Annotated in this window: 67 protein-coding genes, 2 pseudogenes and 1 riboswitch (1 of these 70 cut by a window edge); of the genes and pseudogenes, 31 read left to right on the forward strand and 38 right to left on the reverse strand. The window is 70.1% G+C overall.

Annotated features, from left to right (window positions below; translation table 11 throughout):
• The 3 genes from WAT24_RS12235 to WAT24_RS12245 form a co-directional block, all read right to left on the reverse strand.
• Nucleotides 1-1,437: the 5' portion of a glycoside hydrolase family 99-like domain-containing protein gene (locus WAT24_RS12235; RefSeq protein WP_336808165.1), read on the reverse strand. 621 nt of this gene lie to the left of the window's left edge; only the first 1,437 of its 2,058 coding nucleotides appear in the window; the start codon lies at nt 1,435-1,437; its stop codon lies off the left edge, out of view.
• A 7-nt stretch (nt 1,438-1,444) separates the two neighbouring features.
• Nucleotides 1,445-3,316 (reverse strand): glycosyltransferase, encoded by a 1,872-nt coding sequence (locus tag WAT24_RS12240; protein WP_336808166.1) that lies wholly within the window; start codon nt 3,314-3,316, stop codon nt 1,445-1,447.
• Nucleotides 3,317-3,543: 227 nt separating this feature from the next.
• Nucleotides 3,544-5,145 (reverse strand): electron transfer flavoprotein-ubiquinone oxidoreductase, encoded by a 1,602-nt coding sequence (locus WAT24_RS12245; protein ID WP_336808168.1) that lies wholly within the window; start codon nt 5,143-5,145, stop codon nt 3,544-3,546.
• A gap of 153 nt (nt 5,146-5,298) precedes the next feature.
• Here WAT24_RS12245 and WAT24_RS12250 point away from each other — a divergent pair, with 153 nt between their 5' ends.
• From WAT24_RS12250 to WAT24_RS12275, 6 genes are all read left to right on the forward strand, one after another.
• Nucleotides 5,299-6,696: an amidase gene (locus WAT24_RS12250; protein WP_336808169.1), complete on the forward strand. Its 1,398-nt coding sequence runs from the start codon at nt 5,299-5,301 to the stop codon at nt 6,694-6,696.
• A 103-nt stretch (nt 6,697-6,799) separates the two neighbouring features.
• Nucleotides 6,800-7,408 (forward strand): alpha-ketoglutarate-dependent dioxygenase AlkB family protein, encoded by a 609-nt coding sequence (locus WAT24_RS12255; RefSeq protein WP_336808170.1) that lies wholly within the window; start codon nt 6,800-6,802, stop codon nt 7,406-7,408.
• Nucleotides 7,409-7,560: 152 nt separating this feature from the next.
• Complete coding sequence (gene gcvT, locus WAT24_RS12260; RefSeq protein WP_336808171.1) at nt 7,561-8,661, forward strand: glycine cleavage system aminomethyltransferase GcvT; 1,101 nt, start codon at nt 7,561-7,563, stop codon at nt 8,659-8,661.
• Between the two features lie 75 nt (nt 8,662-8,736).
• On the forward strand, nt 8,737-9,132 hold the full coding sequence (gene gcvH, locus WAT24_RS12265; RefSeq protein WP_336808172.1) for a glycine cleavage system protein GcvH: 396 nt from the start codon (nt 8,737-8,739) through the stop codon (nt 9,130-9,132).
• Between the two features lie 441 nt (nt 9,133-9,573).
• Nucleotides 9,574-10,113, forward strand: a complete 540-nt coding sequence (gene metJ, locus WAT24_RS12270) for a met regulon transcriptional regulator MetJ (protein WP_336808173.1) — start codon at nt 9,574-9,576, stop codon at nt 10,111-10,113.
• Between the two features lie 255 nt (nt 10,114-10,368).
• Nucleotides 10,369-11,367: an energy transducer TonB gene (locus WAT24_RS12275; RefSeq protein WP_336808174.1), complete on the forward strand. Its 999-nt coding sequence runs from the start codon at nt 10,369-10,371 to the stop codon at nt 11,365-11,367.
• A gap of 79 nt (nt 11,368-11,446) precedes the next feature.
• On the opposite strand, the gene WAT24_RS12280 is transcribed toward WAT24_RS12275, so the two are convergent.
• Entirely contained in the window at nt 11,447-12,730 is a 1,284-nt protein-coding gene (locus WAT24_RS12280; RefSeq protein WP_336808175.1) for a serine hydrolase domain-containing protein, read from the reverse strand.
• A gap of 214 nt (nt 12,731-12,944) precedes the next feature.
• Here WAT24_RS12280 and WAT24_RS12285 point away from each other — a divergent pair, with 214 nt between their 5' ends.
• On the forward strand, nt 12,945-14,213 hold the full coding sequence (locus tag WAT24_RS12285) for an NTP/NDP exchange transporter (protein ID WP_336808176.1): 1,269 nt from the start codon (nt 12,945-12,947) through the stop codon (nt 14,211-14,213).
• Between the two features lie 12 nt (nt 14,214-14,225).
• Here the strand turns inward: WAT24_RS12285 and WAT24_RS12290 are convergent, their stop codons facing one another.
• The 3 genes from WAT24_RS12290 to mtgA form a co-directional block, all read right to left on the reverse strand.
• On the reverse strand, nt 14,226-14,654 hold the full coding sequence (locus WAT24_RS12290) for a CBS domain-containing protein (RefSeq protein ID WP_336808177.1): 429 nt from the start codon (nt 14,652-14,654) through the stop codon (nt 14,226-14,228).
• A 92-nt stretch (nt 14,655-14,746) separates the two neighbouring features.
• The gene (locus WAT24_RS12295) at nt 14,747-15,694 is read right to left on the reverse strand and encodes a glycosyltransferase family 2 protein (protein ID WP_336808178.1); all 948 of its coding nucleotides are present in this window, start codon (nt 15,692-15,694) and stop codon (nt 14,747-14,749) included.
• Nucleotides 15,695-15,713: 19 nt separating this feature from the next.
• The gene (gene mtgA / locus WAT24_RS12300; protein WP_336808179.1) at nt 15,714-16,454 is read right to left on the reverse strand and encodes a monofunctional biosynthetic peptidoglycan transglycosylase; all 741 of its coding nucleotides are present in this window, start codon (nt 16,452-16,454) and stop codon (nt 15,714-15,716) included.
• A 120-nt stretch (nt 16,455-16,574) separates the two neighbouring features.
• On the opposite strand from mtgA, the gene hslO reads away from it, so the two are divergent.
• Nucleotides 16,575-17,474: an Hsp33 family molecular chaperone HslO gene (gene hslO / locus WAT24_RS12305; RefSeq protein WP_336808180.1), complete on the forward strand. Its 900-nt coding sequence runs from the start codon at nt 16,575-16,577 to the stop codon at nt 17,472-17,474.
• Between the two features lie 121 nt (nt 17,475-17,595).
• Here the strand turns inward: hslO and WAT24_RS12310 are convergent, their stop codons facing one another.
• Nucleotides 17,596-20,481, reverse strand: coding sequence for a bifunctional diguanylate cyclase/phosphodiesterase (locus WAT24_RS12310; RefSeq protein WP_336808181.1), 2,886 nt, complete (start codon nt 20,479-20,481; stop codon nt 17,596-17,598).
• A 260-nt stretch (nt 20,482-20,741) separates the two neighbouring features.
• Between WAT24_RS12310 and WAT24_RS12315 the strand changes: the two genes are divergently transcribed.
• Nucleotides 20,742-21,638 carry a hypothetical protein gene (locus tag WAT24_RS12315; protein WP_336808182.1) on the forward strand — a complete coding sequence of 299 codons (897 nt, stop codon included), beginning with the start codon at nt 20,742-20,744 and terminating at the stop codon, nt 21,636-21,638.
• A gap of 294 nt (nt 21,639-21,932) precedes the next feature.
• On the opposite strand, the gene WAT24_RS12320 is transcribed toward WAT24_RS12315, so the two are convergent.
• The 5 genes from WAT24_RS12320 to WAT24_RS12340 form a co-directional block, all read right to left on the reverse strand.
• The gene (locus WAT24_RS12320; RefSeq protein WP_336808183.1) at nt 21,933-22,841 is read right to left on the reverse strand and encodes a DUF4097 family beta strand repeat-containing protein; all 909 of its coding nucleotides are present in this window, start codon (nt 22,839-22,841) and stop codon (nt 21,933-21,935) included.
• Nucleotides 22,842-22,862: 21 nt separating this feature from the next.
• On the reverse strand, nt 22,863-23,285 hold the full coding sequence (locus WAT24_RS12325; RefSeq protein WP_336808184.1) for a hypothetical protein: 423 nt from the start codon (nt 23,283-23,285) through the stop codon (nt 22,863-22,865).
• The gene (locus WAT24_RS12330) at nt 23,282-23,836 is read right to left on the reverse strand and encodes an RNA polymerase sigma factor (RefSeq protein ID WP_336808185.1); all 555 of its coding nucleotides are present in this window, start codon (nt 23,834-23,836) and stop codon (nt 23,282-23,284) included. The genes WAT24_RS12325 and WAT24_RS12330 overlap by 4 nt, the downstream gene beginning before the upstream one ends.
• 276 nt (nt 23,837-24,112) lie before the next feature.
• A complete protein-coding gene (locus WAT24_RS12335; RefSeq protein WP_336808186.1) occupies nt 24,113-25,888 on the reverse strand; it encodes a phosphoenolpyruvate carboxykinase (GTP) in 1,776 nt (591 codons plus the stop codon).
• A 128-nt stretch (nt 25,889-26,016) separates the two neighbouring features.
• On the reverse strand, nt 26,017-26,595 hold the full coding sequence (locus WAT24_RS12340) for a TetR/AcrR family transcriptional regulator (RefSeq protein WP_336808187.1): 579 nt from the start codon (nt 26,593-26,595) through the stop codon (nt 26,017-26,019).
• A 204-nt stretch (nt 26,596-26,799) separates the two neighbouring features.
• On the opposite strand from WAT24_RS12340, the gene WAT24_RS12345 reads away from it, so the two are divergent.
• The 4 genes from WAT24_RS12345 (at nt 26,800) to WAT24_RS12360 (ending at nt 35,420) form a co-directional block, all read left to right on the forward strand.
• On the forward strand, nt 26,800-27,684 hold the full coding sequence (locus tag WAT24_RS12345; protein ID WP_336808189.1) for an alpha/beta fold hydrolase: 885 nt from the start codon (nt 26,800-26,802) through the stop codon (nt 27,682-27,684).
• Nucleotide 27,685: 1 nt separating this feature from the next.
• Entirely contained in the window at nt 27,686-30,169 is a 2,484-nt protein-coding gene (locus WAT24_RS12350; RefSeq protein WP_336808190.1) for an acyl-CoA dehydrogenase, read from the forward strand.
• Between the two features lie 442 nt (nt 30,170-30,611).
• On the forward strand, nt 30,612-33,794 hold the full coding sequence (locus WAT24_RS12355; RefSeq protein ID WP_425605300.1) for a TonB-dependent receptor: 3,183 nt from the start codon (nt 30,612-30,614) through the stop codon (nt 33,792-33,794).
• Between the two features lie 111 nt (nt 33,795-33,905).
• The gene (locus tag WAT24_RS12360; protein ID WP_336808191.1) at nt 33,906-35,420 is read left to right on the forward strand and encodes a tryptophan halogenase family protein; all 1,515 of its coding nucleotides are present in this window, start codon (nt 33,906-33,908) and stop codon (nt 35,418-35,420) included.
• A gap of 30 nt (nt 35,421-35,450) precedes the next feature.
• On the opposite strand, the gene WAT24_RS12365 is transcribed toward WAT24_RS12360, so the two are convergent.
• Nucleotides 35,451-36,350, reverse strand: a complete 900-nt coding sequence (locus tag WAT24_RS12365) for a CPBP family intramembrane glutamic endopeptidase (RefSeq protein ID WP_336808192.1) — start codon at nt 36,348-36,350, stop codon at nt 35,451-35,453.
• 209 nt (nt 36,351-36,559) lie between these two features.
• Complete coding sequence (locus WAT24_RS12370; protein WP_336808193.1) at nt 36,560-38,161, reverse strand: peptide chain release factor 3; 1,602 nt, start codon at nt 38,159-38,161, stop codon at nt 36,560-36,562.
• Between the two features lie 170 nt (nt 38,162-38,331).
• Between WAT24_RS12370 and WAT24_RS12375 the strand changes: the two genes are divergently transcribed.
• Nucleotides 38,332-38,769 (forward strand): hypothetical protein, encoded by a 438-nt coding sequence (locus tag WAT24_RS12375; RefSeq protein ID WP_336808194.1) that lies wholly within the window; start codon nt 38,332-38,334, stop codon nt 38,767-38,769.
• 62 nt (nt 38,770-38,831) lie between these two features.
• Here WAT24_RS12375 and WAT24_RS12380 read toward each other — a convergent pair whose 3' ends face one another.
• Together WAT24_RS12380 and WAT24_RS12385 are read right to left on the reverse strand one after the other, a co-directional pair.
• Nucleotides 38,832-39,485, reverse strand: a complete 654-nt coding sequence (locus tag WAT24_RS12380; protein WP_336808195.1) for a M24 family metallopeptidase — start codon at nt 39,483-39,485, stop codon at nt 38,832-38,834.
• Nucleotides 39,482-40,207, reverse strand: coding sequence for a 2OG-Fe dioxygenase family protein (locus tag WAT24_RS12385; protein WP_336808196.1), 726 nt, complete (start codon nt 40,205-40,207; stop codon nt 39,482-39,484). Before WAT24_RS12385 ends, WAT24_RS12380 begins: the two co-directional genes overlap by 4 nt.
• Nucleotides 40,208-40,481: 274 nt before the next feature.
• Nucleotides 40,482-40,598, forward strand: a riboswitch (SAM riboswitch).
• A 78-nt stretch (nt 40,599-40,676) separates the two neighbouring features.
• On the opposite strand from WAT24_RS12385, the gene metX reads away from it, so the two are divergent.
• Genes metX through WAT24_RS12400 form a run of 3 tightly spaced genes read left to right on the forward strand, consistent with a single transcriptional unit; the run spans nt 40,677 to nt 43,978 of the window.
• Entirely contained in the window at nt 40,677-41,684 is a 1,008-nt protein-coding gene (gene metX, locus WAT24_RS12390; RefSeq protein ID WP_336808197.1) for a homoserine O-succinyltransferase MetX, read from the forward strand.
• A gap of 24 nt (nt 41,685-41,708) precedes the next feature.
• Nucleotides 41,709-42,911 (forward strand): cystathionine gamma-synthase, encoded by a 1,203-nt coding sequence (gene metB / locus WAT24_RS12395; RefSeq protein ID WP_336808198.1) that lies wholly within the window; start codon nt 41,709-41,711, stop codon nt 42,909-42,911.
• Entirely contained in the window at nt 42,908-43,978 is a 1,071-nt protein-coding gene (locus WAT24_RS12400) for a homoserine dehydrogenase family protein (protein WP_336808199.1), read from the forward strand. Before metB ends, WAT24_RS12400 begins: the two co-directional genes overlap by 4 nt.
• Nucleotides 43,979-44,175: 197 nt before the next feature.
• Here the strand turns inward: WAT24_RS12400 and WAT24_RS12405 are convergent, their stop codons facing one another.
• The 3 genes from WAT24_RS12405 to WAT24_RS12415 form a co-directional block, all read right to left on the reverse strand.
• Nucleotides 44,176-45,840: an APC family permease gene (locus tag WAT24_RS12405; protein WP_336808200.1), complete on the reverse strand. Its 1,665-nt coding sequence runs from the start codon at nt 45,838-45,840 to the stop codon at nt 44,176-44,178.
• 186 nt (nt 45,841-46,026) lie between these two features.
• Nucleotides 46,027-46,458 carry a GNAT family N-acetyltransferase gene (locus WAT24_RS12410; protein WP_336808201.1) on the reverse strand — a complete coding sequence of 144 codons (432 nt, stop codon included), beginning with the start codon at nt 46,456-46,458 and terminating at the stop codon, nt 46,027-46,029.
• A gap of 2 nt (nt 46,459-46,460) precedes the next feature.
• Nucleotides 46,461-47,843, reverse strand: a complete 1,383-nt coding sequence (locus WAT24_RS12415) for an L-serine ammonia-lyase (RefSeq protein WP_336808202.1) — start codon at nt 47,841-47,843, stop codon at nt 46,461-46,463.
• A gap of 75 nt (nt 47,844-47,918) precedes the next feature.
• Between WAT24_RS12415 and WAT24_RS12420 the strand changes: the two genes are divergently transcribed.
• Nucleotides 47,919-48,149 carry a glutaredoxin family protein gene (locus WAT24_RS12420; RefSeq protein ID WP_336808203.1) on the forward strand — a complete coding sequence of 77 codons (231 nt, stop codon included), beginning with the start codon at nt 47,919-47,921 and terminating at the stop codon, nt 48,147-48,149.
• A 38-nt stretch (nt 48,150-48,187) separates the two neighbouring features.
• Here WAT24_RS12420 and WAT24_RS12425 read toward each other — a convergent pair whose 3' ends face one another.
• Genes WAT24_RS12425 through WAT24_RS12435 form a run of 3 tightly spaced genes read right to left on the reverse strand, consistent with a single transcriptional unit; the run spans nt 48,188 to nt 49,948 of the window.
• Complete coding sequence (locus tag WAT24_RS12425; protein ID WP_336808204.1) at nt 48,188-48,754, reverse strand: YceI family protein; 567 nt, start codon at nt 48,752-48,754, stop codon at nt 48,188-48,190.
• Nucleotides 48,751-49,326 (reverse strand): cytochrome b, encoded by a 576-nt coding sequence (locus WAT24_RS12430; RefSeq protein WP_336808205.1) that lies wholly within the window; start codon nt 49,324-49,326, stop codon nt 48,751-48,753. The genes WAT24_RS12425 and WAT24_RS12430 overlap by 4 nt, the downstream gene beginning before the upstream one ends.
• Entirely contained in the window at nt 49,310-49,948 is a 639-nt protein-coding gene (locus tag WAT24_RS12435) for a YceI family protein (protein WP_336808206.1), read from the reverse strand. Before WAT24_RS12435 ends, WAT24_RS12430 begins: the two co-directional genes overlap by 17 nt.
• Nucleotides 49,949-50,064: 116 nt before the next feature.
• Between WAT24_RS12435 and ku the strand changes: the two genes are divergently transcribed.
• Together ku and ligD are read left to right on the forward strand one after the other, a co-directional pair.
• Nucleotides 50,065-51,021 (forward strand): non-homologous end joining protein Ku, encoded by a 957-nt coding sequence (gene ku, locus WAT24_RS12440; RefSeq protein ID WP_336808207.1) that lies wholly within the window; start codon nt 50,065-50,067, stop codon nt 51,019-51,021.
• 76 nt (nt 51,022-51,097) lie between these two features.
• The gene (ligD, locus tag WAT24_RS12445; protein WP_336808208.1) at nt 51,098-52,024 is read left to right on the forward strand and encodes a non-homologous end-joining DNA ligase; all 927 of its coding nucleotides are present in this window, start codon (nt 51,098-51,100) and stop codon (nt 52,022-52,024) included.
• A gap of 121 nt (nt 52,025-52,145) precedes the next feature.
• On the opposite strand, the gene WAT24_RS12450 is transcribed toward ligD, so the two are convergent.
• The 9 genes and pseudogenes from WAT24_RS12450 to WAT24_RS12485 all read right to left on the reverse strand — a co-directional run bounded on the left by WAT24_RS12450 (nt 52,146) and on the right by WAT24_RS12485 (nt 65,473).
• Nucleotides 52,146-54,578 carry a GH92 family glycosyl hydrolase gene (locus tag WAT24_RS12450; RefSeq protein WP_336808209.1) on the reverse strand — a complete coding sequence of 811 codons (2,433 nt, stop codon included), beginning with the start codon at nt 54,576-54,578 and terminating at the stop codon, nt 52,146-52,148.
• Between the two features lie 88 nt (nt 54,579-54,666).
• On the reverse strand, nt 54,667-56,109 hold the full coding sequence (locus WAT24_RS12455; protein ID WP_336808210.1) for a glycoside hydrolase family 125 protein: 1,443 nt from the start codon (nt 56,107-56,109) through the stop codon (nt 54,667-54,669).
• A 3-nt stretch (nt 56,110-56,112) separates the two neighbouring features.
• Nucleotides 56,113-56,787, reverse strand: a complete 675-nt coding sequence (locus WAT24_RS16530; protein ID WP_425605302.1) for a glycoside hydrolase family 2 protein — start codon at nt 56,785-56,787, stop codon at nt 56,113-56,115.
• A 1,005-nt stretch (nt 56,788-57,792) separates the two neighbouring features.
• A pseudogene (locus WAT24_RS16535) lies at nt 57,793-58,854 on the reverse strand (glycosyl hydrolase 2 galactose-binding domain-containing protein); the annotation flags it as partial.
• A gap of 60 nt (nt 58,855-58,914) precedes the next feature.
• A complete protein-coding gene (locus tag WAT24_RS12465) occupies nt 58,915-60,879 on the reverse strand; it encodes a M1 family metallopeptidase (protein WP_336808212.1) in 1,965 nt (654 codons plus the stop codon).
• A 23-nt stretch (nt 60,880-60,902) separates the two neighbouring features.
• The gene (locus WAT24_RS12470; RefSeq protein WP_336808213.1) at nt 60,903-62,114 is read right to left on the reverse strand and encodes an AGE family epimerase/isomerase; all 1,212 of its coding nucleotides are present in this window, start codon (nt 62,112-62,114) and stop codon (nt 60,903-60,905) included.
• Nucleotides 62,111-63,079 (reverse strand): carbohydrate kinase family protein, encoded by a 969-nt coding sequence (locus tag WAT24_RS12475; RefSeq protein WP_336808214.1) that lies wholly within the window; start codon nt 63,077-63,079, stop codon nt 62,111-62,113. Before WAT24_RS12475 ends, WAT24_RS12470 begins: the two co-directional genes overlap by 4 nt.
• A gap of 9 nt (nt 63,080-63,088) precedes the next feature.
• The gene (locus WAT24_RS12480; protein ID WP_336808215.1) at nt 63,089-64,411 is read right to left on the reverse strand and encodes a sugar MFS transporter; all 1,323 of its coding nucleotides are present in this window, start codon (nt 64,409-64,411) and stop codon (nt 63,089-63,091) included.
• 12 nt (nt 64,412-64,423) lie between these two features.
• Entirely contained in the window at nt 64,424-65,473 is a 1,050-nt protein-coding gene (locus WAT24_RS12485) for a LacI family DNA-binding transcriptional regulator (protein WP_336808216.1), read from the reverse strand.
• 126 nt (nt 65,474-65,599) lie between these two features.
• Here WAT24_RS12485 and WAT24_RS12490 point away from each other — a divergent pair, with 126 nt between their 5' ends.
• From WAT24_RS12490 to WAT24_RS12505, 4 genes are all read left to right on the forward strand, one after another.
• Nucleotides 65,600-67,858 (forward strand): GH92 family glycosyl hydrolase, encoded by a 2,259-nt coding sequence (locus WAT24_RS12490; protein ID WP_336808217.1) that lies wholly within the window; start codon nt 65,600-65,602, stop codon nt 67,856-67,858.
• Between the two features lie 292 nt (nt 67,859-68,150).
• Nucleotides 68,151-69,926, forward strand: coding sequence for a sensor histidine kinase (locus tag WAT24_RS12495; RefSeq protein WP_425605303.1), 1,776 nt, complete (start codon nt 68,151-68,153; stop codon nt 69,924-69,926).
• Nucleotides 69,923-70,372: a response regulator gene (locus WAT24_RS12500; RefSeq protein WP_336808220.1), complete on the forward strand. Its 450-nt coding sequence runs from the start codon at nt 69,923-69,925 to the stop codon at nt 70,370-70,372. Before WAT24_RS12495 ends, WAT24_RS12500 begins: the two co-directional genes overlap by 4 nt.
• 36 nt (nt 70,373-70,408) lie before the next feature.
• Entirely contained in the window at nt 70,409-71,977 is a 1,569-nt protein-coding gene (locus tag WAT24_RS12505; protein ID WP_336808221.1) for a response regulator, read from the forward strand.
• Nucleotides 71,978-72,120: 143 nt separating this feature from the next.
• Here the strand turns inward: WAT24_RS12505 and WAT24_RS12510 are convergent, their stop codons facing one another.
• Nucleotides 72,121-73,548 (reverse strand): sigma-54-dependent transcriptional regulator, encoded by a 1,428-nt coding sequence (locus WAT24_RS12510; protein ID WP_336808222.1) that lies wholly within the window; start codon nt 73,546-73,548, stop codon nt 72,121-72,123.
• A gap of 95 nt (nt 73,549-73,643) precedes the next feature.
• Nucleotides 73,644-75,284, reverse strand: a complete 1,641-nt coding sequence (locus WAT24_RS12515) for a sensor histidine kinase (protein ID WP_425605301.1) — start codon at nt 75,282-75,284, stop codon at nt 73,644-73,646.
• 316 nt (nt 75,285-75,600) lie between these two features.
• Between WAT24_RS12515 and sucC the strand changes: the two genes are divergently transcribed.
• From sucC to WAT24_RS12530, 3 genes are all read left to right on the forward strand, one after another.
• The gene (gene sucC, locus WAT24_RS12520) at nt 75,601-76,761 is read left to right on the forward strand and encodes an ADP-forming succinate--CoA ligase subunit beta (protein ID WP_336808223.1); all 1,161 of its coding nucleotides are present in this window, start codon (nt 75,601-75,603) and stop codon (nt 76,759-76,761) included.
• 110 nt (nt 76,762-76,871) lie between these two features.
• The gene (gene sucD, locus WAT24_RS12525; RefSeq protein ID WP_336808224.1) at nt 76,872-77,744 is read left to right on the forward strand and encodes a succinate--CoA ligase subunit alpha; all 873 of its coding nucleotides are present in this window, start codon (nt 76,872-76,874) and stop codon (nt 77,742-77,744) included.
• Between the two features lie 151 nt (nt 77,745-77,895).
• Nucleotides 77,896-79,617, forward strand: coding sequence for an NAD+ synthase (locus WAT24_RS12530; RefSeq protein ID WP_336808225.1), 1,722 nt, complete (start codon nt 77,896-77,898; stop codon nt 79,615-79,617).
• 57 nt (nt 79,618-79,674) lie between these two features.
• On the opposite strand, the gene WAT24_RS12535 is transcribed toward WAT24_RS12530, so the two are convergent.
• Nucleotides 79,675-80,517 (reverse strand): outer membrane protein assembly factor BamD, encoded by an 843-nt coding sequence (locus WAT24_RS12535; protein WP_336808226.1) that lies wholly within the window; start codon nt 80,515-80,517, stop codon nt 79,675-79,677.
• Between the two features lie 54 nt (nt 80,518-80,571).
• Here WAT24_RS12535 and rluD point away from each other — a divergent pair, with 54 nt between their 5' ends.
• Nucleotides 80,572-81,540, forward strand: a complete 969-nt coding sequence (rluD, locus tag WAT24_RS12540; RefSeq protein WP_336808227.1) for a 23S rRNA pseudouridine(1911/1915/1917) synthase RluD — start codon at nt 80,572-80,574, stop codon at nt 81,538-81,540.
• 69 nt (nt 81,541-81,609) lie between these two features.
• On the forward strand, nt 81,610-82,353 hold the full coding sequence (gene pgeF, locus WAT24_RS12545; RefSeq protein WP_336808228.1) for a peptidoglycan editing factor PgeF: 744 nt from the start codon (nt 81,610-81,612) through the stop codon (nt 82,351-82,353).
• A 94-nt stretch (nt 82,354-82,447) separates the two neighbouring features.
• Here pgeF and WAT24_RS12550 read toward each other — a convergent pair whose 3' ends face one another.
• Both WAT24_RS12550 and WAT24_RS12555 read right to left on the reverse strand, forming a co-directional pair.
• Nucleotides 82,448-84,223: an acyl-CoA dehydrogenase C-terminal domain-containing protein gene (locus WAT24_RS12550; RefSeq protein WP_336808229.1), complete on the reverse strand. Its 1,776-nt coding sequence runs from the start codon at nt 84,221-84,223 to the stop codon at nt 82,448-82,450.
• A gap of 18 nt (nt 84,224-84,241) precedes the next feature.
• Complete coding sequence (locus tag WAT24_RS12555) at nt 84,242-84,721, reverse strand: hypothetical protein (RefSeq protein WP_336808235.1); 480 nt, start codon at nt 84,719-84,721, stop codon at nt 84,242-84,244.
• A gap of 156 nt (nt 84,722-84,877) precedes the next feature.
• Between WAT24_RS12555 and WAT24_RS12560 the strand changes: the two genes are divergently transcribed.
• Nucleotides 84,878-85,345 carry an SET domain-containing protein gene (locus tag WAT24_RS12560; RefSeq protein WP_336808231.1) on the forward strand — a complete coding sequence of 156 codons (468 nt, stop codon included), beginning with the start codon at nt 84,878-84,880 and terminating at the stop codon, nt 85,343-85,345.
• A gap of 104 nt (nt 85,346-85,449) precedes the next feature.
• The gene (locus WAT24_RS12565; RefSeq protein ID WP_336808232.1) at nt 85,450-85,995 is read left to right on the forward strand and encodes a type 1 glutamine amidotransferase domain-containing protein; all 546 of its coding nucleotides are present in this window, start codon (nt 85,450-85,452) and stop codon (nt 85,993-85,995) included.
• Here the strand turns inward: WAT24_RS12565 and WAT24_RS12570 are convergent.
• A pseudogene (locus tag WAT24_RS12570) lies at nt 85,992-86,095 on the reverse strand (IS481 family transposase); the annotation flags it as partial. The gene WAT24_RS12565 and the pseudogene WAT24_RS12570 overlap by 4 nt on opposite strands.

Here is an 86,095-nt window from a genome sequence, read left to right on the forward strand (position 1 = left end):
GACCGCAGCCGCCCGCTCGGGCGCGGTGGTGACCACGATGCGCCAGTCGATGCCGGTTGCCTGCAGCGCGACGAGGATCTCGTCCAGGACGTCCGTGTACCAAGCGTGCACGACGGCGCAGGGCCTGAACGCCTCGGCTGCGGGGGAGGGTTCACGCAACGCGTCGCGGGTGGCCTGCAACCAGGCGAGCCCCAGCCGGGTATCCGGCTCCAGCACGGCACCCTCGGCCCATTCGTTCCAGGCGTTGACAAACACCAGCGGTTGCTCGGGTTGCCGCCGCCGCGCGACCTCGATCGCGTGGCGCAACCAATCGCGATAGCCCCGCGGAGAGGCGTGAGCGTACACGCGTCCCTGGCCGCTGCGCCGCGGCTCGTTGTCCCAGCCAGGGTTGACGCCCGGGTAGCGCAGGTAAGGTGGGTCCGGCTGCGCCATGGCCCGACGTGCCAGATCGCGCCAGTCGTAGACGTCGCCGCGAAACTCCGGATTCAGAAGCCGCTGACGCGCCGTGATGGGTTCCAGCGTGGTGTTGTTGGGAGGGAACTCCACGGCGGCATCGAAGCCGATCTCGCGCGGGTCGACGCGATCGAAGCTCTGCACGTAGGCCAGGTGGATTTCGCCGATGTCCGCGTCCCGGCACCAGGTCCGCCAGCGCGCAGCGGTAGCCTTCGGGTCCGGAAGCAGACTGGGGCGATAGATGAGCAGCATCGGCCGGCCTTGCACCCGCAGGTAGCGCGGGTCGCGCAGGTAGCGCGCGACATAGGCGATGAAGGCCAGATCGTCCTCGGGGCTGTGCCGCTGGCCGATCAGGAGATCATCGGCGCGGCCGTCCCACCGGCGGGTCCAGCTCTCGTTGGCCCAGCACAGGCACATCGGCAGCTCCAGCGTGGGGTCTTCGAGCCACTGCAGCAGCGGCTGCTCGAGCAGGCGTTCTCCGCCGAACCAGTAGAAGTAGCTGCAGAAGGCGCCGATGCCGTACGCACGCGCAAGCTGCATTTGGCGACGCATCACGACGGGCAGGCGCAGGTCGTAGAAGCCCAGCGCACCCGGCAGGCGGGGCTGGGCATGGCCCTCGAACTGCGGCAGCGCACGCGCCACGTTGTGCCACTCGGTGAAGCCCTCCCCCCACCATGCGTCGTTCTGCGGGATCGGATGGAACTGGGGCAGGTAGAAGGCGACCAGCGTGGCAGGCAGCGGCGCGGGAAGAGGTTCCTCGCGCGGACCGACAAAACCGATCGCCCGGGTGGCGCTGTGCCGGCGCGGGCGGCGCAGGTCCGTCCGCGTCCCCGGATCCTGCCCGCGGGGGCCCGATGGGATCAGGTGCGGATGCCGCTCCAGGAAGCGCTGACGCAGGCGGTCGCGCGTCACTGCAGGGAGCGGCAACGCCCTGAAGCCGGAGCGCAACAGGAAGAAGAGGCAGCGTTTGGCGATGGACGACATGGCGGCGTCAACCCAGGACACGTTCGAGCGTGGCAGCCGCGGCTTCGGCCGAAAAGTGCCGTCTGACGTTGTCCAGGCCATGGACGGAAAGCCGTTCCCACAGCGACTCGTCGCGGCTCAGACGCGCGGCCGCTTCGGCGATCGCGGGGGCGTCGTCCGCCACCAGGACGTCCGTGCCGTCGGCCAGCTGCATTCCTTCCACGGCCACGGTCGTGGCGATGACCGGCAGGCCGTAGCTCATGGCCATGTTGATCTTGCCCTTGACCCCCGCGCCGAAGCGCAACGGCGCCAGGGAGGCCAGGCAGCCGTCGAGCCACGGCTCGAGGTCCGGCACGCGACCGTGCAGCTCCAGGCCCGGCCGGGCCAGTTCCGCGCGGACGGTTTCGGGCATGTCGCCCAGGACGTGCACGCGGATGCCGGGCATGGCCTCGCGCAACCGGGGCAGGATCTCGGCGGCGATCCAGCGGATCGCGTCGGCGTTGGGCGGGTGGCCCCAGCCACCGATGAAGACCAGGTCCCTGCGCTCGCCCGCGGGACAGCGGCAACCGTGCACCTGGTGGATGTTCGAGAGCAGTTCCACGCGCGCCTGCGGCACCAGTTCCGCCAGCAGCGCCCGTTCGTGCGCGCTCACGACGAAGGTGACGTCGCTTCGCGCGATCAGCTCCAGTTCGCTGCGCTGCGAGGCGGCGGCCTGTCGGGCGAGCGCGGGGTTGCCGGCGAGCTCGGCGGCGCGGCGCTCGCGCAGGAAGTGCAGGTCCACCGTGTCGAAAAGAAGTCGCGCCTGGGGCGCATGACGGCGCACCAGATCGGCGTACTGGCCGGCCACCGTGTGGCGGCAAAGGATCACCGCGTGCAGTTCCCGGCCGTGGCGGCGCAGCCACTGCGGCAGGTCCGGCGCGCTCGCATCGCCGAGCATTTCGCAGCCGAGCGCGCCCAGTTCCAGCATCTCCCGGCGGCCGGCCCGGCGGTCGTCAGGGAAGAAACACGCGCTCCAGCCCAGCCGGTCCAGCACTCGCAGGATGCCGCACAGGCGCAAGGAGCCGGAGTCCCGGGTCGGGTCCGGGGTGGTGGTGTCCACCACCAGTACGCGGCCGCGCGTACGCCAGCGCACCGCGCGTTCAAGCGGCGTGTCCGCAGGCGGCTGCGCGGCGAGCTGGTCGGCCCACTTGGCGACGAAGACGGCCTGGTTGAGCACCTGGTGCCGCTTGGTGCCCGCGGCCGGGTCCGTGCCGGCGGTGATCCCTTCGAAGTGGATCACCGTGCTGGCCGGCTCGTAATAGACGCTCAGGCCGAGCTGCCGCACGGCGAACGCGAGATCGGTGTCCTCGTAATACGCGGGCCGGTAGCGCGTGTCGAAGCCGCCCACGCGATCGAATGTCTCGCGCCGGATCATCAGTGCGGCGCCGGTGACGTAATCGGTGCGGCGCCGGTACTGGAAGGCGGGCGCGTCACGCGGCTCGAAGCGCCCCGTGTTCCAGCAACTGCCGTCCGCGAAGACCAGGCCGCCCGCCTCCTGCAGTCGTCCGTCCGGGTAGACCAGCCGCGCGCCGGCGATGCCGCAGTCCGGTCGCTCGGCGAAACAGGCGAGCAGGGCATCGAGCCAGCCGGCGGTGACCTGCGTGTCGTTGTTGAGGAAGACCAAGAACTCGCCGCCGGCCGCGGCGGCCCCCGCATTGCAGCTGTCGATGAAGCCGCGGTTGGACGGATGGCGCAGCAGCCGCAGGTTTTCGACCTGCGTGAGCACGCTGGCACTGTCGTCGGGCGACGCATCGTCGACGACGATGACCTCGAAGCTGGCGCCGGCGCCGTGCCGAGCCAGCGAACGCAGGCAGGCCAGTGTGTAGTCGAGCTTGCCGTGGACCGGGATGACGATCGACACCTGCGGCCGATCCGCGCGTGGAAGCGCGAAGGGTGCGAAGGGTTCGTCCAGCGGCAGCAACGCCAGGTCCTCGGCGACATCAGGGCGCGGGGTGAGCTCCTGGCGGACGCGCGCCAGCGTTCCCCGCCAGCCGCGCAGCGCGAAGCTGCCGCGGACGCGCTGCCACTGGTAGCCCAGGCGCTTGAGGCGCCATTGCAGGTTGACGATCAGAGAGCGCCCCCGGCGACTTACATGTTCTGATAATTCGGCCCCGACCCGCCCTCGGGCGGGACCCAGGTGATGATCTCGTAGGGATCCTTGATGTCGCAGGTCTTGCAGTGCACGCAGTTGGCGGCGTTGATCTGCAGGCGCTTGCCGGCCTCGTCCTCGACGATCTCGTAGACGCTCGCCGGGCAGAAGCGGGTGCAGGGGTTGCCGTACTCCACGCTGCAGCGCTCGATGCAGATGGTGGTGTCGGCCACGTGCAGGTGGACCGGCTGGTCCTCGTCGTGCTCGGTGGCGGCGAAATAGACGCCGGCCAGGCGGTCGCGCGGGGGCAGGTCGCGCTGCACGTAGTCGCGTTTGGGCTCCTCGTATTCGCCGATCTTTTCCAGCGAGCACCAGTCCGGCTTGTTCTTGAGGGTCCAGGGCGAGGCGCCGCGGGTGACCGTCTCCCAGGCGGCGTTGGCCATGCCGAACCACAGGCCCTTCTTGAAGCCGGGCTTGATGTTGCGCACCTGCTTCAGCTCGTCCATCACCGGCGAGGCGCGCAGCGCGGCGTCGAAGCCGGCGGGGTTCAGGCCGTTGGCGGCGAGGTGCTCGGCGGCCAGCATGCCGCTGCGGATCGCCTGGTGGGTGCCCTTGATCTTGGGCACGTTGAGCAGGCCGGCGGTGTCGCCGATCAGGACCGCGCCGGGCATCTCGACCTTCGGCAGCGACTGGTAGCCGCCGGTGACGATGGCGCGCGCGCCGGCGGAAAGAATGGTGCCGCCCTCGAGCAGGGGTTTCACGTGCGGGTGGTTCTTCCACTGCTGGAAGGCCTCCCATGGCTTGTACTCGGGATCGCGGTAGTCCAGGCCGCTGACGTAGCCCAGCGCGATGCGGTCGCCGTCCAGGTGATAGAGGAAGCTGCCGCCGTAGGTGGCGTTGTCGGCCGGCCAGCCGAAGCTGTGCACGATCTTGCCGGGGGTGACGCGGCCGGCAGGCACGTGCCACAGCTCCTTGATGCCGATCGAGTAGCCCTGCGGGTCGCTGTCCTTGTCCAGCGCGAAGCGCTTGATCAGCTGCTTGGTCAGGCTGCCGCGCGCGCCTTCGGCCAGCACGGTGACCTTCGCCTTGATGTCGATGCCCTGGGTGTAACCCGGCTTGTGGGTGCCGTCCTTGGCCACGCCCATGTCGCCGATGCGCACGCCGGCGACCGAGCCGTCGTCGTTATAGATGTTGTCCGCGGCGGCGAAGCCGGGGAACACGTCCACGCCCAGCGCCTCGGCCTGCGGCGCGAGCCAGGCGCACATGGAACCGAGCGACACGATGAAGTTGCCGTGGTTGTTCATGCCCGGCGGTACCGGCAGCTTGCGCCCGCCGGTCTTGGTCAGCAGCCAGAACTCGTCCTCGCCGGCGGGCACGCAGATCGGCGGCGGGTTGTCGCGCCAGCCGGGCAGCAACGCGTCCAGCGGGGCCGGCTCGATCACCGCGCCGGAGAGGATGTGCGCGCCCACGGTCGAGGCCTTCTCGATGACGCAGACGGTCGTTTCCGGCGCGAGCTGCTTGAGGCGGATCGCGAACGACAGGCCGGACGGGCCGGCGCCGACCACGACCACGTCGTATTCCATCGTCTCGCGCTCGCTCATGGCGGACTCCCGTGACTGCATGTGCATTTGGCCAAGAAACACATTGTCCGGGTTCGCGCGCCCGCCGGCAAACCGGGCTCTTCACTTCCGGCTGCTTGCAATCGCTTCGCACCCCGTGGCGATAATCGGTGAATGCATTCCTAAGGACGAGGCATGAACCCGAACGCGCCGATCGCCGACATCGACCTCCGACGCGCCAGCGTGTGCCAGTTGCTGCATTGGCTGGCGCTGGGCCGTGTCCAGCCAGAGGCGCTGGCCGATGCCTACCTGGCGGCGATCGAGCGGATCGACCCCCAGCTCAATGCCTACGTCGACCTGCGTCCCGGGCTGCTGCAGGAGCAGGCGCGCACCGCCGCCCATCGTCGCCGCGACGGCGTGCTCGGCCGGCTGGACGGCATCCCGATCGCGCTGAAGGACAACTTCGACATGGCCGGCTGGCCCACCCGCGCCGGCCTGCCGGGCCGCGACCAGCCGGTGCAGGGCGACGCCCACGTGGTTTCCCGCCTGCGCGCCTCCGGCGCCGTGCTGGTGGGCAAGACCAACATGGACGAGGGCGCGCTGGGCGCCGCCACCGACAACCCGCATGCCGGTCCCACGCACAATCCCTGGCGCCAGGGGTACAGCGCGGGCGGCTCCTCCGGCGGCGCGGCCGCCGCGGTGGCGGCCGGACTGGCGGCGGCGGCGGTGGGTTCGGACAGCCTGGGCTCGATCCGCATCCCTGCCAGCTATTGCGGCGTGTACGCGATCAAGCCCACGCATGGCGAGATCTCCACCCGCGGCATGCTGCCGGCGGCGCGCCGGCTCGATGCGGTCGGGCTGATCGCGCGCAGCGCGAACGACCTCACCGTGCTGCTGCAGGTGCTGGCCGGCTACGACGCGGACGACGCCCGCTCGCGCCGGCGCCGCGTCGCCTTCTCGCCGCCGGACTGGGAGCCGGGCAACCTGCGCACCGGCCTGCTGCCCGACCTGGCCGCCGTGGGCGTGGAGCCGGAGGTGGCCGAGCTGTTCGAGGCGGCGCTGGCCCGGCTGCCGCGCGAGCTGGGCGAGCGGCGTACGGTGGATTTCTCCGACTGGAACTTCGCCCGCACGCGCCGCGCCGGCCTGCTGCTGATGGAGGCGGAGATGCTCGGCACCTTCGCCCCCGACCTCGCCGACGAAGCCCGGCCGGTGTCGCCCGGTTTCCGCGCCATGCTCGGCTACGCCGCGCGCAAGAGCGCAGCCGACTACGCCGTGGCCGATCGCGTGCTCGATGCGGCCACGCTGAAGATGCGTCGCCTGTTCGCGCAGATCGACGTGCTGGTGCTGCCCACCACACCGCAGGCGGCCTTCCCGCTCGGCGGGCCGGCTCCGGATTCGGTGGCCGACCTGACCAGCTTCGCCAGCCTGGCCGGCTGCCCCGCGGTGAGCATCCCGATGGGCACGCTGTCCAACGGTCTCCCGGTCGGCCTGCAGCTGGTGGGGGCACGCGGCTCGGACCTGCGGCTGCTGGAACTGGCCGCGGTCTGCTCGTCGACGCTGGATGCCGAGCCGGCCTATCCGGCGATCCCCTGACGGGCGGGTAGGCGCGGGAGCTCGCGATGCCCTTCGCTTTGGCCGGGCATCAAGCCGGGCCACCGCGGCCAAGCTCGTTCCCACAGATGCCGGAGTCTCTCGAGTGTCGTCCTGGGAAACGATCGCCTTGCCGGATGCCGAGGTCTCGCTGTGCTCCCGGTGGCTGGAACCGGCAGAGGCCGACGCGCTGCTCGACACCCTGCTTGCGACGGTCGCATGGGAAACGCACGTGATCCGGATCTACGGCCGCGAGGTGGCGTCGCCGCGGCGGAGCTGCTGGATCGGCGACCCGGGTGCGAGCTACGTGTACTCGCGTACCCGTTTCGAGCCGCAGCCCTGGCCGGAGGCGCTGGCCGCCCTGCGCCCGCGCCTGGAGCAGGCGTGCGGGACGCCGTTCAACAGTGTGCTGGCGAACCTCTACCGCGATGGTCGCGACGCCATGGGCTGGCACAGCGACGACGAGCCGGAACTGGGGCCATCCCCGGTGATCGCCTCGCTGAGCCTGGGCGCTGAGCGCCGCTTCCTGTTCCGGCGCAAGGCGAAGGGGCAGCCACCCGCGCTGGAGCTGCGCCTGCCGCACGGCAGCCTGCTGCGCATGGCCGGCGCCACCCAGCGGCTCTACCAGCACGCGCTGCCACGCACGGCGCGGGTGCAGGCGCCACGCATCAACCTCACCTTCCGGTGGGTCCGGCCGTCGGCCACGCTTCCCTGACGCCCGCGTAGGAGCGAGCTTGCTCGCGATGCGCTGCCTGGAGCGGGGAGCGGCGCCACCGCGGGCAAGCTCGCCCCTGCCGGTCGGACGGCGGCTTGGATTGCATACGGGCCGCGGTGATAATTCCGGCTTTCCCCAAGATGGCCCGCGCGATGACCGAGAAGACCGTACTCAACGAGACCCACCGCGCGTCGGGCGCACGCATGGTCGACTTCGGCGGCTGGGACATGCCGATCAACTACGGCTCGCAGATCGAGGAGCACCACGCGGTACGCAAGGATGCGGGCATGTTCGACGTCTCGCACATGACGGTCATCGACCTGCACGGACCGCGCACCCGGGAGTTCCTGCGCTACCTGCTGGCCAACAGCGTCGACAAGCTCAAGGTGCAGGGCAAGGCCTTGTACTCGTGCATGCTCAACGAGCAGGGCGGGGTGATCGACGACCTGATCGTGTACTTCTTCGACGAGGCGCACTTTCGGCTGGTGGTCAACGCCGCCACCCGTGCCAAGGACCTGGCCTGGATCGGGCAGCAGGCCAAGCCGTTCGGCGTGGAAGTGAAGGAACGTCCCGACTTCGCCATGATCGCGGTGCAGGGGCCGAACGCGCGTGCCAGGGTGATCGGCCTGCTGCACCATATCGACCGCCCGCGCATCGAGAAGCTGGGGCGCTTCGCCGCCGCTGCCGCGCAGGGCCCGCACGGCATGCCGCTGTTCATCGCCCGCACCGGCTATACCGGCGAGGACGGCTTCGAGATCATGGTGCCGAACGAGCACGCCATCGCCCTGTGGCAGGCGCTGGCCGATGCAGGCGTGCGCCCGTGCGGACTGGGCGCGCGCGATACGCTGCGGCTGGAGGCGGGCATGAACCTCTACGGCCAGGACATGGATGAGACCGTCTCGCCGTGGGAGGCCAATCTGGGGTGGACCATCGCCCTGGACGAGGGCCGCGATTTCATCGGCCGCAAGGCGCTGGAGGCGCAGAAGGCCGCCGGCGTGCCGCGCGTGATGGTCGGCCTGGTGCTGGACGAGAAGGGCGTGCTGCGCCATGGGCAGAAGGTGCTCACCGCCAACGGCGAGGGCGAGATCCTGTCCGGCAGCTTCGCGCCGACGCTGGAGAAGGCGGTCGCCTTCGCGCGCATTCCGGCCGGCGAACCCGGCGACGTGCGGGTGGATATCCGCGGTCGCGAGGTGCCGGTGCGCGTGGTGAAGTACCCCTTCGTGCGCGACGGCAAGGCCCGCGAAGGCATCTGATCCGACGTCATTCGAGTTTCCGACGGAGCGGCTAGAATCGCCGCTCCCATTCCCACCGACGACTGGACCGACCCCATGAGCGAGATTCCCGGCGACCTGAAGTTCCTCAAATCCCACGAGTGGGCCCGCGTCGAAGACAACGGCCTGGTCCGCGTGGGCATCTCCGACCACGCGCAGGGCCAGTTGGGCGACCTGGTCTACGTCGAGCTGCCGGAAGTGGGCGCCAGCGTGCAGGCCGGCAACGGCGTGGCGGTGGTGGAATCGGTCAAGGCCGCTTCCGATATCTACTCGCCCGTGTCCGGCGAGATCGTCGAGGTCAACGAGCTGCTCAACGACAAGCCCGAGACCATCAACGAAGACGCCTTCGGCGAGGGCTGGATCTTCGCGGTGCGCATCTCCGATCGTTCCGAGCTGGACGAGTTGCTCGACGCCGACGCCTACGCAGAACTGATCGAGAACGAGGACCACTGACCGTCCCTCTCCCCGGACGCCGCGACACGGCGCCCGGGCCCCCGGACGGGCGACGGCGCGGATTTTTTTTGCCGCCCGCGCCATCGCCGATCGACCCGTCGGTCGCGTTCCGTTCATCCGTTCGTACCTCGCCTTCCCGTGTTGTCGCGTCCGGGCCGCCGTTCCGGCTGCGGCCGGCCGGCGCGTGCGGTAACGAGTGACGACTCCATGCAAAGCCTTGTGGCACAAGGGCTGGCGAGGATCCATGGTTTTACTTGGCTATTTTCGAAGAGACGTATAGACGTCCAAAAGAAAATCCAGACGGGACCCGGAAAAACCTTGCCCGATGCGGCCTGCGGCCCCGGTCGGGGGCTTTTCTGAGGGGGTCGTCCGGTGGCTAAAATCAATTGACAGTTGAAATCTTCAGGAATAGCTTTCGCTTCAGATAGGGGAACGGGCCACATGGCAGCATCGAAATACATCACGCCTTATGTCGATCACGGCGAGAAGGCCGGCGCGGTGCGCAAGATCACCGTGTCGATTCCGCTGCATGTCCTGCGTCTGCTTTCCGACGAGCGCACGCGCCGTCAGGTCAACAATCTCCGGCACGCCACCAACAGCGATCTGCTGGTGGAGGCGTTCCTGCACGCTTTTACTGGGCAACCACTGCCAACTGATGAGGAGCTGAGACGAACCATGGCCACTGCCAAGAAAACCGCTGCGAAGAAGCCGGCCGCCAAGAAGGCCGTCAAGAAGACCGCTGTGAAGAAGGCTGCCGCGAAGAAGCCGGTCGCCAAGAAGCCGGCTGCCAAGAAGGTCGCCGCCAAGAAGCCGGCCGCCAAGAAGGCTGCCGCCAAGAAGCCGGCCGCCGCCAAGAAGGCTGCCGTCAAGAAGGTCGCCGTGAAGAAGGTTGCCGCCAAGAAGGCGGCCCCGAAGAAGGCCGCTGCGCCGGCCAAGGTGGTGAAGGCCACCAAGACCGCCAAGGTCGCCAAGAAGAAGTAAGCCGCACAAGACCAACAAGCTGTATCGACATTTCTCTCCCTGCGGTGCCCAGCGCAGGGAGGGTACTTCGAAGAGCGATTCGTCCCGGCCCTGCCGGGACGCTTCGTTTTCAGGGGCCGGATTCGTCGGCCTCACCATTTGCCGCAACGCCCCATTGGGGGTAAGTTGTGCGCACTCGCGCCGTGTACGTCCAGGGGGACGGACGCTCCTACAGGGGGAAAAAGCGCGGTATCTCATGCCAACCGGTGAACGTCCATGGATACCCGTTCCAGTTCCAGGCGCGCGCATGCGCGCGGGGCCATCCGGCCCATCACACTCGCGGTACTGATCATCATCGGTCTGCTGGCCGCCGCCTCGTGGTTCCTCATCATCCAGCCGCACCAGGAACTGGTGATGCAGGACGCGGGCGGGCATCCGTCCACGCCGGTGTCCACCGACCAGGTGGCCGTGGCCCCGCCGGCCAACGTCGAGGCGATGGACGTGAACCAGCTGCTGGCCGAGGCCCGCAGGGCGATGAACGAGCACCGGGTGCTCGCTCCGGCGGGCAACAACGCCTTCGAGTTCTACCTCAAGGCGCTGGAGAAGCAGCCAGGCAATCCGGTCGCCACCGATGCGTTGCGCGAGACCTTCCCGTTCGCCGCCACCGGCGCCGAGCAGGCGATCAATGCACGCGACTTCAACGAGGCGCAGCGTGAGATCGAACTGCTGGCCAAGGCCGACCCCGCCAATTACACGCTGACCATCCTGCGGTCCAAGCTCGACGCCCAGCGCAAACTGCTGGACAAGGAACAGCAGCAGGCGCTCGAACAGCAGCGGCAGCAGCTGGCCGCCGAGAAGGCGGCCGCCGAGAAGGCGGCGGCCGAGAAGCTCGCCCAGCAGCAGGCCGCCCCGCAGTCCGCTGCGCAGCCGGCAGCGAAGACGGCCGCCTCCGAGAGCAAGAGCGAGGTCGCTGCCACGTCCGCGCCGGCGGCGGCCCCGGTCCTGACCGAGCCGGTGCTGATCAAGGCGGTGCAGCCGCGCTATCCGACCCTGGCGCGACGCTCCAACCAGGAGGGCTGGGTGATCGTGAGCTACAACATCGATACCGAGGGCAACGTCAACAACGTGAGGGTCGTGGACGCGCAGCCGCGCCACCTGTTCGACCGCGAGGCGACCGATGCGGTCGAGCGCTGGAAGTTCAAGCCGGCCACCCGCAACGGCGTTCCCGTGGAGGCCAGCCGTCAGCAGCGGATCGTGTTCAAGCTCAACCAGTGACCGAGCCTTCGGGCCCGAACAAAAAAAGGCGGCGCTCGTGCGCCGCCTTTCTTTTGTGCGATAGCGGTGGGCCGGTGCGCTAGCCCCGCCGGCGGTGCCGGACGGGCTTGCGGTGCGGCCGGGGTGCGGCGGGCTTGGGCGTGCTCTCCAGGCCGGCCCAATCCACGTGCGGCAGGCCGAGCAGGCTGTCGAACACCATCGGCATCAGCCCCGACGGCGCCGGCACGCCCGAGTTCCACATCGTCACGACGCCCGCGTGGTACTTGGGGAAGAAGCCGATCATCGTGCGGTAACCCTCCACCGCGCCCGCGTGGTAGATCAGCGTCTCGCCGCCGTAGGTGAAGACGCGCCAGCCCAGCGCGTAGTGCGCGCTGGTCAGGCGGCCGCTGCGCCAGGGGGAGGAGTGCAGCTCCACCGGCGTGGGCACGCCCGGCGTGTGCAGTACCGCCAGGGACGCGGGGGAGAGTACGTCCGGGCGTCCGCCCATCTGCGCGATCAGCCATTTCTCCATGTCGTGCAGGCTGGCGTTGACGCCAGCCGCAGGCGCGACGCGGTAATAGTTCTCCTTCGGCTCGAACGGGACCCAGCCGCGCCGGGTGCGCCGGTGCGGGCGTGCCCAGCTCTTGCTCGATTCGAGTCCGGCCCGGCCGTAGCTCGCCGTGGTCATGCCCAGCGGCAGGAAGATCCGCTTGTCGACCAGCTTGTAGAAGAAGCTGCCGGTCATGGCGTAGACCACGTCGCCGATCAGGCTGAAGGCGACGTTCTGGTAGCCGTAGCACTTGCCCACGCCGCAGGTCATGTCCACCTGGTCGAGCTTGCGCACCAGCTCTTCGTAGGGGACGTCGTCCTCGAGCATGTTGTCGTAGGTGTTGCGCGGCAGGCCCAGGCGCTGGCCGAGGATGTCGGCAACCGTGGCGCGCTGCGTGTCCGGCACGTTCTTGAGCTTGAAGAACGGCAGCACGTTCACCAGCCGGGTGTCCCAGGCGAGCTTGCCGTCCTGCACCAGGATCGCGGTGAGGCCGGTGGCGAACGCCTTGGACAGCGAGGCCAGGCGGAACACCGTGTCCGGCGTGACCGGCTCCTTGGCCTGCGCGTCCGCGTAGCCGATGGTGCCCTCGAACACCACTTTGTCGTCGACCACGACCGCGGTGGCCAGGCCGGCGACCGCGTCGCGCTGTTCGAGCTTGGCCAGCCACTGCCGGTACGCCTGCAGGGTGGCCTTCACGCGTTCGGCGGGCAGCGTGGCGGACTCGGCAGTGGCGGAGGCCGGCCTGGCGGAAGCAGGCGCGCCGTGGGCGACGGCGGGAAGGCTGACGGCGCCGAGCAGGCCGGCGATCAGCAGAGGAAGCGTACGGAGCTGCATGCCTGGAGAGGATCCGGCGGTAAGGCCATGGTCGTGAAAGGGAAGGGCATCGGCCGGGCGGCGCGAACCTGATCTGCCGATTGTCGTGCAGTTGAGCCGGGTCCACAACGGATGCGTTCGCCAAACGTGCACCCGGTTCAGCGAGGCAGACAGGCGCCAGTCTGCCGGCGATGCCCCATGCTAGGCTTTTCGCCCCACCCGAGGCTGGAACGCCGTGAGCCTGCGCCACAACGCCCGCGCCGACCAAGGCGCCGCGCTGCCCCTCGCCACGCTGGCCTTCTTCTTCGTGATGGCCGGGTACTACATCATCCGCCCGGTCCGCGACCAGCTCGGCGGCGCGCTCGGCTCGCAGTCACTGCCGCTGTTCTACACGATCGTGTTTCTGGCGATGATGCTGCTGACGCCGGTGTTCGGCTGGCTGGTGGCGCGCTTTCCCCGCCGGCGGCTGCTCGGCTGGAGCTACAGCTTCTTCATCCTCTGCCTGCTCGCCTTCGTGCCGGCCTTCCTGGCGCAGGAGCGGATCGGCGCGCGCACGCTGGGCACCGTGTTCTACGTGTGGGTCAGCATCTTCAACCTGTTCGTGGTGTCGCTGTTCTGGAGCTTCATGGCGGACATCTTCGCCAGCCAGCAGGCGCGGCGGGTGTTCCCGCTCATTGCGCTGGGCGGCATGGCGGGGGCGATCTTCGGCCCGTTGCTGACCAAGGTGCTGGTGCGATTGCTGGGTGTCGCGCCGTTGCTGGCGGTCTCCGCGGCGACGCTGGGGCTGGCGCTGCTGCTGCTGTTGCGGCTCTCCGCGCAGGACGAGCGCGGCGCCGCCGGCCAGGGCGCGCAGCCCATCGGTGGCGGACTCTGGGCGGGCGTGCGTGAGCTGTGGTCGCGCCCCTTCCTGCGCTACATGGCGCTGCTGATGCTGTTCGGCGACGGCATCGGCACGCTGGCCTACGCGCTGATGGCGGACTACGCCAAGGCACACTTCGCCGACAAGGTCACCCGCACGGCGTTCTACAACGACCTGGACCTGGCCGCGAACCTGCTGGGCGCGCTGTTGCAGCTGAGCCTGACCCCGTGGGTGCTGGTCCGCCTCGGGGCCGGCTGGGGGCTGGTGTTGCCGGCGCTGGTCAACATCGGCTTGCTGCTGGCGGTCGCCGCCTTCGGAGCCGGCGACGTGCACGTCCTCGGCCTGGCCGTGCCCTTGCTGGCCGTGATGATGGCGACCACCCGCGGCTTCGCCTACGGCATGACCAAGCCGGCGGTGGACGCGCTGTACACCCGCGTGCCGCGCGAGACGCGCTACAAGGGCAAGAACTTCGTCGAGACCGCCGTCTGGCGTTTCGGCGACGTGCTGGTGACCAGCGGCGTGAGCCTGCTGACGGCCGTCGGCGTGGGCGTGGGGGGACTCGGCCTGATCGGCGCCGGGGTGGCCACGGCGTCGGCGTGGGTGGCGCGCCGGGCCGGCCGGGCGCCGGACCTGGCGAAGGACTGACCGGCCACCGACTCAGCTGGTGATGTAGCGCTGCAGCTGCTCGATCTGCTCGGCCTGGGCGTCGATCACCGCCTTGACCAGGTCGCCGATGGAGATCACCCCGACCACCCGCGAGTCCTCTACCACCGGCAGGTGGCGCACGCGGCGCTCGGTGCACAGGCGCATGCAGTCGAACACGTCGGTGTCGGGCGCGATGGTCAGCGGCTCGCCGCTCATGATCTCCGCCACCGCCGTCTGCGCCGACGACCGCCCCTGCAGGATCACCTTGCGTGCGTAGTCGCGCTCGGAGACGATCCCCACCAGCTGGTCGCCCTTCATCACCACGAGCGCGCCGATGCGGCGCTCGGCCATGCGCCGGATCGCTTCCAGTACCGGCGCGTCGGGCGCGATGGCGTAGACCTCGCTGCCCTTGCTTTGCAGAAGATGCCTTACCTGACGCATGTCGGGCTCCCCTCGTCGGCCGGCGCGGCCGCTGCGACGAGTCTAGCCCCGGGCCGTCGCCACGGTGTGTAGGCCGCAGCGCCGCGGAACCCCTACCCGCGGGGCGAAAGGTCGCCGTGGCGGCGCTCTTCCTCGACGAAATACAGCGGCCGCTGCTTGGTCTCGGCGTAGCTGCGGCCCAGGTACTCGCCGATCACGCCCAGCGCCAGCAATTGCACGCCGCCGAGGAACAGGATCACCAGCATCAGCGTCGGATAGCCGCGCACCGGGTCGCCCCAGATCAGCGCCTTGGTCAGTACCCACAGGCCGTAGACGAAGGCCAGCAGGGACGAACCCAGGCCGACCCAGGTGGCCAGCCGCAGCGGCGCGGTGGAGAACGAGGTGATGCCTTCGATGGCGAACTGGATCAGCCGCCAGTAGTTCCACTTGGTTCGGCCCGCCTGCCGCGGCTCGCGCTGGTAGTGCACGGCGGTCTGGCGGTAGCCGATCCAGGCGAACAGGCCCTTCATGAAGCGCTGCCGCTCGCGCAGGCGCGCCAGCGCGTCCAGCGCGCGGCGCGAGAGCAGGCGGAAGTCGCCGGTGTCGCGCGGCAGCGGGGTGTCCGACAGGCGTTCCATGGTGCGGTAGAAGCCGGCGGCGGTCAGGCGCTTGAGGCGGGTCTCGCCGGCACGCGCGCTGCGCGTGGCGTAGACCACGTCGTGGCCGGCCTGCCACTTGGCGACCAGTTCCGGGATCAGTTCGGGCGGGTCCTGCAGGTCGGCGTCGATCACCACGGCCGCGCCTTCGGTCACGTGATCGAGCCCGGCGGTGAGCGCGGCCTCCTTGCCGAAGTTGCGCGAGAGCTTGAGCGCGTGCACGCGCGGATCGTGCGCGACCAGCGCCTCGAGACCGGCCCAGGTGCCGTCGGTGCTGCCGTCGTCGACGTAGAGCACCGCAGTGTCCAGCGGCAGTGCATCGAGCACGGCCGAGAGGCGTCGGTGGAAGGCCTCCAGCACGGCGGCTTCGTTGTAGGCCGGCACGACGACGGTCAGTTGCGGCATGGTTCCCCCTGGATGGCGTTCAATGGCCGTGGCGGGCCGGTGGCGGGCGGCTGCCGTCGAGGTAGCCGGGGCCGCCCAGTTGCTGCATCTGTTGCATGATCCATTGCGCGCGACGCTGCACGTAGGCGCTCGGCCGATCGACGTGCAGGCGGCGCGGGCTGGGCAGCACGGCGGCCAGGCGCGCCGCCTGTGCCGGACCCAGCCGCGCGGGCGGCACGTGGAAGTACGCCTCGCTCGCCGCGCCTACGCCGTAGATGCCGTCGCCCAGCTCGGCGATGTTCATGTACACCTCGAGGATCCGCCGCTTCGGCCAGGTCAGTTCGATCAGCACGGTGAACCAGGCCTCCAGCCCCTTGCGGACGAAGCTGCGACCGTTCCACAGGAACAGGTTCTTGGCCGTCTGCTGGCTGATCGTGCTGGCGCCGCGCAGGCGCCGGCCCTCGTCGGCCTCGTCCAGCGCGTCCTGGATGGAATCGAAGTCGAAACCGTGGTGGTACGGGAATTTCTGGTCCTCGCCGGCGACCATCGCCAGCGGCACGTAGGGCGAGACCTGCGACCAGGGCACCCAGTGCTGGCGCAGCCGGAAATCCCGCTCGCCGTGCACCAGCGCCTCCAGCCGGCGCTCCATCATCACCGCCGAGGTCCACGGCGGCACGAACCGCAATACCAGCACCACCAGCCAGGAAAGCGCCAGCCACGAAAGCACCAGCAGCGCGAGCAGTCGCAGCAGGCGTCGGAGGGTGGAGCGCGCGGGTGGCATCGTGCGGAAGGCGGGCCTGGCAGGAAAGCGGCCGCAGTATAAGCGGCCGGGCCCCGGCCATTGTGCCGGCGCGGCGGCGCCCCCATCTGCATGCTTTCGCTTCCGCCAGGGTGATCGTTCGTGGAAACCGTGCTTGTCGAAGACGTGCTGCACCGCTTCGTACTGGAACGCGCCGGCGTGCGTGGCGTACTGGTGCGCCTGGGTGCCGCCTGGCGTGAGGTGGCCGCGCGTGCCGCCTATCCGGTGCCGCTGCGCGAACTGCTCGGCGAGAGCCTGGTCGCCAGCGCACTGCTGACCGGCAACATCAAGCTGGAAGGCGCGCTGTCGATCGAGCTCAAGAGCGGCGGCCCGCTGCGTCTGCTGTTCGTCGAATGCAGCGACCAGGGCCGACTGCGTGGACTCGCCCGCTGGCAGGACCCGCTGCCCGACCCGCTGGACCTGTCCGCCCTGCCGGGCGCGATCATGGCGATCACCATCGGCCATGCCGAACGTGGACAGCGTTACCAGGGCCTGGTCGAACTGGGCCAGCCGGACCTGGCCGGTGCGCTGGAAAACTACTTCCGCCTGTCCGAGCAGTTGCCGGCGCGGCTGCTGCTGGCCGCCGACGCCGAACATGCGGTCGGCCTGATGCTGCAGAAACTGCCGGGCGAAGGTGGCCACGGCGCGGTGGAGGACGAGGACGCCTGGAACCGCGTGCTGCACCTGACCGGCACGCTGGGCCGCGAGGAGATGCTCAGCGCCTCGCCGGAGCAACTGCTGTACCGGCTCTACCACGAGGAGACCGTGCGCCTGTTCGAACCGCGCCCGCTGGCATTCGGCTGCAGCTGCACCCGCGAGCGGGTCGAATCGATGCTGCGCTCGCTGGGCCGCGAGGAGGTCGAGGCGGCGCTGGCCGCCCGCGAGGGCGAAATCGAGGTGATCTGCGAGTTCTGCGCGCAGCGCTACACCTTCGACCGCATCGATGCGGAGATGCTGCTGAGCGGCGGGGTCAGTTCGGACACCTCGACCACGGCGCAGTAGCCCGGGCAGGGTGTCGGCTGCTCTTCCGCTCCTGCGCCGCGGAGGGGATGCCCGTTTGGTGCCCGCACACGCAGGCGCTCCCCGGAGAGACGGGCGGGCGGGAAGGGCTACCGCGACAGACCTAGGCCACCGCGGGCGTCGGGTCGGCCGGGAGCCAGGCCTCGATCGGCTTGGGCCGCGCGAACAGGAAGCCCTGGCCGTAGCGGCAACCCACGCGCAGCAGCGCCTGGCGCTGGTATTCCTCTTCGATGCCTTCGGCGATCACCTGCATGTGCAGCGAGTCGGCCAGCACCTGGATCGCGCGCACCACCGCCAGGCCCTGACTCTCGCCCTGGCGCGGCAGCTCGGTGATGAAGGAACGGTCGATCTTCAGCGTCTCGAACGGGTACTGGTGCAGGTAGCTCAGCGAGGAGTAGCCGGTGCCGAAGTCGTCCAGCGCCACGGTCACGCCACGGCCGCGCAGGTGCTCCAGCATCCGCTTGACCTGCGCCGGGTTGTCCAGCAACGCCCGCTCGGTCACCTCGATGCGCACCTGCCGCGGCGACATGCCGTGGTGGGCGAGCAGGGCGAGCAGGCGCGTATCCAGGTCCGGCAGCCGGAAGTGGCGGCCGGACACGTTGATGCTGATGAAGCCCGTGCTGCCGAGCAGTTGCGGCGCCTGCGCGCAGACCTGCTCGAAGATCTGCCAGTCGATGCTCTCGGCGCAGCCGGCTTCCTCGGCGATCACCAGGAACTCGCCCGGCGCGAGCAGGCCGCGGTCCGGGTGATGCCAGCGCAGCAGCGCCTCGTAGCCGACGATGCGGCCGTCGTCCAGTGCCACGATCGGCTGGTAGAACGGCACGAATTCGTTGCGCGCGAGGCCGCGGCGCAGGTCGCTTTCCATCTCCAGCAGCGACAGTGCCTCGCGCCGCAGGCGGTCGTCGAACAGCGCGGCGCGGTGGCGGCCCTCGTCCTTGGCCCGGTACATCGCCGCGTCGGCGTCGCGCAGCAGTTCCTCGGGCTTCTGGTAGTGCGGGCCGGGCAGGGCCACGCCGATCGAGGCGGAGGTGAAGATCTCCTTGGCGCCCAGCCGGAACGGCACCTGCAGCTCGCCGATCACACGCTCGGCGATCAGCAGCGCGGTGCCCGGATCGGCGATGCCGTCCAGCAACACGGCGAACTCGTCGCCGCCCAGGCGCGCGACCACGTCGCGCGTCTTCAGGCAGGCGCGGATGCGCCCGCCGACCTGGAACAGCAGGTCGTCGCCGACCAGGTGGCCGACCGAATCGTTGATGACCTTGAAGCGGTCCAGGTCGATGAACAGCACGGCGAAGCCGTCCTGCGGATCGGCACGGTAGCGCTCCAGCGACTGTTCCAGGCGCTGCAGCAGCAGTGTGCGGTTGGGCAGGCCGGTCAGCGAGTCGTGCAGGGTCTCGTACTTGAGCCGCCGTTCGACCCGCTCGCGCTCGGCGATCTGCTCGCGCAGGTCGCGGTTGGCCAGGGCCAGCGCGCGGGTGCGCTCGGTGACCCGGCGCTCCAGCCCGGCATAGGCCTGCTTCAGCGACTCGGCCGTGTGCTTGCGCTGCAGCGCGTTGGCGATGTGGTAGCTGACGAAGGTCAGCAACTCCTGGTCGCGCTCGTTGTAGGTATGCTCCTGGGTGTAGCTCTGTACCGCCAGCACGCCCATCACCTTCTCGCCCAGCAGCAGCGGCACGCCCAGCCAGCACAGCGAGTGCGCCCCCTGGCGCTGGATCTCGCCGGCCGCGGCCAGCCGTTCGAGCTCCTGCGGGTCGGCCAGCAGCGGCTTGCCGTGGCGCAGCACGTACTCGGTGGCGCCACGGCCGTGCACGCGCGGCGTGCGCACGTTGTCGACCTCGTCCACGGAGTAGGGGAAGGTGAGCTGACCGGTCTCCTCGTCGACCAGCGCGATGTAGAAGTTCCGCGCGTAGAGCAGGCCGCCGATGACCCGGTGCACGGCCGCGTAGAAAGTGTCCAGCCCGTCGGAGGTGTTCGCCAGCTCCGCGATGCGGAACAACGCCGCCTGCAGGCGCTCGCCGCGCTGGCGCTGCAGCACCTGCTGGCGCAGCACGCGGTTGGCTTCGCGCAGGGCCGCCGTGCGGTCGGCGACGCGGCGCTCCAGCTCGGCCTGGGCCTGGCGCTTTTCCAGCGCGGCCTGCACGTGCTGGGCGACGTAGCAGAGCAGCTCGCGGTCCTGCGTGGTGTACTGGGTATCGGCGCGGTAGCTTTGCACCACGATGCCGCCGACCACCTTGCCCTCGCGCAGCAGCGGCACGCCCAGCCAGTGCTCGCAGTCCGGGCCGATCAGCACCAGCCGGTGCGACACCGTGCGGCTGAGTTCCTCCATCGAGCCCATCATCGGGCGCCCGCCCTTGAGCAGGTTCCAGGTCAGGCTGTGCTCGAGTTCGGCCAGCGGGAAGCTGCGATCGGGCGAAGGCGGGTCGCGATCGGCGGCGTCGGCGTAGTACGGGAAGCGCACGCTGTCGGTGGCCTCCTCGTACAGCACGACGTAGAAGTTCTCCGCGTACATGAGGCTGCCGACGATGGCGTGCAGCGAGCGCATCATCTCGGCGAGGTTGCGTTCCGTACCGGCCTGCTCGGCGATGGCAAAGAGCGCGCGCTGCAGGCGCTCGGCCAGGGCCAGGCGCGAAATCGCCTCGTACAGGCGCGCCGTTTCGGCCTGCTGACGCAGGCGGGTGCCGGCGAGGCGGCCGAACCAGGCGAGCCGCTCGCGCAGCGGCTCGGACAGCGGCACTTCCGGCTCCAGCACCAGCACGCGCGAAGCTTGCGGATCCTCGGCCAGTTCCAGCCGGCCGGGCAGGGCCGGCTCGCCGCCCAGCGGACGCCAGCCCAGCCGGGCGCGCACGTGCCAGTCCGACAGCAGCGTCTCGCAGACTGCCGCGACGCTGGCCGCATCCGGCGCCCCGAACAGCCGCTCCACGGCCCGATGCAGCGCTTCCCGGTTGGCCGGTGGCGGCATGGGCTCGCGAGTGGGCGGAGCGGGATTCATCGCAGGCGTGGAGGGTTCGTGACGGCCGTAGGGGCGACTATATCGTGCGGCGAGGGCTTTGTCGGACCCGGACCGACCTGTTTTTCATCCGCCGTGGAACCCGGCTCTGGCGTGATGGTCCATGTACGCAAGATATGTGCCTCGGTTCACCGTTCGGATACCAGGTACGGTACCGGGGGTGTTAGATAAAAGTAAAAGGGGTATACTGGTTCCAACCCTCGGCCACGCCTGGCCGTGACCTTTCGAGTGCCCGATTCGCCATGCGCCGCCTGTTGCCCCTGCTGATCCTGCTGACGCCGTTCGCCGCGGCAGGGCAGGTGCTGGGCGGCGATTCGCAGCTGGCGCAGCAGCTGCTGCGGCAACCCCCGGACCGGATCGTCGACATGGGCCAGGGCGTGGCGGTGCCGCTGTGGCGTGGCGCCGATGGCCGCATGCTGGCGCTCAAGGCCGACGAACAGACGACCACGCTGGCCCAGCGCGCCGATGCGCCGCTGTCGTTCCATGCGGTCGACGCCGGCAGTGTGATGTCGGCGGACCTGCAGTACGGGCTCGATCCGCACCTGCAGATCCACGCCGGCGTCAGCGAGCACAACTGGGTATCGCGCGGACCGCGCGTGGTCGGCAGCGAGATCGGTGCCACCTACAATCTCGGCCGCTACAGCGTGGGCCTGAGCGTAGGCGCCGACAGCACGCCCGACCAGCGCCTGCCGCGTGTCCTGCCGGGCGCCACGCCGGGTGTGAACGGCCTGCCCGATTTCGACAGCAGCGCCCAGCTCAGCGCCCGTGGCCGCGTGGCCGTCGGTGGCCAGAGCGGTATCGACCTGGGTGCCAGCGTGGGCCGCATCCGCCTGTTGCCGGGCAATGTGCTGGGCATCAATACGCTGGACCAGAAGGCGCTGAGCTTCGGCGTCGACCACGGTCCGCTGAGCGGATCCATCGTGGGCCGCACCATGCAGCCGGCGCTGCCGGGCGGCTACTACGGCGACAAGCGCTGGAGCAGCATCGACCTGGGCGTCACCGTGCGCCTGCCGTGGCAGGGCGAGCTGAGCATCGGTGCCCAGAACCTGTGGTCGTCCGGCTCTTCGGTGCCGACCCCGGCCGGCCCCGAGCCCGACCAGTCGCGCACGCCATACGTGCAGTACCACCAGGACCTGTAAGGTTTCCCGCTTCGGGACGAAAGGCCGTCGCATGCGACGGCCTTTTTCCTTGGGCCCGGCCGCCCGGTTGTGGGATACCGGCCGCGGGGCGAAGGAAGCATCGGGCGCCGGCTCGGGCCCGGCGCGTCGGGAGGATGCTCGCGCGAAGCGGGCAGCGGCGAAGGTGACCAAGGATTCCTCGGCTTCGGGACCGGCACGTAGCGGCGGTCACCTTGCGTCCCCGGCGAGGCTTGCAGACGGCGAGGGCCGGGCGTTGCTGGCCGCCCGGCCCTCGCGGACGATCCGGCGGACGTGTCAGTCCTTCCTGCGGATGCGCAGGTCGCCGCTGAAGGTCTCCACGTGGATGCGGCCCTGGCTGCCGCCCACCTCGGCGTTGAGTTCGCTGCCGGGGCCGTGCTCGTGTTCGGTGACCTGGCCGAAGTCGCTGCGCAGGTCGCCGCTGAAGCTGCTGGCGTGAATCGAGGCGGAAAGATCGGCCGGCACCTGAATCTGTACGTCGCCGCTCATGCTGTCGATCTCCATGCTGCCGTTCCTGGCCGGCCCGCCGCCGATCTGCACGTCGCCGGAAACCGTGCTCAGGTTGAATTTCTGCCACGGCCCGCCATCCGCCTGTATGCGCCCGGATACCGTCTGCAGCTCGGCGTTGGAGCCGAGCGCGGGCGCGAGGATGTCACCGCTCACCGTCTGCAGGTCGGCCCGTTCCGCGCGACCGGCCTGTTCGACCGTGCCGCTCACGCTCTCGACCGAGAGATCGGGCGTGCGCGCGTTGACCCGTACCCGTCCGCTCACCGTGTTGATCGAGATCCCGCCGCCGTCCATGCCGTCGATGCCCAGCGGCGCGCTAACCACGCTCACGTCGAGCGTGGCGCGCCGGGGCACGCGCAGGTCGAGCGTGGTCGGCCCCATCGCGTTGTCGCCGCCCCAGTTGAACCAGTTGCCCGAGCGGTTGCCCTGCGGCTTGACCTTGATCTCCAGGTCGCCGTTGTCACCCTCGATGGCGAGCGGGGCCGCGCCGTCGCCGAGCGTGCCGGTGACCTGCACCTCGTTGCGGTCCCACGCGGTGATGGTGACCTGGCCCTTCACGTTGCTCACGCTGATGCGTGCGTCGGCGGCGGCAGGGTGGTGCAGGTTGATCGGTGTATCGGCCAGCGCCTGGCCGATACACAGGCTGAGCAGCAGCGGGAGGTAGCGTGCGGTTTTCATGGATGACTCCTGCAAAGGGCTTTAACCGGCCTGCTGATCGAGCTGGCGCAGTCGCATCTGTTGCTGCCGGGTGCGCGAGAGCAGTCGCTGCAGCGCCGGCGAATGGGGGGCCTGCTCCAGCGCCTGCCGGATCTCCAGGCGGGCGGCGTCCAGTTCGATCGCCGCGCCGGCCAGGCGCGGGTCGTCCGGCTTCCACGGTGCGCGGCTGGACGCGACGGTGGTGCCCGGCGGCTCGACCAGCTGGTCCTGGCGCAGGGACAGGCCCACGGCGAGCAGGCTCAGGCCGGCGAAGCTCGCGGCCAGCAACCAGCCCGGGCGGGAATGGGCGCGGGTTGCCGGGGCGGCCGGCTCCAGCGCGGCGTCGATGCGCGCCCACAGGTCGTGGGGCGGCGCGACCGGCGCGCGCAGTTCGCGCAGCTGGCGACGCCATTCGAATTCGTTCATGAGCGTTCTCCGGGTTCGAGCATCCGGCGCAGCAGCGCACGTGCGCGGTGCAGCTGCGCCTTCGACGTACCGACGGCCATGTCCAGCCCGCTGGCGATCTCCTCGTGGCGCCAGCCTTCCACGTCGTGCAGCACCAGCACCGCCCGCGCCCGCGGCGGCAGCTTGGCGATGGCACGTTCCAGCTCCTCGCGCTCGGCCGCGCAGAACGGCACTTCGCCGGGGTCCGGCAGCTCGTCCTCGCCGACGAACCCCACCGGCTGGGCGCCGCGCGAGCGGATGTCCATCAACGCCACGTTCACCGCCAGCCGGTACAGCCAGGTGCCGAAGGCGCTCTCGTGGCGGAAGTCGCCCAGCTTCTGCCAGGCGCGCACGAAGGCGTCCTGGGTGAGGTCCTCGGCGCGTGCGTGGTCGTAGCCGGCCAGCCGGTACACCGCGCCGTACACGCGATCGACGTGCTGGCGATACAGCCGCTGGAATGCCTGGCGGTCGCCGCCCGCCGCGGCGCGAACGTCATCGGCGTCGGTCGACCACGCAACGGTCGGTGGCGGCATCGGGCTTCCAGTGGCGAGGCAGGCGGTATCCATCTTGCCAGCTTGGATGCGCGAAGGAGGCGGAACGTTTAGAGCGTCGACCGCGTCCGCTTCGCCGCCACGGCTGCCGGGAGTCGTGCGGAGCGCAGGCGGGGCGCCGCGCCCCAGGCACACGGCCGCGACGCCCGCCGCCGGCCCTCCTGCGCAAGCGCGGGCGGACAGGCGCAAGAGGTCCGGGGCGAAGCGAGCGTGCGATGCCGGAAATCCCTCTCCCGGCGGGAGAGGGGCTCGATGCGCTCAGGCCGTCGCGGCGCGCGGGGCGGTGTCGGCGGCCAAGGCGCGGGCGACGCGCTGCTGTTCCTTGCGCAGGCGCTCGGGCAGGCGCGGGGCGAAGCTTTCCAGGTACTCGCCGATGGCCTCCAGCTCGGCCTGCCAGCCGGCAGTGTCGATGCCCAGCAGCTCGGCGATCCCGTCGCGTGACAGGCCGAGGCCGTCGAGTCGCAGTTCCCCCTCGGCCGGCACGATGCCGACCGGCGTCTCCACGCCGCGGGCGCGGCCTTCGACGCGGTCGATCATCCATTCCAGCACGCGCAGGTTGTCGCCGAAGCCCGGCCACAGGAACTTGCCATCCTTGCCCTTGCGGAACCAGTTGACGTGGAAGATCCGCGGCAGCTTCGCACCGGGCCGGTCGAACGAGAGCCAGTGCGCGAAGTAGTCGCCGTAGTGGTAGCCGCAGAAGGGCTTCATCGCCATCGAATCGCGGCGCAGCACGCCGACCGCGCCGGTGGCGGCGGCGGTCGTTTCCGAACCCATCGCGGCCCCCATCAGCACGCCGTGCGCCCAGTCGCGCGCTTCCATCACCAGCGGCAGCAACGAAGGCCGGCGGCCGCCGAAGACGATCGCGCTGATCGGCACGCCCTGCGCGTCCTCGGCCTTTTCCGACCAGGTCGGACACTGCTTCGCGCTCACCGTGAACCGGGAGTTCGGGTGCGCCGCCGGGCCATTGGCCGGGTCGAACGGACGGCCCTGCCAGTCGACCACCGGCATGCCGGGCAGGCCCTCCCACCAGGGCTGGTTGTCGGCGGTGAGCGCCACGTTGGTGAAGATGGTGTCGCGCGAGATCGACTTCAGCGCATTCGAATTGGTCGCCGTGCTGGTGCCGGGCGCCACGCCGAAGAAGCCGGCCTCCGGGTTGATCGCGTACAGGCGGCCGTCCTCGCCCGGGCGCATCCAGCAGATATCGTCACCCACGGTCCACACCTTCCAGCCGTCCTGCCGGTAGCCCTCCGGCGGAATCAGCATGGCCAGGTTGGTCTTGCCGCAGGCCGAGGGGAAGGCGGCCGCGACGTAGTGCGTCTCGCCCCTGGGGTTCTCGATGCCCACGATCAGCATGTGCTCGGCCAGCCAGCCCTCGTCGCGGGCCTGGTTGGAGGCGATGCGCAGCGCGTGGCATTTCTTGCCCAGCAGCGCGTTGCCGCCGTAGCCGGAGCCGTAGGACTTGATCGTGCGCTCCTCGGGGAAGTGCATGATGAAACGGCGCTCGGGATCGAGCTCGCCGGTGGAGTGCAGGCCCTTGACGAAGTCGCCCTCGCGCTCGATGCGTTCCAGCGCGGCCTTGCCCATGCGCGTCATGATGCGCATGTTGGCCACCACGTAGGGGCTGTCGGTGATCTCCACGCCGCAGCGCGAGAGCGGCGAGTCGATCGGGCCCATGCAGTAGGGGATCACGTACATGGTGCGCCCTTCCATGCAGCCGTCGAACAGCGCATCGATCTTGGCGTGCGCCTCGGCCGGATCCATCCAGTGGTTGTTCGGGCCGGCGTCCTCGCGGTTGCGGTGGCAGACGAAGGTCAGGTGCTCCACCCGCGCCACGTCGGAGGGGTGCGAGCGGTGCAGGTAGCAGCCCGGGTGCGTTTCCTGGTTGAGCTCGATCAGGGTGCCGTCGGCCAGCATCTCCTTGACCAGCTGCTGGTACTCGGCCTCCGAGCCGTCGCACCAGTGGATCTTCGCCGGCCGCGTGCGCGCCGCCACCTCGTTCACCCAGCGCTCGAGCGCTTCCAGCTTGCTGGCCATGATGTCCTCTTCAAGGTCTTAGGAAAAAAGGGTGTCGGAACGCTAGTTTGCGTGCACTGGTATTGCAAGGTTGAGTGCAGCAAAAGGCCGCGCGCAGGCGCGCGCGACCCCGCCCCCGGAGAGCGTTATCAGGCCGGAATCAATGTGGTGATCATGTGTTCCACGTAGGCGTCGAAGTCCTCGTGGCTGATCCGCGGCAGGCCCAGCGTGAAGTTGAGCTGCAGGAAGCCGACATAGGCGGCGTAGGTCAGCCGCGCCCGGTTGAGCGCCTCGGTGGACGGCAAGCCGGCCTCGCGGAAGGCGGTGGCGAGGAACTCGGTGCGCCGCTGCGAGACGCGCGCCATCACCGGCACCACCAAGGGATGGTCGAGCGCCTTGAGCAGGGCGGCGTAGACGCGGTGCGGCTGCACCTCGTGCGCGACCCGGCGGAACAGTTCGGGCAGGCGCGCGCGGGGGTCGGGGATGGCCTCGATCTGCGCGATGACCTCGCGCTCGCCGTACTGCTCCCAGCGCTCCAGGGCCGCCTGCAGCAGTGCCTCGCGGGTGCGGAAGTGCCAGTAGAAGCTGCCTTTGGTCACGCCGAGCCGGCGCGCCAGCGCCTCCACCGCGAGGGCGCCCACGCCCTGCTCGGCGATCAGGACCAGCGCGGCGTCCTCCCAGTTCTCGGCGGACAGGCGCGTGCGTTCGGACTTGCTGCTGGCATTCATCGGTGCATGGTAGCGCCTATGGCAGGGCAGGCGACAGGCACGGGCGGAGCGCGCGAGGCGGAAAACCCCGTGCACGGCTTCGGTCCCCGGGCTCGGGCCGCCTGCCTCGCGGGCCTGGGCGGCGCCTCGCACGATGCCGGCGAGCGCGGCACAAACGGGGCGGCCGGTTGACGGCACTTCGGCGGCAACTCCATACTCGTGAGTATGGAACAGCCTCGAACCCGTCTCCTCCCCGGCCACGATGGCCTGCCGCTGGCCGTCGACGCGCGCGGCGAAGGGGCGCCGACGCTGCTGTTCGCGCACGGCTTCGGGCAGACCCGCCAAGCCTGGGACGGTGCCACCCGCGCCCTGGCCGCCATGGGTTGCCGTTGCGTCAGCTTCGACTGCCGCGGCCATGGCGAAAGCGGCCGTGCGGCGGAGGGCGACTACCGCATCGAGCAGTTCGCCGGCGACCTGCTCGCCGTGGCGCAGGCGCAGCCCGAACCGCCCGTGCTGGTCGGTGCCTCGATGGGCGGCCTGCTGGGCCTGGCCCTGGCCGGCGAGACGCGCCCGGCACCGTTCCGTGCGCTGGTTCTCGTGGACATCACGCCGCGCTGGGAGGCGGCCGGCGTGGAGCGCATCCTGGCCTTCATGCAGGCCCACCCTGACGGCTTCGCCGATTACCGGGAAGCGGCGGAGCACATCGCCGCCTACCTGCCGCAGCGGCGCGAGCGCAAGCGCGAGGAGCAGTTGCGCCCGCTGCTGCGCGAGGGCGCCGACGGGCGGCTGCGTTGGCATTGGGACCCGGCGCTGCTGGGCAGCATGGCGCGCGAGAGCGAGCGTCACCAGCCGCGCCTGCTCGCCGCGGCCGCGCGCGTGGAGATGCCGGTGCTGCTGCTTTCGGGCGAGCGCAGCGACGTGGTCTCGCGCGAGACGGTGGCCGAGTTCCTGAAGCTGGTGCCGCACGCCCGCCACGTCGAAGTGCCCGGCGCCACCCACATGCTGGCCGGCGACGCGAACGATGCCTTTACGGGGCAGATCGTCGCCTTCCTCGAAGATCTTCCCGGCGGTGCCTTGCGCCGGCCGGCCTTTCCGCAAGAGGTGCAATGACATGTCCGCGTTCCTGACCTTGCTGGCGGCGCTCGTCGCGACCGGCGCCTGTGCCTACCACCGCACCAGCCTGCGCGCCTGGGCGATCGCCACGGTGGCGGCCACGCTGGTGGTCGGCGTGCTCGCCGGCGCGTGGGTGACCATGGTCGTGCTGCTCGTCCTCGAGCTGCTGATCGCCGTGCCGCTGCTCATGCCCGCTTTTCGCCGGCGCAAGATCAGCGCACCGTTGCTGAAGCTGTTCGCCCGCGCCACGCCCACGCTCTCGGCGACCGAGCAGACCGCGCTGGAAGCCGGCACAGTCGGTTTCGAGGGCGAGCTGTTCTCCGGCAAGCCCGACTGGAAGCTGCTGCTGAAGCAGCCCAGACCCGAGCTCAGCACCGAGGAGCAGGCCTTCCTCGAAGGTCCGGTCGAGCAGCTGTGCGCCATGATCGACGACTGGCAGATCACCCACGAGCTGGGCGACCTGCCGCCGGAGGTGTGGGAGTTCATCAAGAAGAACCGCTTCTTCGGCATGATCATCCCGAAGCAGTACGGCGGCCTGCAGTTCTCGGCGCTGGCCCATTCGGCGGTGCTGCAGAAACTCAACTCGATGTCCGCCACCGTGGCCTCGACGGTAGCGGTGCCCAATTCGCTGGGCCCGGCGGAGCTGCTGCTGCACTACGGCACCGAGGAGCAGAAGAACCACTACCTGCCGCGCCTGGCGGTGGGCGAGGAGATTCCCTGCTTCGCGCTGACCGGGCCCTACGCAGGCTCCGACGCCACCTCGATCCCCGACTACGGCATCGTGTGCAAGCAGGTGGTGGACGGGGTCGAGACGCTGGGCGTGCGGCTCACCTTCGACAAGCGCTACATCACGCTGGCGCCGATCGCCACGGTGATCGGCCTGGCCTTCCGCCTGTACGACCCCGAGCATTTGCTGGGCGAGACCGAGGACCTGGGCATCACCCTCGCGCTGTTGCCGCGCTCGACGCCGGGCCTCGAGATCGGCCGCCGCCATTTCCCGCTCAACATCCCGTTCCAGAACGGTCCGATCCACGGCAAGGACGTGTTTGCACCGCTGACCACGCTGATCGGCGGTCCGAAGATGGCCGGTCACGGCTGGCGCATGCTGGTCGAGTGCCTGTCCGTGGGACGCGCCATCTCGTTGCCCTCCAACGCCACCGGCGGCATGCGCGCTTCGGTGGCGGCGAGCGGCGCCTACGCGCGCATGCGCAAGCAGTTCGGGTTGGCGATCGCGCGCTTCGAAGGCGTGGAGGAGGCGCTCGCCCGTATCGGCGGGCTGACCTACGCCACCACGGCGCTGTCGCGCGCCACCGCCGCCGCCGTCGACCGTGGCGAGAAGCCGGCGGTGCCCTCGGCCATTGCCAAGTACCACGCCACCGAATGGGCGCGCCAGGTGGCCAGCGACACCATGGACATCCACGGCGGCAAGGCGGTGCAGCTGGGGCCGAAGAACTACGCCGGTCGCGGCTGGGAGAGCGTGCCGATCGCGATCACGGTGGAAGGCGCGAACGTCATGACGCGCAGCCTGATGATCTTCGGCCAGGGCGCGATCCGCTGCCATCCGTACGTGCTGAAGGAGATGCAGGCGCTCTCCATCGCCGACTACGGCGAGAAGCTGCGCACCTTCGACCGGTTGCTGTTCGGCCACATCGGCTTCGGCATCTCCAACGCGGTGCGCAGCTTCGTGCTGGGTCTGACCGGCGCCGCCATCGGCCAGAGCGCGGGCGATGCCTACACGCGGCGCTTCTACCGCAAGCTCGACCGCTATTCGGCTGCGCTGGCACTGTGTGCCGACGTGTTCATGGGCGTGCTGGGCGGCAAGCTGAAGTTCAAGGAGAAACTCTCGGCGCGGCTGGGCGACGTACTCTCGTACCTGTACATCGCCAGCAGCATGCTCAAGCGCTACGAGGACACCGGCCGTCCGGAGGCCGACCGTCCGTTGCTCGCCTGGGCCTTCCACGAATGCATGTGGCGCACGCAGATGGCGCTGGACGGCGCGATCCGCAACTTCCCGGTGCGGCCGGTCGGCTGGCTGCTGCGGGCGCTGGTCTTCCCGCTCGGTCGCCGCGACGTGCCGCCGTCGGATCGCCTGGGCCGGCGCGTGGCCGCCCTCATCACTGCGCCTGGCGAGGCACGCGACCGGCTGACCGAATGGGCCTACCTCACGCCCACGCCGAACAACACCATCGGCCGCATGAACGCGCTGCTGCCGCAGGTGATCGCGGCCGAGCCGGTCGAGCGCAAGTTCGGCAAGGCGCTCAAGGCCGGACAGCTGCAGGCGCACGACTACGAAGGCCAGCTCGCCGAAGCGGTCCGCGCCGGCGTGCTCACCGAGGCCGAAGCGGCGCAGCTCAGGCGCGTGCGCGAAGGCACCTTCGAGTTCATCTCGGTGGACGATTTCGATCCGGCCGAGCTCGGCGCCAAGGTGACGCGTGCGGATCGCCGGCACGAGGCCGACGAACGGCACAAGCGCATCGCCTGAGGCACAACCGGCCCTGGACCTCGCCATCGGGCACGGCCCTGATGGCGAGGCGCTTCCGGCCGCGGGCCGTTGCCGGTACGCGGAGCGGCCGACAGCCTGCCGGGGAACCTGCATCTCGCCGCTGCGGCGCCAGGGTGTCTGGCCCGCTCTCACGCAGGCTTGCGCATGGCCTGCAGCTGCGGCCTATCCCGCCCGGAGCAACCACGGATCCCGGTGTCGCACCCGCCGGCGTGCCGGGTGCAGCCGTGTGACTCGGGCGAGCTTCGACGGCGGGTGCGTGCTGTCGTGCAGCATTACATCGGCAAGCGAATTCGATAGTGTTTTGTGCACGCACATTGGATCGATCTAAATCCGTGTGCCGATACCAGGCTGTTTGTCGGACAAGTTGGGCGGGGGTCTGTTTGTTCCGGTTTTGTATCGATCCAATGAGGGGAGGAATGCCATGAAGAGTCAATCCGTGCCCGTCAGGCTGCTGGCGGCGGCCGTGCTGGCGGCGTTGTACTGCGGCGGCGTGCAGGCGCAGGACGCCGCGAGCCAAACGCAGGGCGACAAGGCGCAGCAGGGCAAGGCGCAGCAGGACAGGAGCAAGGCGTCGCAGGCCCAGCCCACCTCGCTCGAGAAGGTCACGGTCACCGGCTATCGCTACTCGATCGAGAAAAGCCTGGATCAGAAGCGCGACGCCAATGCGATCGTCGAGGTCGTCACCGCGGAAGACGTCAGCAAGTTCCCCGACAAGAACGTGGCCGACGCGCTGCAGCGCGTGCCGGGCGTGATCATCTCCCGCGACGGCGGCGAGGGTAAGAACGTCAGCGTGCGCGGGCTGTCCTCGGAACTGACCCTGACCGAATTGAACGGCAACTACATCGCCACCGCCGAATCCAACGGCGATCCGACCCGTTCGTTCAACTACACGCTGCTGCCGTCGAACATGCTCTCCAGCGCCGAGCTGTTCAAGACGCCGGAAGCGCGTATCGACGAAGGCGGCATCGGCGGCACGGTGATCCTGCACACGCGCCGGCCGCTGGACATGGAAGCGAACACCGGCTTCGTGTCCGCCGAGGGCACCTGGGCCGACACGACCAAGAAGACCGACGGGCAGTTCTCCGGCTTGTATGCCTGGCACGACAAGAACGAGCGCTTCGGCTTCCTGGTCGGCTACACCAGCCAGAAGCGCACGACGCGCACCATGGGCGCCAGCACCGAGAACTGGCAGTGGTACGGCGACGACTACGACGCCCATCCGGCGACCGACGTCAATGGCAGGCCCTCGGGCATGACCGGCTACTGGTGGGGTCAGTCGGGCTTCAACGACCAGAACCACCCCTACACCGGCACCTTCCAGGATGGTTGGCCCACCGGTTGCGGCTACTACTGCAACTTCATGATGCCGACCTCGGTCAACCTCAACGTCAAGAACGAGGACCGCGAGCGCAAGGGCGGCCAGGTGACCCTGCAATTCAGACCGGTCGACAACCTGACCCTCACTGCCAACTACTTCCGTTTCGACCTGTCGCAGAACTCCCAGACCAATACGTTGAAGATTCCCGAATGGAATCTGGCCCGCTATGCGGGGGACGGCAACTGGCCCGGCGGCCGCATGCTGGACGGACTGACCTTCGACCCCAGCGGCACCATCGTCACCGGTGCCAGCTACTCGGTGCACCCGGGCAAGACCTACTACTGCAACAGCGACGAGGCGGCCGCGGGCGGCCTGACGAACACCGGCGGCTTCGGCCCGGACGACTGCAGCATTCCTACCCCGCAGATCACCGGCAGCTACAACCGCGAGAAAGCGCTGTCGCAGACGGCGGACCTGGGCGCCGAATGGTCCGGCGAGTCGTTCGAGGCCAGCGTCAAGGCCGGCCGCACCTGGGCCCAGGGCGGGCCGGAGCTGCAGATCGCGGTGCCGATCAAGCCACGCCGCCAGAACGCGACGGGCGATTACGACCTGGGCAACACCATGAGCGCCTGGAGTCTGGTCGGCACGCCGACGATGACCTTCTCGCCGGAGCTGATGCAGAACCTGCGCAACGGCATCGGCGAAGTCGACCTCGGTTCGACCAGCTCGTCGTGGACGCGCAACGAAACCAGGCAGAAGTACGCGCAGGCCGATTTCACCTGGCACGCCTACGGCGACTGGCTGGACTCGCTGCAGTGGGGCGTGAAATACCGCAATGGCGGCACCCACCGCAGCACTGGCAACAACTACTGGGTCTGCCAGGGCACCGATCCCTCCGACTACGACAACCGCTTCCAGAACGGCTGCGATCCCGGCGCGTCGGTGTTCCAGCCGCAGCTCCTGTACCCGCAATCGCTCGGCGACCTCGCCGGCGGCATCCGCGCGAGCTCTTTCCCGGCGATCAACTATCCGGCCTACGTCGCCTACCTGAACCAGACCTACGGAGAGATGCAGACCCGCAACGAGGACAACTTCGTCTACAACGTCGGCGAGAAGATCTACTCGGGCTACCTGCAGGCCAACTTCAAGACCGAACGCCTGCGCGGCAACATCGGCGTGCGCGTGGCGCGTACCCGGCAGCATGCCGACTCGACGGACCAGGTCGATTACTACAACGACTACTTCTTCGACGGCCCCGACGGCAACCCGGCGCCCTGCCAGCCCGGCGGCCTGCCGGCGGCCGGCGCGCCCGCCGGCTCCGGCTGCGTCAGCGGCTTCACCACGCTGCCGGACAGCCAGACCAACCCGGCCAGCGGGCATATCTCCTCGTTCGTGGTCAGTTCGCTGGATCGCACCTACACCGACGTCCTGCCGAGCTTCAACATCGCCTACGACCTGACCGACGACCTGGTGCTGCGCGGTGCCGCCTCCAAGGTGATCTCGCGCCCGAGCTACGGTGATATCGCCTACCCCGGCGGCCTGCAGTACTACAGCCAGGAATACGTCAACGACCGGCGCCTGATCGGCGGCGGCGACGAGGTGGGCTGGTACGGCGCCGGCAGCAACAAGAAGCTCGACCCGTACAAGGCCACCCAGTACGACGTCGGCCTGGAGTGGTACTTCCATGCGGGCTCGGTGCTCGGCGTCGACGTGTTCCGCAAGAACGTCAGCAACTTCTCGGTGCCGGTGGTGCAGGACGTCTCCATGGACGTCGGCGGCCAGACCGTCACCGTGCAGAACTACTCCACCAGCGCCGGCGGTCGCGACGCGGTTTCCAAGGGCGTCGAACTGTACGCGCAGCACACGCTGGATTTCGGCCTCGGCTTCCAGGTCAACTACACCTACAACAAGACCAACGAGGCGGCCATCACGCTCGAGGACGGCACCCAGATCGGCAAGTCGCCGCTGGTCGGCAGCGCGAAGAACCAGGCCAACTTCACCGTGTTCTACGAAACCGAGCGGTTCCTGGCGCGAGCCTCGTACAACCGGCGCGGCGAAGTGGTGGACGGCCTGGTCAACGGCCTGAACGTCTACGAGGAGCCCTACCAGCAGATCGATCTCAACGCGGCGTACAACATCACCAAGGCGTTCAGCGTCACCGCTTCGGTGCTGAACCTGACCAAGGAGGAGTCGCGCTCGCACCTGGGCAACGACACCCGGGCGCGCTTCTACTCCAACAACTACGCCGGCCGCGTCGTGTACATGGGCCTGACGTACAAGTTCTAGGGAGGCCCTTGCTCCCGTGCCGCAAGGCACGGGTAACCTTCCCACGGCAGCGTCTGCACTCCCCTGGCGCTGCCGTTTTCTTTTGTGCATCTCACGCCGGGCGCAGCAGCGATGAACGACAACCGGGTCCGCAACATCGTCGTGGTGGGCGGCGGCAGCGCTGGCTGGATGGCCGCGGCGGCGTTGGTCACCTATCTGGGCAAGGGCGCCACCGTCCGCCTGGTCGAATCGGAGGAGATCGGCACCGTCGGTGTGGGCGAGTCCACCGTCCCGTACATGAAAACCTTCAACTCCCAGGTGCTCGGCATCCCGGAAGCCGATTTCGTCGCGCGGACGCAGGGCACCTTCAAGCTCGGCATCCAGTTCAACGACTGGGCCCGCATCGGCGACAGCTACGTCCACGGTTTCGGCGCGATCGGCCGATCGCTGGGGCCGCTGCCGTTCCACCAGTACTGGCTGAAGCTGTTTCTCGCCGGGCGCGCGCCGGACATCGGCGCCTTTTCGCTGCCGACCGCCGCGGCGCCCCTCAACCGGTTCATGGCCGGCGCGGCCGATGCGCCACCCGGTTCGCCGCTGGCGGACATCGCCTACGGCTACCAGTTCGACGCCGGTCTGTATGCGCGCTACCTGCGCGAGCTGGCCGAACGCAGGGGCGCGAAACGCATCGAGGGCAGGATCGTCGACGTCGTCCAGCGCGGAGACGACGGCTTCATCGAGGCGGTGGTGCTCGAGAGCGGCCAACGCATCGAGGGCGAGCTGTTCGTCGACTGCTCGGGCTTCCGTGGTCTGCTGATCGAAAAGACCCTGAAGGCCGGCTACGAGGACTGGAGCCGATGGCTGCCCTGCGACCGCGCGATGGTCGTGGCCTGCGAGAGCGCCGGACCGCTGACGCCGTACACGCGCGTGACCGCGCGCGCGGCGGGCTGGCAGTGGCGCATCCCGCTGCAACACCGCACCGGCAACGGCTACGTGTATTCCAGCCGCCACGTCGGCGACGACGAGGCCGCCGCGACCCTGCTCGGGAACCTCGACGGCAAGGCGCTGGGCGAGCCGCGCCCGCTGCGCTTCACGCCCGGCAGGCGCAGGAAATTCTGGGACAGGAACGTCGTGGCGGTGGGTCTCGCCGGCGGCTTCATGGAACCGCTGGAATCGACCGCCATCTACCTGGCCCAGTCGGGCATCCAGCGCCTGCTCGGCCTGTTCCCTGCGCGCGACTTCGATCCGCTGCTGGCCGAGCGCTTCAACCGCGAGTCCGCCTTCGAGCACGAGCGGGTGCGCGATTTCCTGGTGCTGCACTATCACGCGACCGAGCGCGACGATACGCCGTTCTGGAACCACTGCCGGGCCATGGCCATCCCCGAACCCGTGCGCGAGACCCTCGAGCTATTTCGCGCCGACGGCCGCTATTTCCGCTACGGCGACGATTTCTTCGCACTGCCGAGCTGGGTCCAGGTGATGCTCGGCCAGCGCATCGTGCCGCGGGGCTACCATCCGATCGTCGACGAGGTGCCGGAGGCGGACCTGCTCGCCTTCGTCGAACGCGTGCGCCGCACGATCGCCGCGGGCGTCGAGGCAATGCCGTCGCACCAGGCCTACATCGAGGCCAACTGCAAGGCGCAAGCGTAGGCCCGGGCGGGTCCTGGCCGGCCACGCGCGTCACGCGTCCCGCGTGCGCCGCCAGAACGGCGGTACCAGACGGTGGCGGCGCAGCGCCACCGCCAGCAATGCCGCCGACACCAGCGAGCACAGCAGCAGGGCCACAACCGAGGCCTCGGCGCCGAACACGCCGCCGCTCAGCCAGTCCGGTCCGGTGCGGGTGGAAACCAGCCAGCCATCGGCCCTGGTGCCCGAGACCGGGATCCCGTAGACCGTGCCCTGCATGAAGTTCCAGGCCGCGTGCAGGCCCATGCAGACCCACAGCGAGCGGGTCACCAGGTAGAGGAGCCCGAGCAGGAGGCCCGCCTCGATGGCGATCGCCAGGCCGGCCCACACGGTGGCCCCCGGGTTGCTCAGGTGTGCGGCACCGAAGAACAGCGCCGATACCACCAGGGCGGCCCAGCTGCCGAGCCCTTCCTCGACCAGGCGATAGAGTACGCCGCGAGCGATGATCTCCTCGCCGACGCCGGCGCCCAGACCGACCGTCAGGGCGGCGGCGAGCCAGTGCGCATCCGGGTCGACGCCGACCATGTGGTAGCTGCCCAGCAGCCACAGCGCTCCCACCACGGCACTGAACAGCAAGGCGCCTGTCGCCAGTCCCAGCGCGCCGTCCGGCAGAAGCCGGCCGATCGACAGCTCGCGCACCGGCCGGCGCTCGATCAGCTTGACCAGCACCAGGTAGGCGAGCAGCGGAACCAACCCACGGAAGGCCAGCTCGCGCAAGGGGTGGGCCAGCGGACCGGTCGACGCCGTCGCGTGCGGGAGCAGGCCGAACAGCACACCCCCACCCACCAGCAAGGCGGTGAAGAAAAGCAGCCGCGCCAGCGGCGAGAACACCAGCCAGCGTTGCCAGGGCGGCGCCGAGGCGGGGGTGGCGAAGGCGAGACGGTAGCCGTGCATGCGATGTCCCCTGTGGATGGCAGGGGCACGCTAGCAGTGCGGCTGACGGGTGCCCAGTGGAGGAGGTCACGCCGGCGGGCGGGGCGGGCCTGCGCGATGCGCCGGCGCGGCAGGACGGAGCGAGCCTGCGGGCGATGCTCTTCGCTGGCGTGGCCCGGTGCGAAAGGCATCGCGAGCAAGCCCGCTCCCGGCAATCCGAGGGGGCGGGATCAGACCTCGACCGAGGCGGCGTGCTCGCGCGTGGCCGAGAAGCGGACCTGCGGCCAGCGTTCCTGCGCCAGCTGCAGGTTGACCCGCGAGGGCGCGAGGTAAACCAGTTCGCCGGCGGCGTCGACGGCGAGGTTCATCGCGTTCTTCTCGCGGAACTCCTCCAGCTTCTTCGCGTCGTCGCAATGCACCCAGCGCGCGGTGACCACACCGACGGGGTCGAACGACGCATCCACGCCGTACTCGTCCTTCAACCGGTAGGCCACCACGTCGAACTGCAGCACGCCGACTGCGCCCAGGATCAGGTCGTTGCTCATCAGCGGGCGGAAGAACTGCGTGGCACCCTCCTCCGACAGCTGCGCCAGGCCCTTCTGCAGCGCCTTCATCTTCAGCGGGTCGCGCAGGCGCGCGCGGCGGAACAGTTCCGGCGCGAAGTTGGGGATGCCGGTGAAGCTGATCGGCTCGCCCTCGGTGAAAGTGTCGCCGATCGAAATGGTGCCGTGGTTGTGCAGGCCGATCACGTCGCCGGGGTAGGCGCTCTCGACGATCTCGCGGTCGGACGCCATGAAGGTCAGCGCGTTGGCGATACGCACCTCCTTGCCGGTGCGCGTCTGGATCATCTTCATGCCGGCGGTGTAGGTGCCCGAGCACACGCGCATGAAGGCCACGCGGTCGCGGTGCGCCGGGTCCATGTTCGCCTGGATCTTGAAGACGAAGCCGGTCAGCTTGTCCTCGGCGGGGTCGACCTGGCGGCCGAGCGTGGCACGCGGGCGCGGCGAGGGGGCGTGCTCCACGAAGAAATCCAGCAGCAGCTGCACGCCGAAGTTGTTCACCGCCGAGCCGAAGAACACCGGGGTCAGCTTGCCGGCCAGGTAGTCCTCCAGCACGAACGGGTTGGAGGCGCCCTGTACCAGCTCCAGCTCGTCGCGCAGCTCGGCCAGCATGTCCGCGCCGACCGCCGCTTCCAGCCCCGGTGCGTCCAGGCCCTTGAAGATGGTCGAGTCCTGTCGCGTGAAGTTCCTGCCTGGCTCGTAGACGTGCACCTCGTCCAGCAGCAGGTGGTAGACACCCTTCAGCCGCTTGCCCATGCCGATCGGCCAGGTCACCGGTGTGCAGGCGATGCCCAGCACCGACTCGACCTCGTCCAGCAGCTCGATCGGCGAACGGCCCTCGCGGTCGAGCTTGTTGATGAAGGTCATGATCGGCGTGTCGCGCAGGCGACACACCTCCATCAGCTTGATGGTGCGCTCCTCCACGCCCTTGGCGCAGTCGATCACCATCAGCGCCGAGTCCACCGCGGTCAGCACGCGGTAGGTGTCCTCGGAGAAGTCCGCGTGGCCCGGGGTGTCGAGCAGGTTGACGATCTTGCCCTCGTAGGGGAACTGCATCACCGAGGAGGTGACCGAGATGCCGCGCTCCTTCTCCAGCGCCATCCAGTCGGAGGTCGCGTGGCGCGCGGCCTTGCGGCCCTTGACCGATCCGGCCATCTGGATAGCGCCGCCGAACAGCAACAGCTTCTCGGTCAGCGTGGTCTTGCCCGCGTCCGGGTGGCTGATGATGGCGAAGGTGCGGCGGCGGCGGGTTTCTTGGGCGTGCGGGGACATGCGGGCGGTTGCGGCGGGATTCGAACCGTACATTGTAGCCGGATCGGGGGCGCCCACCTGCCGGGCCGGCTGCGCCCGCCACGCGCTGTTCACACGTGCGCAACAGGAGGCGGGCGTAGCGTCGCGCGCGCGCCGCATACGCGTGCGCGCCCTGTCGAAGGAGGTGGGCCATGAAACGTGTCGCCATGCTGTTCGCGTCGTTGATGCTGTCCGCGGTGATGGGTGCGACTTTCGCCCAGGAGGCCAAGCCCTACAGGGAGGGTGCCGTCCGGCAGGTAAGTTTCATCAAGATCAAGCCGGGCCAGTTCAACAACTACATGAAATACCTCGACGGGCCGTACAAGGCGGTGATGGAGGCCAGCATGAAGGCAGGCCTGATCACCGGCTGGTCGGTCTACGAGGCGCAAGCCAGGACCCCGCAGGACCCGGACCTGATCCTGACGGTCAATTACCCGAACATGGCCGCGCTCGATCGCACCGACGAGGCGGACGCGATCCGCGCCAAGGTGGCCGGTTCGCTGGAAGCGCAGGACAAGGCTGCGATCGACCGCGAATCGATGCGCGAGCTGCTGGGCAGCCAGCTGATCCGCGAGTTGATCCTGAAATAGCGCGGGCGCAGCGCGCCATCGGGGAGGCCCCGCCGCCTGTGGGGGCCTCTCGGCGTGGAAGGTCACCCGACCAGCAGGTCTTCGTAGAACGCCCCGAACGGCTCGGTGGGGTGCGCGATCTGGATCTCCAGCACCCACAGTCCCGGCGAGGGTGTGCCCTCCAGCGAGCCCAGGTCCCCGCCTTTGTGCACCGAGTGCGGATAGTCGCCGAGGCGGTGGCCCTTGATCGCGTGGTTGAAACGCCAGCCCATCGCCTGCGCCTGCACTGTGGCGAACTCGTACAGCGCCCGACCGCTCAGGCCTTCATTGCGCCAGGCCCGGGCGACCTCGTCGAACAGCGTGCGGGCAGCCTGCGCGCAGGCCAGGTGCGGGCGCGATTCGCCCGTGGCGAAGGTCTCGCCTACGTCGCCTTCGTGCCCGTCGAATACCAGGCCGAGGTCGATGAAGTAGATGTCGTCCTCGCTCAGCCGCACGCCGGGGTCGGAGCGCTGCCGGTAGGTCCTGGTGGTATTGGAGCCGATGCGGACGATGGGCGGATGCCACAGGCGCTCGACGCCACGCTGCGCGAACACCCCCGCCGCCATGGCCTGGGCCTCGTCCTCGCCGATGCCCGGCCGCATCCGTGCCCGGATCTCATGCAGTACCGCCCAGCTGCGCTCGCGGGCGCGGAGCATCGACGCCGCGTCGAAGCGCCGGCCGACCGCCTCGCGGTTCACGCGCCACCTCGTGCGCGCAGGGCATCGCGGAAGGTCACCACCAGCACGTCGCGATGGGCCGGCTGCGAGGGATCGACGGGTGTCACGGCGGTGACGCCATGGAACACGCGCGCGTCGTCGACCAGCGCCGCGTCGAACGGGTGGGTCAGCGTGAAGCTGCCGAGCAGGCGTCCATCGGCCGCGTGGATCGTGGTCGTGCCGCTTTCGATGTTGCTGCGGTCGACCAGCAGTACCAGCACGTAGTCCACGCCGTCGCGGTGGACTCCTTCGGGGGTCGGCTCGCCCGCTTCGTTGGCGCGGGCCTCGATGCGGAACTGGTGCACCTCCACCTGCCAGTGCGCGACCTGCGGCGCCAGCCCGCCGAAGCAGCGGTGGCAGAAGTCCAGGATGCGCCGCAAACTGGCCCCGTCGGCCGTCACCGGTTCGAACCAGCGCTCGATGTCGCCCTGCAGCGGGTTGTAGGTCTTGCTCTGGTAGTGCGGCTGGTGCGGCTCGCGGTGGACGCCCCGCGCGTCGGCCGAGAACACCGCATGGCGGCGGCGCCGGTGGCGGCCGACCGAGGCGAGGTAGGTATCCGGGGCCAGCTCGTTCCAGCTGGCGGTGAAGGCGGGCCAGTCGGGCAGGGAGGCAGCGTCGAGCTGCTCCCGCATGGCGTCGGCGGGGACGAAGGCGAAGCCATCCTGGAGGAGCCGGTCCTGCAGCGCGGGCAGTGTGGAGGTCATCTTCGGGGCGGGCCGGGAGGGGATATCAGCATACGCCCGATCGCGAGCTCCTCCCCGCCGGGAAGGGATTGGGTGAGAGACGGCGCTCGCGGGGACGTCCATCGTGTGTGTGTGGCTCTTCGCTTCCCGCCCTCTGGCTGGTCTTTCGCAAGAGTGACCCCTTGCCCCAGCCCCTCCTGCGGGAAGGAACGGTCTTGCCGGAACGTTCGATAAGGACATCCAGACGTCTAGACGTCTATTGACATGCGGGTAGCGCAGGTCCCAGAATCGACGCCACTCATCGAGACCGGCGGAGGGATAGGCCCTTTGATGCCGGGGCAACCTGCGGGAAGCGTTCCCGCAACGGTGCCAATTCCTGCGGGGCGCGCTTGTCGCCACCGAGAGATGGGCGTGATTCGTCGCCGACGGCTACGTCGGCGGGGGGTGGCGACCTTTCCGGTTCACCGCGGGCGATGCCACGGAGAACCGCATGACTGCCCTGCCATTGCCGTCGCACCCCGTTCCTCCCCCACGCGCGGGGGCCCGTCCGGTGGACCTGGCCTCCCAGCGCAGCACGCGGCAGCTCGGCCTTTCGCCCAAGTACGGCCGTGGCGCGCGGGCCGTCGACGTGCGCTACCTGTGGTGCGGCACGGCCGGGGCGCCGACGATCATCGTGCAGGGCGGCATTTCGGCAGACCGCGACGTGACCGCGCTCGACGCCGGCCGGCCCGGCTGGTGGCAGCCGCTGGTGGGGCCGGGCGGGGCGATCGATCTGGACCGCTGGCGCGTGCTCTGCATCGACTGGCTGGCGCCGGCCGACCTGGGCGTCGACGCGGTGTCCAGCGAAGACCAGGCCGATGCGCTGGCTGCGCTGCTGGAGGCGCTGGGCATCCGTCGCGCGCACGCGTTCGTCGGGGCGTCCTACGGCGCGATGGTGGCGCTGGCCTTCGCCGCGCGCCATCCGCACGCCCTGGGCCGCCTGGTCGCGCTGGCCGGTGCGCACCGGCCGCACCCGCTGGCCTCGGCGCAGCGCAGCGTGCAGCGCGGCATCGTGCGGCTGGGCCTGGCCAGCGGGCGGGTCGAGGAGGCCCTCGGCCTGGCGCGCCAGCTGGCGGTGACCACCTACCGCGGCCGCGAGGAGTTCGTCCGTCGCTTCGCCGGCGCCCCGGAGTTCCGCGACGGCCGCTTCCGCCTGCCCGTGGAGGACTACCTGGAGCACCAGGGGCGGCGCTTCGTCGAGCGCTTCGACGCGGCGCGCTTCCTCGCCCTGTCCGAATCCATCGACTTGCACGACGTGGCGCCCGAGCGCATTCCCACGCCGGCCACGCTGGTCGGCTTCGCGTCCGACCTGCTGGTGCCGCTGGCCGACCTGTGCGAACTGCAGCGGCGCCTGCCCGGGCCGACCACGCTGGACGTGCTCGAGTCGCCCTACGGCCACGACGGCTTCCTCAAGGAAACCCACCAGCTCGCGCCGCTGCTGCGCGCCGCGCTGGCCTGATCCACCCTCCGGAGCAAAACGAACATGAGCGAACCGGCTCCCTGTACCCGCGCCGTGCGCGCCGGCATCGAATCGGATACCCAGCACGGCGCCGTGGTGCCACCGCTGCACCTGTCCACCAACTACAGCTTCGACGGGCTGGGTTTCGACGGCGTGGGCGGCAAGCGGCCCTACGACTATTCGCGCAGCGGCAATCCCACGCGCGACCTGCTGGGCACCGCGCTGGCCGAACTGGAGCTCGGCGCCGGCGCGGTGGTGACCGCCAGCGGCATGGCGGCGGTGGCGCTGGCGCTGGAACTGGTCCCGCCCGGCGGCCGGGTGCTGGCCGCGCACGATTGCTACGGCGGCACCTGGCGGCTGCTCGACGCCTGGGCGAGGAAGGGCCGCTTCGACCTCGCCTTCGCCGACCTCACCGACCGCGCGGCGCTGGCCGAGGGACTGGCGCGCAAGCCGGCGCTGGTGTGGGTGGAGACGCCGTCCAACCCGCTGCTCCGCATCACCGACATCCGTCACGTGGCCCAGGCCGCACACGCCGTCGGCGCGCTGCTGGTGGTGGACAACACCTTCCTGTCGCCGGCGCTGCAGCAGCCGCTGGCGCTGGGCGCCGACGTAGTGGTGCACTCGACCACCAAGTACATCAACGGGCACAGCGACGTGGTCGGCGGCGCCGTGGTGGCGCGCGACGCGGCGCTGGCCGATCAGCTGAGGTGGTGGGGCAACTGCCTGGGTCTCACCGGCGCGCCGTTCGACAGCTTCCTCACCCTGCGCGGCCTGCGTACCCTCGCGGTGCGCCTGCGCCAGCACCAGGAGAACGCCCTGCGCATCGCCGAGCACCTGGCGCTGCACCCGGCGGTGCGCGCGGTGTACTACCCGGGCCTGCCCGGGCATCCGGGCCACGCGCTGGCGGCGCGCCAGCAGCAGGGTTTCGGTGCCATGCTGAGCTTCGAGCTGGAGGGCGACCGGGCCAACGTGGCGGCGTTCGTCGACGGCCTGCGCTTCTTCTCGCTGGCCGAGTCGCTCGGCTGCGTGGAAAGCCTGGTGGCGCATCCGGCGTCGATGACCCATGCGGCGATGGCGCCCGAGGCACGCCGCAACGCCGGCATTGCCGACACCCTGCTGCGCCTGTCGGTCGGCATCGAGGACGGCGACGACCTGTTGCTCGACCTGGAGCAGGGGCTGGCGCGCGCGGCCGCCGCGCAGCCGTCCAAACGCCGGGTGAGCGCATGAACGCGGTGCTGGCCGAGCGTCGGGAGGCCGCAGCGGCCATCGCCGTGGTGCTGTTCGGCACCGGCGTGGTGGGCGGGGCACTGCTGAAGCTTCTCGACACGCCGGCGGCGGCGCCGCTGCGGCTGGTGGGCGCGGCCAACTCGCGCCGCCAGCAGACCGATCCGGCGCGCCTCGCGCGGCGCGACCTGCGCGAGCAGCTGCGGCGCGAAGGCGCGCCGCGCGACGATGAGGCGTTGCTCGCCGCGCTCGATGCCAGCAGCGCGCCGGTCCGCGTGGTCGTCGATGCCAGCGCCAGCGCCGCGTTGGCGGCGCGCCACGCCGACTGGCTGGCGCGCGGCTACCACGTGGTGACCGCGAACAAGGCGTCGGCCGGTGGCGAGCTGGCCGGCTGGTGCCGGCTGCAGGCGGCGCTGGCGGAGGGCAACGCCCGCTACGGCGACGCCGCCACCGTGGGCGCCGGCCTGCCGGTGCTCTCCACCTTGCGCCGCCTGCGCGGCTGCGGCGACAGCCTGCTCACGCTGGAAGGCGTGTTCTCCGGCTCGCTCTCCTACCTGTTCAACCGCTACGACGGCAGCCGCCCGTTCTCCGCACTGCTCGCCGAGGCGCGTGCGCTCGGCTACACCGAGCCCGACCCGCGCTCGGACCTGTCCGGCGAGGATGTCGCGCGCAAGCTGCTGATCCTGGCCCGTCATGCCGGCTTCGCGCTGGGCAGCGACGAGGTGGAGGTGGAAAGCCTGGTACCGCCCGCGCTGCGCACGGTGGACGCCGCTACCTTTCTCGAACGGCTGCACGAACTCGACGCGCCGCTGGCCGAGCGCCACGCGCAGGCCAGCGCGCGCGGCCACGTGCTGCGCTTCCTCGCCCGCCTGAACCAGCGCGGCCGCGCCCGCGTCGGGCTGGCGGAGGTGCCGGCCACGCATCCGGCGGCGCGCCTCTACGGCACCGACAACCAGTTCGCACTCACCACCACCCGCTACAACACCCAGCCATTGGTGATCCAGGGGCCCGGCGCAGGGCCGGAGATCACGGCGCAGGCACTGCTCGGGGACGTGCTGGCGCTCGCCTGAGCGAGGAGGCTCTCTCGACTTGCCGCACCCGTGGCGAACGGGGCACCCGCGATCGGCGGAAGAAAACCCGCTGGGGCGAGGGGCGCGTAGGCAAGCGCGGGTATGCCTCCCGGGTGGCTCCCAGGTCGACTCTTCCGTCTGCGGCTGCCAAAAAAACGCGCGGCTCGTGGGCCGCGCGTTCTTGGCTTTCCAGGGTCTCAGTGGCCCGTGAGCCGCTCGGAGGTCTCCTCGTCCGGCGGCACCAGCGGCACACCCGGTTCCTCGCGCGCCTCGATCTCCGCCGCCTCGACCGACGGCGTGCGCCAGCCGGACTTCACGCCCCAGCCGTAGAACAGCAGCCCGATCACCGCCACCCCGAGCAGGTCCCAGCCGTAAGGGATGTAGTCCTTGCCGCCGAAGGTGGCGCTGCCGGCCCACGACAGCGCGGCGATGGTCGGCAGGTAGACCACCAGCCACCAGGCCCCCTTCATCTGCCGGCCGAAGTCGTGCCAGCCGGCCTTGGCCTGGTAGTAGAAGTAGATCGGCAGGGCCACGACCATCAGCAGGATGATCTCGCCGGTGAGCGGCCAGCGCGCCCAGTACAGAAGCTCGGTCGCCATGATGAAGGCGATGCCGGCGATCACCGGCAGGCCGGCCAGGCGCAGCGGGCGCTGCAGGCTGGGCGCGGTGCGGCGCAGGGTCATCACGCTGACCGGGCCGGTCAGGTAGGAGATGATCGTGGCCACCGAGATCACCGCCGCCAGCGTGCCCCAGCCGCGGAAGAAGAACAGGAACAGGAACGCCACCACCAGGTTCACCCACATCGCCGGGCGCGGCACGCCCCACTTCGGGTGCACCCGGCCCAGCGCCGCCGGCATGGTGCCGTTGCGTTCCATGCCGTAGAGCATGCGCGCGGTGGTCGCGGTGTAGGTCATGCCGGTGCCGCTGGGGCTGATGAAGGCGTCGACGTAGAGCAGCATCGCCAGCCAGTGCAGGTTGACGATGATCGCCAGCTCCGCGAACGGCGAGCGGAAGTCGATGCCGTGCCAGCCGGCCTTGGCCAGCAGGTCCGGCGGCACGGCGCCGATATAGGCCACCTGCAGGATCACGTAGACGATGGTGGCCAGCACGATCGAGCCGAGCACCGCGAACGGAATGCTCTTGCCCGGATTGCGCGCCTCGCCGGCGAGGTTCACCGGGCTCTGGAAGCCGTTGAAGCTGAACACGATGCCGGCGGTGGCCACGGCGGTGAGCACCGCCGCGAAGTCGATCGCATGGCTGCCGCCGTGCACGCCGACCGAGAAATTCTCGCCGTGGAAGCCGCTGGCGATCAGCGCCAGGCCGGTCGCCGCCGGCACCACCAGCTTGAACACGGTGATCGCGGTGTTCGAGTGCGCGAACAGCTTCACGCTCCAGAAGTTGAACAGGAAGTACACGACCACCAGCGCGGCGGCGATGGCCAGGCCCGCCTTGGTCAGCTCGCCGTGGCCGTCGGGCATGTGCATGTAGAGGTCCTGCGCCCACTGCCAGGGCCACGAGGCCATGTACTGCACCGAGGCTTCGGCCTCGACCGGGATCACCGAGGCGATCGCGATCCAGTTCGCCCAGGCGCCGATGAAGCCCACCAGCGAACCGTGCGAGTAGTGGCTGTAGCGCACCATGCCGCCGGATTCGGGGAACATGGCGCCGAGCTCGGCGTAGGTGAGCGCGATGGTCATGATGATGGCCGCGCCGAGCACCCACGCCCACACGGCGCCGGGGCCGGCCAGGCCGGCGGCACGCCAGGCGCCGAACAGCCAGCCTGAGCCGATGATCGAGCCCAGGCCGGTGAGCATGAGGGCGAAGGGGCCGACGTCGCGGCGGATGGAACTGGGTGAATACATGCGGGCTCCCGGATCGGTGGAACGGATCTGCGCCGTTCGGACAGCACAAGGCCCGATGATGACAGACCGTTCACGTCGCTGTCAGCCCATGCGTGGACCCGGGGTGCAGGCCGGGCGTCCGGAAGGGCCGCGGCGCCGCGCGGAATGCGTTGGACGTCTGGATTGCCGAAAGCGGCCAGGCCCGGCTCAGCCGAGCCGGCGCCGGAAATGGAAGCACTCGATGCCGAAGCCCTGGCGGAAGTAGAAGCGGTGCGCCTGCTCGCGCGTCACGCGGGAGATCAGCTGGATCTCGCTGCAGCCGAGCGCGCGGCCTTCCTGCTCCAGCCGCTCGAGCAGGCGCGCGCCGTAGCCGCGCGAGCGCACCCGCTCGTCGACCACCAGGTCGTCCACGTAGAGCAGCCGGCCGCAATAGAGCATGTCCATGACGCGGTAGGCGGCCACGCCGCGCACCACGCCATCGTCGCTGAGCGCGAGCAGGCGCAGCCCCTCGTGGTCCATCAGCGCGCGGATCCGTGCCAGGTAGCCGTCAGCGACCAGCTCCGGCCGCATCTGGCGCATCACCTCGAAGGTGGCCGTGATCTCGTCGTCCGTGCGGGCGTGATCGAGGCGCGGTTCCATGCTCAGCATTCGATCACGTTGACGGCCAGCCCGCCGCGGCTGGTTTCCTTGTACTTGTCCTTCATGTCGCGCCCGGTGTCGCGCATGGTGCGGATCACCTTGTCCAGGCTCACGCGATGCTTGCCGTCGCTCTTGAGCGCCATGCGGCTGGCGTTGATCGCCTTGACCGCGCCCATCGCGTTGCGCTCGATGCAGGGGATCTGCACCAGCCCGCCGATCGGATCGCAGGTGAGCCCCAGGTTGTGCTCCATGCCGATCTCGGCGGCGTTCTCGACCTGCCAGATGCTGCCGCCCAGCGCTGCGGTGAGGCCGCCGGCGGCCATCGAGCAGGCCACGCCGACCTCGCCCTGGCAGCCGACCTCGGCGCCGGAGATCGAGGCGTTCTCCTTGTACAGGATGCCGATCGCCGCGGCGGTGAGCAGGTAGTCGACGATGCCGTTCTCGTCCGCCTTGGGGCAGAAGCGCAGGTAGTAGTGGCCGACCGCCGGCACGATGCCGGCCGCGCCGTTGGTCGGCGCGGTGACCACGCGACCGCCGGCGGCGTTCTCCTCGTTGACCGCCAGCGCGTAGAGGTTGACCCAGTCGAGGATGGTGAGCGGGTCCTTCAGCGCCGCCTCGGGCTGGTTGCGCAGCTCCTCGGCCATCGCCGGCGCGCGGCGCGCCACGTGCAGGCCGCCGGGCAGCGTGCCGGGCGAGCGCAGGCCGCGCGTGACGCAGTCCTGCATGGCCTGCCAGATGGTCAGCAGGCCGGCGCGGGTCTCGGGCTCGGGGCGCCACACGCCTTCGTTGGCCAGCATCAGCTGGGCGATGGTGAGGCCGTGCCGCTCGCACAGGCCGAGCAGTTCCTCGCCGGTGGAGAACGGGTAGGGCAGCTCGGTGGTGTCGGCGACGATGCGGTCTTCGGCTGCCTCGTCCTGGTTGACCACGAAGCCGCCGCCGACCGAGTAGTAGTCCCGCGTGGCCAGCACGTTGCCTTCGGCGTCGTAGGCGGTGAAGCGCATGCCGTTGGTGTGGAACGGCAGCTTCTGGCGCTTGTTGAACACCAGGTCGGCCTTCTCGTCGAAGGCGATCTCGTGGCGGCCCAGCAGGCGCAGTCGGCCGCTGCCGCGGATGCGCTCGAGGATGCCCGGGATCGCGTCCGGATCGACCGTGTCGGGGTGGTGGCCCTCGAAGCCGAGCAGCACCGCCTTGTCGGTGCCGTGGCCGCGGCCGGTCATCGCCAGCGAGCCGTACAGTTCGCCGCGCACGCGCGCGACGCGCTCGAGCACGCCCTTTTCCGCCAGCCAGCGCTCGCCGAAACGCGCGGCCGCGCGCATCGGTCCGACCGTGTGCGAGGAGGACGGCCCGATGCCGATCTTGAAGAGGTCGAAGACGCTGACGGCCATGGTTGCGCTGTGCAGGAGGGGTGAACCCGCTATTCTACGCGCCCGCCCCACCTCCGGCAGTCCGTTCGCCGCCGCATGGCCGATCTCGTCCTCTACCAGCGCGATTACTGCCACCTGTGCGACCAGGCGCTGGCAGTCCTCGCCGAGGCACGCGCGCCGGAGTTCGACAGCGTCTGGGTGGACGACGCTCCGGCCCTGGAATCCCGCTACGGCACGCGCGTGCCGGTGCTGCGCGACCGCCGGGACGGGCGGGAACTGGACTGGCCGTTCGACGCGGACGCGGTGCGCGCGTTCGTGCGCGGCTAGCCCTCCCGCCGGCGGGAAGGCTGGCCGGGGCCGGGCGGCTACTTCGGGGCGAGCGCCAGGTGCGCGTTGACCGTCACGTCGTTGCCGATCACCGAGGTGTCCGCGTACTCGCCGCCGCCCACGCCGTAGTCAAGGCGCTTGATCGTGCCGGTCACGTCCATCAGCGCGGTACCGCCGTCCTGCGGCGTGAAGGTGACGGTCAGGCTGAGCGGGTGGGTCTCGCCGCGCAGGGTCAGCTTGCCGTCCGCGATCACCTGGTTGCCGCCCAGCCGGCGGAACCCGGTGGTGACGTAGTGCGCCTGCGGGAACCGGGTGGCATTGAAGAAGTCCGCGCCCGGCAGCGCGCCGTCACGGTCCTCGTCACCGGTGCGGGCGCTGGTGGTATCCACCGTCACGTCGAAGCGGGCATCGGCCAGGTGCGCGGGGTCGAAGCGGATGTCGGCGTGCCACTGGCCGAAGCTGCCCTGGAACGGCGCGCCCTGGAAGGTGGCGGTGAAGCCGAGCGTGCTCTGGTCCTGCTGCACGCGGTAGTCGGCCGCCGCGGCGGTCATGGCGGGGAAAGACAGCAGCAGCGGAAGCAGCCGCGCCAGGGCCTTGCGTTTCATGCGGAATCTCCCTTCGGTCCTTGGCGGAGACGCGCGAATGGCCACATGCGGCGTAGCACGTCGTCACGATCGAACACATGATGCTTCAGCGCCGCGCCCACGTGGGCGACCAGCACCAGCAGCAGGAACCAGAACAGGTACTCGTGCACCTCGTGCGCCAGCCGGCGCAGGTCGGCATCCCTGGCGGCGATCGCCGGCAGGTTGAACAGCTTGAAGAACTGCAGCGGGTACCCGCGCACCGAGTTGAACCACCAGCCCGACAGCGGCAGCGCCGCGACCAGCAGGTACAGCACCGCATGCACGGCGCGTGCGGCCCACTGTTGCCAGCGCGGTGCCGGCAGCTCGCGCGGCTCGCCGTCGAACAGCCGCCACAGCAGGCGCAGCAGGAACAGCGCCAGCACGCTCAGCCCGATCGACTTGTGCAGGGCCATCCAGTTGATCTTCTGCATCGGCGTGGCGGCCAGGTCCATGCACAGGCCGAACACCCCGTTGCCCAGGATCAGCAGCGCCATCGACCAGTGGAAGGTCTTGGCGACGGCGCCCCAGCGGAAAGCGTCAGTGCGCAGGGGCATCGGTCGACCTGGCGGAGGAAGGTGGTACGCCGCGGTCGCGGTCGCGGATCGCCTCGATCTGCAACCATACGTCCACGTGGCGGCCGATCGTGTTCGGGTGGGCAGTGATCCCGAAGGCGGTGCGGTCCAGCGAGGCGGTCGCCGAGAAGCCGGCGACGGTGTGCAGGCCGTAGAGCGTGCGCGCCTGGCGGTTGAAGGTGAACGGGATGTCCAGCGGCACGGTGATGCCGCGCAGGGTGAGCCGGCCGTGCAGTACGCCGCGGTGGTCGTCGGTGCGTTCGACCGACGTGCTGGCGAAATGCGCGTAGCGGGCATGCGCGGCGTCGAGGTAGTCCGCCCCGAGCACGGCCTTGCTCCAGGCGGCATCGCCCATGTCCAGGCCAGCCAGGTCGATGTCCAGTTCGGTGGCGGCCCCGTTCCAGTCGTCCGGGTCGAAGCGCAGCCAGCCGCGCGCGATGTGCAGCCGCCCGAACGCGCGGGAAAAGCCGTTGTGGTCCACGCTGAACAGGATCTGGCTGTGCACGGGGTCGTAGCGGTAATGCGCTTCGGTGCCGTGCGAGGCCAGCGGCAGCAGCAGGGCTGCGCAGGCAGGCAGGCGGGCGATGGCGCGAAGGGCGGACATGCCACGAAGTCTGGCCGATCGTGCGCGCGGGCGCCAGCGCCCGCGGCGGTTGCGCGTTGGCGTTTCCTGCACGCGAATCGTGCCTACCATCGAAACCCGCCCCCGTGGAGGCTGCCATGGCTCGCCCGATCTGGACCGGCACCTTGTCGTTCGGGCTGCTCAACGTCCCGATCCGCCTGATGACGGCCGAACGCAAGGTCGATCTGCATTTCCGCATGCTCGACCAGCGCAACAACCAGCCGGTCCGTTACGAACGCGTCAACGCCGAATCCGGCGAGGAAGTGCCCTGGAAGGACATCGTCAAGGCCTACGAGTATTCCAAGGGCAACTACGTGGTGCTTGACGAGTCGGACATCCGCAAGGCCGCGCCGGAAACGCACGAGACGGTCGAGATCGACACCTTCATCGATGCCGACGCGCTCACCCCCGCCTATTACGAGAAGCCCTACTACCTGGTACCGGGCAAGAAGGCGGAGAAGGGCTACGTGCTGCTGCGCGAGACGCTCAAGCGCACCGGCAAGATCGGCATTGCGCGCGTGGTCATACGTACCCGCGAATACCTGTGCGCCGTGATGCCGCAGGGCGAGGCGCTGATGCTGATCCTGCTGCGCTTCCCGCAGGAGCTGGTCGACGCCTCCGAGTACGCCTTGCCGGACAAGGACATGGCCGAGTACCGCATCAGCGACCGCGAGCTGGAGATGGCCGGCGAGCTGATCGAGTCGATGGCCGGCAAGTGGCAGCCGGAGCACTACCGCGACGAGTTCCGCGAGCGCCTCACCGCGGTGATCGAGCAGCGGCTCAAGAGCAAGGGCATCACCACGCGGCTGGAGGAAGAGGAGCCGGCGCACGCGAACGCCACCACCAACGTGGTCGACTTCATGGCGCTGCTCAAGAAGAGCATCGAGAGCAAGCAGCGCACGCCGGCGCGCGGCGGCGGCGAGAAGGGCGAGGAGGAGAAGCCCGCGGCCAAGAAGGCTGCCGCCAAGAAGGCCAAGGCCGAGCCGAAGAAGACCGCCACCCGCAAGACGCCCGCCAAGAAGGCCGCCACGCGCAAGGGGCGCAAGGCGGGGTGATCGTGCCAGGCCCGGCTTCCCGGACGCATGGTTTCCGGCGGCGGGCGGGGTGCCGTAACGGCCGGGGTGAACCGTGATGGCGATACCAGGCACCGCCGCCGCGAGCGGCAAGCCGGCACGCGGGCGCAAGGCGACCGTCATCGAGGGCGTCGCGATCACCCATCCGGGACGCGTGGTCTACGCCGACAACGGTGTCACCAAGGGCGAGGTCGCCGCCTATTACGCCGCGGTAGCCCGCTGGATGCTGCCGGAGCTCGTCAACCGGCCGTTGTCGATGGTGCGCTGCCCGGGCGGCACCGAAAGCGCGTGTTTCTTCCAGAAGCATCATGCGGCCAAGCTCGGCCCCAGCGTGCGCGCCGTTCCGCTGGAGGAGAAGCAGGGCGGCACGGACGACTACGTCTACATCCGCGATCTCAAGGGCCTGCTGGAACTGGTGCAGATGAACACGCTGGAGTTCCATCCATGGGGCGCGCGGGTGGACAAGCCCGACGCGCCCGACCGGATCGTGCTGGACCTGGACCCCGCGCCGGAGGTCCCGTGGAAGGCGGTGGTCGCCGCCGCGCGGGACATGCGCGGGCGGCTGCGGGAGGCCGGCCTGGAGAGCTTCGTGCGCACCAGTGGCGGCAAGGGCCTGCACGTGGTGTTGCCGTTCCGGCGCGGACCGGGGTGGCCGCAGGTGAAGGACTTCTGCGAGGCGTTCGCCAGGGGCATGGTCGCGCGCCAGCCGGAGCTCTACGTGGCGACCGCCAGCAAGGCCGAGCGCCAGGGCCGGATCTTCATCGACTGGCTGCGCAACGCGCGCGGCGCGACCAGCGTGTGCGGCTGGTCGCTGCGCGCGCGCGAGGGCGCACCGGTGGCGATGCCGCTGCGCTGGGAGGAGCTGGGCAAGGTCACCGGCGGTGCGGCGTTCGACCTGCGCGCGGCGCTCGAGCGCGCCGCCGGCCTGAAGGCCGATCCGTGGGAGGGCATCGCCAAGCTGCAGCAGCGCCTGCCGAAACCGTAGGAGCGAGCCTGCTCGCGATGCTCATCTCGTTGGCGCGTCAGAGCCACGGCATCGCGAGCAAGCTCGCTCCCACTACGAAGCGGGGCGGCTTCCTTGGCGAAGGCCGTGACCCGCGTGGGCGCTACACCTGCTCGCTGGCCGGCTTGCCGAAGGCCGGCGGCCGGTCCGCGGGCGCGGCGCCGAAGGCCTTGTTGGGCGTGGCGCCCATGGTGAACTCCAGCGTGCCGCCGGCGGCCAGCTCCGCGTGGCTGATCCAGCTCTTCGTCCACGGCGTGCCGTTCCAGCGTACCGACTGGATGTACGGCCGGCCCGGGCCGTTGCCGTGCGTCTGCACCAGCAGCCGCTTGCCGCCGGCCAGGGTCAGCTCCGCGCGGTCCAGCAGCGGGCTGCCGAACACGTAGTGGGTGCTGACCGGGTCGACCGCGTACAGGCCCAGCGCACCCATCACGTACCACGCGCTGATCTGGCCGCAGTCCTCGTTGCCGGCCAGGCCGTCGGGCGCGGCACGGTACATGCGCTCCAGCAGCATGCGCACGCGCGCCTGGGTCTTGTGGTGTGCGCCGGTGTAGGCATAGAGGTAGGCCACGTGGTGGCCCGGCTCGTTGCCGTGCGCGTACTGGCCGACCATGCCGGCGATGTCCGGCGGCGCGTCGCCGGGCAGCGACGAGTCGGCCGAGAACAGCGCGTCGAGCTTGCGCTCGAACGCCTCGGGGCCGCCGAACAGCTGCATGTAGGCGTACAGGTCGTGCTGGTTGAGGAAGGTCGCCTGCCAGGCGTTGGACTCGGTGAAGTCGCGCCATTGCTCGGAGTGGCCCATGGCGCGCGGGTCGAACGGCTCCAGCCACGTGCCGTCGCTGCCGCGCGGCCGCACGAAGCCGACCGCCTTGTCGAACACGTTTCGGTAGTTGCGCGAACGCTCGCGCAGGTGCGCGGCGTCCTCGTGGGCACCGAGGCGTTCGGCCAGGTTGGCCAGCGCCCAGTCGTCGTAGCCGTACTCGAGCGTCTTGCTAACCGACTCCCAGTCCTTGTCGGCGGGGATGTAGCCGAGCTTGCGGTACCAGGTGAGCCCGCGGTAGTCGTCGTCCATCGCGCGCTTGCGGAACAGCGGCCAGGCCTTGGCGTAGTCGATGCCGGTGAAGCCCTTGGCCTGCGCCTCGGCGATCACCGAGGCGGAGTGGTAGCCAATCATGCAGCCGGTCTCCACGCCCTGCAGCGGCCACACCGGCGGGCCGTCCGGGCTCTCGGCGGCCATCCGCACCAGGCCGTTGACCAGGTCGGGCACGCGCTCAGCCTGGTACAGCGTCAGCAGCGGATGCAGCGCGCGGTAGGTGTCCCACAGCGAGTAGGTGCTGTAGTTGTGCTGGCCCTTGGGCAGCGTGTGCACCTTGAGGTCCATGCCGCGGTAGCGGCCGTCGACGTCGTCGAACAGCGTGGGCGCGAGCATGGTGTGGTACAGCGCGCTGTAGAAGATCCGGCGGGTGTCCTCCGAGGGCGTGTCGATGCGGATGCGCGAGAGCTCGCGCTCCCATGTGTCGGCGGCTTCGCGGCGGACGCGTTCGAAGTCCCAGTCCGGCAGCTCGGTGTCGAGATTGCGGCGGGCGCCCTCGATGTCGACCGCGGAGATGCCCACCTTCACCAGCAGCGGCTCCCTGGCGACGTCCTCGAAGTGCAGCGCGGCTTTGAGGTGCGTGCCGCGGGCCTCGCGCGCGCCATCCGGCAGCGCCTGATCCTCGCGGTAGAGCGTGGCGCGCCTGACCGGCCGCGACAGCTTCATGGCGAAGTACAGGTGGCGCCCGTTGGCCCACTGGTGCACGCGGCGGCTGCCGACCAGCAGGTCGTCGCCGATCAGCTGCAGCTGCGCGTCGCTGACCTTGGCCGGCACCTTCGCGCTGTCGTGGTAGCCGTGCGCCAGGTCGACCAGCAGATGGCCGTCGCCCTGGCCCTGGAAGGTGTAGCGGTGCAGGCCGGCACGCAGGGTGGCGGTGAGTTCGGCGAGGATGTCGTGGTCGGTCAGGTGCACGCGGTAATAGCCCGGCACGGCCTGCTCCGAGTCGTAGCGCGAGCGGTAGCCCGTGCCCGGCCGGCCCTGCACGTCGGGCGCCAGGCGCGCTTCGGCTACCTGGCCGTCGAAGCGCGAGCGGTAGTTCTGGTCGGGCAGGCCGCGCTCGCCCGGTTGCAGCCGCACGGGGCCCTGCGCCGGCATCACCAGCACGTCGAGCATGTCGCTGGCGCCGGTGCCGGACAGGTGCGTGTGAGAGAAGCCCATGATCGAGCCGTCGCCCTGGTGGTAGCCCGAGCAGGCGTCCCAGCCGTTGTCGTTGGTGTCGGGGCTGAGCTGCACCATGCCCCAGGGCAGCGTGGCGCCCGGGAAGGTGTGGCCGTGGCCGCCGCTGCCGACGAACACGTCGACGTAGCGCGAGACGCCCATGTCGGACCCCGTGGCGTCGCCGGGAAGGTCGCGGGGGCGCGCCAGGGCCAGGGCCGGCAGTGGCGTGGCGCCGCCGAGGACGGCCAGGGCGCCGATGCCCTGCAGGAAGCGTCTGCGAGTCACCATGTCGAGTTCTCCGGTGGGTGCGGGGAGGTGGCGGGATCCGTGCCGCCCGGGCGGCAGGGACCGAGGTGGTGGCGAGAGGGCATCGCATTCATGCGCCCAGCAGCTCCGGCCGGTGCGCGGCGAGCCCGACGATCAGTTCGCCGAACAGCGTGTTGGCCCAGGCGAACCAGGCACGGGTGAAGTGCGCCGGGTCGTCCTGGTCGAAGGCCTCGTGCATGAAGCCGCTGCCGGCGTCCGTGTCGCGCAGCCAGCGCAGGCAGCGGCGGATCTCGGCCGGGTCGTCGCTGGTCAGCGCCAGCATGGTCAGCGACATCGGCCAGATCATGCGCAGGCCTTCGTGCGGGCCGCCGACGCCTTCGGCGGCGCGACCCCGGAAGAAGTAGGGGTTGTGCTCGCTCCAGACCCGCGCTCGCGTGCGCCGGTAGAGCGGGTCGTCGCGGGTGCAGCAGCCGAGGTAGGGCAGGCTGAGCAGGCTCGGCGCGTTGGCGTCGTCCATGAACAGGCGGTTGCCGTAGCCGTCGATCTCGTAGGCCCAGTACTCGCCGCCGTCGGCGTCGCGCAGGCGGCCGTCGCGGTGCGTCGCCTGCTCGACCTCGTCGGCGAGCGCCTCGCAGGCCTGGGCAAAGGTGGCGTCCCGGTGCAGGGCGCGGCTCATCGTGGCCAGCTGCCGCAGCGATGCGACAGCGAACAGGTTGGAAGGCACCGAGAGCGGGTACAGGCAGGCGTCGTCCGAGGGCCGGAAGCCCGAATGGATCATGCCGTTGGGGCGCGTGGGCGCGCCGTAGCCGTCCAGCGCAAGCGTCTCGGTGGGCCGGTCGGTCGGGCGCTGGAAGCGGTACGGCCCGGGGCCGTGCCGGCGCTGCTGCTCGCGGAAGGTGGCGAGCACGCGGTGCATCGCCTCGCGCCAGTCGTCGTCGAAGGGCTCGGCGTCGCCGCTGGCCTGCCAGTAGGCATGCGCCAGGCGGATCGGCCAGCACAGCGAGTCGATCTCCCACTTGCGCTCGCCCACGCCCGGCTTCATCTCGGTCGCGTCCTGCCGTGCCCAGGACAGCGGCTGCGCGCGCGGGTCGGGCATGAAGGCGTTGGCGTAGGGGTCCAGGCGTATGCAGCGCGCCTGCCGGCGGATCAGTCCGCGGAACAGCCGCCGCAGCGCGGGATCCTGCCGCGCCAGCGGGACGTAGGGGTGCACCTGCGCGGAGGAGTCGCGCAGCCACATCGCCTCGATGTCGCCGGTGATCACGAAGGTGTCCGGCTTGCCCTCGAGGGTGCCCAGCTCGACGGTGGTGTCGAGCGTGTTCGGATAGCAGTTGCCGAACATCCAGGCCAGCTTGGGGTCGCCGATGCGCGCCTGCACCGCGGCCAGCTGCCGTTCCACCGCCTCGCTGGTGAAGCGCCGCTTGGCCGGCGGCGGGCGCCGGCTCGGGTAAGACGTGGTCGACGGTACCGCGCCACGGGCCGGCCCGCCGGGAACGAGAGCGCCCGCCACCGCCGCGGTGCCGAACAGCTTGAGAATCTCGCGCCGCGTGGGCATGGCTCATTTCCCTCCGGTCATGACGTGGGCGAGGTCCTGGACCCGCAGGGCCCGGCGCAGCGCGGCAAGCGGTGCGCGGCTGTGGACGGTCAGCGTGACGCGCTCGCCGGGAAGCAGGTCCAGGCTGTTGTCCGACAGCTCGGCGTCCAGCCCGTCGAAGGACAGCCACACGGCGCGCGCCAGCACGTCGCTGCTCAGGGTCAGCGCATAGCCGTCGGCCGTCGGCTCCAGTTGCGCCCGCAGGTGCGGCAGCGGCAGGTGCAGGTCCTTCGGCGGGGCAAAGAACACCAGCGCGCGGGAGGCGGGCGCGTTGCCGTCGAGCAGTTCGAACACGGCGAAGGTGCGGTGCGGATCGGCGCTGCCGAGCAGCTGCGCGTCGCCATAGCGGGCGACCTCCGTACTGGAAAGCGGCGGCAGGGTGACCTGCGCGTCGTGGTCGGCCAGCACCTTGCCGCCCACGTCCATCAGGCGCATGCGCCAGCGTGCCGGCAGCGGCCCGGTGCGGTCGGAGACCAGCGACACCGTGGTCTGCCCATCGTGGCGCAGCGCGGCCACCAGCAGCGGCGCGTAGAAGCGGCGCGCGCGGAACTGCAGCGCCTTCCAGCGCCCGGCCACGTCGATGCTCGACCAGGACACCGCCGGCCACACGTCGTTGAGCTGCCAGTACAGCGAGCCCATCGCGCGCGGGCGTGCGGCGCGCAGGTGCTCGGCGGCGAGACCGATGCCTTCGGCCTGCATCAGCTGGCTGAGGTAGACAAAGGCGGCCAGGCCCTTCGGTTCGCCGTAGTCGCGGCGCACGTAGTCGAGCAGGCGTGCGGTGCCGTTGCCGCCGTCGAACTTCTGGTGCGCGCGCAGCACCGGCGCGTCCCACCGCAGGTCGGTGCGGCCGGCGAGGTCGCGGATGGTCTGCAGCGACGGCATCGACTGCAGGCCGTACTCGGACTGGAAGCGCGGCGTGACGTCGAGGTAGGCCTCGGCCGGCCTGGCCTCGCCCGACCAGACGTCCCAATAGTGGTAGTCACCCTCGTCCAGCGCGCTGGCCATGCCGTCGCCGCCGGTGCTGGGCGAACTGGGCCAGTAGGGCACGTCGGCATCGTGGTGCGCGACCACCTCGCGCAGCACCGTGCCGAACAGGTGGCGCATGCCCTGCTCGATCCGGGTGCGCTCGGCCGGCGCGAGCGTGCGCTTGAGCGCGAGGCGGTCGCCCCAAGACGCCCAGCTGCTCTGCACCTCGTTGTTGCCGCACCAGAGCACCAGGCTGGGATGGTCGCGCAGGCGCTCGACCTGCTCCAGCGCCTCCTGCCGCACGTTGGCCACGAAGGCGCGGTCGTAGGGCGGGATCGAGCCGCCGAACATGAAGTCCTGCCACACCATCAGGCCGAGCCGGTCGGCGTCCTCGTAGAACGCGTCCGGCAGGTAGTAGCCGCCGCCCCACACGCGCAACATGTTCATGTTCGCGTCGCGGGCGGCCTGCAGGACCGCGCGCATGCGCGCCGCGGTGACCCGCGTGGGGAAGCTGTCGAACGGCACCAGATTCGCGCCCTTGGCGAAGATCGGGATGCCGTTGACCACGAAGGCGAAGCCGCGGCCCCAGCGGTCGTGGTCACGCCGCAACTCGACCGTGCGCAGGCCGGTGGCGCGGCGGCCTTCGTACAGGACGTGGCCGTCGCTGTCGCGCAGCACCGCCTCGAAGGTGTACATGGCCTGGGCGCCGTAGCCGGCCGGGTACCACAGCTGCGGCTCGGCGATGGACACGGATACGCCGACCTGGCCGTTGCCTTGGGCGATTTCGACGCTGTGCTCCTGCTTCGCGACGACCCGCCCGTCGGGGCCGAGCGTGGTCACTTCCAGCGACGCGGGCAGGCGGCCGTCGGCGTCCACCGCCAGTCGCACGTCGACGCGCGCCGCGTGCCGGTCGACGTGCGACGGCGTGGCATGCAGCGCATCCACGCGCAGCGTGTCCCAGCTCACCAGCCGCACGTCCTGCCAGATGCCCTCGGTGACGATGCGCGGGCCCCAGTCCCAGCCGTACTGGTAGGCGGCCTTGCGCACGTAGGGCGTGGTCTGCCTGCCCTTGGGCTCGTCGCCGAAGGCGGAATCGTAGGCGCCGGGCAGCGCGTAGGGCTGGCGCTGCAGCCACGGCTGCAGGCGCTTGATCGGCGAGTACAGGCGCACTTCCAGGGTGTTGCTCCCCGCGTGCAGCCAGGGCTTCGCGTCGGCCTGCCAGCGGCGGAACATGTTGTCCGCGGCGAGCAGCCTGTGGCCGTCGAGCCAGACCTCGGCGAAGGTGTCCAGGCCGTCGAACACCAGTGCGACGTGGCGGCGCGCCAGCGTCGACGTGTCGACCTCGAAGGTCGTGCGGTAGACCCAGTCGGACAGGCCGACCCATTGGATCTGCGCCTCGTGGGTCCCCACGAAGGGATCGGCGACCAGGCCGGCGGCCATCAGGTCGGTCTGCACGCTGCCGGGGACGGTGGCCGGCAGCCAGCGGGCCGCCTGCGGATGAGCCCGCGCGTGGCTGTCGCCGGGGGCGAGGCGGAACTGCCAGTCGCTGTCGAGGGTGCGCGTGGCGAGCGGGGCCGCATGGCCGAGTGCCGGCAGCAGGATCAGCAGCAGGGCGGCGATGCCGCAGGAGCGCGCCGGGGCCGACGTATGGGTGCGAGAGGTCTGGCCGTCCCGTGCCCGGACGAGGTGCCCCTCCTTCGCCCCGGTCCGCGCCCCCGAGGCCGGAGGAGCAGGCCGCATGGCGCGGCCTCTCCCACGGGCCCGGGCGAGGGCAGGGATGAGGGCGAGGCGGGCGGCCACTCAATCCACCTTCAGCACGTCGTTGGAGCGGTCCGCTTCCGGCAGCGCGTGCGCCGGATCGAGCGCCGCCGAGACCACCTTGCGGGTCCCGGCCACGCGCACCACGTAGCGGGTGTGCTGCTGCCAGGTCTCCACCGGCACGCGCACGTCCCGGGTGCTGCCGTCGTCGTAGGTCAGGCGCAGCGTGGTGGGCAGCACCAGCCGGTCCAGGTTCGCCACGGTCACCGCGGCGCCGTGCGACCAGTCGCCGTCGATCGGTTCGACCTTGCGCACGGCCATGTCGAACTGCCAGTTGTGCTGGTACCACCCGCGCCAGAACCAGCCCAGGTCCTCGCCCGCCTCGCTTTCCATGAAGCGGAAGAAATCCGACGGGCTGGGATGGTGGTAGGCCCAGGTGGCGATGTACTTGCGGAAGGCGTCGTCGAAGCGCTCGGGCCCGAGGATCTGCTCGCGCAGCAGCACCAGGCCGAAGGCGCCCTTGAAGTAGCTGACCGGGTGGCGGTACTTCTCGCTGGTCATGTCGGCACCGTTGAGCAGCGCGGGCGCGGCGGGATCGGCCAGCACCTGCGCGATCTCGTCCGCCGGGTTGCCCCCGTGCGGCGCGTATTCGCTGTCGCGCTTGGGCGCGTACTCGCCGTGGTTGAAGGCGTCGTCCTCGCCGATGTCGATGAAGGTGTTGAAGCCCTCGTCCATCCATGCATGGCGGCGCTCGTTGGAGCCCACGATCATCGGGAACCAGCTGTGCCCGATCTCGTGCGCGATCACCATGTGCAGGCTCTTGCCCTTGGCGCGCTTGGCGTCGAAGGTGATGCCCGGGTACTCCATGCCGCCCGCGGTGCCGGCCTCGTTGATCGCCACCGGCCAGGGGTAGGGGTACCACTGCCTGGAGAAGTATTCGGTGGAGGCCTTGAGGTACTCGGTGGCGCGGCCCCAGGCGGCCCCGCCGGCGCTTTCGACCGGATACACCGACATCGCCAGCGCGGTCTTCCCGTGGGGCAGGTTGATGCGCGCGGCATCCCATACGAAGGCCCTGGAGGCGCCGAAGGCGACATCGCGGGTGTCGTGCATGCGGAAGTGCCAGGTCAGCGTGCCGCTGCGCTTCGGTCGGCTGGCCGGGTCGGTGACCTCGGCGGGCGTGCGGATCATCACCGTCGCGTCGCTGTGGCGGGCCCGGTCCAGCCGCTCGATCTCGGTGGAGGTAAGCACGTCCTGCGGGTTCACCAGCTCGCCGGACCCGGCCACGATCATGTCCCACGGCACGGTGACGCTGTAGTCGAAGTCGCCGTACTCCAGGTAGAACTCGCTGTTGAGGTAGGGCGCGGTGTCCCAGCCGCGCAGGTCGTCGTAGACGCACAGGCGCGGGTACCACTGGGCGATCTCGAAGATGTCGCCGTTCTTGCTCGGGTTGACGTCCATGCGCCCGCCGAACTCGCCCGGCACGGTGAAGCTCCAGGCGATGTGCACGCGCACGCGGCCGCCCTTGGGCGCGAGCGCCGCGGGCAGGCGGATCTGCATGCGGGTGTCGGACACCAGCCACTTCACCGGCTGGCGATGGCCCTCGGCGTCCTCGACCTCCACCGAGGCGATGCGGTAGCCGCTGGTGAACTCGGTGGGAAATTCGTCGGTGAAGGCGCCGCGCGCGTCGGGCTTGTAGCGGTTCTGGTCCAGCTGCAGCCACAGCACGTCCAGCGCGTCGGGGCTGTGGTTGGTGTAGGTGATGGTCTCGCGGCCGGTGAGCAGGCGACTGGCCGGGTCGAGCGTGGCCTCGATGCGGTAGTCGGCACGGTTCTGCCAGAACAGCGGGCCGGGCTTGCCGTCGGCCGAGCGATAGGCGTTCACCGGGTCCGGATAGGTGAACGGCGCGAAGGTTTCCAGCGGGTCGTAGCGGGGCTTGTCGGCGGCCGCCGCGGCGGTGGCGAGCGCGAGCAGTGCGCCGACGAGGAAGAAAGGCAGGGCTTTGTGCATGGGGATCCCCTGGGGTCGCGAAACTAGGGCTGGCCGCCGGCGCGGATCAGTGCGAGCACCTCGTGGCAGGCGCCCATGGTGTGGTAGTCGGTCTTGCCGGCCGGGCTCTTTTCGTCGTCGTACTTGCGGTTGTCGTGGGTGAGGATGCGGTACCAGGCGCCGTAGCGGTGGTCGACGAAATGCTGCCAGGCATAGCTCCAGAGCCGCTCGTACCACTGGTCGTATTCGGCCAGCCCGGTGCGCGCGTGCAGCAGCGCGGCGGCGGCCAGCGACTCGGCCTGCACCCAGAAGTACTTGTCGCCGTCGCAGACCTGGCCGTTCGGCGCGAAGCCGTAGCTGATGCCGCCGTGCTTGCCGTCCCAGGCGCGCATCAGTGCGGTGTCGAACAGGTGGCGCGCGGTCGGCAGCAGCCAGCGCTCCTCGCGGCCGCGCTCGGCGAGCATCGACTCCATGATCAGCAGCAGCTTGGCCCACTCGGTCTGGTGGCCGGGCTGGAAGCCCCAGGGGCGGAACAGGTGGCGCGGGTTGTCGCGGTTGTAGTCCCAGTCGACGTTCCACTGCGCGTCGTAGTGTTCCCACACCAGGCCGCCGGCCTTGGCCGCCTGGCGACGGGTCATGTGGTCGGCCAGGAGCAGGGCGCGGTCGAGGTAGCGCGGGTCGTCGCTGGCCTGGTAGGCGGCCAGCATCGCCTCGCACATGTGCATGTTGGCGTTCTGGCCGCGGTAGGGCGAGAAGTTCCAGTGCGCGTCGGCTTCGTCGCGGTACAGCCCGGCGTCCGCGTCCCAGTAGCGGCGCTCGAGCAGCTCCCAGGTCTCGTCCATCCACGGCGCCGCCTCCACGATGCCGGCGCGGCGCGCGCTGGCGCAGGCCAGCAGCACGAAGGCGACGCCGTAGGCGTGGTTGGTGCGATCCTCCGGCCTGCCGTCGCGCAGCGTCCAGGCGTAGCCGCCCGTCGCCGGATCGCGATGTACCTCGTGCACGTAGCGCAGGCCGTGGCGGGCGGCTTCCAGGTAGTCGTTGTCCTCGAACTCGACCGCGGCCAGCGCGTAGTTGAAGACGAAGCGCGTGCTGCTCACCAGGTGGCGATGACTGCGGTCGTAGACCGTGCCGTCGTCCTTGAAGTAGTGGAAGAAGCCGCCGGCCGGGTCGATCGCGCGCGGGTGATAGAACGCCATCGTCTGGGCGATGTGCTCGCGCAGGAAGCTTTCGCTGCGGAAATCGGGCAGGGGGGTCATGGCTGGGATTCCAGGAAGGCGTGGACTTCCGCAGCGCTGGGCATGGCGCTGAAGGAGCCCTGGCGGGTCACGGTGAGCGCGCCGCAGGCGGCGGCGAAGGCGAGCATCCCGCCGAGCGCCGCGCGGTCGTCGAGCAGCGCATCGAGCGCCGCGACGCCCCCGAGCTCGGCGAGCCGGCACAGCAGGCCGCCGACGAAGGCATCGCCGGCGGCGGTGGTATCGACCGCATCCACCTGCGGGCAGGGCAGCTCGCCCTGCGCGTCGCGGCGGAACCAGCGCAGCGGACGCGGGCCATCGGTCACCACCAGCAGGCGCGTACGCCCCTGCCACAGGCGTTCGAGCAAGGCGCCGTCCTCGGCCAGCCAGGCATATTCCTCCGCGCACAGCTTGACCACGTCGGCCAGGTGCAACGCCGGCCACACCGAAGGGCGCGGGTCGGATTCGCGCGGCCACAGCGCCGGGCGCAGGTTGAGGTCGAAGCTGACCAGCGCGCCGGCGGCCTGCGCTCGGCGCATGCCTTCGCGCGTGGTCTCGGCCAGCGCCGGGTCGGTCATGCTGTTGGAGCAGACGTGGAACACCGAGACGTCGTCGAAGGCTCCCGCGCGGAAGTGCTCCGGCCGGAACAGCAGGTCGGCCGACGGCGGGCGGTAGAAGTTGAAGCTGCGCTCGCCGCGTGCGTCCAGGCTGACGAAGGCCAGCGCGGTGTTCGCCTCGCCGGTGCGCGCCACGTCGCCCACGTCGACGCCGGCGCGACGCAGGCTGTCCAGCAGGAAATCGCCGAACGGGTCGAGCGCCAGCATGCCGGCGAAGCGCGCGCGGCCGCCCAGCCGCGCCACCGCCACGGCCACGTTGGCCGGCGCGCCGCCGGCGAAGGGGACGAAGGCGCGCGGGAATCCGGTCTCGCCCACGCCTTCGGCGTGGAAATCGATCAGCGCTTCGCCGAAACAGAGGATGCCAGGTCGCATGCCGGGCCCTCAGCGGGTCAGTGCCGGCGCGTCCACGACGCGCGAGCCGCACAGACCGTAGAACACGATGTAGGCGTAGCACAGCGCCGGCAGCACGAAGGCAAGCTGCACCCCGATCCGGTCGGCCAGTGCGCCCTGCGCGAACGGCACCAGGGCGCCACCGACGATCGCCATGATCAGCAAACTCGAGGCCTTCTCGGTCAGCGGGCCCAGGCGCTCGATGCCGAGCGTGAAGATGGTCGGAAACATGATCGAGTTGAACAGGCCGATCGCGACCACGCTCCACGTGGCCGTCATGCCACCGGTGCTGATGGTGGTCGCCAGCAGCAGGATGTTGATGCCGGCGAACAGCGCCAGCAGCGCGCGCGGGGAGTAGCGCGTCATCAGCCAGGATCCGGCGAAGCGGCCGATCATGGCGCCCAGCCAGTAGTACGAGACGTAGGTGGCCGCTGTGGTCTCGGGCATGTTGCCGATCTGCGGCAGGGTCAGGTAGCTGACCATGAAGCTGCCGATCGACACCTCGGCACCCACGTAGCAGAAGATGGCGATCACGCCGAACAGCACGTGCGGGTGGCGCAGCGCGTCGAGCAGCGTGTGGTGCTCGCGGTCGGCCTGCTCGGTGGCCTCTTCCAGCGCGGGCAGGCGGAACAGGTACACCAGCACCGCCAGCGCGAACAGCGCGACCGCCAGGCCGAGGTACGGACCCTGTACCGCGTGCGCTTCCTGCGTGCGGTAGGCCAGTTGCTCCGCGGGCGCGAGCTGGGTGACTTCCAGCGAGCTCTTCACCGCGACCGAGAGGATCAGCAGGCCGCCGAAGTGCGGCGCCAGGAAGGTGCCGAAGGAGTTGAGCGCCTGCGCCAGGGTGAGCCGGCTGGAACTGGTGCGCGCAGGTCCCAGCAGCGCCACGTACGGATTGGCCGCCACCTGCAGCACGGTGATGCCGGTAGCCAGCACGAACAGGGCGCCGAGGAAGGCGGGATAGGAATGCAGCCCGGCCGCCGGCCAGAACCCCGCCGCGCCCACGCCCGCGATCGCCAGGCCCGCGACGATGCCGAGCTTGTAGCCCAGGTGCGCCACCAGCCGTCCGGCCGGTAGCGACGTCAGGAAGTAGGCGCCGAAGAAGGTGAACTGCACCAGCATCGCCTGCGCGTAGTTCAGTTCGAACAGCGCCTTCAGGTGCGGAATCAGGATGTCGTTGAGGCAGGTGAGGAAGCCCCACATGAAGAAGATCGTGGTGACCACGCCCAGTGCGAGCGGATAGTCGGTGTAGCGCTCGCGCGTGCCGTCCGCGGGCGCGGCGGGCGTCGGGGTGGGGGCGTTGGCGAAGGCCATGGGGGCTCCTGGTCAGGCGAGGGGAGGACAGCTGCTGGCACGGACCACCAGCTGTACGGGTGCGATCACGCGACGCGCGGCGGCGCCCGGGTCGCGCAGGCGTTCGAGCAGCATCTGCGCCGCCTGGCGCCCGCGCGCCCGCGGCGCGGCGACCAGCGTGGTCAGCGGCGGACTGGCCAGCGCGGCCTCGGCGATGTCGTCGAAGCCGGTGACGGCGAAGTCGCGGCCCGGCGTGTGGCCCTGGCGCGTCAGGCCCTGCATCAGGCCCAGCGCGACCGCGTCGTTGTAGCAGACCGCGGCGGTGGGCGCGGGCACGGCCGCGAACAGCGCCGGCACGCAGGCGGCCGCGTCCAGGCGCGTGGGGGCGCACTCCACGCGCCAGTGCGCCGCCACGGCCGCGCCGGCAGCCCGCATGGCCGCCAGGTAGCCGGCGTGGCGCTGGCGGCAGGAGCTGGAATCGTCGTGGCCACCGAAGAAGGCGATGTGGCGGTGGCCGAGCGCGAGCAGGTGTTCGGTGGCCTGGCGCGCGCCCTGCTGGTTGTCCAGCGCCAGCACGTCCCAATGCGCGGCTTCTGGCAGCTCGCCGCCCAGTTCGCGGTTGAACAGCAGCAGTGGCGTGGCCGCGCCGACCGTGGCCAGCACCTGGACGGCATCGCTGCCCTCGGCGGGCGACAGGATCAGGCCGCCGGGGCCGTGCTCGATCAGCGAGCCGAGCACCGCCTGTTCGCGCCTGGGCGACTCGCTGGTGGAGCCGAGCAGGGTGACGAAGCCGGCCGCGCCCACCACCTCGTCGACGCCGGCAGCGAACTCGGCGAAGAACGGGTTGGCCAGTTCGTTGACCACCAGCGCGATGGACGAGGAGGTGCGCCGGCGCAGGTTGGCCGCCGCGCGGTTGTAGACGTAGCCCTGGCGCCGCAGCTCGGCCTCCACCCGCGCGCGGGTGTCCTTGTGCACCAGCGGGCTGCCGCGCAGCACCAGCGAGACGGTCGCGCGCGACACGCCGCAGCCGGCGGCGATGTCGCGCAGGGTGACCTTGCGGCCGAGCGGTGCATTGGTATCCATGGAGGGCTGCGCAAGTTAGAACGATCCAAATCTAGCCGATCGGACCGGCCAGGGCTTCACGCAGCGCAACATGCGCCGGAGGCGGCGCGCTGCTAGGTTTGGAACGATCCAAACCTGGAGATACCCATGGCCCGCCTGTCCTGCCTGCTCGTCCTCGGCCTCGGGCTGCTGCCCGGGCTGGCCGCGGCCGGCCATGCCGCCGACGTCGATCCGCGCATCGGCACCGGCGGCGACGGCCACACCTTCCCCGGCGCCACGGTGCCGTTCGGCATGATCCAGCTCTCGCCGGACACCGCGATGCCGGACTTCAAGCACGCCTACAAGTGGGCCGCCGGCTACCAGTACGGCGACGACAGCATCCTGGGCTTCTCGCACACGCACTTCTCCGGCTCGGGCCACTCGGACCTGGGCGACGTGCTGGTGATGCCGATCGCCGGCGAGGTGAAGCTCGAGCCGGGCGACCCGAAGGTACCCGGCAGCGGCTACCGCTCGCGCTTCGATCATGCAAGCGAGGTGGTGCAGGCCGGCTACTACGCCGTGACCCTGGCCGACTACGGCATCCGCGCCGAGCTCACCGCCGGGCGGCGCATCGGCTGGCACCGCTATACGTTCCCCAAGGGCAAGGGCGCGCACCTGCTGCTCGACCTGCGCCCGAGCATCTACGACTACCCCGGCAAAGTGCTGTGGTCGCACCTGCAGATCGCCGACGACGGCACCGTCACCGGCTGCCGCACCACGCGCGGCTGGGCGCCGGGGCGGCAGCTCTGCTTCGCCATGCGCTTCGACCGGCCGATGGTGTCGCGCACGCTGTACGACCGCGAGACCGACGTGGCCTACAAGGGCTTCAAGGGCCCGGGCAACCAGCCGGCCGACCACGACGCGCAGAACGGCCGCGCGCTGGTGGGCGTGTTCGACTTCGGCACGCTCACGCGGCCACTTCAGGTGAAAGTGGCGATTTCCACGGTGAGCGCGGCCAATGCGGTCGCCAACCTCGACACGGACGGCCAGGGCTGGGACTTCGACGCCCGCCGCGCGCAGGCGCAAGCGGCCTGGGACAAGGCGTTGGCGGTGATCGACGTGGACGCGTCGGCGCCGGTGCGCACGCAGTTCTACACCGCGCTGTACCACGCCATGCTGTCGCCCACGCTGAGCATGGACGCCAACGGCGAGTACCGCGGGCCCGACCATGCCGTGCACCGGGCCGAGGGCTTCGATTTCTATTCGACCTGGTCGCTGTGGGACGTCTACCGCGCGCAGCAGCCGCTCATGGTGCTGTTGCGGCCGGACCTCAGCACCGATTTCGTGCGCTCGCTGATCGCCGCGCGCGAGGCCAGCCCGTTCGGCATCCTGCCGGTGTGGGCGTACCAGGGCCTGGAGACCTGGTGCATGATCGGCTACCACGCCGTGCCGGTGATCGCCGACGCCTACGTCAAGGGCGTGCGCGGTTTCGACGCCGGCAAGGCGCTGGATGCGATGGTCGCCAGCGCCACCTACGCGCCCTACGGCGACCTGGCCGACTACATGAAGCTCGGCTACGTGCCGATCGACCGCGAACCCGAAGGCGCCTCCAAGACCCTCGAATACGCCTACGACGACTGGACCATCGCGCAGATGGCCAGGGCGATCGGCCGCGAGGACGTCGCCGCGACCTTCGCCCGCCGCGCCGGCAACTGGCGCAACGCCTGGGATGCCAAGACCGGCTTCATGCGCGCGCGGCTGGCGGACGGGTCGTTCCGGGAGCCGTTCGACCCCTCTGCGGCCGGCTACGGCAGCGACTACACCGAGGGCAACGCCTTCCAGTACTCCTGGTACGTGCCGCAGGACGTGCCCGGGCTGATCCAGGCGATGGGTGGCGAGGCGACGTTCGTGCAGCGGCTGGACGCCGTGTTCGACGCCAAGGTCGATCCCGCGCACTTCAAGCACGTGGAGGACATCACCGGCCTGATCGGCTGGTACGCGCACGGCAACGAACCCAGCCACCACATCGCCTACCTGTACGACTACGCCGGCGCGCCGTGGAAGACCCAGGCCAGGCTCAAGCAGATCATGGACAGCCAGTACGCCGCCCGCCCGGACGGCCTGGCCGGCAACGACGACCTGGGCCAGATGTCCGCCTGGTACGTGTTCACCGCGCTGGGCTTCTACCCGGTGGCGCCGGGCAGCGACCGCTACGCCCTGGGGCGGCCGTTCGTGGCGCGCGCCACCCTGCACCCGGCCGGCGGCAAGGCATTCACGGTCACGGCCGCGCCGCTGGACGATGCGCATCCGTACGTCGGCGAGGTCACCCTGAACGGCCAGCCGTTGCCGCAGCCCTTCCTGCGCCACGCCCAGATCCTGGCCGGCGGCGAGCTGCACTTCCGCATGCAGGCCACGCCCTCGCACTGAGGCGCCGCCAGCCGCACGCGCTTCCGGGCGGGGCCGGAGCGGCGGGCTTCGCCCGCGCGCCCGGCCGCGCGGTCCGCGGGCGCGCGGCCGGGTCACGTGAAAGCGGTCATCACCCCTTGCTAACGTCCGGTGGGCTTCCATAGCGGATTTACCGGTCGCGGTTGCTGCATCGTAAGCTGCGCCTGCGCCGCGCCAGCCAGCGAGGATCTCCAGCCGCATGTCCCGTAGCCAACGCGTCCTGCTGCCCAGGCTCCGCCGCGGTCTGCACCGCTGGCGGGTGCCGCGCTGGCGCATGACCGGGCTGCTCAGCGCCGTGCTGGTGATCGTCGCCCTGCCGTACCTGGCCACGCGCTTCAGCCACGAGGATGCGATGCAGGCGGCGCAGCTGGTCACGCATTCCTCCGAGGTCAAGTCGCTCACCTACCGGATCGCCTACGTCACGCGCAGCAGCGAGGCGGCGGTGTACCGCCTGCTGGAAGGCGACAAGGAGGCCGGCCTGACCGGCAAGGCGCGCCAAGCCGGCAACGACGTGCCCGCGCTGCTCGGCCAGCTGACCGACATGACCCGCGACAACGCCGAGCAGCAGGCGGCGATCGGTGCGCTGGGCAACGTGGTCAACGGCCGCCTCGCACTGCTCGAACAGGCGTTGGCGCGGATCCAGAAGGGCGACCACGCCGGTGCCGTGGCCGCGCTGCACGACGCCGGCACGCTCTACCGCATGGACCAGCAGATCGAAACGGTCGTGCGCAACGAAGGCAAGGTGCTGATGGAGCGCCGCGCGCATGCCCGGCGCAGCGCCTTCCAGAGCACGCTGGTGCTGGCCATCACCTCGGTGGCGCAGATCGTGCTGCTGTCGGTGATCGTGCTGGTGTCGGAGCGGCAGATCGCGGGCCGCCTGCGCGCGGAGCGTCGCGAGAGCCAGGCGGTACGCCGGTCGCAGATGATCGTACAGGCGGTACGCGAACCGATCGCGCTGCTCGACGCGCAGTTGCGCACGCTGCTGGTCAACACCGCCTTCAGCGAGCTGTACGGCCTGCCGGCGCGCGACGAACAGCGCCCGTCGCAGCCCCTGCGGGAACTGGGCGACGGCGCCTGGAGCGACGGCGCGCTGCTGCAGCGCCTGCGCGACGTGCTGCTGCACGACCGCGAGCTGTGGGACTACGAACTGGTGCAGCGCACGGTCGGCGGCGTCGACCGGCACGTGATGGTGAACGCCCGTCGCCTGCAGCAGCACGAGGGCGACGAGCCGGTGCTGCTGCTCACCGTCAGCGACGTCACCGCGCGCGCGCTGGTCGAGCAGCAGGTGAAGGAACTCAACCGCCAGCTGGAAGGCAAGGTGGCGCAGATCTCCGACGTGAACCGCGAGCTGGAGGCGTTCAGCTACTCGGTCTCGCACGATCTGCGCGCGCCGCTGCGGCACATCGCCGGCTTCACCGGCAAGCTCAAGCGCCACCTCGAACAGCACCTGGACGACACCGCGGCGCACTACCTGGACGTGATCGCCACCTCGTCCACGCGCATGGCGCAGCTGATCGACGATCTGCTGGTGTTCTCGCGGCTGGGGCGCGGCGCGCTGCGGCTGCAGGCGGTGGACATGCAGTCGCTGGTCGACGAGGCGCGCGCGCTGGCCGAGTCGGAGGCGGGCGAGCGGCGCATCGAATGGACGATCGGCCCGCTCCCGGTGGTGGTCGGCGACGAGAACATGCTGCGCACGGTGTGGCAGAACCTGATCGGCAATGCGGTCAAGTACACGGGCCGGCGCGAGGTGGCGCGCATCGCCATCGGGGTGGAGCGCGACCGCAACGGCGAGTACGTCTTCACGGTGGCCGACAACGGCGCGGGGTTCAATATGGAGTACGCCGGCAAGCTGTTCGGCGTGTTCCAGCGGCTGCACCGCGCCTCCGAGTTTCCCGGCAACGGCATCGGACTGGCGAACGTGCGGCGCATCGTCGCGCGCCACGGTGGCCGGGTCTGGGCCGAGGCCGAACCGGACCGCGGCGCGAGCTTCCACTTCTCGCTGCCCGCGACCGAACTGGCGGACACGCGCACCACGAGGCGCTCATCATGATCGCGAATCGCAACCTGGGCTCCGTATTGCTGGTGGAGGACAGCCTGGCCGACGCCGAGATGGCGATGGATGCGCTGCGGGAGGCCAACCTCGCCAACCCGGTCGTGCACGTCGAGGACGGCGTGGACTGCCTGGATTACCTGCACTGCCGCGGCACCTGGCAGGGGCGCGAGCCGCTCGATCCGGCGGTGATCCTGCTCGACATCAAGATGCCGCGGATGAACGGCCTGGAGGTGCTCACCCGCCTGCGCGAGGACGAGCGCCTGCGCCTGATCCCGGTGGTGATCCTGTCCTCCTCGCGCGAGGAGAGCGACTTGGCGCGCAGCTGGGACCTGGGCGTCAACGCATACGTGATCAAGCCGGTGGATGTGGACCAGTTCTTCGAGGCGGTGCGCACGCTGGGCCGCTTCTGGGCGGTGCTCAACCAGTTGCCCGAGCACGAGTGACGGCGCCGACGGAACCCTCAGGAGCACAGAAGCCGCATGGTCCATCGCACGCCGCGCCCGTTGCCGACGATCCACATCCTGCACGTCGAGGACGATCCGATCGACGCCGAACTGATCCTCGCGGAGCTGGACGCGGACGGTATCGAGTACCAGGCGCGGGTGGTCGACAACGAAGCGGACTACCTCGCCGCGCTGGACGAGTTCCAGCCGGACATCGTGCTGTCCGATCTCAGCCTGCCGGGCTTCTCCGGGCAGCGCGCGCTCGATCTGCTGCGTCGCCGCGACGAGGATCTGCCGTTCATCTACGTCTCCGCCACGCTGGGCGAGGAGGCGGCCGTGGAGGCGCTGCGCAACGGCGCCACCGACTACATCCTCAAGCAGAACCCGGCGCGCCTGGCCAGCGCGGTGCGCCGCGCGCTGGCCGAGGCCGAGGCGGTCCGCGCCAAGCGTCACGCCGAGGCGGAACTGATCCGTGCACAGCGCTTCGAGAGCCTGGCGATGCTCGCCGGCGGTCTCAGTCACGACCTGCGCAACCTGTTGCAGCCGCTGCTGCTGGCCGGCGACAGCCTGCAGGACTACCAGGACGACCCGCGCCTGGCGCGGCTGGGCGCACTGGTGCGCGACTGCGGCCGCCGCGGCCTGCAGATGGTGCAGTCGATGCTCTCCTTCGCCCGCGGCGCCCGCCGCGCCGAGCAGGTGAAGGTGGGCGCGCTGCTGGACGCGCTGGGCCTGCTGCTGCGCGGCAGCGTGCCCAAGGGCGTGCGCATGGAGATGGAGATCGAGGACCGCGAGCTGGCCTTCGAGGGCAACCACACCGAGCTGCAGCAGGCGCTGCTCAACCTCTGCCTGAACGCGATCCAGGCGATGCCCGAGGGCGGCCGGCTGCGGGTGGTCGCCGCCCAGCGCGAGCTGGCCGGCGACTTCTTCCTGCCCGAGGAGCCGGTGAAGCCGGGGCGCTACCTGTGCCTCACCGTTGCCGACACCGGCATGGGCATGACCGCGGAAGTGCGCGATCGCCTGTTCGAGCCGTTCTTCACCACCAAGGAAGGCGGTACCGGCCTGGGCCTGCTCTCCTGCCAGCGCATCGTCGCCAGCCACGGCGGCGTGATGCGGCTGGACAGCGAACCGGGCAAGGGTACGGCCTTCCACCTGTACATCCCGCTGGAGGAACCGCAGGCCGAGGTGGCGCCGGAGGAGGAGAGCGAGAGCCTGATGGGCGAGGCCGAGCGCGTGCTGGTGGTGGTGGAGGAGGCCGGTCCGCTGTCGCTGCTGGTCGACGTCCTCGACGGCTACGGCTACCAGCCGCACGCCAGCCAGAGCGGCACCGCCGCGTTGCAATGGATCGAGGCGCACGGTGTGCCCGACCTGGTGGTGATGGATGCCGACATGAACCTGTTCACCGGAGTGCGCACGCTGGCCGCGCTGATCGAACACGGCTACCGCCGCTCGGTGCTGCTGCTGGCGCGGCCCGAGGCGCCCCCCGACCTGGAGGAGCTGCCCAGGCTGGACCGGCTCTACCTGGTGGACAAGCCGATCAACACCCAGCAACTGCTGCGCACCATGCGCCAGGCGCTGGGAGGACAGGAGTCGGGGGCGGAGGGGTAGCGCTTCCGTTTCCGGAGAGCACAGGGCAGAGGGCGAGGGAAGCGCAGCGAGGGCGCAAGTCCGAGCGTGGCGGCGGAATGGCGCGCGGCGGTACGCGCCGGCGCGCCGCGACCGGCCACGGCTGCAGCGGAAGCACCCGCGCGTCAGTCGATCCCGAGCTTCTTGAGCTTGTAGCGCAGCGCGCGGAAGGTGATGCCCAGCTTCTTCGCCGCCGCCGTCTTGTTGTAGCGCGATTCCTCCAGCGCCTTGATGATCGCGCTGCGCTCGAGGTTGCTGATGTAGTCGTCCAGCGGCATGCCGCTGCCCGGCCCGGCATGGGGCATCGGCGGCTGGGCGGCGACCGGCGCCCCCGGCTGCGGGGCGTGCATGGCCGCATGCGCGGCGGTCACCGGTTCGTGCTGGCGCAACGGGCGCTGCGGCAGCATCAGGTCGTCGGCGCCGATGGTGTCGCCTTCGCACATCGCCATGGCACGCTCGAGGATGTTCTCCAGCTCGCGCACGTTGCCGGGGAAGTCGTAGTCCTCCAGCGCCTGCTGGGCGTCCGGCCGCAGCCGGCCGGGCGTGCCGCCGCTCTTGGCGGCGAGCTGGCGCAGGATGAAGGCGGCCAGCTGCGGCACGTCGCCGCGGCGCTCGCGCAGTGGCGGCACGCGCAGCTCGATCACGTTGATGCGGTAGAACAGGTCCTGGCGGAACTGGCCCTGTTCGACCAGTCGGCCCAGGTCCTTGTGGGTGGCCGAGAGGATGCGCACGTCCACCGGCACTTCCTCGCGCGCGCCGATCGGGCGCACCGCCTTCTCCTGGATCGCGCGCAGCAGCTTGACCTGCATGTGCAGCGGCAGCTCTGCCACCTCGTCCAGGAACAGCGTGCCGCCATGCGCGGCCTGGAACAGGCCCTCCTTGTCCGCGCTGGCGCCGGTGAAGCTGCCCTTCTTGTGCCCGAAGAACTCGCTCTCCATCAGCTCCGAGGGGATCGCGCCGCAGTTGACCGGTACGAACGGCCCGCTGGCACGCGGGCCCTGCTCGTGGATCAGCCGTGCGACCAGCTCCTTGCCCACGCCCGACTCGCCCGCGATGTACACCGGCGCCTGGTTGCGCGCGAGCTTGGCGATGGTGGCGCGCACCTGCTGCATCGCCGGCGAGTCGCCGACCAGCCGGCCGGCCGCGCCGATGGCCGCGGACGCGCCGCCGCCGCTCCTGCGTTCCTCCGCCAGCTGCAGCGCGGTGCGCACCAGCCGGCGCAGCATCTGGATGTCGACCGGCTTGGAGACGAAGTCGAACGCGCCCGCCTTGAGCGCGCTCACGGCGGCGTCGACGTTGCCGTAGGCGGTGATCATCGCCACCGGCATGTCCGGATGGGTGGCGGCGATCAGCTCGATCACCTCGTGGCCGGTGCCGTCGGGCAGGCGCATGTCGGTGAAGCACAGGTCGTAGCTGCGTTCGGCCAGCGCCCGGCGCGCTTCCGCGACGGTGCCTACGGCGTCCACCTTCAGGTCCATGCGGCCCAGCGTGATGGTGAGCAGCTCGCGGATGTCGCGTTCGTCGTCGATGACCAGGACGGTCTGTGCGGACATGATTCTCTAGCTAGCGTGGCGGCAACAGCCGAAGGTTATAGGGATGTTCAGACGAATTCCATGCGGCCGCGTCCCGGCGACCGCCGTTGCGGGCACTAGCCGGCGGCGGCCGCTTCCTGCGGGTGGCGCGCCGGCGGGGTGAGCACCAGCCGGAAGCAGCTGCCGCCGCCGGCCACGCGCACGTACTCCAGCGACGCCTGGTTGGCCTCGCTCATCTGCCGTGCCAGGTACAGGCCCAGGCCGGTGCCGTATTCGTGGGTGGTGTAGAACGGCTCGAAGATCTGCGCCGCGACCTTCGGCGCGATGCCGGGGCCGCGGTCGATCACCTCGAGGATCGGCACGCCGTGCTCGCCCTGGCGCACCACCACCATCACCCGCGCCGGCTCGCCGGGCAGGCGGCCGTAGCGCAGCGCGTTCTGCACCAGGTTCCACACCACCTGCTGCAATTGCTGCGGGTCGGCCACCGCCGCCACCGGGGCGCCGCTGGTGATCACCCGCAAAGAGTCCTCGCCCAGGTCGTTGCCCTGCTTGTATTCCTCCACGAAGCCGTGCGCCCAGCGGCCCAGGTCCAGCGTCTCCGGCCGCGACCGCTCGCGCCGCGAGAGCTGCAGGATGTTCTCGATTATCTCGTTCAGCCGCACGCAGTGGTTGTTGATGATCTCGACCATGCGCGCGTCGCTGGGGTTGAGCTCCTTGGACTCGGCCAGCAGCTGGGCGGAGTAGCGGATCGCCGCCAGCGGATTGCGGATCTCGTGCGCGATCGAGGCCGAAAGGCGGCCCAGCGAGCTCAGCGTGAGCTCCTCCGCGCGGCGCGACAGCAGCGAGGTGTCGTCCAGGAAGATCAGCACGTGCGAGTCGTCGTTGGGCGCCAACCGGGTGAAGCGCGGCACCACCTCGGGCACGCCGTCGGCGAGCTGGGTGGCGGTCTCGTCCAGCTTGCCCGAGGTCATCCAGTGGTACAGCCGGCGCGAGAGTTCCGGCGCCAGCTTGCCCAGGTCGCGCTGGTCCGCCGGCGGGTTGCCCAGCAGCATCCAGGCCGACTCGTTCATCTGGTGGATGCGGTTGGCGTCGTCCACCAGCAGCACGCCGGTCTTCATGCGGCGGATGATCAGCTCGTTGACCTGCGACAGGTTGGCCAGGTCCAGGCTGCGCTGCTCGGCCAGCGCTTCGGTGGCGCGCAACTGGCGGCCGAGCACGTGGCAGAGCGTGGTCGTGGCGAAATAGGCCAGGCCGAACAGCCCCGATTCGAGCAGTTCGCCGTCGACCGGCGTCTTGGTGATCAGCGTGTGGCCCAGCATGCCCAGCGTGGCCAGTGCGGCGAAGAAGCTGGACAGCCGCAGCGGCAGCACCAGGGCGCCGGTGGACAGGTTCACCGCCAGCATCATGGCGATGCCGATGCGTGCCTCGTGGATCAGCCATGCCGCCAGCACCGCCACCAGGATGTCCACCACCAGGGCGCCGGACACCACCAGCCGCGCCTTGGCCATCGCGTGGCGGGTCTGCACCAGCATGCCCACGGCGAACAGCAGGTAGACCCCGACCACCACATAGGCCAGCACCGGCTGCTCCAGCGTGGGCCAGGTCAGCCGCGGCGAACTGATCGCCAGGCCGGTATAGACCAGCGCCTGGGCCAGCCGGAAATAGTTGAGGAAGAACAGCTCGTGGCGGATCGCCGGGGCAGCCGGCCGGGCCGGCTGGAAGGTGGGCGGTACGGTGCTGGGAACGGAGGAGGGCACGATCGCGGCGTCGAGGCTGGCGTCGTCCGAGTATAGACACGCCGGCGCGTGCCGCCACGCCCCGGTTGCGCACGGCCGCACCGGATGCCGTCTCACGCGTCGCTCACGGCCGCCCCGCGGAGCGGCCCTTTCCATCAAGGGCGGCTTTAAGGGAAAATGCCCGGCCGTATTGCGCGGTTTCTGCCCGGTACCCCCGCGGCAGCGCGCACTGCACGCCGGCAGCGCGTCGTGAAAGCCCGCCGTCCGACCTCTCCCGCGCCCACGCCGCCAGCGCGCGTGCGGCCCGACACGTTTCCCCGTTCGCTCGAGGTATCGAATGAATTTCCACGAGTACCAGGCCAAAGAGCTGTTCGCGCAGTACGGCATCGCCGTACCGCCGGGCAAGGTTGCCAACTCCCCCGATGCCGCCGTCGACGCCGCCAAGGCGCTGGGCGGCTCGCAGTGGATGGTCAAGGCGCAGATCCACGCAGGCGGTCGCGGCAAGGCCGGCGGGGTGAAGTTCTGCAAGAGCCTCGACGAGGTGCGTGCCGCCGCCAAGGGCATGCTGGGCACCCACATGGCGACCTACCAGTCCGCCGGCCGCGCGCTGCCGGTCAACCTGGTGCTGGTGACCGACGCCACGAACATCGCGAAGGAGCTTTATCTCTCGGTGCTGGTCGATCGCGACTCGAAGGCGATCTCCTTCATCGCCTCCAAGCACGGCGGCGTGGACATCGAGCAGGTGGCCCGCGACACGCCCGAGGACATCCACACCGTGGTGGTGGATTTCGTCGAGGGCCTGCAGCCCTACCAGTGCCGCCAGCTCGGCTTCGCGATGGACCTGAATCCCAAGCAGGTCAACCAGCTGACCAAGATCATGCTGGGCCTGTACAAGCTGTTCAACGAGAAGGACCTGTCGCTGGTGGAATTGAATCCGCTGGCGATCCTCGAGGACGGCAACCTGGCTGCGCTCGACGGCAAGGTCAACTCCGACGACAACGCCGACTTCCGCCATCCGGAGCTGGTCGCCATGCGCGACCTGACCCAGGAAGACCAGGCCGAGGCGGCCGCCGTGCAGCACAACCTCAACTACGTGACCATGGACGGCTCGATCGGCTGCATGGTCAACGGCGCGGGCCTGGCGATGGCGACCATGGACGTGATCAAGCTGGCGGGCGGCGAGCCGGCCAACTTCCTCGACGTCGGCGGCGGCGCGACCAAGGAGCGCGTGACCGAGGCGTTCAAGCTGATCCTCTCCTCCGAGAAGGTCAAGGCGATCCTGGTCAACATCTTCGGCGGCATCGTGCGCTGCGACCTGATCGCCGAGGGCATCATCGCCGCGGTGAAGGAAGTGGGGCTGACCATCCCGGTGGTGGTGCGCCTGCAGGGCACCAACGTGGAGAAGGGCCGCGAACTGCTGGCCAACTCCGGCCTGGCGATCACGCCGGCCGACGATCTCAACGACGCGGCCCAGAAGGCCGTCGCCGCCGCCAAATAACCATGTAGGAGCGAGCTTGCTCGCGGTGTTTTTCGCTCGGCTGCCCGTCGTCGGACCAAGCACATCGCGAGCAGGCCCGCTCCCACGAAGAAGAACAGGAACCTATCTCCATGAGCGTTCTGGTCAACAAGAACACCAAGGTGCTGGTGCAGGGCTTCACCGGCCAGCAGGGCACCTTCCACGCCGAGCAGGCGATCGACTACGGCACCAAGATCGTCGGCGGTGTGACCCCCGGCAAGGGCGGCACCGAGCACATCGGCCTGCCGGTCTTCAATTCGATGGAAGAGGCGGTCGCCGAGACCGGCGCCGACGCGTCGGTGATCTTCGTGCCGCCGCCGTTCGCGGCCGACTCGATCCTCGAGGCGATCGACGCAGGCATCCGCGTGATCGTGGCGATCACCGAAGGCATCCCGGTGCTGGACATGCTGCGCGTGAAGAACGTGCTGGCACAGCATCCGGAGACCGTGCTGATCGGGCCGAACTGCCCCGGCATCATCACCCCGGGGGAGTGCAAGATCGGCATCATGCCGGGCCACATCCACCAGCCGGGCAAGGTCGGCATCGTGTCGCGTTCGGGCACGCTGACCTATGAAGCCGTGTTCCAGACCACCAACGAAGGCCTGGGCCAGTCCACCTGCATCGGCATCGGCGGCGACCCGATCAACGGCCTTAACTTCATCGACTGCCTGAAGCTGTTCCAGGACGACCCGCAGACCGAGGGCATCATCATGGTCGGCGAGATCGGCGGCAGCGCCGAGGAAGACGCCGCCGAGTTCATCGGCGAATACGTGACCAAGCCGGTGGTCTCCTTCATCGCCGGTGCGTCGGCGCCTCCGGGCAAGCGCATGGGCCATGCCGGCGCGATCATCTCCGGCGGCAAGGGCACCGCGGCGGCCAAGTTCGCGGCGCTGGAGAAGGCGGGCGTGACCACGGTGAAGTCGCCGGCGGACCTCGGCAAGACGCTGGCGAAGCTGATGAAGTAGGGCACGACCTCTGCGCACGACAAGAGGCCACGCACCTGCGTGGCCTTTTGCTTTCAAGCGCCATCTCCCCTCAGGGGATAGGGAGCCAGGTGTTGGCGCTGCGAACACCCGCCCCCACTATCATGGCGATCCCCCACCACCACGCCCGCCCATGAGCGCCCAACTCCGCCTCGCCCTGGCCCAGTTCGACTTTCCCGTCGGCGCGGTCGCCGCCAACACCGTGAAGATCCGCGAGCTGATGGCCCAGGCGCACGCCGGTGGCGCGGACCTGGTGGCTTTCCCGGAACTGGCGATCAGCGGCTACCCGCCGGAGGACCTGCTGGTGCGCCCCAGCTTCCTGCAGGCCTGCAACGAGGCGATCGCCGAGCTGGCCCGGGGTACCGACGGCATTGCCGCGCTGGTCGGCTTCCCGCACAGCGAGGGCGAGGTCTACAACGCCGCGGCGCTGCTGCGCGAAGGCCGCATCGAATGCGTCGCGCACAAGCAGGCGCTGCCCAACTACGGGGTGTTCGACGACAAGCGGTATTTCCGTCCGGGCCATGCCAGCGCCACCGGCATGATCGGCGGCGTGCGCGTGGGTTACCTGATCTGCGAGGACATCTGGCAGCCGGAACCGGCCGCACAGGCGGCCGCCGCGGGCGCCGAGCTGATCGTGGTGGTCAACGCCTCGCCCTGGGATGACGCCAAGCAGGCCGCGCGCGAGGAGCAGCTCATCGCCCGTGCGCGCGAAACCGGCTGCGCGATCGCCTACCTCAACCTGGTCGGCGGCCAGGACGAGGTGGTCTATGACGGCGCCGCGCTGCTGGTGAACGGCGACGGCCGCGTGGCCGCACGTGCCCCGGCCTTCGTCGACGCGCTGCTGTGGGCGACGTTCGACCCGGCCACCCGCACGCTGACGGCCGATGGCTGGCCGGTCGTGGCCGACCCGCGGCCCGAGGCCACGCTCTACGCGGCACTGGTGCGCGGCATCCGCGACTACGTACAGAAGAACGGCTTCCCCGGCGTGCTGCTCGGCCTCTCCGGCGGCATCGATTCGGCGCTCACGCTCGCGTTGGCGGTCGACGCGCTGGGTCCCGGGCGGGTCACCGCGGTGATGTTGCCCACGCGCTATACCTCGCGGTTGTCGCTGGAGGGCGCGCGCGAGCAGGCCGAGCGGCTGGGCGTGGACTACCATGTGATCGACATCGAGCCCACCTTCCAGTCCTTCCTCGCCGCGCTGGCGCCCGCCTTCGGCGGCAAGGGGCCGGACGTCACCGAGGAAAACCTGCAATCGCGCACGCGCGGCGTGATGCTGATGGCCCTGTCCAACAAGCACGGCCGGCTGCTGCTTTCCACCGGCAACAAGAGCGAGATGGCGGTGGGCTACGCCACGCTGTACGGCGACATGTGCGGCGCCTACGCGCCGCTCAAGGACGTGTACAAGACGGTGGTGTACCGGCTGGCGCAATGGCGCAACGAAGCCGAACGCGCGCGACTCGCCCGCGAACCGGCCAGGCGCGCCACGGTACCGGCCATGGTCGGCGTGGGCGGCAACGGCGAGGAGGGCGCCACGCATGCCGCACCCGGCGTGTGGATCATCCCGCCGGCCGTGATCGAGCGCCCGCCCTCGGCCGAGCTGCGCGAGGACCAGACCGACCAGGATTCGCTGCCGCCCTATGACGAGCTGGACGGCATCCTGCGGCGGTTCATCGAGGGCGAGCAGTCGCAGGCCGAGATCGCGGCACAGGGTTTCCCGGTGGAGACCGTGCACCGTGTCGCCAGCCTGGTCTTGCGCAACGAGTTCAAGCGCCGCCAGGCCGCCCCGGGGCCGCGCGTGACGGCCAAGGCCTTCGGCCGCGAGCGGCGCTACCCGATCACCTCCGGCTGGCTCTAGCCGCGTTGCGGACCGGCGCCCGAAAGAAAGGCCGGCGACGAGCCGGCCTTTCTTTCGTCAGTGGTGCCCGGAGAAGGGAACCATCTTGCGCAGCGTGGACGGCGGATGCGGCCACTTCGGATCGTCCAGGTAGGGATGGTCCGGGTAGTTGAGCGCGAGCACCTTGCGTACCTGCTCGGCCTGCGCCTTCTGGTCCAGCGCCAGGTAGCTGCGCGTCAGGATCGCCAGCGCATCGCCGGTCTGCGGCGCCTGCTGGTAGTGCTCGACCACGTACTGGGCGCGGTCGGCGGCAGCCACGTAGGCCTTGTTGCGCAGGTAGAACTTGGCCACGTTGATCTCGTACTGCGCCAGGATGTTGCGCAGGTAGATCATGCGCTGGCGCGCGTCGGCGGTGTAGGCGCTGTCCGGAAAGCGCCGCGCCAGCTCGGCGAAGTCGTCGAAGGACTGCAGGTTGTACGCCTGGTCGCGGCGCGCCTGCGAACCGCTGCGCGAGATGAAGCGCTCGATCACGCCGCTGGTGCGGTTGAAATTGATCAGGCCGCGCAGGTAATAGGCATAATCGACGTGCTTGTGCGTCGGGAAGGTCTTGATGAACCGGTTGATCGTCGAGGACGCATCGTCCGGCTGGTTGTCCTTGTACTGCGAGTAGGCCAGCTCCAGCTGCGCCTGCTCGTTGTAGTCGCCCGACGGGAAGCGTGCGATCAGGCGCTGGTAGGCTTTGGTGGCGGCGGCGTAGTCGCCGTTGACCAGGTCCTCGTGCGCCTTGGCGTACAGCCTGTCCACCGGCATCGTGTCGATCGACTCGCGCTTGTGGCCGAACATCGAGCAGGCGCCCAGCGAAAGTCCGAGGACGAGCACGGCGAGCAGTTTGAAGAAGACGCGCATGTGGAAGGTTTTCATGAGGTTGAACGGACGGATGATAGCCCAAACGGCCCGGCTCCCGCGGAGGCCGGCATGACCGTCATCCGCCACGAGGGGCAGGTGCCCCTGTCGGCTGCGGGTAGGCGCTTCGACCAGGCGCTGGCCGAGATGTTCCCGGACTACTCGCGTTCGCGCCTGGCGGCCTGGATCAAGGCGGGGGCGGTGACCCTGGACGGCGCGGTCGCGCCGCCGCGCCAGCTGCTGCGCGGCGGCGAGCAGGTGCGGCTGCAGGCCGAACTCGTCACCGAAGTGGAAAGCGCGCCCGAGGCCATCGCCCTGGCCATCGTGCACGAGGACGAGCATCTGCTGGTGCTGGACAAGCCCGCCGGCCTGGTGGTGCACCCGGGCGCCGGCAACCCCGCCGGCACGCTGCTCAACGCGCTGCTGCACCACGACCCGAAGCTGGCCGAGCTGCCGCGCGCCGGCATCGTGCACCGGCTGGACAAGGACACCTCCGGCCTGATGGTGGTCGCGCGCTCGCTGGCCGCGCACACGGCACTGGTGGAGATGCTCTCACGCCACGCGGTGGAGCGGCAATACGAGGCGGTGGTGGTCGGCACCCTGGTCGCCGGGGGCACGGTCGACGCGCCGATCGGCCGGCACCTCGGCGATCGCCTGCGCCAGGCCGTGCGCGACCAGGACGAAGGCAAGCACGCGGTGACCCACTATCGGCTGCGCGAGCGCTTCCGCGCACACAGCCTGATCCAGTGCAACCTGGAGACGGGCCGCACACACCAGATCCGCGTGCACATGGCGCACATCCACCACCCGCTGGTCGGCGACCCGCTCTACGGCGGCAGTCTGCGGCTGCCCAAGGGCGCCACGCCCGAACTGGTGGCGGCGTTGCGCGGCTTCCGCCGGCAGGCGCTGCACGCCGAGCGGCTGGCGTTCGAACATCCGGTGACGGGCGAGGCGATGGCGTTCGAGGCGCGGCGTCCGGCCGACCTGGACGCGCTCGTGGCGACCCTGCGCACGGATGCCCAGATCCACGCCGACCTCTAGCCAGCCATCAGCCGGCGGAAGCGGGGCCCACGCGCGCTATGCTTGGGTCTCCCCGTCACGGCCTTCCCCATGACCGAACCCTGGATCCTGCCCGACTGGCCCGCGCCGCGTGGCGTGCATGCGGCGGTCACCACCCGCGACGGTCCCGGTGTGTCGACCGGACCGTACGCACGCTTCAACCTCGGCCTGCGCAGCGGTGACGCCGCCGAGGCGGTGGCCAGCAACCGCGACGCGCTGCGCCACGCGCTGGACCTGCCGGCCGCACCGCGCTGGCTGCGCCAGGTCCATGGGACCACCGTCGCCGAGCTGGGGCCGCTGGCGAGCGCCGACGAGCCGCAGGCGGATGCCGCAGTCGCGCACCTGTCCGGCACGGTGCTGGCGATCCTGACGGCGGACTGCCTGCCGGTGCTGTTCTGCAGCGAGGACGGCGCCCGCATCGGTGCCGCCCACGCCGGCTGGCGCGGGCTGGCCGCCGGCGTGCTGGAGGCCACGGTCGCCGCGATGGGCACGCCGTCGGCGCGCCTGCTGGCATGGCTGGGGCCGTGCATCGGCGCCGCATCCTACGAAGTGGGCGGCGAGGTGCGCAGCGCCTTCGTCGAACGGGATCCGGATGCCGCCGCCCGTTTTGCGCCGTCGCGCCCGGGCCACTGGCATTGCGACCTGGCCGGCCTGGCGCGCCGCAGGCTCGCGGCGGCCGGCGTGACGCGGGTCCACGGCGGCGGCTTCGACACGTTCACCGACGCGCGGTTCTATTCCCACCGCCGCGACGGTGCGCACAGCGGACGCTTCGCGAGCCTGATCTGGCGCGACTGACGCCATGTGGGAGCGAGCTTGCTCGCGATGCGGTTTGCGTGGATGCGCGCCTGCCGAAGGCATCGCGAGCAAGCTCGCTCCTACAGGATGGGGTTCAGCCCAGGGCCGGCAGGCTCGCCACGCCGGCTTCGATCGCCGCACGGTGCACCGCGCAGCGCGGCAGCATGCGTGCGAAGTAGAAGCGCGCCGTGTCGCGCTTGGCCTGCCTGAACGCCGCTGGTTGCGTGCCGGCGTCGGCGGCCGCCACGCTGCGCGCCCACATGTAGGCCAGCGCCACGTAGCCTGCGTAGTAGAGGTAGTCGACCGCGGCCGCGCCCAGTTCTTCCGGATCAGCCTGCACGCGCTCGGCCAGCGCCGTCGTCAGCGCCTGCCACTCCCTGGCCGCCTGGCCGAGCGGCGCGACGAACTCGGCCAGCATGGCGTCGCCCGCGTGCCGCTGGCAGAAGCCGCCGATCTCCTCCAGGAAGTGGCGGAAGCCGGCGCCCTTGAGCTGCATGATCTTGCGGCCCAGCAGGTCCATCGCCTGGATGCCGGTGGTGCCCTCGTACAGCGTGATGATGCGCGCGTCGCGCACGAACTGCTCGATGCCGTTTTCCGTGATGTAGCCGTGGCCGCCGTAGACCTGCACGGCCTCCTTGACGCTTTCCTGCGCCAGTTCGGTCAGCACGCCCTTGACGATGGGAATGAGGAACGCGACCAGCTCGCCGGCCTTGGTGCGCGCGGCCTCGTCGCTGGCGCGCTCCTCGATGTCCAGCTGCAGCGCGGCGTAGAGCATCAGCGCGCGGCCGCCCTCGACGATGGCGCGCTGGGTCAGCAGCATGCGGCGCACGTCCGGGTGCACCACCAGCGGGTCGGCCGGCTTGTCCGGCTGCGCCGGGCCGCTCAAGGCGCGCCCCTGCAGGCGCTCGCGCGCGTAGTGCAGGCTGTTCTGCAGCGCGCGCTCGGCCAGGCCCACGCCCTGCACGCCCACCGCCAGGCGCGCCGCGTTCATCATGGTGAACATGCCGAACAGGCCCTTGTGCGGCTGGCCGACCAGCCAGCCCTCGGCGCCGTCGAAGTTCATCACGCAGGTCGGCGAACCGTGGATGCCCATCTTGTGCTCGATGGCGCCGGCGGCCACGGCGTTGCGCTCGCCCATCGAGCCGTCGCGCGCGACCTTGAACTTCGGCACCGCGAACAGCGAAATGCCGCGGCTGCCGGTCGGGGCGTCCGGCAGGCGTGCCAGCACCAGGTGCACGATGTTCTCGGTCAGGTCGTGCTCGCCGGCGGTGATGAAGATCTTGGTGCCGGTGAGGCGGTAGCTGCCGTCGCCGGCGGGTTCGGCGCGGGTCTTGAGCAGGCCCAGGTCGGAGCCGGCCTGCGGCTCGGTCAGGCACATGCTGCCGCACCAGCGGCCCGCGACCATGGGCTTGAGGAACACTTCCTTCTGCCAGGCGTCGCCGTGCAGCTGCAGCGCGTGCGCAGCACCCTGGCTGAGCAGCGGGTAGTTGCCCCAGGCCAGGTTGGCCGAGTCGAGCATTTCCTTCATGGCCACGCCGATCACCTCGGGCAGTGCCTGGCCGCCCAGCGCCTCGGGCATGGTGAGCCCGGCCCAGCCGCCCTCGACGTAGGTGCGGTAGGCCTCCTTGAAGCCCTTGGGCGTGGTGACCGTCGCGGTGGCCTTGTCGAAGTGGCAGCCCTCGGCATCGCCGGAGGCATTGAGCGGGGCGAGCACCTGTTCGTTGAAGCGCGCGGCCTCCTCCAGCACGGCGTCGAGCAGGTCGCGGGTGTGGCCCTCGCCGCCGGCCAGCGGGGTGAGCACGGCCTCCGCGCCCAGCACGTCATGCAGCGCGAAGCGCAGGTCGTCCAGCGGCGCCTTGTAGATCGTCATCGGGTAGTCCTCGGGTGATCAGCGCCAGGTGTTGGCGATGCCGGGGACGGGCGAGAGCCAGTCCTTGCCGGAAAAATCGAAATCGCGCGGCGCCTTCTCCTGTTCGGGAGTGGCGCGCACGCTGCCGGAGAGGGTGTAGGGCAGGGCGCCGGCGCTGCCCTTGGCGGCGCTCGCCGCCAGCGCCTGGCTCATTGCCACCGTGGGCAGCACGTCGATCTGCACCACGTCGCCGGCGAAGGCGGGGATGTCGCGGTCGAAGCTGCCGTGCACGCGCACCGGCACGCTGCCGGCCATCGCCAGTTGCGCGTCGAGCCCGGTGAAGTCCATCTCGCCGTAGCTGTTGTTCTGGATGCGCACGGTCAGCCGCCAGGCGCCGCCCGGTTGCAGCACGAGCTGCTGGATGCTCACCGTGGGCGGGAACACGCTCTTGCGCGGCGGACCGCAGCCGATCAGGCCCAGAGCGAGCGAAAGCGGGACGATCCAGTGCAGGAAACGCATCACGGCCTCTCCAAACGATCGTTCGAATTTGCCGATTCTAACCACACCCGATGGCGGCGCGTGAGCCTCGACCACGGCGGCCTTCACGTGCACGCGGTTTCCCCGTGCGCACCGAACGGGCATCATCGGCGTCTTTCGCCGCAGGATTCCCCACGCATGCCACGCCGCTACGTCGCCCGCCGCTCGCCGATCCACGGCAACGGCGTGTTCGCCACCGCACCGATCAGCAAGGGCGAGGAAATCATCGAGTACAAGGGCACGCTGGTGACCCACGCCGAGGCTGACGAGCGCTATGGCGACGGCGGCGAGACCGGGCACACCTTCCTGTTCACGCTCAACGACGAGTACATTATCGACGCCAACCGCAAGGGCAACACCGCGCGCTGGATCAACCACAGCTGCGCGCCCAACTGCCGTGCGGTGATCGAGGAGAGCGCAAGCGGCGACCCGCGCAAGGATCGCGTGCTGATCGAGGCCATCCGCGACATCGCCCCGGGCGAGGAGCTGACCTACGACTACGGCATCGTGCTCGACGTGCCGCACACCCCTCGTCTGAAGAAGCTGTGGCGCTGCCTGTGCGGCGCGCCGAACTGCACCGGCACCCTGCTCAAGCCCAAGCGCTAGCACTCCCCTTGCCGCATGCCCTAACGGGCGGATGACATGTGCGAGACATGCTGCGCATGCCGGCTGCGCGATCCTCCCGGTTTCGCTTGCAGGAGGGTCGGTCCATGGCTTCATCCAAGTTGAACGGTCGCGCCGTCGCCGTGCTCGCCACCGACGGCTTCGAGTATTCCGAGCTCACCGAGCCCAAGCGGCTGCTGGAGGAGGCGGGCGCCGAGGTCACCGTGGTGGCGCCGGGCGACGCCAGGGAAATCCGGGGCTGGAAGGGCGGCGACTGGGCCGGCAGCGTGCCGGTGGACATGAAGCTGGAGGAAGCCGACCCGTCCGACTTCGACGCGCTGGTGCTGCCCGGCGGCGTGATCAACCCGGACAAGTTGCGCACCCAGCCGGCGGCGCTGGACCTGGTGCGCGCGTTCGCCGCGTCGGGCAAGACGGTCGCTGCGATCTGCCACGGCCCGTGGACCCTGATCAACGCCGGCCAGGTCGAAGGGCGCAAGCTCACCTCGTGGCCGTCTTTGCGGCAGGACCTGGAGAACGCCGGCGCGCAATGGGAAGACCGCGAGGTGGTGCGCGACGGCAACCTGATCACCAGCCGCAAGCCGGACGACATCCCGGCCTTCGCCAACGCGGTGATCGAGGCGCTGGCGGCCTAGTTGCGTAAACCCACCAGGTTGTTCATGGCAATGCGGGTGATAGGAGGCTGGTAGTCAACGCTGGCATGCGGACGGTGCCAGTTGTATTGATGCAGCCAGG

It is taken from the genome of Fulvimonas yonginensis (assembly GCF_037137055.1).
GTDB classification, from domain to species: Bacteria; Pseudomonadota; Gammaproteobacteria; order Xanthomonadales; family Rhodanobacteraceae; genus Frateuria_A; species Frateuria_A yonginensis.

Coding starts and splice junctions, on each gene's coding strand:
- WAT24_RS12245 (WP_336808168.1), bottom strand. CDS start 5,145: ATGAGCGAGCGCGAGACGATGGAATACGACGTGGTCGTGGTCGGCGCC.
- WAT24_RS12250 (WP_336808169.1), top strand. CDS start 5,299: ATGAACCCGAACGCGCCGATCGCCGACATCGACCTCCGACGCGCCAGC.
- gcvT (WP_336808171.1), top strand. CDS start 7,561: ATGACCGAGAAGACCGTACTCAACGAGACCCACCGCGCGTCGGGCGCA.
- gcvH (WP_336808172.1), top strand. CDS start 8,737: ATGAGCGAGATTCCCGGCGACCTGAAGTTCCTCAAATCCCACGAGTGG.
- metJ (WP_336808173.1), top strand. CDS start 9,574: ATGGCAGCATCGAAATACATCACGCCTTATGTCGATCACGGCGAGAAG.
- WAT24_RS12275 (WP_336808174.1), top strand. CDS start 10,369: ATGGATACCCGTTCCAGTTCCAGGCGCGCGCATGCGCGCGGGGCCATC.
- WAT24_RS12280 (WP_336808175.1), bottom strand. CDS start 12,730: ATGCAGCTCCGTACGCTTCCTCTGCTGATCGCCGGCCTGCTCGGCGCC.
- WAT24_RS12290 (WP_336808177.1), bottom strand. CDS start 14,654: ATGCGTCAGGTAAGGCATCTTCTGCAAAGCAAGGGCAGCGAGGTCTAC.
- WAT24_RS12295 (WP_336808178.1), bottom strand. CDS start 15,694: ATGCCGCAACTGACCGTCGTCGTGCCGGCCTACAACGAAGCCGCCGTG.
- mtgA (WP_336808179.1), bottom strand. CDS start 16,454: ATGCCACCCGCGCGCTCCACCCTCCGACGCCTGCTGCGACTGCTCGCG.
- WAT24_RS12310 (WP_336808181.1), bottom strand. CDS start 20,481: ATGAATCCCGCTCCGCCCACTCGCGAGCCCATGCCGCCACCGGCCAAC.
- WAT24_RS12315 (WP_336808182.1), top strand. CDS start 20,742: ATGCGCCGCCTGTTGCCCCTGCTGATCCTGCTGACGCCGTTCGCCGCG.
- WAT24_RS12320 (WP_336808183.1), bottom strand. CDS start 22,841: ATGAAAACCGCACGCTACCTCCCGCTGCTGCTCAGCCTGTGTATCGGC.
- WAT24_RS12325 (WP_336808184.1), bottom strand. CDS start 23,285: ATGAACGAATTCGAATGGCGTCGCCAGCTGCGCGAACTGCGCGCGCCG.
- WAT24_RS12330 (WP_336808185.1), bottom strand. CDS start 23,836: ATGCCGCCACCGACCGTTGCGTGGTCGACCGACGCCGATGACGTTCGC.
- WAT24_RS12335 (WP_336808186.1), bottom strand. CDS start 25,888: ATGGCCAGCAAGCTGGAAGCGCTCGAGCGCTGGGTGAACGAGGTGGCG.
- WAT24_RS12340 (WP_336808187.1), bottom strand. CDS start 26,595: ATGAATGCCAGCAGCAAGTCCGAACGCACGCGCCTGTCCGCCGAGAAC.
- WAT24_RS12345 (WP_336808189.1), top strand. CDS start 26,800: ATGGAACAGCCTCGAACCCGTCTCCTCCCCGGCCACGATGGCCTGCCG.
- WAT24_RS12350 (WP_336808190.1), top strand. CDS start 27,686: ATGTCCGCGTTCCTGACCTTGCTGGCGGCGCTCGTCGCGACCGGCGCC.
- WAT24_RS12355 (WP_425605300.1), top strand. CDS start 30,612: ATGAAGAGTCAATCCGTGCCCGTCAGGCTGCTGGCGGCGGCCGTGCTG.
- WAT24_RS12360 (WP_336808191.1), top strand. CDS start 33,906: ATGAACGACAACCGGGTCCGCAACATCGTCGTGGTGGGCGGCGGCAGC.
- WAT24_RS12365 (WP_336808192.1), bottom strand. CDS start 36,350: ATGCACGGCTACCGTCTCGCCTTCGCCACCCCCGCCTCGGCGCCGCCC.
- WAT24_RS12370 (WP_336808193.1), bottom strand. CDS start 38,161: ATGTCCCCGCACGCCCAAGAAACCCGCCGCCGCCGCACCTTCGCCATC.
- WAT24_RS12375 (WP_336808194.1), top strand. CDS start 38,332: ATGAAACGTGTCGCCATGCTGTTCGCGTCGTTGATGCTGTCCGCGGTG.
- WAT24_RS12385 (WP_336808196.1), bottom strand. CDS start 40,207: ATGACCTCCACACTGCCCGCGCTGCAGGACCGGCTCCTCCAGGATGGC.
- metX (WP_336808197.1), top strand. CDS start 40,677: ATGACTGCCCTGCCATTGCCGTCGCACCCCGTTCCTCCCCCACGCGCG.
- metB (WP_336808198.1), top strand. CDS start 41,709: ATGAGCGAACCGGCTCCCTGTACCCGCGCCGTGCGCGCCGGCATCGAA.
- WAT24_RS12400 (WP_336808199.1), top strand. CDS start 42,908: ATGAACGCGGTGCTGGCCGAGCGTCGGGAGGCCGCAGCGGCCATCGCC.
- WAT24_RS12405 (WP_336808200.1), bottom strand. CDS start 45,840: ATGTATTCACCCAGTTCCATCCGCCGCGACGTCGGCCCCTTCGCCCTC.
- WAT24_RS12410 (WP_336808201.1), bottom strand. CDS start 46,458: ATGGAACCGCGCCTCGATCACGCCCGCACGGACGACGAGATCACGGCC.
- WAT24_RS12415 (WP_336808202.1), bottom strand. CDS start 47,843: ATGGCCGTCAGCGTCTTCGACCTCTTCAAGATCGGCATCGGGCCGTCC.
- WAT24_RS12420 (WP_336808203.1), top strand. CDS start 47,919: ATGGCCGATCTCGTCCTCTACCAGCGCGATTACTGCCACCTGTGCGAC.
- WAT24_RS12425 (WP_336808204.1), bottom strand. CDS start 48,754: ATGAAACGCAAGGCCCTGGCGCGGCTGCTTCCGCTGCTGCTGTCTTTC.
- WAT24_RS12430 (WP_336808205.1), bottom strand. CDS start 49,326: ATGCCCCTGCGCACTGACGCTTTCCGCTGGGGCGCCGTCGCCAAGACC.
- WAT24_RS12435 (WP_336808206.1), bottom strand. CDS start 49,948: ATGTCCGCCCTTCGCGCCATCGCCCGCCTGCCTGCCTGCGCAGCCCTG.
- ku (WP_336808207.1), top strand. CDS start 50,065: ATGGCTCGCCCGATCTGGACCGGCACCTTGTCGTTCGGGCTGCTCAAC.
- ligD (WP_336808208.1), top strand. CDS start 51,098: ATGGCGATACCAGGCACCGCCGCCGCGAGCGGCAAGCCGGCACGCGGG.
- WAT24_RS12450 (WP_336808209.1), bottom strand. CDS start 54,578: ATGGTGACTCGCAGACGCTTCCTGCAGGGCATCGGCGCCCTGGCCGTC.
- WAT24_RS12455 (WP_336808210.1), bottom strand. CDS start 56,109: ATGCCCACGCGGCGCGAGATTCTCAAGCTGTTCGGCACCGCGGCGGTG.
- WAT24_RS16530 (WP_425605302.1), bottom strand. CDS start 56,787: ATGGGCTCGCTGTACTGGCAGCTCAACGACGTGTGGCCGGCGGTGTCC.
- WAT24_RS12465 (WP_336808212.1), bottom strand. CDS start 60,879: ATGCACAAAGCCCTGCCTTTCTTCCTCGTCGGCGCACTGCTCGCGCTC.
- WAT24_RS12470 (WP_336808213.1), bottom strand. CDS start 62,114: ATGACCCCCCTGCCCGATTTCCGCAGCGAAAGCTTCCTGCGCGAGCAC.
- WAT24_RS12475 (WP_336808214.1), bottom strand. CDS start 63,079: ATGCGACCTGGCATCCTCTGTTTCGGCGAAGCGCTGATCGATTTCCAC.
- WAT24_RS12480 (WP_336808215.1), bottom strand. CDS start 64,411: ATGGCCTTCGCCAACGCCCCCACCCCGACGCCCGCCGCGCCCGCGGAC.
- WAT24_RS12485 (WP_336808216.1), bottom strand. CDS start 65,473: ATGGATACCAATGCACCGCTCGGCCGCAAGGTCACCCTGCGCGACATC.
- WAT24_RS12490 (WP_336808217.1), top strand. CDS start 65,600: ATGGCCCGCCTGTCCTGCCTGCTCGTCCTCGGCCTCGGGCTGCTGCCC.
- WAT24_RS12495 (WP_425605303.1), top strand. CDS start 68,151: ATGACCGGGCTGCTCAGCGCCGTGCTGGTGATCGTCGCCCTGCCGTAC.
- WAT24_RS12500 (WP_336808220.1), top strand. CDS start 69,923: ATGATCGCGAATCGCAACCTGGGCTCCGTATTGCTGGTGGAGGACAGC.
- WAT24_RS12505 (WP_336808221.1), top strand. CDS start 70,409: ATGGTCCATCGCACGCCGCGCCCGTTGCCGACGATCCACATCCTGCAC.
- WAT24_RS12510 (WP_336808222.1), bottom strand. CDS start 73,548: ATGTCCGCACAGACCGTCCTGGTCATCGACGACGAACGCGACATCCGC.
- sucC (WP_336808223.1), top strand. CDS start 75,601: ATGAATTTCCACGAGTACCAGGCCAAAGAGCTGTTCGCGCAGTACGGC.
- sucD (WP_336808224.1), top strand. CDS start 76,872: ATGAGCGTTCTGGTCAACAAGAACACCAAGGTGCTGGTGCAGGGCTTC.
- WAT24_RS12530 (WP_336808225.1), top strand. CDS start 77,896: ATGAGCGCCCAACTCCGCCTCGCCCTGGCCCAGTTCGACTTTCCCGTC.
- WAT24_RS12535 (WP_336808226.1), bottom strand. CDS start 80,517: ATGAAAACCTTCCACATGCGCGTCTTCTTCAAACTGCTCGCCGTGCTC.
- rluD (WP_336808227.1), top strand. CDS start 80,572: ATGACCGTCATCCGCCACGAGGGGCAGGTGCCCCTGTCGGCTGCGGGT.
- pgeF (WP_336808228.1), top strand. CDS start 81,610: ATGACCGAACCCTGGATCCTGCCCGACTGGCCCGCGCCGCGTGGCGTG.
- WAT24_RS12550 (WP_336808229.1), bottom strand. CDS start 84,223: ATGACGATCTACAAGGCGCCGCTGGACGACCTGCGCTTCGCGCTGCAT.
- WAT24_RS12555 (WP_336808235.1), bottom strand. CDS start 84,721: ATGCGTTTCCTGCACTGGATCGTCCCGCTTTCGCTCGCTCTGGGCCTG.
- WAT24_RS12560 (WP_336808231.1), top strand. CDS start 84,878: ATGCCACGCCGCTACGTCGCCCGCCGCTCGCCGATCCACGGCAACGGC.
- WAT24_RS12565 (WP_336808232.1), top strand. CDS start 85,450: ATGGCTTCATCCAAGTTGAACGGTCGCGCCGTCGCCGTGCTCGCCACC.